Below are 112,732 nucleotides of genomic sequence, written 5' to 3' on the forward strand. Positions count from 1 at the left end.
TTCATGGCGGGCGATGCGCGCCCCAGCATGCGCCAGTGCCTCGGCGTTGAGGTCGAACAGCGTCAGACGCGGCCTGGGCACGGGGAAGTGGCAATGGTCGAGGAAATAACCGGTGCCGACGCCGACGTCGAGATGGGCGGCGGCCACGTGGCGATCGTAATCGGCGCGCAGTCTGGACGTCGGGCAGCGCCAGACCCAGCGGTTCGAGGCTCGCAGCACTACGGTGTCGTAAAGTGCCAGATTGCGCCGGGTATGGATGGCCTGGCCGGCATGCGAGGACGGGGTCGGTACGTTCATGGTGTGGGCACGTGCAGGGGGGTCAGATTCGCTTGCGACCCCCGGCGCGGTCAAGGCTGGCGTCGGCGTGGCACCGAGCGACATGGCAACGGTCGCTCAAAGCAGCAGTTCCGGCCGGAACAGGGCGCGCCTTTCGATCATGTCGCGCGACAACCGGAACACGCCGTCGCCGGTGTAACGCAGCATCTCGGGCACTGGCGGGGTCGTCGCGACACGGGCCTTCACGATCTCGAATACATGGGCCTGTTGCCGTTTCGTCCGCGTCCGCGCCAAGCGCAGTTTTGCGGCAAGACGAGGCGTAGCGAACGTAGCGTAGTTGTTCTACGTGAGAGAGCACCAACGCTGTATTGCCGTCGTGTCGTTAATCTTGGGGCGCTTGTCCCTTCGGGTTGGGCCGCCCATAAAATCAGCCAGGGTCCCGATACGGCGTTGCGCGTCTTGATCGTGGCTCGCCACGACCGGCGACGCGCGCCTTGTCTCGACGGATTTGCGGTCTCCAACGCGGCACGTGTACGAAACGGCAACGGGCCCTACGAAATCGTAGCCGGCCACCAGGGTGTCGTCGTGTAACCGGCACTCGAAGCAGACATGGCACTCGCCGATCAGCGGTGCATCGACGCGCTCGGCCTCGATCGCGGTCAAGCCGAAGGCGCTGAACTTGTCGATCTCCCGGCCTGTGGTGTTGCCGACACGACAGACCGTGTCGACGAGATCGGCGCTTGGGACGTTGATCACACAGACGCCCGAAGCGCGGATCAGACGATGGCTGTGGTTGCCGCCCGAAATCATCAGCCCCACCAGCGAAGGCGAGAACGAGAGAATCGTGTGCCAGCCGAGCGTCATGATGTCGTGCTCGCCGGCATGACGGCACGACAGCAGGACCACCGGCCCCGGCTCCAGGTCGCGACGCGCCTGGGTCACCGGGAAATCCTGTTTGTCCGAAACGATCATGCCCTGTACTCGTGCGGAGGATCGCCGTTCGGTTTTAGCGGGATCGCCAAGGTCGTGCAATGGCCCCGGGGCTGGGCGCGGCACGCTGAGGCCCGCGTGGTATTGTTAATTACGATCGCTGTCCGGCGAGCGGTCGGTAATGCAATGAATTGACTAGAAATAGTAATACCATGTTTATTCCGGTCGAGTAATCCGTTCGGATTGCTTTTTTAAAGGGAATGGCGTAATTACTGTTTCCATTAAATAAACCGGACGGCCATATGCCGCGACAGGAGAACTCGATGCGTTTCATACAGCGCCCCGCCCATACGTCATTCATCGCCATCGGCCTGGCGGCCGGCGCGCTCGGCCTCATGGCCGCGAGTGTCGCGGTTGCCGCCGATACGAGCGATGCGCAGCCGGCCACCGGCGCGGCGTCCCTGCACGAAAAGGCCGGAACGCCCGGCAGCAATGCCATGACCTCGCGCATGGCGCCGACGCAGAATACAACCGGGTCGGGTGCCAACCCGGCCGCGAACAAAGCGCCCCGGATGGGCGCCAACGCGATGAGCGGCAGCAGCGGTCAGATGAAATCCGGCGCCGGCCACACGTCGATGCTGCCGCGGATGGCGCCCACGCAGAATACCAAGGGCTCCGGTCGCAATCCCAAGGCCAATAGCCTCAAGACCCAAAGCTAACCCTGGTCTGTCGCCTATCCCGAGAGCCGGGTCATTCGCCCGGCTTTTTTGGGCCGCGGCCTGGCCACGAAGCGGCAACGGCCACCCGCAGGCCCTAATCGCGCTTGTCGGTTCGGCGCTTGATGCAACTCCAGATGCCTTGATAGTCAGGGGCCCAGCGGTCCCGGCAGTATTGGGCGGCCTTGGCGGCCGGCTTGTCGGGTATGCGGCCCTGGTCCAGCATCTTCTCGCTCAGGTCGTGCTGGGCCAGGAACTGCCGGAATTCCAGCTGGTTGCGATTCTGAAGCTGCTGGCAGAGTAGATAGGTATTGTGATCGTTGGGCCATTGCCGCAGGCAGTACTGGCCCGAAGAAGTGGCCGCGGCGGCGCTTGCCGGGACCAGCATGGCGCCGGCGACCAGCAATGCAGCCAGCCCCGGGCACGCGCGCCCGGCGCGGTTTGACCGCTGCGGCGTAAATAACGAATTCATGTCCGTTTCCACCTGCCGGCGCCGCGAGGCCGCGGCGCGACCCCGATACATGTTTCATTGCCTGCAAGAGCAAGATGCGCCTTCCGCCCGGCGCGTGCAAGATGGCGCCAAGACAAGGAGCCCCGTATTCCGCCGGCGATGCGAAGCGCCGCGACCGCCGGTATTGCTATGTCGCCGGTTCGCTGAAACGCACGCAGGTACCGTCCCAGTACAACATGCGATCGGCACGAGACGCGCTGGCCACGATGCGTTCCGCGTTCGGGCGGTCGGTGGCGGCCATCCAGGCGCGGGCCTCGGACTCGCTGCGGCCGAAGCGCATATGTCGGGCGACCAGCCAATGCTCGCGACGGGTGGTTTCGACATCGAGATACCAGACGGCGTCGAGCTCGGCGGCGACAGCCGGCCAGGGGGCCTCGTCGAGCAGCAGATAATTGCCTTCGGTGATGACCAGCGGTGTGTCGGGCGGCACCGCCAGACTGGCGGCGATCGGCTCCTCGAGCTCGCGGTAGAAACCGGGTGCATAGACGATCTCGCCGGTGCCCGCGGCGGTGCGGATTCGGGCCAGCAGGGCACGATAGCCGTCGCCGTCGAAGGTGTCTGGGGCCCCCTTGCGCTCTGCCCGGCCCAGGATGTCCAGTTGCCGCTGCGACAGATGAAATCCATCCATGGGAATATTGGCGGCCCGGCCCGCCAGCGCGGCTGCCATTGCCGCGGCCAGGGTCGACTTGCCCGAAGCGGGCGCGCCGACCAGCCCCAGTATCCGCCGCTTGGGCCCGGCCGCCAGGGCGCGCACCGCGGCGAGGACGGCCGGGTCGATGGCGATGCGGTCGTCGATTGTGGCGTGGCTCATGGCAGCTGTCCTGATGCGGGGGCCTTGGCCCATTCGTCGTTTCAACGTCAAGTATGCCCAGCCGGGCCCGGGTCGCAACGTACCAGTCGTTTATTGTGCACAAAGTTCAGTCAAGGGCCTGACGGCGCGAGTGCGCGCGCAAATGAATCAGCACTGCCTTGATCTTCCGTCTTATTCGCGTGCATTGGCGGACAAAATGCCCTGGCTTATTCAGCCCGCGGCCTGTCGTACATCATCAAGACGGACCATGGCCTTGCGGGGCGGTTTCGGCTGACCGATATTGACCGGGTCATTCCGCCTGCAGCTTTTATTGCCATGTCGAACTCGACCGTCAACCCCTCGTCCGTGCCCGCCTCGGGCCGGGCCGCGCTGGTCACCGGCGGCGCCAGCGGCATCGGTTTCGCCGTTGCCGAAGCGCTTCGCGCGCGCGGCGACGAGGTACTCGTCGTGGACTTGCCGGCCGCCGATCACCGGCCCGTGGACGCCCTGGGGGCGTATTTCTTCGCCGCCGATCTCACCGATGGCCTGGCCTGCCGTGACGCGGTGGCGGAAGCCGTGCGGCGGTTTGGGCGGCTCGATATTCTCGTCAACAATGCCGGTATCCAGCATGTGGCCGACATTGAATCGTTTCCGGAAGCACGCTGGCGAATGATGATGGATCTGATGCTCACCGCGCCGTTCGTGCTCACCCAGGCGGCCTGGCCGCACATGCGCGCCGTTGGCTGGGGCCGGATCGTCAACATCGCGTCCATTCACGCCAAGGTCGCCTCGCCGGGCAAGGCGGCCTACGTAAGTGCGAAGCACGGGTTGATCGGTCTGACCCGGACCGCGGCGCTCGAGGGCGGCGCCCACGGCATCACCGTCAATGCATTGTGCCCGGCTTATGTTCGCAGCCGGCTGGTCCAGGATCAGGTCGCGGATCAGGCGCGTCTGCACGACATGAACGAAGACGATGTCATCCGGGAGATCATGCTGGCCGGCGCGGCGATCAAGCGATTGATCGAGCCGAGCGAAGTGGCCGCGACGGTGGCGTATCTCGCCTCGGATGCCGCGGCGGCGGTGACCGGCGCGGCCTGGGACATGGATCTCGGCTGGACCGCGCGCTGACGCCGGCGCGGATCGCCTAGGCAGCAAGGACGAACGGCAGCCCGCGGGCTGCCGTTGGCCGCGGGAAGCCCCCGCCTATTCGGCGATCATCACCGACTTGATATTGACGAACTCGCGCATGCCGAAGCCGCCGTGCTCGCGGCCGTAGCCGCTGTCCTTGACGCCGCCGAAGGGCAGTTCCGGTTGGGCCATGTTGAAGCCGTTGACGTTGACCATGCCGGTGTCGAACAGATCGCGGGCGATATGGGTGGCGCGGGCGCGATCGCCGGCGAACACGCCGCCACCGAGGCCATAGCGCGAATCGTTGGCAATACGGATCGCGTCTGCCTCGTCGGCTGCCCGGATCAGCACCGCCACCGGGCCGAACAGTTCTTCCTCGTAGGCCGGCGTGCCGGCGGCCACGTCCTCGAGCAGGGTGACCGGGTAGAAGCTGCCGGGGCCTTCGGGCCGCTCGCCGCCGAGCGCGCAGGTCGCGCCCGCGGCGATCGAGCGCTGGACCTGATCGTGCAGATTGTCGCGCAGGTCGGCGCGGGCCAGCGGGCCGAGCGCGGTGTTCGGATCGGTTGGGTCGCCGTACTCGATCGCCGAGAGCTGTTCGAACAACCGGCGGCGGAATTCGTCGTAGATCGCATCCACCACGATGAAACGCTTGGCCGCGATGCAGGTCTGGCCGGCATTGTAGATCCGGCCCTGGACGCAGGCCGATACGGCGCTATCCAGATCAGCGTCCGCGAGAATCATGTAGGCATCGTTGCTGCCGAGCTCGAGCACCGATTTCTTCAGACAGGCGCCGGCCTTGGCGCCGACCGCGCGGCCGGCAGCCGGGCTGCCGGTCAGCGTGACGCCGCGCACATGGTCGTTCTCGATCAGGCGTGCGGTCTGGTCGGTGTCGATCAGCAGCACCGTGAACACGCCCTCCGGCAGGCCGGCATCGGCGAACAACCGCTCCAGCGCGAGCGCGGTGCCCCAGACGTTGGGCGCATGCTTGAGCAGCACGGCATTGCCGGCAATGATGCTGGCGATGGCATAGCGCACGACCTGATAAACCGGAAAATTCCAGGGCTGGATGCCCAGGATCACGCCCATCGGCTGGTAGGTGATCAGACCCTGGCCGCCGTCGAACGCGCGTTCTTCGTCGCCCAGCACGTCGGCCGCGTGGTCGGCGCTGTAATCGCAGATCGCCGCACACAGGCCGGTTTCCCCGCCGCACTGGGAGATCGGCTTGCCCATCTCGCGGGTCATCAGCTCGGCCAGTTCGTTCTCGCGCTCGCGCAGCAGCTCGCCGATGCGGCGCACGATGTCGCCGCGTTCGGCCAGCGGCCGGGTCTTCCATTGTGCGAAGGCGGCATGGGCGGCGGTCACCCGGGCGTCGACGGTATCGTCGCTCATCAGGGGATAGGTCTCGATGACCTCGCCGGTCGCGGGATTGATGGTCTGAATGCTGCGTGCCACGGTCGGTTCCGGTGCTGCGAATGGTCGGCTCAGTGTACGCCGTAAAATGTGATCACAAAATATACGAGCTGTTGTTGGCGTGCTGGCGGTCCGCGTTCGATAATGCGGCGAAGACATACGGAGGGTGGCCATGACGACATTCTGGATCGTGATCGGGGTGGCCGTGGCGATCGCGATCGTGGCGATTGTGTTCTTCTGGTATCAGAACCAGCGTGCCAGGGCGTCGATGCGCCGGGTCGATCGCAGCAAGCTCAGGAATCTCGACGAAGACGGCTGGGACGACTGGTAGCGCTCAGCCCGCGGCCCCGGCCGGTTCGGCCAGCGGCGATTCGCCGTGCGCGAAGGCCTGAACATAGTCGGACAACGCCGAGGAGACCAGTTCCGCGCAGATTGCCGCCCGGATGACCAGCCGGCGCTCGGCCGGGTTGGTCCCTGCTTCGCCGTGGCCCCGCAGACGCTCCGCCAGATCGTGCATGGCGCGGGCGCGATCGCCGATCTGCGCGATCGAGCCGGGGCGGCGCCCGGCGAACAGGGCGCGCAGGGCGTCCAGCTCGCCGCGAATGTGCGCGTCCAGGCCGGGCGGCAGATTGATACGCTCGGCGAGCACCACCAGTGAACGCGCTTCCAGCCCGATGTTGATGGCCGCCAGTACGGCCTGGCGCGCCGAGAAGCGGAACGGCTCGTCGATCTCATCGAGCGCCAGCGCGTTCAGCCGGTCGTACATCCGGGTTTCAAAGCGTTCGCGGCTGTGCCGCCCGCCGCCGGCCAACTCGTCGAATACGCCCAGCATCTGTTCGCGCAGCCGCTGGCGCGGCGATACCGGCAGTACCAGCCGGAACGCCAGAACGGTCAACCCGATTGCGCCGAAAATGCCGAGCACGATCTGAATATAAGTGGTGAAACTGGGCAAGGCCCCGTTCTGGACATGCACCAGCAGCGAGAACATCACCACCGAGATCCGCCCCGGCAGCGCCAGCCCCGGGTCGGGCACCGCCATCGCCAGCCCGCCGACGAAAACCACGGGCAGCATCGCCAGCATCAACATGGCGTAGCTGGCGGCCTGCGGCAGGACCAGAAAATCGATCACGAAGGCGGCCGCTGCGGCCATGGTCAGGCCCTTGGCAAACCCGCCGGCGGCCGCGACCGGGTTGGGCAGGGTGGCGAAGATGGTGGTCAGCGCCGACAGCAGAATCATCAGCAGCACGGCCGGCAGCTGGTCGTGAAACTGCACCCAGAAAGCGCCGCCGAGCGATACGGCGGTGAGCGTGCGCAGGCTGTTGCGCAGCGCCTGACGCACGTCCATCGGCTGGCCGAATTCCGAGCGTCGGGAAATGTGATCACGCGGATGCTCACGCTCGGCGATCAGCAATCCGTGCGTCGTCATCGCCGCCCGGCCGCGGCTGGCCAAGCCCAGCGTTCGGCTCAACACCACGTAATCGGCCAGACTGCGAGCGTGGCCGTGTTCGGCGGGCTCGTCGGCCAACGCGCGGATGGCGTCGTGCGCTTCGTCGAACGCCCGTTTGGCACCCTGGGCGTCTTCGGGGTGTTCCGACAACCGATGCGCCGGCGCGGCGAGCGCGGCGACCGGACGGGTGTCGACGGTGTCGGTACGCCCGGCCAGGTAGATATGCAGCGACGAGGTTGCGCTGATCAGTGACAGAATGTCGTAATCCAGTCGCCGGGCGATCCGATCGAAGTTGGCGAACTGCGGGGCCTCGTAGCGCACGTATTGACGTGTCTGTTCGAGTGCAAGCGTCTGTGTTGCCAGCGCCTGCAGCGCGGGATGTGGGTCGTCCGTGCCGGCGACGCGCCCGGTCGTGGTCGATTGCCGTGACGATAATGCGGCCAGTCCGGCGAACTCGCGTCCCACATCCCGTAGCAGCGCGATCCGGCTGTTGAAGTAGTTGCGCATGCCGGTGGGCGGGGCGAACAGCACATTGACCACGGCGGTGACCATCGCCGCCAGCACGCATTCGGACACGCGCGCCACCGCGATATCGAACGGCGGCGAGGACAACGTGTGCGACAGCATCACCGTGACCCCGGCAATGAACCCGGCGATGGCGAAACCATAGGACAGATTGTTGCGCAGCAGATTGGCCCAGAACGCACAGAAGGCCACCCAGATCGCCAGCGCGGCGGCGCTGAGCGCGTAGTACTGGCCGAAAAAACCCATGATGGCCAGGCCCGCGCAGCCGGCCACGATCGTGCCCGTGGCGCGGGCGAAGCCGCGGGCCACGGCCATGCCGGGCACCGGCTGGATCATCACCGCCACCTCCAGCGAGGCCCAGTAGGGCCGGTCCAGCTGCAGCCACATCGACAGATAAAGCGCGAGTGCGATCGCCGTGCACAGCCGCAGCGAGAACAAGAGCTGGTCGATGGAAGGCGTGAGCAGCCAGGCCAGACGCGTCATGGCCGCTACTATGCCTGCGCCGCGGCGGCGGCGAAACGCGTCTCAGGCCTGCCGGGAGCGTGCCCGCTGTACGCTGAGCAGGGTGACGATGCCGATGATCAGGGCCATGCCGACGAGCTGCAGTGGCGCGAGCGTATCGCCCAGCACACCGACACCGAACAGCGCGGCGGTGACCGGCTCCATCATCGCGACCACCGAGGCCAGCACGGGCGAGGTGTCGCGCAGCCCGGCGACATACAACGGAAACGACAGACCGCCACCGGCCAGCCCCAGGGCAACGAAAAGCCCGACATCGGCGGACCCCAGCGCGGCGCCGGCGCGCCCGATATCGATCAGCGGCAGCAGTACCACCACGAATACCGCAAAGGCGATCGCCAGCACCGATGGCGGCCGGCCGTATCGGGTGGCCTGACCGAAGCCGAAGATGAACACGGCATAGGACAGCCCGCCGCCCAGCCCGGCGAGAATGCCGAGCCACGACAGCTTGGCGGGATCGACCTGGAAGACCCGGTTCAGCAGGACCACACCGAGAATGATCAGCGCCAGCGCGAGCAGTCGCGGCCAGCGCGGACGCTCGGTACGCATGACGAGCGCAGCGAGATACACGTAAAGCGGCGCGGTATAGAGCAGCGTCGCGGCGACCGCCACGCTGGTATGCGCGATGCTGATGCAGTAAAACCCCAGATTGCCGGCGACGCCCACGCCGGCGATCGCCGACGCGGCGAGCATGCGCCAGTCCGGCCGGCGATACCGCCCCGGCGCCAGAAGCCACCAGCCCAGGATGAGCGCGCCGCCGATCAGGCCGCGGCAGAAGGCCACGAGCAGCGGTGCCCGGCCATGCTCGATGAGCAGACCGGACAGCCCGCCCGATAGGCCCCAGAACGCGGCCGCCGCGATGATCAGAGGCGGCCCGGACAGCCGCGACATCGGCATGCCCTGCATCGAAGCCAGTGCGTCTATGCTGCCGCATCGGGCGCAGCGACTGAACCGAACAGGGTTGAACGCCGTTTTCAGCGGCGTTCAACGCGCCGGCCGGCGCTCGATCCGGGCCGGGCCGGCCGGTCAGATCAGAACTGCCACTGCATCACGATGGCGGTGGTGATCAGCAACGCCATGATCTGGTGGAACGCCACGATCGCGCCCGGGGCCTTGGGCTTGAGATTCACCGCCTGGAACAACAGGAAGCCCACGCCCACCTGCACCAGAACCAGCGCGAAGGCGACCGGATAGGTCGGCATGTACCAGCCCAGCGTACCGACCACCATCAGCCCGGCGATGCCATGCAGGGCCACGATCCATTGCGGCTTGCGCTCGGGCACGGTGAACTGGCCCAGCGCCTCGCCGAAGCCGCGCCCGCCGGTCACCACGCCGCCCATGAAGACGGCGAACAGCAGCGGATGGGTCGGGATGATGATCTTCAGATACAGCCCGAGCCCGATGTTGGCGTGCGCCAGCGGCAACAGATAGGCCATGAAAACCAGATAAGCGAGCAGGCCGTGGGTGCCGTGCACGATGGCCGGCGCGCGCCCGGCCAGCACATACAGCACGCCCATGCCGAACAGTGCCGTGGCCACGATCAAGCCGAGCCCGAGAAACATCTCGTAGGCCGGGTGCGTGATCGTGAGCGCCACGCCGACCAGGCCCACGAGTGTGGCCACCACACGGTGCGCGGCCTCGGGATCGCCGCGCAGCATGAGTACCACGATGTTCTTGGTATACGGCCAGCGCGTGCCCAGCGCCAGGCCGAAACCGAAGCCCTCGACGATGCTGCCGAGCATGATCAGCACCGCGGCGAACACGACCTGCGCGACCAGTAGCCCGTGCGCGAGCTGGCTGCGCACGCCGCCGCCGAAGGTCAGCCCGTGGTACAGCCCGAGAATCACGCCCACCGCGAGCAGGCCGCCGATGGCCAGCCCCACCGCGCGCACCAGCCAGGTCAACTCGCCTTCGACCACGTGATGGGGGTCGGTCGAGGGATCGCGCGATTGCTGCGCGGAACTCGCGTATTCGGAAGCCATGATATTCCTCGTCAGGATCAGTCGATGAGGTCGGCCGGCGCTCGGGGCGGCCATGATGTATTCGATGCCTCGCGCGGGCAACTGGGACGACGCGTGGCCCGCACGTGGCGATCCGGGCGGCCCCATGTGACCATGCCTGCGGATATACGCGCACGGTCGCGTTTCGGAGGCAATCGACGCGTCATCCCGGGCGCCGACAACCTATTATGCACCGCGTTGCCGCCGCCGGCCGCGCCCGGCGGCGATTTGCGCGGCGGCCCGAGCGCGAAACCGTGGCCGATGGGCTTCGACGCCCGTGGCTGTGGGGCGCGCAAGCCCTGCCCCGGGGCTGCGATCCGGGCGCGCTCAGTGCATGGTCGGCGAGGGCGCGTCCGGATTGTCGATCAGGGCCTCGACGTCGGCCGGGCTGAACACATAGGTAGTGTTGCAGAAGTGGCACTGGGTCTCGATCTCGCCGCGTTCTTTGATCAGGCCGCGCAATTCATCGGCGCCGAGCTGGTGCAGGGCGACGCCGAAGCGCTCGCGCGAGCAGGTGCAGGCGAACATCACCGGCGCCGGGTCGAACAGCCGCGGTTGTTCCTCGTGGAACAGGCGATACAGCACGTCGCGGGCATCCAGGCCCGTGAGTTCGTCGTCGGTGATTGTGGCGGCGAGATGATTGAGCCGGTCCCAGGCATCCAGATCGGCATCCGCGGCCAGCGAGATCGATTCAGCCGGCAACTTCTGCAGCAGCAGACCGGCCGCGCCCTGATCGTCGGCCGCGAGCCAGAGCCGGGTCGGCAGTTGTTCGGACTGTGCGAAGTAGGTTTCCACGCAGCCGGCGATGCTCGGCTGGTCGAGGGCCACAATGCCCTGGTAGCGCCGTCCTTCGCGCGGGTCGAGCGTGATCACCACCTTGCCGTCGCCGAGCAATCCGTGCAGCGAGGTGTCGGCGAGGGCGGCCACGGCGTCGGGGTCGAAACGCGCGATGCCGCGCAGGCGCTGCGCGCGTTCGTGGTTGCCCGGATTGGATTCGGCCATCAACAGACTGACCGCGCCGTTGCCGCGGATCTCGATGCCGAGGGTGCCGTCGAGCTTGATCGTCGCGGTCAGCAAGGCGCAGGCCGCCAGCAACTCGCCCAGCAGGCGCTGGATGGGCTCCGGATAATCGTGGTTGGCGAGTGCCTCGTGGTAGGTCGATTCCAGTTGGGCTATCTCGCCGCGAACGGCGGTGCCGTCGAAGAGAAAACGTTGCAGTTGATCGGCGGCCATGCGGTCGTGCTCCTGAGTCCTGTGTCGACGAGATAGGCATCGCGGGCCGGTTATTCAACGTCGTCGCCCGGGCCGGCCCTGTCGCATCCGACGCCGCGGATTGGTCGCCGCGATCGCGCCGTGCCGCTCAACCAGGGTTGTTGCCGATAACCATCCCCACCGCGCCGCTGACTGGCGGCCGTCGGGCGCCACAGGCCGTGATTGACAGGGGCACGAGCTTTCTGGCGGCAATGGTGCCGGCGCATGTGCCGGCAAGCCGGTTCGACAGCGGGTCCGGATCACGGTCGCCGTCTCGACTGGCATGCGCTTACGATAACACTGCGATATCGAGCCGGGCACGACGCCCGCGGGTCGACGCGGTGGCATGTCGCGCCCGTGCTCAGGCCGCGGGTAAACCGCACCCATACGTCAGGTCATGCGCGCTTCGCTTTCCCGCCAGAGCGCGGCGGCCAGGTCCATATCGCGGGCGGCGGCCGTGGTTCGCGCCGGGCGGCGCTTGACGAAGTATTCGCCGCTGGTATCGCCCGCTTGTTCGGCGGTCGCCAGCCAGATGCCGGTATCCGCCCCTTCGGCCGGGCCGATCAGCACAGGCCCGAGCAGGCGCTGGATCGGCGTCGGCAGTTCGCGCCAGAGCCCGGTGGCGACCGCGCCGGGATGGAAGCAGTTGACCGTGACCCGCGTATCCGCCAATCGGCGCGCCAGTTCGCGCGTGAACAGGATGTTGGCGAGCTTCGCCTGGCCATAGGCCAGCACCGCTGCCCAATGCCTGCGCGGCGCGTCGAAGGTCTCGAAGCGCAGCCGGCCCAGCCGGTGCGCCAGCGACGCGGTGATCACGATCCGCCCGGCGGGCGCGGCCACGACCGCCTCGCGCAGCCGCTGCACCAGCCGAAAATGGCCGAAATGCATGATGCCGATCATGGCTTCCAGCCCGTTCGGCAACGAGCGCGTGCCCTGGGTGTACAGCCCGGCGTTGAGAATCAGAACGTCGATGGTCGGCATGCGCTGGCGCAGTTGTTCGGCGAAGCGGTCGATGTCGGCGAAATCGCCCAGATCCAGCGCCATCGCCTCGATCCGGGCCGCGGGATGCGCCTCGCGGATCGCGCTGGCCGCGGCCTGCGATTTGGCCAGATCGCGCGAGGCGATGATCACGTGATCGCCACGAGCGGCCAGCGTGGCTGCCATTTCGCGGCCGATGCCGCTGTTGCCGCCGGTTATCAATACATTGCGCGCCATATCGAAGCCGCCCTGGCTACGGATGTTGTATTCGAATATACAAACATATGCGGACGCCGCGTACATCACACGATTTGCGGTCGCCAACGCGGCGCTCGCACGAAACGGCACCAGGCGCTAGGTGTCCTGTGCTGGCATGATGACTGTCCGCGAAAAACGAGGAGATCGACATGCTTGCCTGCGTGATTCATGGCGTCGGCGATCTGCGCCTCGACCCGGTGCCCGAGCGCAAGCTGGGCGCCCGAGAGGTGCGCCTGGCCCTGGCCTACGGCGGTATCTGCGGCTCCGACCTGCATTATTTCGCCGAGGGCCGGGCCGGCAATTCGATCCTGCGCGATCCCATGGTGCTGGGCCACGAACTGTCCGGACGGGTTGTGGAAACCGGTCCGAATGTCACCGATCTCGCCATCGGCACGCCGGTGGCCGTCAATCCGGCGCTGTCCTGCGGTGTCTGCCGGATGTGCCGGGCGGGCCGCACGAATCTGTGCTTTTCCATGCGTTACATGGGCAGCGCGGCCTGTCGCCCGCACACCGAGGGCGGCTTCGCCGAGCGCCCGGTGGTTGACCGCAGCCAGTGCGTCGTGCTGCCCGATGAGGCCGATCTGTCGCGCGCGGCGCTGGCCGAGCCGTACGCCGTCGCCGCGCATGCCGTGAACCGGGCCGGGGTGGCCGGGGCGCGGGTGTTGGTTACCGGCGGCGGCACTATCGGTGCCTTGACCGCCATCGCCGCCCTGCGTGCCGGCGCCGCGGGCGTGACCGTGGCCGATATCCAGCCGGCTGCGCGCGAACGTGTGGCCGATCTGGCCGATGTGGCGGTGCTGGACGCCGCAGACGAGGACGCGATCGCAGCCATCGCTGCTGATCCGGCCTTCGACGTGGCGATCGAGGCGGCCGGGGCGGCGCCAGCGCTGAATACGGCCATGGCCTGCGTCGAGCCCGGCTCGCGCATCGTGCAGGTCGGGTTTCTGCCGACCGCCGGGGTGGATCTGAACCGTTTGCTCACGCGCGAGATCGAGCTGCACGGCAGCTATCGCTTCGTCGACGAATTCGAGGGCGCCGTGGCCGCGGTGCTGGAAGACGATCGCCTGGCCTGCGCGATCACTGGCACCCATGCGTTCGATGATGCCGAAGCCGCCTTTGCCAGTGCCGCCGACAAGACGTGCCATCTCAAGGTCATGATCGCGACCGAGAGCTAAAGCGGGCCGCGCCGGGCTATGGCGCGCTTGTTACCAGAATGTACGGATAGTCGGCGCCCGGCGCTGTTGCTAGCGTGCGGCGTTTGGCGATCGCACGTCCGGGGCGCCGGGCACGCGCCGGGGAAACACGCATGACCGCGTCGTCCAGCCGCATACCCCAGCCATCGCTGGCGCTTCTGGCCCTGATGATGGCGGTCGGGCCGTTCGGGGATACCGAGTACACCCCGGCGATGCCCGATATCGCCCACGCGTTGTCGACCGATTACGGCCTGGTGCAGTTCACCATGGCGGCGTATCTGTTCGGCGATGCCGTCGGCGAGGTCTGCTACGGACCCCTGTCGGATCGTTTCGGCCGTCGGCCGGTGGCGCTGGTGGGCGCCGGCATCCTGTCGCTGGGCGCGCTGCTGTGCCTGGTGAGTGTGTCGATCTGGCCGCTGATCGGCGGCCGGCTGATCCAGGGCATCGGCGCCTGCGCCGGCGGCGTGATGGCCAAGGCGATGGTGCGCGATGCCTTCGAAAAAGGCCGGCGCGAGCGCATCTACGCCAAGCTCAACGCGGCGTTCTCGCTGGCACCGGCGGTCGGCCCGGTGGTCGGGAGCCTGATTGCGCACGCCATGAACTGGCACGTGAACTTCGCCGTGCTGCTGGGGCTGTCGCTGACGCTCTGGGCGCTGGTCTGGTTCTTCCTGCCGGAGACGAATTTCGAACGCAATCCGCGCGCGCTGGAATGGTCGGGGCTCTGGCAGGCCTATCGCAAGCCGTTGGTCAACAAGGGTTTTCTGTTCCACGCCGGGCTGAGCGGCTTGTGCATCGGCGTGGTCTACAGCGCGCTCATCGGCGCCCCGGATCTGGTGATCAACGTGCTGCACCTGGGCAGTATCGCGGTGGTGATCGTGGCGCTGGTGGTCCTCGTCGGCTTTGCCGGCGGCGCCGGGGCCTGTGCCCTGGCCAGCAGCCGGCTGCGGGATCCGACGGTCATCGGTGCCGGGCTGGCATTATTGCTGATCGGCTCGCTGGCCTTGATGGCGGTGGCGTTCATCGTTGGCAAGCAGGGCAATCTGGCGGAATATCTCGGGCCGGTCGCGGTGTGTTTTCCGGGTATCGGCCTGATCATGCCGGTGTCGACGGCCCAGGCCATGGCGCCGTTCAAGGATATCGCCGGGGCGGCGTCGTCGCTGCTGGGCTTCATGCGCATGCTGCTGGCCGCGCTCGGCACGATGACGATGGCGCTACTGCATCAGTCCAGCGTCTACGACATGCCGATCGTGTTTCTCGGGCTCACCGCGGCCGCGATCGTGGTATTCGCGCTGTTCCGGTTCACTGGGTCGGCCCGGCGCGAGCGGGCGCGACAGTAAGCCCGGCCCGGGCAGGACGATATTCTGGCGGGCCGGTGGTCCGCTGCGGCATCATGGCGCTATTGTTCAGTATTGCGGAGGCGTGAATGCCGAGCCAGGGCAAGTCGCCTGACCGCGACACCCCGCGCCGGGAATGGCCGAGCGAGATTCCGGCGGTGGGGTGGATCGAGATCCTGCGCGGCGTGGCGCGCGGCATGGGACGCGATCAGGTGAGCATCGACGCCGCGGCGATCACGTTTCTGGCGTTGTTCGGTATCTTTTCGGCGGTCTCAGCGTTCGTGGCCTTCTATGGCCTGTATGCCAATCCGGCCAGCGTGGTGGCCGACATGCGCGCCCTGTCCGGTTTCGTGCCCGCGGATGTGGTCGTCTCCATGATCGGGCAGATGAAGACGCTGGCGAGCCGGGGCACGTCGACGCTTTGGCTGGCGGGTACGTTCAGCGGCCTGATCGCGCTGTGGTGCGCTGAGCAGGGTATCGGTGTGCTGCTGCTCGCCCTGCATGCCGCGTATCGCGAGCGGCCGGAGTTCAGCTGGCGGCACGCGCTGCGTTCGCTGGGCCTTGCGGTGGCGGTGATCTGCGGACTGGTGTTCGTGTCGGTGCTGGCGATCGGGCTGCCGGAGATCGCCCGATCGATCTGGTCCTCGCTGTGGATCGCCGAATGTCTGCGCGCGGTGGGCATGGCCTTGGGCGGACTGGTGCTGTTTTTCGGGTTGGCGGCCTTGTATCGCTGGGGACCGGATCGTCGGCCGCCGCGCTGGCGCTGGGTGCGCGTGGGGGCCGGTGTGGTGGTCACCTTCTGGACTATCGCTTCAAGCGTGTTCTCGGTGTTCCTGTCCTACTCGGATTCCTATACCACGCTGTATGGCTCGCTGTCCGGCGTGGTTCTGCTGCTCACGCTCACCTACGTCACCGTGCTGACCGTGCTGGTCGGCGGCGAAATCAACGCGCAGCTCGAGGCCAAGTACGGGCCCTCGGCTGAATAGGCGCTTAGCCGGATTTATTACCCGGCAGATGCGGCTCTTCGCCGATCACGTCCTGAACATAGCTGAGCTGGATGACCACGGCGATTACCAGCGCGATCGGGGTCGCCAGCGCGATGCCCAGCACGCCGGCAGTGGCCCCGCCCAGCACCTGCACAGACAACAAAAAGGCCGGTGCGATCGAGGCCGCGCGGCGCTGGATCAGCGGGGCGAGCAGATAGCCTTCGATGATGTGCAGCGCCAGATACAGCGCGCCGACGTAAAACATCGGCCAGATGCCGTGCATGCCGGCGATCAGCAGCGCCGGAATCGCCGATACCAGCGCGCCCAGGTAGGGGATGAAGGTGAGCAGGCCGGCCAGCAACGCCAGCGACATGGGAAACGGGATGCCGATCGCCCACAGCCCGGCGAGGCTGCCGAGCCCGACCAGACTCATCGAGATGGCCCGCCCGGTCAGCCAGCGCCGCACGGCGTCGGTGGCCTCGTGGGCGATCATGTCGGCCCGGGTCTGGCGCGTCGGCGGAAACAGCCGCAACAGCCCGCTGTAGTAGAGCTTGGGTCGGAGCGCCAGATAAATGCCGATGATCAGGACCACGAACAGATCGGTCAGCGAGGTGATGGTCACCGACAGCGCGCTCGATAGCTCACTGGTGAGCTGCTCGCCCAGTGAATTGCCCGAGCTGGAGCCGCTGGCGCTGCTGTGCGATTGACCGAACAGATGCGCCGCGATCTGATAATGCTGCAGCTTGGCCTGAAGCGCATCGATCGACTGCGCGATCTGGTTCTGCAGCCGCGGCGCCTGCGAGGCGACGTTCATGGTGCCGAGCGTGGTGGCCGCCCCGGCCAGCAGCGCAATGATGGTAAGCACCGCGATCACCGCCGGATGGCGGGCCAGCCCGGTGACTTTCGACACCATGCGCGCCAGGGTGTCGAGCGCGACGGCGACCAGAAACGCCGAAAAAATCAGCAACACGGCGTGGCCGACCGTCCACAGGAACCAGAGCAGGGCGATGCTGCCGATGGCGGTCGCCGCCACGATCAGGCAGCGGCGCCAGAAATCGCGCAGATCCCTGGCCTCGCGCCGCGAACGGCTCATCGCGGTCGCTTCCGTCGTGTTGTCGGCCATGCCAGCAGCCACTCGCATCATCGGATTATCAGACTATCATCGCCCGGCGGCCACGTCCGGGATATCCGGGCAACTGCCGAGGCGGCGTCACGAACCGGCTGTGGCACACTGCACGGCTGCTTCGACGCGCTGTTCGTCATGGCTCAACCGAACGCCGATATCGATGTCACGCTGCGCCGCATCCTCGCCCTCGCCCTGCCTGCGCTCGGCGTGCTGGCGGCCGAGCCGCTCTACGTGCTGGTCGACACCGCCGTGGTGGGCCATCTCGGCGCGGTGCCGCTGGCCGGTCTCGCGCTCGGCGGCACCCTGCTGAGCGTCTTGACCAGCCAGTTGACGTTTTTGTCCTACGGCACCACGGCGCGGACATCCCGGCTCTATGGTGCCGGGCGGCGCGCCGACGCCGTGGCCGAGGGTGGCCAGGCGACCTGGCTGGCGATCGCGGTGGGCGTACTGGTGTTTGTACTCGGCGAGATCTTTGCCCGCGACCTGGCCTGGCTGTTGGCCGGCCGGGCGCCGATCGCCAATGCCGCGGCCGAATGGCTGCGCATTGCGCTGTTCGGCGCGCCGGCGATCCTGATCACGCTGGCTGGCAATGGCTGGATGCGCGGTGTGCAGGATACGGTGCGGCCACTGCGCTACGTGCTCGCGGCCAATATCGCCTCCGGCATCGCCTGCCCGATCCTGGTCTATCCGGTCGGCCTCGGCCTGGCGGGTTCGGCGATCGCCAACGTGCTCGCCCAGACCATTGCTGCCGTGCTGTTCGTGATGGCATTGCTGCGCGAGCGCGCGATGCACCGGCCGGGCCTGGCGGTCATGCGCGCCCAGATGGTGCTGGGCCGCGACCTGATTCTGCGCAGCGCCTCGTTCCAGATCTGTTTTCTGTCCGCGGCGGCGGTGGCGGCGCGCCACTCCGCCGCGGCCGCCGGTGCGCACCAGATCGTCTACGAGCTGTGGTCGTTCCTGTCGTTGATCCTGGACTCGCTGGCGATTGCCGCCCAGGCCCTGATCGGGGCGGCGCTGGGCGGCGATCGCACCGCCGACGCCCAGCGCGTGGCCTGGCGCATCACCGGCTATTCGCTGGCGCTGGGTATTGTGCTGGGCGGCGTGTTTGCAGCGGCCTACCCGGTGCTGCCGCATGTGTTTACCAGCGATACCGCCGTGCTGGCCCAGATTCCCTATGCCTGGTGGCTGTTCGTGGTCCAGCAACCCGTGGCCGGGGTCGTGTTCGCACTCGACGGCGTGCTGCTCGGGGCCGGCGATACGGCTTTCCTGCGGACCACCACGCTGGGCGCGGCACTGCTCGGCTTCCTGCCGTTGATATGGCTGTCCTATGTCTTCGGCTGGGGGCTGTTCGGCATCTGGACCGGGCTGACCGTATTCCTGCTCGCCAGGCTGGTCGCGACGGTGTGGCGGACGCACTCCGGCGCGTGGGCGGTCGGCGGAACCTGACGCGTGCCCCGTTCGGTCCTGCGGACGCCCCGCGCTATCATGGCGCCGCCATTTGGCGGCTTGACCTGACCACGCCATGTCCACGACACGTCAATTGAACCTCATCGACTGGATCTGCGAGGGGGCCGGCCTGGTCGGCATGGCGGCGGCGCTGGTCGCCTGTTCGCTGGCCTACAGCGTCAGTCCGCCGCTGGATTTCTGGGTGACGGTCGGGCTGTCGCTGGCCGGTAATCTGCTCTACATCGTGCATGTGCTCGCGCGGCGTGCGACCGGCAACAGCGCGCTCACCTGGCGCGAGCTGGTGCTGGCGACTCTCGTACCCATCGTGGCGCTGCTGGTGACGATCGTGATCGCGGGCGAGATCGGTGGCCTGTTCGACCTGCCGTTCGCCGGCTCGGCGAATACGCCGGCAAAACACGTCATCACGCTGTCGCCGAACCACCACTAGCACGTCACGCGGCGATGCGCTGACCACCGATGTGCGCCCGGCGCCGGAACCGACCGGCTTGTGCGCTCGCCGCCCCGTCTTTTCCGCACTCTTGAAACTCGGTAGATCCCGGATTGTTTTTGCGGCGTCGCCGTTCGCGGCGTGTGCACGGTCGATGCGCCCGGTGCGGCCCCAGGCCCGACGCTCGGTGCCGAGTCTGAAAGTCGCAATAATATTGTCATCAACTATTAAGCAAGAAACGCTCCCGCCGTTATACGGCGGTAGCAATAACTTGCGGGTGCGGCCCAAAAAGCACCCGTTTCAGGAGCCAGATCATGTCGCCTAGCCCCGCTAACCCGGAAGAGGTTGAAAACAATCACCGTGCCGATGTGCTCGATGCCCTGGATCGGTCGCTGGCCATCATCGAATTCGCCCCCGATGGCCGGATTCTGGACGCCAATACGAATTTCCTGAATTTGATGGGCTATGAGCGCGAGGCAGTGGTGGGCGAGCATCACCGCCTGTTCTGCACTCCCGAGGATGCTGCCGATCATCGGTACGCCGAGTTCTGGCGCAAGCTCGGCCAGAAAGGCCAGTACGACAGCAACGAATACAGGCGCCTGGCCCGGGACGGGCGATCGGTATGGCTGCGTGCCACCTACAACCCGATTCTCGGCGCCGACGGGCGTGTGCAGAAAGTGATCAAGTTCGCGACCGACATCACGGCGGATAAGCTGCGCAACGCCGAATTCGAGAGCAAGCTCGAGGCCATCGATCGGTCGCAGGCGATTGCCGAGTTCGATCTCGAGGGCGTGGTGTTGACCGCCAACGCGCATTTTCTCGCCGCGATGGGCTATTCGCTCGATGAAGTCGTCGGTCGCCATCACCGCATGTTCTGTGAGCCGGATTATGCGCGCAGTGACGCCTATGCCGAGTTCTGGGCCCGGCTGAAGGCCGGCGAGTTCATGGTCGACGAGTTCCGGCGCGTGGGCCGGGATGGGAACGAAGTCTGGATTCAGGCCAGCTACAATCCGGTTCTCGATGCCGACGGGCAGCCCTACAAGGTGGTCAAGTTCGCCACCGACGTCACCGAATCCCGCGCCCGCAACATCGAGTTCCAGGGCAAGGTCAATGCCATCGAGCGCTCGCAGTCGGTGGTGGAGTTCGACCTGTCCGGCAGTATTCTGGCCGCCAACGACAATTTTCTGGCGTTGATGGGCTATCGCCGGGACGAGTTGATCGGTCAGCATCATCGTTTGCTGTGCGATCCCGCGTTTGTCACCAGCGCCGCCTATCGCGATTTCTGGAATGCGCTCGGCGGCGGCGAGTTCTTTACCGACCGCTTCCTGCGGATCGGCCGCCACGGGCAGAAGGTCTGGATCCAGGGCTCCTACAACCCGGTGCTGGATGCCGACGGCAAGCCGTACAAGGTGGTGAAGTTCGCCACCGATATCACCCCGGAAGTCGAGCGCGAGGCGCATATCGGCGAGCAGGCCGATGCCATGGCGGCCGCCATCCGCCAGCTGGATCGCAGCATCCGTTCCGTGGTCGACAATACCCGCGATGCCCGGGGCCAGGCACAAACCACCCGCGGCGAGGCGGAAAGCGGCAGCCGGGCGATTGGCGACTCGACCGAGGCGATGCAGGCGATTCGCAAGTCCTCGGAGGACATCGCCGAAATCGTCGGCGTGATCGGCGAGATCGCCTCGCAGACCAACCTGCTGGCTTTTAACGCGGCAATCGAGGCCGCGCGGGCCGGCGAGCACGGGCTGGGGTTTTCGGTGGTGGCCGACGAAGTGCGCAAGCTGGCGGAGAAATCGGCCGATGCAACACGCCAGATCAATCGCCTTATTGCCGAGTCGCAGCGCCGCATCGACAGCGGCGCGCAGGTCGCCGACAAGGCACGTGATGCCTTCGGTCGGATCAGCGAAGGCGTGGTCTCGACCACCCAGGCGGTCGAGGACATCGCCGGCGCCACGGAGTCGCAGCTGGAGACCGCGCAGCACGTGGTGGAGCTCATCAGCGCCCTGACCGATAGCGCCAGCGGCGGGCGCGAGTCGCAGTCGGCGGCCGCGTAATGAGTGCGCTGAGTCTGGCCACCCTCGTTCTGGCGGGGACCGAGGTCGCGTTGGAAAGCGATGCGTTGCAGGAGGTGGTCCCGCTGCCGGAACGGTTGGCGCCAGTGCCGCAGGCACCGGCCTGGTCGCTCGGGAGCTTCGTGCTGCGCGGCGCGCCGGTACCGGTCATCGATTTCGCGCAACTGCTGGGCCTCGGCGGCGATCAGGCGCCGGCCCGGCGCCTGGTGGCCATCGTCGCCCGCGATGGCCAGGTGTTCGGCTTCGCCGTCGACGGGGTCGGGCAAGTGCTGGGGATCGCCGCCGCCGACTGCCACAGTGTGACCCGGTCGCACGGGGGGCTGGTGCCCCGCATGTTCGCGCGCGACGGCGGCGAGGCGGTGTATGTGCTGGATCTGGACGCCGTATTCGCGCTTGAGAATCTGCTACAGGTTCAACAGGGGGCCGCGGCTGGCAGCGGAGAGCCGGCGACGGCCCGGGCGGCGGGCGGTGAGGTGCGGGCGCTTGCTCTGCGCTGCGGCGAGCTGCGCGTGGCGCTGGCGCTGTCGGTGGTGCACGAAATCACCCGCCGCGGCACGGTGATCGAACCGGCCATCGGCGCCCGCGCCTACGTCGGTCATGTCGACTGGCGGGGCCGGCGGCTGGCCCTGCTCGATCCGGCCGCCCTGGTCGGCCGGCCCCGCTCGGTCGGCAGTGAGGGCCTGGTGGTCGTGGTCGAGCTCGGTTGCGGCTGGCTGGCACTGGCGGTCGACGAGGCGCTGGGCATTGTTGCCTGCGACGAAACCCGGCGGCGGACCGCCACGGACTCGGATCGCATCCACAATCATGTCGCCGCGCTCCTCGAGGACGAAGCGCTGGGCCCGTTGTTGCTGCTCGATCATGCGCAGCTCGCGGCCAACGACGCGGTCGCGGCGTATGCGGCGCTCGCCCAGGGCACGGCCGTTCGCGCCAAGGCGGTGAACGGCGCCGATGCCGCAGGCGCCGGCGAAGCCTGGACCCGTTTTGCCTACATGCACTTCACCGCGGCGGGCAAGCTCTCGGCCGCGGTGGAAGATATCGATGCGGTGACTGCTTATCCGTCGGAAACCATGCCCTGTCCGGTGGGCGGGCCGTTTCAGGCGCGCTTCGTGCACGGCGGACGCACGGTCATGCTGGCCGATTTGCGGGCGTTGTTGTGGCGCGGCACCCCGACGACGGCCGAGGCCGGCCGGGTGCTGATCGTCACCGCCGATGACGGCGCGGTCGGTTTTGTCGTGGACAGCGTCGAGGCCATCGCCTATATCGAGGCGCCGGCAGCGTCGTATCACGAGCACCGCGCCGGGCCGCGCTCCGACGGCGACGGTCTGGTGGGCTGCAAACGCCTGGTCCGGGTCGGCGTCGGCGCGCAGCAGCAGTTCCTGTCGGTGGTGCGGCTGCGCGATCTGGCCGCCATGCTGCTGGCCGAGCCGTCGCGCGTGCAGGCCGCGGGCTGACGGGGCCGGCTCGTCAAGCCGCGCACCGAACGACGGCCCGCCGTCCGCGCGGCAGGCCGGTAACCCTAAGAGTCCATTTGAAAACTTGAAGACGGACACGCCGTGGCAGCAGGCGCCGCCAGGCTTTCGGGCTGCGTTTTCGCGAAGAAAAACAGTCCGCAGATCAACGCCGATGCGGTTATCGTTTGGCGGCATAGCGGATTTGAGGCGCTCACCGGCCACGGAGTCGGCCCGAACATCGCATACGAAGGCTTTACGTGAATCCGCGAGCCCGCCGCGAATGGCCGGCCTATTGACTTCGCTTTCGAGAACTATCCGCAGATTACACGGATTTCGCAGATTATTAGGGCGCGCGGTGCGTGGCATCAATGCCTGCCGTTGTTGCCGCCGCATTCGGGATACGCACCGGTGCCCGCTCTCTTTATTCCAATCTGTGCAATCTGCGTAATCTGTGGATAAAGGCCTTAAACAAGGGTTTTGAAACTCACTCTCAGGCTTCGGGCTCGTAGCCGAGATTCGGGCCCAGCCATTTCTCGGCGGTCTCGACGTCCCAGCCCTTGCGCTCGGCATAGTCGCGGACCTGGTCCCTGGCCACGCGGCCGACCACGAAATAGCGCGATTCCGGATGCGCGAAATACCAGCCGGACACGGCCGCGCCCGGCCACATGGCGCGGGATTCGGTGAGCGTGATGCCGGTGTGGGTTTCCACGTCCAGCAGTTCCCAGAGTGTGTCCTTGCCGGTGTGCTCGGGGCAGGCCGGATAGCCCGGCGCCGGGCGGATGCCGGCGTATTTCTCGCCGATGAGTTCGGCGTTGTCCAGATTCTCATCCGGCTGGTAGCCCCAGATTTCGGTGCGCACGTGGCGGTGCATCCATTCGGCGAAGGCCTCGGCCAGCCGGTCGGCCAGGGCCTCGACCAGGATGGCGTTGTAATCGTCGTGCTGGGCCTTGAACTGTTCGACCTTTGCCGATGAGCCAAGGCCGGTGGTGACGGCGAAGCCGCCGATCCAGTCGTCGACGCCGGCGTCGTGCGGGGCGACGAAGTCGGCCAGGCTGCGATTGGGCACGCCACGGCGATGCTCGGCCTGCTGGCGCAGCTGGTGCACCACCGAGACCACTTCGGAGCGGTCGTCAGACAGCACTTCGATATCGTCCAGGTTCCCGGCGGTACGCGCGGGGAAAATCCCGACCACGCCGCGCGCGGTCAGCCACTTCTCGTCGACGATCTGCTGGAGCATGGCCTGGGCGTCGTCGAACAGTTTGCGCGCTTCCTTGCCCTTGTTCGGATCGTTGAGGATGTCGGGGTAGCGACCCTTCATCTCCCAGGACAGAAAGAACGGCGTCCAGTCGATGTATTCGATCAATTCCTCGATCGGGAAGTCGTCGAATTCATACAGACCCGATACGTCGTCGTGGGCGCCGTCGGTCGTGTCGTTGGCATGCGGCAGCGGCTGGCGCTTGGCGTATTTCGTCTCGCCCGGGAGTTTCGGGGCGGGCGGCGTGTAGGCCGACCAGTCGAGTTGGACGCGGTTGGCGCGTGCGGCATCGAGTGACAGGAACTTGGTCTGGCGCTTGGCGGCATGCCGCTCGCGCATCTTGTCGTAGTCTTCCTTCAACTCGGCGACCAGTTTCTCGCGCGATTCCTTGCCGACCATGCGCGAGGCCACCGGCACCGAGCGGGAGGCGTCCTTCACCCACATCACCGCACCCTCGTAGGCGGGGTCGATCTTGACCGCGGTGTGGGCGCGCGAGGTGGTCGCGCCGCCGATCAGCAGCGGCGTCGTCATGCCGCGGCGTTGCATTTCGGCCGCGACATTCACCATTTCGTCCAGCGACGGCGTGATCAGGCCGGACAGGCCGATGACGTCGGCGTTGTGTTTTTCGGCGGCGTCGAGGATGTCGTTCATCGGCACCATCACGCCGAGATCGATCACCTCGAAGTTGTTGCACTGGAGTACCACGCCGACGATGTTCTTGCCGATGTCGTGCACGTCGCCCTTGACGGTCGCCATGATGATGGTGCCGTTGTTTTTCGAGGCGTCGCCGGATCGGGCTTTTTCCTCCTCGATGTAGGGGATCAGATGTGCCACCGCCTTTTTCATCACGCGGGCGGATTTCACCACCTGTGGCAGGAACATCTTGCCGGCGCCGAACAGGTCGCCGACCACGTTCATGCCGTCCATCAGCGGGCCTTCGATCACCTCCAGTGGCTTGTCGGCGTTCTGCCGGGCCTCCTCGGTGTCCTCGACGGCATAGGTGTCGATGCCTTTCACCAAGGCGTGTTCCAGGCGTTTGGTGACCTCCCATTCGCGCCAGGCGAGATCCTCCTTGGATGCCGCTTTCTTGCCGCCACCCTTGTACTGCTCGGCCAGATCCAGCAGGCGCTCGGTGGCATCGTCGCGGCGGTTGAGGACGACGTCCTCGCAGGCCTCGCGCAGCTCTTCGGGGATATTGTCGTAGATTTCGAGCTGGCCGGCGTTGACGATCGCCATGTCCAGGCCCGCCGGAATGGCGTGGTAGAGAAACACCGAGTGCATGGCCTGGCGCACCCGCTCGTTGCCGCGAAACGAAAACGACACGTTCGACAGCCCGCCCGAGACATGGCAGCCGGGGCAGGACTCGCGCACCCGTTTCGTGGCATTGATGAAATCGACGGCGTAGTTGTTGTGTTCCTCGATGCCGGTGGCAATGGCGAAGATGTTGAGATCGAAGATGATGTCCTCGGGCGGGAAGTCGAGCTCCTCGACCAACATCTTGTACGCACGCTGGGCGATCTCGACCTTGCGATCCTCGGTGTCGGCCTGGCCGTTCTCGTCGAAGGCCATCACCACCACGGCCGCGCCATAGTCCAGACACGCCTGGGCCTGTTCGAGAAACTTCTCCTCGCCTTCCTTGAGCGAGATCGAATTGACCATCCCCTTGCCCTGGATGCACTGCAGCCCGGCTTCGATGACCTCCCACTTCGAGGAGTCGATCATGATCGGCACGCGGGCGATATCCGGCTCGCCGGCGATCAGGTTGAGGAACTTGCGCATGGCCGCGGCCGAGTCGAGCATGCCCTCGTCCATGTTGACGTCGATCACCTGGGCGCCGTTTTCGACCTGGTCGCGGGCGACCTCCAGCGCGGTGTCGTAATCCTCTTCCTTGATCAGGCGCATGAACCGCTTGCTGCCGGTCACATTCGTGCGCTCGCCGATGTTGATGAAGTTGGTTGCTGACGTCATTGAAACCTCTGTTTTGTCCGCAGATCGACGCAGATCAACGCAGATAGGATGAATGGTTAACCCGGGCGATGACTTCGGATCAGTCGCCGGTGCTGTAATTCGGGCGTGCCGAAGTTCAGCAGCAGACCGCGCTCGATGCCGGTGGTCTTCAGATAGTTGATGACCTGGGCCTCGTGTTGCGGCGTTAGCCGGGATAGGGCCTTGAGTTCCAGGATCACGCTTTCAAAGCAGATGAAGTCCGCCCGGAACTGGCTTTGCAGCGGGCGTCCCTTGTACTGAACGTCGAGCAAGGGTTCGCGAACGTACGGCACGCCGCGCTCGGTCAGTTCGATCGCCAGGGCGTCGTGATAGACGCTCTCCAGAAAACCGTTACGCAAGTAGCGATGGACCTCGAATGCAGCCCCGAGTATCGGATATGTCTGCTCGTCCTGCCCCTCGCTCTTCATCTGCGTCGATCTGCGTTGATCTGCGGAAAAATATCTTCAGGCCGAAGCGGTGAATGGCTCCAGGCCGGACAGGCGCATGGCCCGCTTGATCTCGGGCCGGCGGCGCGGGGCTTTGCCGGCCACGGCGCTTGCGATGGCGCCGATATGCTCCGGGGTCGAGCCGCAGCAGCCGCCGGCCATGTTGAGCAGGCCCGATTCGGCCCATTCGCCGATGTGCTCGGCCATTTCGTCCGGTTGCAGGTCGTATTCGCCGAATTCGTTGGGCAGGCCGGCGTTGGGATAGGCGTGGGTGTAGCAGGGCGCGATGCGCGACAGCTCGGCGACGTACTGGCGCAGCGCGTCCGGGCCAAGCGCGCAGTTCAGCCCCATGGTGAGCGGCCGGCCGTGGGCCACCGAGTTGTAGAACGCCTCGGTGGTCTGACCGGACAGAGTCCGACCCGAGGCATCGGTGATGGTGCCGGAAATCATCAGCGGCACGTCGATACCGCGCTCGCGCATGAGCCTGCGCACGGCATAGATCGCCGCCTTGGCGTTGAGGGTGTCGAAGATGGTCTCCATCAGAATGATGTCGACGCCGCCTTCGAGCAGGGCCTCGGCGGCCTGGCCGTAGGCGGTGGCCAGTTCGACGAAATCGGTGTTGCGCTTGCCGGGATCGTTGACGTCCGGCGAGATGGAGGCAGTGCGATTGGTCGGCCCGATCACGCCGGCCACGTACATCGGCTGCGCGTCGCTCTGGAATTCCTCGACTACCTCGCGGGCGAGTTTGGCGGCCTCGACGTTGAGCTCCACCGCCAGGTCTTCCATGTGGTAGTCGGCCTGGGCGATCGTGGTCGAAGAGAACGTGTTGGTCGTAATGATATGGGCCCCGGCCTCGGCATACTGCCGGTGGATGCCCCGGATCAGATCCGGATAGGTCAGCGTCAGCAGGTCGTTGTTGCCCTGCAGATCGGAGGCCCAGTCGGCGAAGCGCTCGCCGCGGTATTCGGCCTCGGACGGGCCGTAATTCTGGATCATGGTGCCCATGGCGCCGTCGATCACCAGAATCCGGTCGGCCAGAACGCGTTCGATGGCGTGTCGCGTATCGCTCATATCACCCTGCAGCTCGCGAATAGGGGTCGTAGTATATCCGCTTATCCGGATAAGCGAAAAACCCACGAGCTCTGGCCGCGTGCGGGCCGCGGGCCGATCGGGCGCGTTGCCGGCGCCAGGCCCGGCTTGACGGCGTCTCGGGGGCTGCCTAGCATCGTCGACGTGACAGGTGTCGCATCCACGGATGCGGTGAAACGGGAAGTCGGTGCGCGCGCAAGCGCCAGGCCGACACTGCCCCCGCAACGGTAGGCAGCGCCGTGTGATAATCCACGGTGTCGCGCATTCCAGCCACTGAGGCGAACACCTCGCCTCGGGAAGGCCGCGCGCAGACATGGGTCTGACTGCAAGTCCGGAGACCGGCCTGGCACAGGGGATCGTCGCCACACGCGATCGGTGCCGGCGCGTGTTCGCGCGCGGTCCGTTCGTCTTGCCCGGCGATGGTCAGCGACTTCGGCACGCGGACGGGCGTGCCCGCCGATCGAGACGACGACAATGCAGTTTCGCACCGGGCCCGCATTTGCGGCCCTGCTCGGGGTATCGTCTGCCTGGGGGGCGTCGCCGCCGCCGGCCGCGACCACCGATTTGAACCCGGTGGTGGTGACCGCCACGCGCACGCCGCAATCCCGGAACAGTACGCTGGCCGCCACCACGGTCATTACCCGGGCCGACATCGAGCGCAGTCAGGCCCAGAGTCTGGCCGAACTGCTCGGCGATACGCCGAGTCTGTCGATCGCCAACAACGGCGGACCCGGCAAGGCCACATCCATTCACCTGCGCGGCACCGATGCCAATCAGGTGGTGGTGCTGGTCGACGGTGTGCGCTGGGGCTCGGCCACCAACGGCCAGGCCGCGATCCAGGATTTCCCGGTCTCCCAGATTCAGCGCATCGAGATCGTGCGTGGGCCGCGTTCGTCGCTGTACGGTGCCGATGCGGTCGGCGGCGTGATCCAGATCTTCACCCGCGACGGCAAGGGGGCCAAGGGCCGCGGGCCCACGCCGTATTTCTCGGTCACCGGCGGCAGCTACGACACCTGGAAAGGCCAAGGCGGCGTTTCGGGGGCGACGAAACGCCTGTACTACAACCTGAGCGTCTCGGGCGAATATACCGGCGGCTTCAATGCCTGTACCGGCCGGCCATTCAGCTCGCCCAAGGGGGGCGCCGGCTGTTACGCCAATCAGCCCGACCGCGATGGCTACCACCGCGCGGACGGTTCGGCGAACGTCGGTTATACATTCGACAACGACTGGTCGGTGAACGGTCACTATCTTCGGTCCGATGGTCATGTCGAATACGATGGCCCTACGACCAACCAGTCGCATTCGGTGCAGGCAGTCTATGGCCTGGGCGTGGATGCGCCGCTGACCGATTTCTGGGATGCCAAGCTGCGTCTGTCGCGCAGTCGCGATCGGTCGAAAAACTATTTCGACGGCGATTATGTCAGCCGTTTCGACACGCGCCGCGATAGCGTCAGCTGGCAGAACGATTTCGCGCTCGCCAGACAGCAGAGTGCCACCGTCGGGATCGATTATCGCCGGGACGCGGTGACCAGTTCGGCCGACTACAAGCAGAACAAGCGCGACAACACCGGCGTGTTCGGCGAGTACCAGGGCCGCTTCGGCGCCCACGAGATCGATCTGGCCGCCCGGGATGACGACAACCAGGCCTATGGCAATCATGCCACCGGCTCGATCACCTACGGCTATCACGTCAACAAGACCTATACGCTGACCGCCGCCTACGGCAACGCCTTTAACGCACCGACTTTCAACGATCTCTACTATCCGGACACGCCGGGTTTTCCGCCGGCGTCCAACCCGGATCTCAAGCCGGAGAAATCGCGCACGGGCGAAATCGGCCTCAAGGCCACGCCGGGCTGGGGCCACTGGGCGATCCATGCCTACCAGACCGATATCAACGACGAGATCACGCTGGACGCCAACTACACGCCACGCAACGTGAGTTCGGCGCGCATCCGCGGCGTGGAGGGCGAGGTGACGGCCTATATCGGCCGCTGGCGTATCGGCGCGAATGCCGACTGGCTGGACGCCGAGAACCGCGGGCGCGGGCCGAACCACGGCAACGATCTGGCACGCCGCCCGAACTACTCGGCTTCGCTGCACGTCGACCGCGATCTGTTCGCGCGGTTCGCCGCCGGCGCCAGTGCCAAGCTGGTCGGGTCGCGCTACAACGGTCCGGCCAACACCGACAGGCTCGGTGGTTACGCACTGTTCGGTCTGACAGGCGAAATGCGGGTGACCGAGGCGTGGAAAGTTCAGGCCAAGCTATCCAACATGTTCGATCGTCATTACCAGACCATCGACTTCTACAACCAACCCGGGCGGGCGGTTTATGTCACCGTCAGCTATAGCCCGGGCCATATCTGAGCCAGCAAAGGCCATGTCATGAGCGAATCGAAAAGCGACGCCCGCCACAAGGCGACGATGCAGAAGCACAAGGAAAAAGTCGACGCGGGCATCCAGGCCGCGGATATCGAGCGCGGCGTGTTCGTGTTCATTACCGGCAAGGGCAAGGGCAAGTCGTCCTCGGCCTTCGGCATGGTGATGCGTGCACTCGGCTACGGCCAGAAGATCGGCGTGGTGCAGTTCATCAAGGGCGTGCAACTCTCCGGCGAGGAGATCTATCTGCGCGATCACTGCCCGCAGGTGGATTTTTACCAGATGGGCACGGGATTCACGTGGAACACCCAGGATCGCTCGGGCGATATCGAAGCCGCCGAGCGCACCTGGGCCCAGGTCGAGCCGATGTTGCAGGACCCGGCCTACGATCTGGTCGTCATCGACGAACTGACCTATATGCTCGGCTACAAGTACCTGGACGAAGAGCGCGTACTGAACGCCATCGCCAACCGCCCGGTCGAGCAGTCAGTGATCGTCACCGGCCGCGGCGGCGGCTCGGGCCTGCGCGAACTGGCCGATACGGTGTCCGAGGTCGACAACGTCAAGCACGCCTTCAAGGCCGGCATCAAGGCCCGTGCCGGGGTGGATTACTGACCCCGCTTCGATTCGGTTTTCGATGAATCTGTCCGCAGATCGACGTCGATCTACGCAGATCTCAATACGGTTTTTACAAGGCGGTTATCCGCAGATTTCACAGATTACGCAGATTCAAGAAACGTATGGAAGCGCCTAGATCATGGCAGCGAGGTTGCAATCGATGCCGATTTAACAGCATCGGACCCGTCATCTGCTTTTTGATCGGCGTGCATCTGCATCGATCTGCGGACAGGCTGTCAAAGAACAAAGCCGAATATTTTGGACTGTCTGCAAGCGGAAAAACGCCCGGAATTAATTGGTGTTGCGAGCTGTTCGATAAACCTGTCCGCAGATCGACGCCGATCTACGCGGATCTCAATACGGTTTTCACAAGGTAGTTATCCGCAGATTTCACAGATTACGCAGATTCAAGAAACGTATGGAAGCGCCTGGATCATGGCAGCGAGGTTGCAATCGATGCCGATTTAACAGCATCGGACGCGTCATTTGCTTTTTGATCTGCGTGCATCCGCGTCGATCTGCGGACAGACTGTCAAAGAACGAAGCCGAATATTTTGGACTGCCTGCAAGCGGAAAACGCCCGGAATTAATTGGCGTTGCGAGCTGTTCGATAAACCTGTCCGCAGATCGACGTCGATCTACGCAGATCTCAATACGGTTTTTACAAGGCGGTTATCCGCAGATTTCACAGATTACGCAGATTCAAGAAACGTATGGAAGCGCCTGGATCATGGCAGCGAGGTTGCAATCGATGCCGATTTAACGGCATCAGAGGAGTCATCTGCTTTTTGATCGGCGTGCATCTGCATCGATCTGCGGACAGGTTATCAAAGAACGAAGCGGAATATTCTCAGCTATCCTCATGCCTGAAAGCCGCCTGCAGTTAATCTGTGAAATCCGTGCAATCTGCGGATGAATGACTTGAAGAACGAAGCCTCGAATATGTCCGTAGGTAAAGAGCTGCAATCGACATCACGGCTAATCTGTGTCGGCGGAATCATCTGCTTTCCGATCTGCGTGCATCTGCGTCGATCTGCGGACAGGTTCTCAAACAACGAAGTCGAGTATTTTGAGCTGTCTTTAAACCGAAAACCGTCTGCAACCCATCTGTGCAATCCGTGAAATCCGGGGATGAATGACGTGAAGAACGGCCACCCATGACAGCAAGGACGCTGATGATCCAGGGCACGACCTCGGACGCCGGCAAGTCGACGCTGGTGGCCGGGCTGGCGCGGGCGTATGCCCGGCGCGGCGTGGCCGTGGTCCCGTTCAAGCCGCAGAACATGGCGCTCAACAGCGCGGTGACGGTCGATGGCGGCGAGATCGGCCGCTCGCAATACCTGCAGGCACAGGCCGCGCGCGTGGCGGCCACTACCGACATGAACCCGGTGCTGCTCAAGCCCGCCAGCGACATCGGCGCCCAGGTCATCATCCACGGCCATGCCATCGGCACGATGGATGCTGGCTGCTATCACGGCTACAAGCCACAGGCGATGGCGGCGGTGCGCGCCTCGCATGCGAGACTGGCTGCTGCCTACCCGCGTGTGCTGGTCGAGGGCGCCGGCAGCCCGGCCGAGATCAACCTGCGCGAAGGCGATATCGCCAACATGGGCTTCGCCGAGGCCGTGGATTGCCCGGTGATTCTGGTCGCCGACATCGACAAGGGCGGCGTGTTCGCCCAAATCGTGGGTACGCTGGCGTTGCTGTCGCCGTCCGAACGCGAACGCGTCGCGGGTTTCGTGATCAATCGCTTTCGCGGCGATATCGGTCTGCTGCAGCCGGGGCTGGATTGGCTGGAAGCGCGTACCGGCAAGCCGGTGTTCGGCGTTTTGCCCTACCTGACGGGCCTGCATCTGGACGCCGAGGACGCGATCGATACCGGGCAGACGACCGCCGCCGATGCGCTCGTAGTACAGGTGCCGGTTACCCCTCGAATCAGCAACCACACCGATTTCGATGCCCTGCGCGCCCATCCGCGGGTCGATCTGCAGTTCGTCGGCCCCGGCGATACCCCGGGCCCGGCCGATCTGATCGTGCTGGCCGGCTCCAAGAATACCCGTGCCGACTGCGCCTGGCTGGTCAACGCCGGCTGGGCGGATCGCATCAAGCGCCACCTGCGCTATGGCGGCAAGCTGCTCGGCATTTGCGGCGGTTATCAGATGCTGGGCCACGAAATCGCCGATCCGGACGGCGTCGAGGATCGATCGGGGACGACGGACGGCCTCGGCCTGTTCGACTTCACGACGCGGCTGGATACGAACAAGCACCTGCAGAATGTGACCGGCGTGCTGGCTGGCGGTGGCGCGGTCGCCGGCTATCGCATCCACTGCGGCGTAACCTCGGGGGCTGCGCTGGCACGGCCGTTTCTCCAGCTCGATGACGGCCCGGACGGCGCGCTTTCGGCCGACGGCCAGATCGCCGGCACCTATCTGCACGGCCTGTTCGATACCGGCGCCGGCTGCGACGCGATCCTGGCCTGGGCCGGGCTCGACGCGGCCGGTGCCGTCGATCAGGCCGAGCGCCGCGAGGCCAGCCTGGAACGCTTGGCGGATGCGGTCGAGGCGGCGATCGATCTGGAAGCCCTGCCATGAAGCCGCGCCTGCTTATCGTCATGCTGGGCGTGTTGCTGGCGGCGGCTTTTATGGCCGAGCTCGCCTTTGGCGCGGTGCGGCTGCCGATCGGCCAGGTTGTGGCCGCACTTTTCCATTTTCATGATCGCGTCGATCAGACCGCGCTCATCGTGAACGCGATCCGCCTGCCGCGGGCGCTGCTGACCGCGCTGGTCGGCGCGATCCTGGCAATTTCGGGTGCGGCCATGCAGGGGTTGTTCCGCAATCCGCTGGCCGATCCCTCATTGATCGGTGTCACCGCCGGGGCTTCGGCCGGAGCCAGCCTCGCGATTGTGTTCGGCGGCGCGCTGGCCGGTTTTGCCGGGCTGTCGCTGGTGGCACTGGCCGCGTTCGCGGGCGGCGCGGCGGCGGTGGTGCTGGTCTATGTGCTGGCCACCCGGGCCAGCGGCACATCGGTGGCCACCATGCTGCTGGCCGGCATCGCGATATCCGCGCTGGCCGGTTCGCTCACCTCGCTGCTGGAGTTCTATGCCAGCAACGACATGCTGCGGCGCATCAGCCTGTGGCAGATGGGCGGGCTGGAAGGCGCCAACTGGCCGCGCGTGGGCCTGATCGCGGTCGCCGCCGCGGCCGTGCTGGCCGGCCTGCCGGCCCGGGCGAGGGCCTTGAACGCATTGTTGCTGGGCGAATCCGAGGCCCGTCACCTGGGTTTCGCAGTAGACCGGACCAAGACCGTGTTGATCGTGCTGGTCGCCTTCGGCGTCGGTATTTCGGTGGCCCTGGCCGGGGCGATCGCTTTTGTCGGCCTGGTCGTGCCGCATATCGTGCGGCTGGCGATCGGGCCGGATCATCGCACGTTGTTGCCGGCCTCCGCCCTGGCCGGGGCGGTGCTGTTGCTGGCCGCCGATACCCTGGCCCGGGTGGTGGTCGCGCCGGCCGAACTGCCGGTGGGGCTGCTGACCGCGCTGCTCGGCGCGCCGTTTTTCATCGTGTTGCTGCGCGGCACGCGGGATTACGCGCTGTGACGCTGGCGGTCGAAGAACTGGCGATCCGGCGTGGCGGTCGTGTTCTCATCGCCGGCGTGTCGTTTACGGTGGCGCCCGGCGAAATGCTGGCCGTGATCGGGGCCAACGGCGCCGGCAAGTCGACGCTGCTGCATGCGCTGGTGGGCGATCTGGCGCCATCCGCCGGGCGGGTGGCGTTCGACGGCCGCGCGCTGGGCGCCTTCGACCGGCGCGAACGCGCGCGGCGGATCGCCTTTCTGGCCCAGGCCAGCGCGCTGGCGTTTCCATTCACCGTGCGCGAGGTGATTGCGCTCGGCCGCAGCCCGCACGCCACCGGCCGCGCGGCGGATGCCGCGGTAATCGATGCCGTCGCCAAGGCCACGGATATCGCGCACCTCATCCCGCGTGCCTATACGCGCCTGTCCGGCGGCGAGAAGCAGCGCGTCCAGCTTGCCCGCGTACTGGCGCAGATCGGGTCGGCGGAGGACGCGGCGGCGCGGTTGCTGTTGCTGGACGAGCCGGTCGCCTCGCTCGATATCGGCCACCAGAGCCTGATCATGCGCAGCCTGCGTCGGTGCGCGGCCACCGGAGTCGCCATTGTCTTCGTCGGCCACGATGTCTCGCTGGCCGCCGCGCACGCCGACCGGCTGTTGGCCCTGGCCGAGGGCACTACCGTGGCCTGGGGTACACCGGCCGAGGTCGTGACCGAGGCCACGCTGGCCCGGGTCTTCGATGCCGAGACCCATGTCATCCCGCATCCGGTGACCGGCACCCCGGTGGTGCTGCATGATTGAAGCCATGTCGGGCCACCACTTGATTCTGGGCGGCGCGCGCAGCGGCAAGAGCGCGTTCGCCGAACGCACGGCGCTGGCGACACCGAGTGCCGAGCACTTCATCTATATCGCGACCGGCCAGGCGCACGATCTGGCCATGGCGGAACGCATCGCGCACCATCGCGCGTATCGCGATGCTCGCTGGCAAACGGTCGAAGCGCCGCTCGAGCTGGCGGCGACGATTGCCGCGCAGGATGCGCTGGGCACGGTGATCCTGGTCGATTGCCTGACGCTGTGGCTGAACAACGCCCTGGCGGCGGATGCGTGGCCCGCCGAGCGCGATGCACTGCTGACGACGTTGCCGGATTGTGCCGGCCGCGTGCTGCTGGTTTCCAATGAAGTCGGCTCCGGCATTGTGCCGCTCGGCGAGCTTTCGCGCACCTTCGTCGACGAAGCCGGGCGATTGCATCAGGCGCTGGCGGGCCTGTGTTCGCGGGTCAGTCTCGTCGTGGCGGGGTTGCCTCTGGATTTGAAGCCGTTGTCGTCATGGCCGTGAGTCGTCGTGCTTTCAAGTTGGCGGAAGGTTGGAGTCTCGCACTGATGTGCGAGTCACTTTCGTTTGCTTGTCCGAACGAACGTAACCCAAGGAAAGGACACCCTGTCTTGCGCCGAGGCTCCGCATCGGTGCCCTGCGCGGCTCCGGCCGCAAGCGGACCGCCGGAAACTCGCCGCGCTGCGCGCGACTCCGACATTCGGCGGTCTTTGTCGCTTTCGGCCGCCACTGCTCGGCGCCGCGCCCAAGGGGCCCGATACAGGCACGACACGGCAAAACCGGGGAGTTGGCCTGGCTGTATTTTGTCTCGTTACACGGAGACGGGCAGCGGCGACGGGTGTCCGGCGCGCTGCGCCGGTGCGGCAAGGTGTTTGAGGGCCGCCAAAGCGGCCCGAGTTTTTGCCGCATCCCGTCGTCGCGAGCATCGGAGTGAACCGGCATTAGCCGGCGCCGTGTCGGGTGCCTTTTTCTTGGTTCCTTCTTTGGGGCACGCAAAAGAAAGAACGCGCACATCAGTGCGAAACCAAAGCCCTGGTCGCCGCAAAAAAATGCCCCGGCGCCGACACGCGAAAGCCAGCCTCATCATCGTCGTCGGCTTGTCCGCACCGAATAGTTGCGTAGGTGGATTAGGTGCTCGCACCGTAATCCGACAGCCAAGCCTCGGAACCCAGGGATTGAGCGTCGGATTAAGCGCTGCGCGCTCATCCGACCTCCCGCTGCTGTCGCTCACATGAACGGTGTTTCTTATCCGTCGTCCGCCAATGCACGTGAATGGAACGCAAATGGTTTGTCGGCGATAAACAACGGAGTATTTTCGAGTCGTTGTGGCTTGGACGGTTCACGTCGTCGTTTTCGAAGCAATTGTCCGCAGATCGACGCCGTTGCACGCGGATACAAGACCAGAAGATTGTCGATTGCGTCCAGCTGGCTCGCGCACCACTGGGCGATGCCGTGGCGCGAACGACACCGGCCCTCGCACGCAATCATCAACGAGCCCCTTATCGTCCGATGCACGCGCTGACCGTCAAGTCACTGATTTTCGATCTGCGTGTATCCGCGTCGATCTGCGGACAGTCTTGTTATTCGCGCTTCATTCGCATGCATTCGCGAACCGGGTTTTCAACAGGAGCAATGATCTATGCCTGATTTCGACTGGCTCTTCGAACCGGCCGCCCAGCCCGACGAGTCCGCCCGCGCCGCGGCGATCGAACGACAGAATCAGCTCACCAAGCCGCCGGGCTCGCTCGGCCGGCTGGAGACGCTGGCCACGGATTTCGCGGCCTGGCAGGGCACGGACAAGCCCGTGCTGAATCGGGTCGGGCTGGCGGTGTTCGCGGCCGATCACGGCGTGGCCGCGCGGGGCGTGTCGGCGTTTCCACAGGAAGTCACGGCGCAGATGGTGGCCAACTTCGCGGCCGGCGGCGCGGCGGTGGCCGTGCTCGCGCGCGAGGCCGGGGCCGACATGGCGGTGGTCAATCTGGGCACGGTGACGCCGGCCGACGACGTGCCGGGGGTGGTCAATCATCGGCTGGCGCCGGGCACCGCGGATTTCACGCGCGGCCCGGCCATGGATGGCCCGACGCTGTCGGCCGCGCTGCGGGTCGGCGCGGACCAAGTGAACGCGGAGCTGTCGTTATTCGTGGGCGGCGAGATGGGCATTGCCAACACCACCAGCGCGGCGGCGGTGTTCGCGGCCCTGGCGGATCTGGACGGCGCGGCGACGGTCGGCCGCGGGACCGGGGTCGACGATGCCGGGCTGGCCGCCAAGCGGGCCGCCGTTGATGCCGGCCTGGCGCGACACCGTGTGCGCTGGACGGCGCAATCCCTGCCCGATGCCGCGCTGGCAGTCCTCGAATGCCTCGGCGGGCTGGAGATTGCCGCGCTCGCCGGCGCCTATGTCGCGGCTGCGCAGCGCGGCGTGCCGGTGCTGGTCGACGGTTTCATCAGCAGCGTCGCCGCGCTGGCCGCGGTGCATCTGAATGCCGGTGTGGCCGGCTGGTTGATCTTCGGGCATCGTTCGGCGGAAGGCGGCCATGGCCGGGTGCTCGAAGCGCTGGCCGCCGAGCCGTTGCTTGATCTGAATATGCGGCTCGGCGAGGCCAGCGGGGCGATGGTCGCACTGGGCGTGATTCGGTCCGCGTTGGCCGTTCACGGCAGAATGGCAACTTTTGCCGATGCGGGAGTCGCGGATAGTGCCTGATTTCGACATGACCACGACCACGGTCGACATCCTGCGCCACGCCGAATGCGAAGGGGGGCCGATCTTCCGTGGCTCGACGGACGTGGCCTTGTCCGAGGCCGGTTGGGCCCGGCTGCGCCGGGTGACCGAACCGCTCGCCGGCTGGGATGCGATCGTGACCTCGCCGATGCGTCGTTGCCGCGAGTTCTCCACCGAACTGGCCGCGGCCCGCGATGTGCCCTTGAACGTCGACGAGCGCTTCCGCGAGATGTATTTCGGCGACTGGGAAGGCGTGCTCATCGCCGACGTGTGGGCGAACCAGTCCGACGCCGCGCGCGCCTGGTATGTCGATCCGGAGAACAATACGCCGCCGAACGCCGAGCCGTTGCCGTCGATCCGGGCCCGGGTGGCCGAAGGCTGGGGCGAGCTGGTGGCCGCGAACCGGGGCGGCCACGTGCTGCTGGTGTGCCATGGCGGGGTGATCCGCAATCTCGTGGCCCATGTGCTGGATTTGCCACTGGCGGCGACCAACCGTTTCGGCATGCCCTATGGCTGCCGCGCCCGGATCAGCATCACGCACGACGGCGAGTCGTCGATGCCGAGGCTGATGGGTTACAACCTCGACCGGGCATGAAACGCGCCGCCACGCCGCTTCTTCTGGCGCTGTCACTGCTGACTGTATTGCCGGTCGGCCGGTGGCTGCCCGCACGTATCCGGCCGGTCGATCAGGGGCGTTCGGTGGTCTGCTATCCGTTGGTGGGCCTCCTGATCGGTGGGGTGCTCGTGCTCGCAGAAGGCGTGTTGCGCGGTGCGGCGCCTCTGCTTGCCGCCGCCTTGTTGTTGGCGGTGTGGGTCGGTATCACCGGCGCATTGCATCTGGACGGACTGGCCGACTGTGTCGACGCGGGCTGTGCCGGCCACCGCGACGCCTCGCGTATTCTCACGGTGATGAAGGACCCGGCCGCCGGGCCAATGGCGGTGGCCACGATCACGATCGTGTTGTTGGTCAAGTTCGCGGCCTTGGCGACATTGCTGCAGCACCGGGGCGCGATCGTCGGCTTGTTGCTTGCCGTGCCAATGCTGGCCCGTGCCGGTACCGCCGCGCTCATGGCCACCACGGCCTACCGCCGAGACCGGGGCATCGCCCGCGACCAGGCGGCCACCCGTCCGCGCGGGGCGATCACCCTGGGGATTGTCGTGGTGGCGGTGGCGGGCGCATGGCTATTGCCGCTGCCTCTCTGGACTTTAATGGTGCTGCTGGCCGGGGTGATCGTGTGGAGTTGGCGCCGGACCTGGCAGACCCGTATCGGCGGTTATACCGGCGACGTGGCCGGCGCGCTGATCGAACTGGTCGAGGCGGCGTCACTGGTGGCGGCGGCCTGGGGCCTGCCGTGGCATTGAGTCTGATGCTGGTCGCGGCACTGGTGGCCGATGCGGTGCTGGGCGAGCCGCGCCGGCGGCATCCGCTCGCGCTGTTCGGCCGTCTCGCCGATCGGATCGAAGGGCGGTTCAATCACGGCCGTCGACGCAATGGCATGGTCGCGCTCGCGCTGCTGGTCGGACCGCCCACGCTGTTTGTCGGCGCATGCGTCGACTGGGTTCCGAGCGGGCTGGCGTGGTTATTGGCGGGTCTGGTACTCGTGCTGGCGGTTGGGCGGGCCGGCTTGATCGAACACGCCGAGGCGGTGGCCCGACCGCTCGCCGCCGGCGATCTCGAAGGCGCCCGGCAACGCGTGGCCTGGCTCGTCAGCCGCGATACGGCGCAACTGGATGCCGCCGGCGTACGCGGCGCCCTGCTGGAGTCCGTGCTCGAAAACAGCAGCGATGCGATCTTTGCCTCGGTGTTCTGGTGGGTTTTCGGCGCTGCGGCGGCCGGCCCGGCGGGCGCTGCCGCGGCGGTACTTGCTCACCGGCTGATCAATACTCTGGATGCGATGTGGGGCTATCGCAGCCCCCGGTTCGTCGCCTTCGGCTGGGCCGCGGCGCGCCTGGACGACGGCATGAACTGGCCGGCCGCACGTCTCACCGCGCTGGCTTTCGTGCTGGTCGGCGACACCCGCGCCGCCTGGACCTGCTGGCGCGAACAGGCGGGGCGATGGTCCAGCCCGAACGCGGGTCCGGTGATGGCGGCCGGCGCCGGCGCCCTCGGTATCCGCCTCGGCGGCGGCGCCTGGTATCACGGCGCCTGGCGGGAACGGCCGGCGCTGGGTGGCGGGCGCACACCGCAAGACGTCGATGTCGTACGCGCGCTGGGTCTGGCCGATCGGGCATTGGCCGTGATCGTGGTGGCGGTACTCCTGATGGACGGGCTATGGGCATGATCCACGGCGGCAAGCTGCGTGCCGCGGCTGCGCACTACGGCATTCCCCGGCATGAATGGCTGGATCTGTCGACCGGCATCGCGCCCTGGTCGTGGCCGGTGCCGGCGCTGCCCGCGGCTGTCTGGTCGCGCCTGCCGGAGGCCGGTGATGGGCTGATTGCCGCCGCGGCCGCCTACTACGGCTGTGCAGCGGATTGGATCGTGGCCTTGCCCGGCAGCCAGTTCGCCATTCGCGAGGTGCCGCGCCTGTGCGCGCCGGCCACCGTGGCCGTGCCCGCCGTGGGTTATACCGAGCACGCCGCCGGCTGGCGCGCGGCGGGCCATAGCCTCCGGTACTACCGCGATCTGGACGATCTCGAGCGGATGCTGACGGCGGTCGATCGTGCCGTGGTGCTCGATCCAAACAATCCGACCGGCGAGCGCGCCGGTCCGGATCGTCTGCGCCGAGTCGCGCTCGCGCTCGGCCCGGGCCGGCTCATCGTCGATGCGGCCTTCGCCGATGGTGACACGGGGCCGTCTTTCGATCCGGTCGCGCATGAGGCGATTGTGCTGCGATCGGTGGGCAAGTTCTTCGGGCTGGCCGGCATCCGCCTCGGATTCGCCCTCGGTCACAAGGCCACGGTCGATGCGCTGCGTTGTGCCGTGGCGCCCTGGGGCGTGGCGCATCCGACCCGCTGGATCGGCACGCGGGCACTGGCCGACCGCGATTGGCAGATCGATCAGCGCGCCCGGATTCGGGACGCACAAGCGTGGCTTCGGGCGGGCCTCGTCGATGCCTTCCCGCAACAACTCGTGGTCAGTGGCGGGTCGTTCGTGACCGTGTTCTTTGCGGCCGAGGGTGCGGCCGCCGCGGCGCACGCCGAGCTGGCATCTCGGGCCGTGTTCACCCGGCTCGGCGACAACCGGCGCTGGCTGCGTTTCGGCCTGCCGCCGGAACACCAGCGCGAACGGCTCTCTACTGCTCTGTGGCATGTCGACGGGGTTTCCAGGCCATGACCGCGCAGCGCATGCGCCGCACGCGTCGGTGGTCTGTGCTCGGGTTGTTATCGCTGCTGGGCTGGTTGGCCGGACCGGCGGCCATGGCCGCGGCTGGCCCGGTTTCGGTCACCGATTTCACCGGGCATGAAGTCCGGCTGGCGCATCCGGCACGCCGCATCGTCGCCTTGACGCCCCATCTTGTGGAAAACCTGTTTACCGCCGGCCTGGGCAATCGCGTAGTCGGCGCCGTGCGTTATTCGAATTATCCGCCCGCGGCGCAGAGCATCCCGCGCGTGGGCGGCTACGACAGCCTCAGCCTCGAGGCGATCGTGGCGAAAAAGCCGGATCTGGTCGTCGCCTGGGCCGAGGGCGGCTCCCCCGACATCATCGGTCGGCTGCGGGCGCTGGGTATCGCCGTGTATGTCGATGATCCGCGTCGGCTGGCCGGCATTGCGCGCACCATTCGCGATCTGGGCGTGCTGGGCGGCACGGGCGGGCGCGCCGATCGCGCGGCCAGGGCGTTCGAACAGCGCATCGCGGCGCTGCGGCAACGCTACGCACATCGCCGCCCGGTTTCGTTGTTCTGGGAGGTATGGTCGGATCCGCTGCGCACGCTATCCAATGCCGGTATGACCGGCGCTGTGATCCGGTTGTGCGGCGGCCGCAACATCTTCGCCAAGGCCGCGACGCTCGCGCCCCAGGTCAGCATCGAGTCGGTCATCGCGCGTGCGCCACAGGCGATCGTGGCCTCGGGCGTGGCACAGACCAAACCACAGTGGAAAGCCTATTGGCGGCAGTGGCCGGCGATCCCCGCGGTTGCCCACGATCATTTCGTGACCGTCCCGCCGGACCTGATCAGCCGGCCCACCGTGCGCCTGGCCGACGGCGCTGCCCGACTCTGCCACAAACTCGCCCGCGTGCGCCGTGATCAGCGTCGGCCATAAGGCGAGTTTATCCACAGATTAAAAAGAATAGTTGTCCGCAGATCGACGCAGATTAACGCAGATCATAAGCCAGGGATGCGCAACGCTTGTGCAGAGGTTTTATCGTGTGCGGCATGTCGAGGAAAGTGCTTACAACCGCCTCTTGAAAAAATCTGTGCCATCGGCGTAATCCGTGGATAAAAATATTCTGCCGGTTGGCGGCATTGCTCTAGAAGCGGCTTGATCCGCAGATTGTACGGATTGTCACGGATAAAATAATTATCGGCAGATGCGCACCGAAACATGCGGATATGAAGAAGACGATACGTCATCACAGCGATTGAGCGGGGCGCGTGTGTTGTTTCAGGAGGAAAGGCATCTAAATCGCCCTATGCCCATCTGCGTGATTTGCGTCGATCTGCGGACAAAAAATGTGCCGTATCAGCGCGTGAGGAGCGATTACTCGCGCGTTGTGGTCTCCCGGGCTGGGGTTGTTCTGGAAGTCGGTTTATCCGCAGATTTCGCAGATTAAAAAAACGTTGTTTTCCGCAGATCGACGCAGATTAACGCAGATGCTAAGAAAAGGATGCGTGACGCTTGTGCCGCAGCTGTATCGTGTGCGGCATGTCGAGAAAAAAGATTACAGCTGCCTCTTAAATAATCTGTGCAATCTGCGTAATCTGTGAATAAAAATGTGTCATATCAGCGCGCGAGGAGCGATTACTCGCGTGTCGTGGTCTTCTGGGCAGGGGTAGTTCCGGAAGTAGGTTTATCCGCAGATCGACGCAGATTAACGCAGATGCTAAGAAACGGGTGAATGGCGAGACAGGGTTCCTGATGTCGAGGACAAGTGCATACAACGGCCTCTTAAAATCTGTGTGATCTGCGTAATCTGTGGATAGAAAAAAGTGTCGTATCAGCGCGCGAGGGGCGATTACTCGCGCGTCATGGTCTGCCGGGCGGGGGGGGTCCGGAAGTGGGTTCATCCGCAGATTACGCAGATTTCACAGATTAAAAACGTTGTTTTCCGCAGATCGACGCAGATCTTGAAAAAAAGAATATGAACGCGTGTGCCGTGGTCGTACGTTCGCGTTATTGCGGGGAAGTATATTTGCAACGACCCCCTCAAGAATCTGCGTAATTGTGGATAGAAAGACGCGTCGTGTCAGCACGATCATCCGGTGCCGGGGCGTTTTAAAAAAAATGCGGCGGTCAGCTCAGTGCCAGCCAGACGCCGACGGCGGCGATCAGGGTGCCGGCGATGCGGTTCAGGAGGCGGACATTGGAGCGTTTGGCGAGCATGGCGCGTGCGGCGGAGCCGCCGCTGGCATAGAGGGCGAGACAGGTCAGTTCCATCGCCAGAATCATCGACAGCATTAGCACCAGTTGCGGTGCGAGGGCCTGCTGGAAGTCAAGAAAAGGCGGCAACAGGGCGATGAAGAACGCCCAGCCCTTCGGGTTGGCGATGGCAGTGACCAGCCCCTGGGCCGCCAGCTGCGCTCGGGGCGGGGCGGGCGCGTCATCGGCGATCTCGGGAATCGCCAGATTGCCGCGCGAACGCCACATCTGGATGCCGAGCCAGACCAGGTACGCGCCGCCGACCCACTTGAAGACGGTGAACACGGCCGGGTAGTGCATCAGGACGGTGGCCACGCCGATCACAGAGCCGACCGCGACCAGGCCCACGCCCAGCAGTTCACCGGTCCACATCCAGGCGGTGCGGCGCACGCCCACCGTCATGCCCAGACTCAGCGAGAGCGTCATGCACAGGCCGGGGGTCAACGAGACCAGAAAGAAGGTGGGGATAAAGATCGAAAGAACGGGGAGCGTCATGATTGCAATCACGGGTTACGGCGAACCGGGCGTGTGGTAACACGCGATGGCCGCTAACGTAACGTATCGTTAATTAGTCTAATTCAAGATATCCGGGCAATCGCCGATTGTGTATGTTGTATCGACACAAATAAATCGCCTTCGCTAAATTATCGTTCAAAAGGGGAATCATGGATCCGGTTACTTTTGCTGCTTCGCCATTCGCGCCGGTGGCGCTCGGTTTTTTCGGTCTGGGCACGGGCTATCTCATTCTCGGGCCGCAGGAACTGCTGGGCTGGCCCGAAAAGGATGCGAGCGTGGCGCGCGCCAACGGCGTCTGGGGCTTTTTCATGCCGGGCCTGTGCCAGGCGCTGGTAGGGTTTTACCTGTTCATCGGCCTGACGTGGTTCCACGTCTTCCATGAAGCCGCATTGTATGCCGCGGCGACCGCCTTTTCGGTGTTCGGCATTCACTGGCTGGCAATGGGCATCATCAAGTTCGTCCAGGGTGATGCGCGTCCGAATGGCTTCATGTCCGTCGCGTTTTTTCTGGTGTCGATCCTGGGTGCGCTATCGATGGGCATGAACGGCGATACACCGGTCGCGATTCTGTTCGTCGGTCTGTGCGCGGTCTACTTCTTCGAGTTCTTCGCCAGTTTCGGCATCGCGGTGCCGGCTTCCGAGCGTCTGCTCGGTCTGGCGCATGTGGTCACCGGCTTGTGGCTGATGTATCTGACCTATGCGGCCGTACTTAACCTGGCCAATGGCATGCATCTCTGGCTGTAACGGTAAACTGTCGCGGTTGCCCTACCGGCAGCCGCGGCAGTTGTTGTCGTTCAGCCCTCGCCGGCGCGCAGCAGGGTCTTGATGTGGATGGCGGCGCTTGCCGCCAGCGCATCGAGGGCGTAGCCGCCTTCGAGCAGGCTCACGACGCGACCGTCGCAATAAAGATCGGCCACTTCGGTAATGCGCTGGGTGATCCACTCGAAATCCTCGGCCTCGAGTTGCAGGTCGGCCAGTGGATCGGCGCGATGGGCGTCGAAGCCGGCCGACACCAGGATCAGCTGTGGTTTGGCCTCGTCGAGCGCGGGCAGCCAGTCGCGCTCGATGGCACGCCGGAATACCGAGCCGCCGACACCCGCGCGTAACGGCGTCTTGATCAGCCGGCCAGGAATGCTCTGGTCCGCGGTGAATGGAAACAACGGGTTCTGGTAACTCGAGCAGAACAGTACCCGCGGCTCATGGCGAAAGACATCTTCCGTGCCGTTACCGTGGTGTACGTCAAAATCGAGGATGGCGACACGTTCCAGGCCACCGACGGCCAGCGCGTGTGCGGCCGCGATCGCCACGTTGTTGAAGAAGCAAAACCCCATCGCTCTGGCGTATTCGGCATGATGCCCGGGCGGGCGTACGGCGCAGAAGGCGTTGGCGGTCTCGCCGGCGAGTACGGCATCCACCGCTGCGATCCCGGCACCAGCGGCATGGTGCGCCGCGGGCAGGGTGTGCGGTGTCAGCGCGGTGTCGCCGTCGATCGGCACTTGTCCGGTGGTGGGCGCGCTGGCGAGCAGCTCGTCGACATAAAATTCGTCGTGCACACGCGTGATGGCCTCGAGCGGGGCCTCGGGCGCGGTGCGCCGATCGAGCGCGTCGGCAATGCCGACCACCTCAAGCCCCTGCTCGATCGCGGGCAGCCGGTCCGGCGCTTCCGGATGGCCCCGTCCCATGTCATGGGCGCGGCACAGGTCATGGCGCGAGAAATAAGCTGTGGTCATGCGCGCGCCCCGATCACCTAGCCGCGCCGCGGCGCGGTTCGCCGGCCAGGGGCGAAGTCGTCGTGACTTTTCTTGCCGACGGTGTCGGCCGTGGTGCCCGCCGTGGGGGGCTGTCGAGTGCGTGGCATGGCTCAGGCTTTTGCGGGACGGTGTTTTCGTTATTGGTACAGCGCGTGACCGCCGGCCTTGAACTGCTCGGCCTTTTCTTCGAGACCGGCCTCCAGCGCATCCTCGGGTGTGGCGATGCCGCGCTCGGCGGCGAACTCGCGCACTTCCTGGGAAATCCGCATCGAGCAGAACTTGGGCCCGCACATGGAGCAGAAGTGGGCGACCTTGGCCGCGTCCTTGGGCAGGGTTTCGTCGTGGAATTCGCGCGCCTTCAACGGGTCCAGTCCGAGGTTGAACTGGTCCTCCCAGCGGAACTCGAAGCGGGCCTTGGACAGGGCGTTGTCGCGGATCTGGGCGCCCGGATGGCCCTTGGCCAGATCGGCCGCATGGGCCGCGATCTTGTAGGTGACGATGCCTTCGCGGACGTCGTCCTTGTCCGGCAGGCCGAGATGTTCCTTGGGCGTGACGTAGCAGAGCATCGCCGTGCCGTACCAGCCGATCTGGGCCGCGCCGATGGCGGAGGTGATGTGGTCGTAGCCGGGGCCGATATCGGTGGTCAGCGGGCCCAGGGTATAGAACGGCGCCTGGTGGCAGTCGGCCAGCTCGGCGTCCATGTTTTCCTTGATGCGCTGCATCGGTACATGGCCGGGGCCCTCGATCATCACCTGCACGTCGTGGGCCCAGGCGATCTTCGTCAACTCGCCGAGGGTGCGCAGTTCGGCCATCTGGGCTTCGTCGTTGGCATCGGCGATCGCGCCCGGCCGCAGGCCGTCGCCCAGCGAGAACGACACATCGTAGGCCTTCATGATCGCGCAGATGTCTTCGAAATGCGTGTACAGAAAGCTCTCGGTGTGATGCGCCAGGCACCACTTGGCCATGATCGAGCCGCCGCGGGAGACGATGCCGGTGATGCGGTTGGCGGTCATCGGCACATAGGCCAGGCGTACGCCGGCATGGATGGTGAAATAGTCCACACCCTGCTCGGCCTGTTCGATGAGCGTGTCGCGGAACATCTCCCAGGTCAGGTCCTCGGCCTTGCCGTCGACTTTTTCCAGCGCCTGGTAGATCGGCACCGTACCGACCGGCACGGGCGCGTTGCGGATGATCCACTCCCGGGTTTCGTGGATGTGCTTGCCGGTGGACAGGTCCATGATGGTGTCGCCGCCCCAGCGGGTGGCCCAGACCATTTTCTCCACTTCCTCGGCGATCGAACTGGTCACCGCCGAGGTGCCCATGTTGGCGTTGATCTTCACCCGGAAGTTGCGGCCGATGATCATCGGCTCGGATTCCGGGTGATTGATGTTGTTGGGGATGATGGCGCGCCCGGCCGCGATCTCGTCTCTGACGAACTCGGGGGTGACATGATCCGGCAGGTTCGCGCCGAAGCCTTCGCCCGCGTGCCGGCGCAGCAGCCGGGAGTCGCGAATTTCGTCGATGCGCGCGTTCTCGCGAATGGCGACGAATTCCATCTCGGGCGTGACGATGCCGCGCCGCGCATAATGCATTTGGCTGACGTTGACGCCGGCCCTGGCGCGGCGCGGGGCCCGCACATCGGGAAAACGCAGATGGCCGGTGGCGGCATCGGCGGCGCGATCCCGGCCGAACTCGGACGACAGGCCGGGCAATACCTCGGTGTCGCCGCGTTCCTCGATCCAGGTGGCCCGCAGCGCCGGCAGGCCGCGCCGCAGGTCGATCTCGGCACTCGGGTCGGTATATGGGCCGGAGCAGTCGTAGATCGTGATCGGCGGGTTCTTCTCCACGCCGAAGGTGGCCGGCGTGTTCGATTGCGCCACCTCGCGCATCGGCACGCGGATATCCGGCCGGCTGCCGGTGACATGAATCTTGTTCGAATTGGGAAACGGTACCCGCATCTCGTCGGCTAGACGCGCGGACACAGCCAGATCCTTGGGTACAGCACTCATGGTCGAATCCCGAGAGGAAACATCAAACGACAGACTGGCAATCTAGCAAGGCCCGGGGCGCAATAAAACCGCCCGGGCCGGTCGCCACGAAAGGGGCGGCGCCGGTTAACCGTGCGCCCCCAGGACGGCGCTGTCCACGCATTCGGCGCCGGCCGCGCGCATGGCCTGAATAGCCGCCTGCGTGTCGCCTTCGTGCATGTCCACGCCGCGCGTGCCGTCGACGATCAGGGTGACCGGGAAGCCCTCGGCCAGTGCGTCCATTACCGTGAACTTCACGCAGACATCGGCCGCCAGGCCCATCACGAACAATCGATCCGTGCCCAGACGGCGCAGTACGTCCGCCAGATCGGTTTCGTGCCGGTGATCGTTGTCGTAAAACGCCGAATAGCTGTCGATGCGGCGGTTTTCGCCCTTGCGCACGACGTGATCGATGTGTGCGACATTCAGCGCCGAGGCGAAACTCGCGCCGGGGCTGCCCTGCACACAATGCGCCGGCCAGAGAATCTGCTCCAGGCCGTCGACCTCGGTGACCTGGAACGGCTTGAAGCCGGCGTGCTGTTGGGCGAACGACAGATGATCCGCCGGATGCCAGTCCTGGCTCGCCACCACCGTGGAGAACCGCGGCATCAGGCGGTTGGCGACCGGCACCACGGCATCGCCGTCGGCCACGGCGAGCGCCCCGCCCGGCAGGAAATCGTTCTGGATATCGACCAGCAACAACGTATCGGTCATGACGAACCCTCCGGTTGACGCCCGTCATTATGACGCTGGGCGAGCCAATCACGCAGGGCGTCGGTCGACTCGTCCAGATAATGATCGATCAGCGCCGGGTAATTCGGCCGCTCGGCGAAGCAGGCGAACTGGGCCATGGCGTATGCGCGGATCGCACCGAGCTCAGGCGAGGTGTCCACCCGGGCGCCGCCCTCGATGACCGGCTGCAGCAATTCGATATGCGGCGCGTCGGCGTCGAAGCGATGCTCGTATTCGGCTACACCACCGGCCCAGGCGGTCGACCACGACGCCTCATCGTAGAGCAGGTCGGCGATCGGGGCGCCGTCCGCATCGGTGAAACGACGCACCTGCTGCACGCCGGGGCGCGTCAGTTTGCCCGGCGTATCGCTCATCTTCATGCGATACGACCAGCGCCCCGAATCCTCGCGGATGGCGGCGAGCTTGTACACGCCGTCGAGTGCGGCGTCCGGCTGGGCGGTGGTCAGGCGGGTGCCGATGCCCCACAGCGCGATCGGTGCACCGCGCGACTTCAGGTCGGCGATCGCGCGTTCGTCCAGGCTCGAGCTGGCCGCGATCCGGGCATGGGGAAAGCCGGCCGCATCCAGCCGGCGCCGGGCGCGCTTGGCCAGCTGCGCCAGATCGCCCGAATCCAGGCGGATGCCGGCCATTTCGTAGCCATGTTCGCGCAGTTTATTGCCCGCGCGGATGGCGTTTTCGATGCCTTCCAGCGAGTTGTAGGTATCGACCAGGAACACGCAGTTGTTGGGCAGGGCGCGCGCATAGGCATCGAAGGCATCGATTTCGTGATCGAAGGCCATCACCCAGCCATGCGCGTGGGTGCCCGATACCGGAATGCCGAACAGCTGCCCGGCGAGTACGTTGGAGGTGCCGGCACAGCCGCCGATGTAGGCCGCCCGAGCGGCCGAGACGCCACCGTCGATGCCCTGGGCCTTGCGCAGACCGAAGTCCAGTACGCTGTCGCCTTCGGCGGCGTGGGCGATGCGCGCGGCCTTGGTGGCGACCAGCGTGGGAAAATTCATCAGGTTGAGCAGCGCCGTCTCGAGCAGCTGGGCCTCGAGAATCGGTCCGGTCACGCGCAGCATCGGCTGATGCGGGAACACCGCCGTGCCCTCGGGGACGGCATCCACCCGGCCGGTGAAACGGAAATCCCGCAGATAATCCAGGAAGCCGTCACCGAACAAGGGTTCGCCGGCGTTGTCCTTGAGCGTGCCGAGGTAGGCGATGTCCGCCTCGGTGAAGCGCAGGGCGCAGACGTAATCGATGGCGGTTTCGATACCGCAGGCCAGCGCAAAGCCGTTGTCGAACGGCGCCTGGCGATAGAACAGATGATAGACCGCCTCGCGCTGACCGGTGCCGTTGAACCAGTGGGCATAGGCCATGGTCAGCTGGTAGAGGTCGGTCAGCAGCGCGGGCGCGCGGCCGTAGAGTTGCTCGATTGCGGACATCGCGTCGTTCGTTGAGACCGACCGTGCCGGCCGTGGCGCCGGTCGATCGGTTAGGCTGTGTGGCGAAAATCCGGGCGGCATGCCGCCGGACGGTCATCGCCCTGAATTACGTGCGCGGCCAGTTTACCCACATCCGCGGCTTGCAACACGAGGCCCGGCTTTCCCCGCCCATGAGTGAATCACGCCAACACCAGCAGAAAACCGGCCGCACGCCCTTGTCGTGGCGCCAGCGCCTGCGGGTCGCGATCGCGGCGCCGGTGCTGCGGCTGCTCGCGCGGGCCCTGCTGGCCACCTGTCGCAGCGCCGGCGTGCGGGGCGCGCATCACCTGGACGCACTGATCGAAAACCAGCGCCCGGCCTTGTTGTGCTGCTGGCATCAGCGGCTGCCGTATTGCGCCGGCTGGCTGCTGGCCGCGCGATCACGCGGTCTGGCGCCGGGTTTCCTGGTCTCGCCCTCGCGCGACGGCGAACTGGTCGCTGCCGTGGTTGGCGGCCTGGGCGCCACCGTCCTGCGGGGCTCGGCCAACCGGACCGGAGCGCGTGCATTCCGCGACATGTATGCCACGCTCAAGTCGGGCATATCGCCGGTCATCGCCGCCGATGGCCCGCATGGCCCGGCGCGCCGGGCCAAACCCGGCACCGCCATGCTGGCGCAGATGACGCGGGCGCCGATGCTGCCGATGAGCTTTGCCGCCGATCGCTACTGGCAGCTCGGCTCGTGGGACCGGATGATCATCCCCAAGCCGTTCGCGCGCGTGGTCATGATCATCGGCGAGCCGCTGGCCGGCGCGCGCGGCGACACGCCGGACGCCGCCGCCGCCGAGCTGGGCCGCCGTCTCGACGCGCTCACCCGCGCCGCCGAGGCCGAGTTCGACTAGGGCCTGTTGCCGTTTCGTACACGTGCCGCGTTGGAGACCGCAAATCCGTCGAGACAAGGCGCGCGTCGCCGGTCGTGGCGAGCCACGATCAAGACGCGCAACGCCGTATCGGGGGATTTGCGGCCCAACCCTTCGGGACAAGCGCTGTTTTGCGGCAATCCAGCGTTGTAGCTCTCTCACGTAGAATGACTACGCCACGTTCGCTACGCCTCGTCTTGCCGCAAAACAGCGCTTGGCGCGGACGTGCACGAAACGGCAACAGGCCCTGGTCGCCGCTTCAGGCCGCGGTTTCACGCGCCAGAAAGGCGGCCAGATCGTTGATCGTCGGGTAGTCGAACAAGTCGTTGATTTCGATGGTATCCGGCCAGCGCGCCTCGATGCCTTCGTGGATCTGGGCCAGCTCCAGTGAGGAGAGTCCGATCTCGAACAGGTCATCGCCGGGGCCGATCTGCTTGTCCGGGGCGACTTCATCGCAGATCGCCTTGAGTGCGTCCGCGAGGCCGGCGCCGGTCGGCGCGTCGGCAGCCGTATCGCGGGTTGCCATCAACGCGTCCAGCTCGGCGACGACATCGTCGAAGCCGCCCTCGGCATAATCGCGGGCGAGGGCGGCGCGTTGCAGCTTGCCGCTGGTGGTCTTGGGCATCTGGCGCACCGGGATCACGCGATCCACCGGCAGGCCGGTGCCGTGATTCACGCGCTGCGCGAGCGCGCGCGCGATGGGCACGAAATCCTCGGTATGGCCGCGAAAGACCACGAAAAATACCAGCTCGTCGGCGTCCGCGCCGGGTGCCCGCACGCCCGCCGCGGCCACCTTGTTCAGCTCCACGCCGTCGGCGGCCTGGGCGATGGCTTCCAGATCCTGGGGATAATGGTTGGCGCCGTTGACGAAGATGATGTCCTTGGCGCGCCCGGTGATGTACAGATCGCCCGCATGCACGAAGCCGAGATCGCCCGTATCCAGCCAGCCGTCGCCGATCCGTGCCGCCGCGTTGGCCGCGTCGTTGGCGTAATAGCCGGCGGTGACGTTGGGTCCGGCGATCCAGACCCGGCCGACCGTATCCGCGCCCAGCGCATGGCCGTCGGCGTCGGCGATGCGCAGGTCCGCGCCGGCGACCGGGCTACCGAGATTCACCAGTTCAACGGCGTTGTCGGAATCGTCGAAGCGCACGCTGTCGCCGATGCCCAGCTCGCCGCGGGCGACCCTGACCGTGGACAGGCCGGCGCCGGCCGGCGGGAAGGTCGCGGCCAGGCTGGCCTCGGCCAGCCCGTAGACACAGAACATGACGTCGGGCGACAGGCCGGTCGGCGCGAGTGTTTCCAGAAATTCACGTGCCAGCGGCGCGGCGATCGGTTCGGCGCCGTTGTAGATCAGGCGGACATGCGACAGATCGATATCCGGCAAGCCCTTGGCGCCGATCGCGCGCAGTGTGTGGCGATAGCCGAAGTTCGGCGAACACAACAGCGTGGCTTTCTTCTCGGCCGCCTTGTCCAGCCACAGCAGCGGGCGCCGGGCGAACAGATCGGTCGCCATCAGGTGATGATTGAAGGCGTGGCAAAGCAACGTCAGATGGAACCCGATCAGGCCCATGTCGTGGGTCAGCGGCATCCAGGAGAGGGCGACTTCGTGCGCGCCGAAGGCCGAGCCTTCGGTGATGGCCGCGATGTTGGCCAGTACGTTGGCATGGGTCAGCACCACGCCCTTGGGGTCGCCGGTCGAGCCCGAGGAGAACTGGATGAAAGCCGTGTCGTCGGCCGCCGGTGTAGCACGCTCGGCGGCCTGCTCGACCGCCGGCGGCTCGTCCGACAACGCCGTTTCGGCCAGGCGTTCGCCGGCGGCGGCTGCGCCGTTGTTTTCGAAATAGCCGAGGATACGCTCCATGTGACGCGCGTCGGTGACCACGCGCGGCTCGCCCATGTGCGCCCAGACCTTGGCCAGCTTGGCCAGATGCGCATCGGTCGCCCCCGCGGCCACCGGTACCGGGATCAGCCCGCCGTAGATCGCCGCCCAATAGAACTGCACGAAGCGCAGGTTGTCGGCGATGTATAGAATGATCGGATCGCCCGGCGCCGCGCCCTCGGCCTGCAGCACGGCCAGCATGCGCAGGGCGGCGCGCTTGAGCAGGCGATAACTCAGGCGGCGCTCGTCGTTGGCGCCGTCGATGAAGCCGATCTCGCCGTCGGTTTCGGCCGCGGCGTCGAGCGCGTCGGCCAGCGTGTTGAACGAAGTCATAACGTGGGTCATTCGCGCCGCAAAGTGACGGGTTTGATTACCGGGGCGTCAATTGTAAATAAATTCCGTCCGCCGGCCGTAGATTGATTGCCGATTCGATCGCCGGCTCGCCGTCGCCGAGCCAGGTCGGGGTGAACCGGCGCAGCAGCGTAGCCAGATGCACGCGCATTTCGGTGGCGGCCACATGCTCGCCGATACAATGCCGCGGGCCGGCCGCGAACGGCAGGTAGGCCAGGCGATGGCGCGGTTCATCCGCGCGTGCGAAGCGATCGGGGTCGAAGCGTTCCGGGTCGCGCCAGTAGCCGGGATGACGCTGCAGCAAATAAGGGCTCACGAATACCTGCGTGCCGGCGGCGAGGGTGTGATCGCCGAGTCTCTGATCGGTCAGCGCGCGGCGCGACAGCAGCCAGCCCGGCGGATACAGCCGCAGCACCTCGGCCACGACCCGGTCGGTGTAGGCCAGCGTTTCGCGGTCGGCGCCGCCGGTCTCGCGCAGCCCGCTTTCGTCCGTCGCATCGACTTCGGCCTGCATGCGCGCGCAAACGCTGGGATGGCGGGCGATCAGATACCAGGCGAAGGCCAGGGCGCTGGCAGTGGTTTCGTGGCCGGCCACGATCAGCGTCATGACTTCGTCGATAACGGCAGGGCGGCTCATCGGCTCGCCATCGCGATCGCGTGCGGCCAGCAGATGGCCGAGAAAATCGAAGTCGTCGCGCGGGCCTGCGGCCAGGCGGCGCTCGATGATGGCGTCGACGGTCTGTTTCAGGCGATGAAAACGGGCGGCGAAACGCAGATCGCGCGCCGGCTCCTCGGTCAGCAGCGCGAACGGATTGGCACCGTCGTCCACCAACCGGGCGTAGTCCGCGCCGAAGATCGACTTGAGCACGATCACGAGCGTGAGTTCGCTGGTATGGCTTTCGGCCTCGAGCGCATCGCCGCGCTCGGCCACCCGTTGCCAGCGCTCGGCCAGCGCGAGATTCTCGGCCACGATCATCGCGTTGAAATCGGCCAGACGGCGCGGGCGGAAGGCCGGCTGGATCAGGCGCCGCTGGCGGGTCCAGAAACCGCCCTCGCTGACCATGATGCCGTTGCCCAGAAGAATCCTGACACGGTCCAGCCCCATGCCTTTCGTATAGTCGTGGGCATGGCGGACGAGCACCTGCTGGGCCAGCGCCGGATCGTTGACGATCCAGTGCGCGGGGCCGCCCCCGGTCGACGGCACGGCGAACAGGTCGCCGTATTCGGCCTGCCAGGCCACGAGCTGCCGGCGGGTGGCATCATCCGGGGCGAGCGGGAACGCGGTCGCCGGACCGGGCAGGCCGGCCGCCGTGGCATGATTTGGCGTCGACTCGTTGGATTCGCACATCGCCGTCATGCCCGGCGCCTCGACCCACGTGGGACGCGATAGCCATAGCGGAACATCATGATTGTGTTAAATAACCATTTATGCTTGTAGTGTACATCGTCCTCGATCCGGCGCGCGAGGCGCTTTTTGCCGAGCGTTCCGCGACCCGGGCGCCGCCGGCCTATCGTGCGCGCGTCGAGGCGATGGGCAGTGCGGCGGCCCGGGCGCGGACGATGGCGGGGTTATGGTTGCTCGAACAGGGGCTGGCTCTCCTGGATCTGCCGCCGGAGCGCATCGAGGGGTTGGGCTTCGGCGCCGGGGGACGGCCGCAGTTCGCCGACGGACCGTCCTTCAGTATTTCGCACAGCGGCGGGCTCGTGGCCTGCGCGGTCGACGCCGAGGGCGTGATCGGGCTCGACGTGGAGCAGCGCCGCGACGGGGTCTCGCCGCGGCTGCGGCGCTGGGTCGCGCCGGACGGCGATTTCTTCGCCGCCTGGTGCGCGCGCGAGGCGGCCGTCAAGGCCAGCGGGCGGGTCGGTCTGGCGCGCATTCGTGCCACGACGATCGATGGCGCGTTCGCCTGCCTGGACGGTCACCGTTGGCATCTGTTGCCGTTGTCGCTGGCGCCCGGTTATGCCGCCTGCCTCGCGGCAGCGCGCACCCTGGCGCCGGCGGCGATCGGATGCGTCGACGCCGGCGATCGACTCAGCCGCGCTCGCGCCGGATGAAGTACAGGCCGGTGTAGATCTTGGGGTCGACCGGCAGGCCCTCGGCTTCGCGCGCGGCGAGCCAGTCGTCGATGGTGTCCAGGGCGACGGCATGCACGGTGATGTCCTCGCTGTCATCGCCGCCGCCGGGGCCGACGCGCGCCAGATCGTGGGCGCGATAGAACCATTGCGTCTCGCCCGACAGGCCGGCGCTGGGCGGCCCGGCGGTCATGTATTCCAGCCGCGCCGGGCGATAGCCGGTTTCCTCTTCCAGTTCGCGCGCGGCGGCTACGGCCAGGGCTTCGTCCTCCTCGCCGGCAATATCGCCCACCAACCCGGCCGGCAATTCCAGCACGGGGCCGCCCAGCGCGGGGCGGGGCTGTTCCACCATGAGCAGTTCATCGTCGGGTGTCACGGCCACGATCACCACCGCCCCGCGCGCGTTGACCCGGTCGACGAATTCCCAGGTGTCGATGCGCTGCAGACGCAGGTAGTCGCCTTCGTAGAGGATTTCGGTATCGGCCATCGGAGGATTGGATGAAAAAAGCGATGGGCGGAGTTTAGGGCCTGTGGCCGTCTTACGCGACGCCATGGCGCAGCACACCGCATCCGCGCTTTGTTAAGCTTGCGCCGCACCGGCGGGCCCGCTCGATAGCGCATGCCGGTTTCCACAGCAACCGCCCGGGGCGAGACCCATCATGAGCAAGGCAGCGCATCGTATTCTCATCGTCGGCGGCGGCGGCCGCGAGCACGCCCTGGCGTGGAAACTGGCGGCCTCGCCACGGGTGGCGCATGTCTATGTTGCCCCCGGTAATGCCGGCACCGCCACCATGACGGATGTCAGTAATGTGGCGATTGGCGTGGACGAGCTCGACGCCCTGCGCGATTTCGCGCTCGACAACGCCGTGAGCCTCACCGTGGTCGGGCCCGAGGCGCCGCTGGCGATCGGCATCGTGGATATGTTCGAGGCGGCCGGACTGGCCTGCTTCGGCCCGAGGCAGGCGGCGGCCGAACTCGAGGCCAGCAAGGCGTTTTCCAAGGATTTTCTGGCCCGTCACGCCATTCCCACCGCCGACTACGCCACCTTCGCGGATTACACCGCGGCCGCGGCCTATATCCGGGCGCGCGGCGCGCCGATCGTGATCAAGGCCGATGGCCTGGCCGCGGGCAAGGGCGTGACCCTGGCACACACGGTCGACGAGGCGCTGGCTTCGGCCCGCGACATGCTTGAGGACAACGCCTTCGGCGATGCTGGTGCGCGCATCGTGGTCGAGGAATTTCTTGCCGGCGAGGAAGCCAGCTTCATCGCCATGGTCGACGGCACGCATATCCTGCCGCTGGCCAGTTCACAGGATCACAAGGCCGCCTACGACGGCGATACCGGCCCGAACACCGGCGGTATGGGGGCGTATTCGCCCGCGCCCGTGGTCACCGACGAGATCGCCGAGCGCGTGATGAACGAAGTGATGCGCCCGACCGTGGCCGGGCTGGCCGCGGATGGCCGCCCATTCACCGGATTCTTGTATGCCGGCCTGATGATCGACGAGACCGGCGCGCCGCGGGTGCTGGAGTTCAACGTCCGCATGGGCGACCCGGAAACCCAGCCGATCATGATGCGGCTGGAATCCGATCTGGTGGATCTGCTGGAAGCCGCCATTGCCGGGCGTCTGGATTCAGTGGACGCGTGTTGGCGCGATGAAGTCGCGCTGGGCGTGGTCATGGCGGCGGGCGGTTACCCGGGCGCGTATGCCAAGGGCGATGTGATCGAAGGGCTCGACCGTGCCGTGGCCGAAGATGTCGAAGTGTTTCACGCTGGCACCGCGCTCGACGACGAAGGTCGGGTGGTGACCACTGGCGGGCGCGTGTTGTGTGTCTGTGCGCTGGGTCGCAATGTCGCCGAGGCCCAGGAAAAAGCCTATCGCGGCGTCGCCGGCATCCAATGGCCGAATGTCAGCTATCGCCGGGATATCGGCCATCGCGCCATCAAACGGGGCAATTCCGTTCGATAAACCCGCGGGCTGGCTCGGGGCGCTGATTCATTTGGCATTTCATGTTTGCAGTCCGCCAATGAACGCGAAGAGCGCTAATGGCGGGTCGGTATTCCGACCTGATCGACACGGGGCGCCGTCGTGCTTTCGGGATTTCGGGCGGCAAAAAATCTGTCCGCAGATCAACACAGATTCACGCAGATGCGGTTGTGCTTTCGTGGCATAGCGGACTCGAGGCGCTAACCGGCGACGGCGTCGGACAAAGGTTGCAAGTCGGAGGGTTCGTTGGGGAACGAAGCCCATACAGCCGCTTGCGCCACGATCGAGCTAGTGCCCCCAATGACTAACCGTCATCTGCGTAAATCGGCGTTGATCTGCGGACAAATGCATCGAGAAACGAAGCGAGCAGCCCTACGGCGCCCGTAACTACGGATGTCGCGAACCTGACCCGCCATTAGCGCTCTTCGCGTTCATTGGCGGACTGGATTCGCGACCTGCCGGTTTCGGGGCAGAAGAAAAGCGTGTGATCCGCTCAGCGGCGTCTTTCGGTGCGTATATCGCGCGCATAAAAAAGCGGGCGCCGTAGCGCCCGCTTTAAGTCCGGCGAACCGCCCGGCGAGCCGGGCGGTTGCGGGATCGCACTTACTTCTTGATCAGATCGCCGTCAAAGTAGAAGGCGGCGGTCAGATTGAAGCGGCCGTGCCAGCTGTTGTCGTTCGGGCCGACGAAGGCCATGCCGCCGTTCTTGGCCTCGATCCACTCCGCCCAGATATCCACCGGGCCGGCGAACATGGCGATGCCGGTGGTGTTTTCCTGGACGTCGCCGATACGGTTGCCCACGTTGTCGTAGTTGCCGTAGCCGGAGTGCAGATAGCCGTAGTCATTATAGACTTCGAAGCTGCTGATCGGGCCCATGTTGCTGACGTTGAACGTCCGGCCGACGCTGGCCGCGTACAGCTGGCCCTTGGCGGGCATCAGGTAACCGTAGCCATAATCCTGGAACGGCACGGACTCGGTGTTGCCACCGGCGATGTCGCTCGGGATGTTGTACTTGTAGTCGACGAACTGACCCTGCAGCACCCAGTTGCCGAGGTCGGCCTCGGCCGCCAGGGTACCGGCCCAGCGCGAGCCGTATTTGGTGTTGCCGTTGTTGCTGGTGTACTCGAGCTCGCCACCACGGCCGGCGATCGACAGGTTCAGCGTATTGTCGCCGTTCAGCTTGATGGTACGGCCCAGACGGGCGTTGCCGCCGTTGACCAGACGGGCGCCGCTGCTAACAAGGTCCCCGTTGGCATTTTTCGTGCCGCTCAAATTCGGGTTACCGCCGTACGTGCTCTGCTGCGACAGGCCCTGATTCTTGAACGCGTCGAGGTCGAAGCGCCAACCGTTGTTCTCGTACTTGTACCCGATGCCTGCGGCCTGGTTGTCGGCGAAGCCGGCATAGTAGTTCAGGTTGGCCCAGAACGATTGATAGCCGTAGGGCAGGTTGCCGAAGGGCACCTGGAACATACCGCCCTTGACCTGACTGCTGTCGTTGGGGCCGAAGTCATAGGCGGCCCAGGCGTTATGCAGGTACTGGCCGCTCTTGAAGTTGGTGGTGGACCAGCGGTAGTCGGCGGCGTAGGTGAGCTTGCCGTACTGGCCGGCCACGTTCAGGTCGAAATAGTCGAGGATCAGATCCCCGGCGCCGGCATTGTTACCGCCGTAATCCTTCTTCTGATACTCGGCGACCACGCCACCACCGATGGTGAGCTTCTTGGTCGGGCCCGAGGACTGCGCCGGCTGCGCGGTCGTGGTGGTGGCGGCCTGCTGATTCTGCTGCTCGGCCTTCATCTCCTGCACCTGCTTCTGCAGCTGCTGGATCTGATCCTGCATCTGCTGCAGGGTTTGGCTGTCGCTGCTTTGGGCGGCGGCCTGTACCGACCACAGCGCGGTACAACCGCACACGGCGAGTGCCAGGGTCTTGGCTGGATGTTGACGCATCATTATTCTCCCTACTCCCTTTTTAAAAAGCATTGTGCCCAACAAGGCGCTCGGATTCGCGAATCGTTTGGCGGCACCGCTCCAGGGCGGCATGGCGACCAACGTCTACTGCGACGGAGGAGCGATCGGTGTCAGGATCCGCCCCAGCGGGTCTGATCCGGCAGGCCGATCGACGCTCGCCATCGACACACGACGCTGGCGAAGCCAACAGATCGCAACCGATTTCGACGTCCAACGAATTGCCCCCCTTGGCAAGTAGTCCGCGAACTCCCTTTTATTCGCGTTATCAACATACCACTAATTTACTAGCAATTTAAATCCCTGCGGGTAAAAAAACTTTCATGCCGGGTTTCGGCACGTACCGGCGAGGGTCTTTTTTTTCCCTTTAAACGCAGCAGGTTAACAGGCCGCTTAATGCGGCCGGGGCCGCGCTGCCCGGCCGACTTATACGAGAGACGTGTATCCAGCATGCTGATCAAGCCGACCGAACGCGGTCTGTATTGCGGGGCCGGGGATTTCTACATCGATCCGTGGCGGCCGGTTGAACGCGCGTTGATCACGCATGCGCATGCCGATCACGCCCGCCCCGGGCACCGGCGCTACTGGACGGCGGCGCCCGGCGAGGCGCTGCTGCGGCATCGGTTGGGCGCTGACATCGATTGTTCCGGCGTTGCCTACGGCGAATCGCTGAGGTTCGGGGACGCGCGGGTCTCGTTCCATCCGGCGGGGCACATCCTCGGTTCGGCCCAGATCCGGGTCGAAGCGGGCGGCGAGGTGTGGGTGGCGTCCGGCGACTACAAGCGGGCGCACGATCCCACCTGCGCCGATTTCGAGCTCGTGCCCTGCGATACCTTCATTACCGAGGCCACGTTTGCGCTGCCGGTCTATCGCTGGTCGTCCAGCGCCGAGGTGGCGCGCGAGGTGGCCGCCTGGTGGCGCGACAACGCCGCCGCCGGGCGGGCCAGCGTGCTGTTCTGTTATGCGCTCGGCAAGGCTCAGCGGTTATTGGCCGAGCTGGGTCAGCGCGATGATCTGCCAGCGCAAAGGGCGTTTCTGCACGGCGCGCTGGTGCCCCTGACGCAGGTTTATCGCGCGGCCGGCATCGAAATGCTGGCCACCGAACCGGTTTCGGCGCAGCCCAAGGATCGTGATTTATCCACGGCGCTGGTGCTGGCGCCGCCCTCGGCGGCCGGTTCGCGCTGGATGCGCCGTTTCGGCGAACATCGCAGCGGGTTTGCCTCGGGCTGGATGCGGATTCGCGGCAACCGCCGCCGGCGCGGCTACGATCGGGGTTTCGTGCTGTCGGATCATGCCGACTGGCCGAGTCTGATCGATACCATCGAGGCCACCGGTGCCCGCCGCGTACTCGCAACCCATGGCCGCACGGACGTACTGGTCTCGTATCTGCGCCAGCGCGGCATCACGGCCGAGCCGCTGGCGACGGATTATGCCGACGGCCCGGAGCGCGAGGACAACTGATGTGGGCGATCGCCACCCGGCGTAGGCTATGATGATGCCATCGACTCGCCATCAACGAGAGGTCGATCATGGCTGTCGCAACGTGCGCGATGGGATGCCTCTGGAAGCCGGAGCCGATCTTCCGCCGCATCCACGGGGTTGCGGATACGGCGGTTGGCTGCGCTGGCGGCGACCTGCCGAATCCGTTCGACCCGCAGCTTTGCGCCGGTGCCACCGGTCAGGCCGAAGTGGCGCAGGCGTCGTACGACCCCGAGCGCTTCGGTTACACGGCAGGGCGGGATGTGTTCTGGCAGCACCGCGATCCGCACCCCCGCGCCCGGCAGGGCGCGGACGTGGGACGCCCGTATCGGTCGGCGATGTTCACCCACGGCGATGCCGAGCGCGCCGCAGCGCGGGCCAGCCGGGACGTGTATCCGACGCAACGAACCCGGCCGGTCGTCACCGAAATCGAGCCGCTGCGGGCCCTCTATCGCGTCGAGGATTATCATCAGCGATTTATGGAAAAGACCGCTACGCTGTGTCTGTAGTCGACGCCCGGGCCCGGGCGTGCGTCGCAGGGGGCGAACCCGAACGCTGGCGGCGACCGCCGCCCGGCCCTTGAGATGGTGATGCGTCGCTCCGAGGCGCCCAAAGCGCGCCGTGCGCGCCGTGCGCTGTCCCTGCCGGATCACGCCGAGGATCGGGCACGTCTGGCGCTGCATCGAATGGAACGGTCGCTGGTTCGCGCCCGGCTCGATCGCCCGAATCTCCTGCCCGATGCGGACTACCAGAATCTGCGCTATGCCATCGGCCTGGCGCGGCTCGGGCGTTTCCGGCCGTTCAATCAGCCGGACGGCCCGGAGGTCGATATCGATATGGCGCCGGTGCTGCCGCTGCGCGACTGGCTGCTCAATCATCTGCACGATCCACTCCGCCTGCCGTCGCCGGCCGAGGACAAGCTGGCAATCGCGCGCGAGGCGGCCGGCGTGGCCCGTTCGCGCGCCGCCCGCGTACGCGCCGCACTGCTGGATACGCACCGCGACGATTTCGATGCGGCCGCGCTCGATCGCGAGGCCGGCCAGCGCGCGCTGGTGGTTGTCGCCGGCGGCGGTGGCGGGGCCGGCTATGTCTATGCCGGCGCCTTCGCCTGTCTGGCCGAAGCCGGGTTGGTGCCCGACTACATCGTCGGCAACTCGATGGGCGCGATCCTCGGTCTGATGCGGGCCCAGCACCGCTACGCCGATATCGACGAGCACATCGATTTCGCCGCCGGGCTGAAAAAGAGCGATATCTATTCGGCCGCGCGCCGGCGGCGCAGCGAGTTCTGTCTGGGCGGCCTGTTCCACCTGCATCTGACCGCGCTGCATCAACGGTTTGCCACCGGCGATCTGCGGCGCCCGCTGCGCCTGGACGAGCTGGATATCCCGCTGGACGTGATCGTCGCCGGGTTGAAGCGTCATTCGTATGAGCGCCTGTCGGCGGAAATCCGGGCCGGGGAAGCACGCGCGGCGCGTCTGCTGCCGTTGCCGGTGCGCGTGGCCTCGCGGCTGACGCGCATCCTGCAGTTCTTTCGCAGCGACATGGTGGTGCCGATCGTGCTCGGCCGCGATACCACCACGCGATCGCTGCATGCGGTGGATGCGGCCGGTTTCTCGGCGGCGGTGCCCTCGATCCTGCAATACGAACCGGGCGCGCGCGCCGGGTCGACGCGCGAAATCCTTTCGCACCTCATGGCGTATCACGAACTCGTGGCGCTGGTGGATGGCGGCGTCGCCGACAATGTGCCCACCCGCGCGGCCTGGCGCGGTGTGGCCGCGGGCCGCGCCGGCGGCACCCGCAACGGTTATTACCTCGCCTTCGACTGCTTCCTGCCGCATGTCGATCCGAAGAACCTCTGGCTCTGGCCGATCACCCAGACCGTGCAGCGCCAGATGCGGGTGAACCGCGTCTATGCGGATACGATGGTGCGCTTCCGGCGCACCTTGTCGCCGACGAATCTGGTGCCCGGCCGGGCCGGGCTCGAGCTGGCCGTGGCATGGGGGCGGCAGACCATGCAGGAAAGACTGCCGGAAGTGCGTGCCATGCTGGCACCGGCGACGCTCGGCGCAGCCCCGGGGGCGCGTTGAGCCTGAGCGAACACGTCGGCCGTCGGGAGACGCCGGACCCGTTCGCGGTCATCTCGGGCGATCGCAGCCTGGCCGAGCGCCTGCTGCTGCTCTGGGATCTGGCGATCATCGGGCTGGTGACGATCAACCTGGCGTTGATCATCTTCGACACGCTGTTCGCCATCGCGCCGGTGGGTCATGCCGTCGGCGCGCTCTGGCCGGCCGCCCACGATTGGTATGCGCAGCATGTGCACCGGAATTTCACCGCCATCGATCTGGCGTTCGTCAGCGTGTTCGTGCTCGACGTGCTGGCGGGCTGGATGTTGGCGATCATGCAGCAGCGCTACCCGCGCTGGTATTTCTATCCGTTCGCGCGCTGGTTCGACGTGCTTGGCTGCATCCCGGTGGCCGGTTTCCGGTTTCTGCGTGCGCTACGCGTGATCTCGATCGTGATGCGCCTGCAGCGGCTCGGCGTGATCGATATCCGCGGCTGGGGGCTCTATCGCCAGCTGATGGTGTACTACGACATCGTGGTCGAGGAGATCTCGGACCGGGTCGTGCTCAAGGTGCTGACCGGCGTGCAGGACGAAATCAAATCCGGCGGCCAGCAACTCTCACGCCGGATCGTGCGCGATGTGATCGCGCCGCGGCGCCGCCCGTTGACGCGTGCGGCCAGCGCCCAGCTGGAGTACGCGATCGTGGCAGCCTACCGCGGCAATCGCGATCAGATCCAGGCCTATCTCGGTCGTATCGTGGGCCGGGCCGCGGATGCCAATCCGGCGCTGAAGAACCTGGAACGCGTGCCGATGCTGGGGCGCTATGTTTCCGAGGCCATCGATGACGCCATCCGCGACACGGTCAACCAGGTGCTCGACGAAGCGGTGGAGGGGCTGTCTTCGGCGGAATTCGACGCGCTCGTCGGCAATCTCGTCGAGGCGGCCATCGAGCGGTTGCTGGCCCAGGAGGTCGGCGCGGCCTCCTCGGAGATTCGCGACGTCACCATCGAGGTCCTCGAACTGGTCAAGGAACAAGTGGCCGTACAGCGCTGGCGAGAGCATTTCGAATGATGCCGGGGCGCGCCATCGCGCGGCCCGAGACGGATTGTCACATTGGCGTTATTTTTCGGCTTTAGCGTAAGTGCTTAAACCGGATCGCGGCGGCATCGATCGTTTCAAGGGGGCATGCGTGCAAGGCATCAAGCAGGCTTTGTCGGCGGCGGTTATCGCGCTGGCGCTCGTGGCGGCAGGGGCTCAGGCTCGGGCGGCGGACAAGCCGATCCAGATCACCTGGTGGCACTCGATGGCCGGCAAGAACGGCGAGACGCTCGACCATCTGGTCTCCGAATTCAATCACTCGCAGTCGAAGTACCATGTCGACGCGGTTTACAAGGGTAATTATTCGCAGTCGCTGACGAGTGCGATGGCTGCGTTCCGCGCGCACAAACAGCCCGACCTGCTGCAGGTGTTCGAGGTCGGCACCGCGACCATGATGGCGGCCACGAACGCCATCGTCCCGGTCTACAAGCTGATGGCGCAGCACGATGTCGGCTTCAAGCCGGATGCGTTCATTCCCTCGGTGAAGGGCTATTACACCGATAGCAACGGCCACATGCTGTCGATGCCGTTCAATAGCTCCACCCCGGTGCTCTACTACAATCGCGACGAGTTCAAGCAGGCCGGCCTTAAGCGGCCGCCCAAGACCTGGTCCGAGCTCGGCGACGACGCCAAAAAACTGCGTGATGCCGGCGTGAAGTGCGGCTTCACCACCGCCTGGCAGTCGTGGATCCAGATCGAGAACTTCGCCGCCTGGCAGAACCAGCCCCTGGCCACCGAGGACGACGGTTTCAAGGGAATGGGCGCGCGCCTGCTGATCAACAAGAAGCCGTTCGTCGAGCATATCGGCCGGATGGCATCGTGGACCCGGAACAACCTATTCCAGTATGGCGGGCGCGAGGATTCGCCCATGCCGCTGTTCTACAGCGGCAACTGCGCCATGTTGTTCCAGTCGTCGGGCTCGTTCGGGTCGATCCAGAACAACGCCAAGTTCGACGTCGGCGTGGCGCCGATGCCCTACGACAAGCGGGTGGTGGACCAGCCGCAGAACAGCATCATCGGCGGCGCTTCCTTGTGGGTGTTGCAGGGCCAGCCGAAGTCGCACTACCAGGGCGTGGCGGAATTCCTCAACTTCCTGGCCCAGCCCAAGCAGCAGGCCGAGTGGAGCCGCAACACCGGTTACGTGCCGGTGACCGAAACGGCCTATCAGTTGCTCAAGAAACAGGGTTTCTACAACAGGAAACCGGGCGCCGAGGTGGCCATCAAGGAGCTGACCCTGCACCCGCCGACGGCGAACTCCAAGGGCCTGCGGCTGGGTAACTACAACCAGATCCGCAATATCATCAATGCGCAACTCGAAGCGGTCTGGTCCGGGCAGAAGAGCGCCCGGCAGGCGCTCGATTCGGCGGTCAAGCGCGGCAACGCGGAACTGGAAAAATTCCAGAACGCCAATTCCTGATGACCACGCGAACGCGGTGATCTTCGGGCTCTGGCGTGGCGTACGATGATCGAGCGGCGCGTTGTTTTCGGCCATCGCTGGCTGCCGCTCGCGCTGATCGCGCCGCAGCTGGCGATTACGGCCGTGTTCTTCTTCTGGCCCGCCTACGAAACCGTGGTGTCGGCCTTCTATGCCCAGGGCGCGTTCGGCGGCGGCGAGCATTTCGTGGGGCTGGCGAACTTCGTCGCGCTCTGGCACGACACGAACTATCTGCATTCGTTCTGGGTGACGCTGGTGTTCAGCGCGGCAACCACGGCCCTGTCGCTGTCGGTTTCGCTGCTGCTGGCGGTCAATGCCCAACGCGCGCTGGCCGGTGGGCGCATCTACCGGGCGCTGCTGACCTGGCCCTATGCCGTGGCGCCTGCGATCGCCGGCGTGCTCTGGCTTTTTCTGTTCAACCCGGGCGTGGGGCTGCTTGCCGATGCGCTTTCGGTATTCGGCGTGGCCTGGAATTTCCATATCCATGGCGGCCAGGCGATGATTCTGGTCGTGATCGCCTCGGCCTGGCGGCAGATCGCCTATAACTTCCTGTTCTTCCTGGCCGCGCTGTACAGCATGCCGGGGTCGCTGATCGAGGCGGCGGCGATCGACGGCGCGGGCCCCAGCCGACGCTTCTGGACCATCATCTTCCCGCTGCTGTCGCCGACCACGTTCTTTCTGCTGGTGATCGATCTGGTGTATGCCTTCTTCGAAACCTTCGGCGTGATCGACACGGTCACCCACGGCGGGCCGGCCAACGCCACCAACATTCTGGTCTATGAAGTGTTCCAGACTGGCATGCAGGGCATGGACATCGGCGGCGCGGCCGCCCAGTCGGTGGTGTTGATGCTGTTCATCATCGGGCTGACGGTGCTGCAGTTCCGTTTCATCGAAGGCCGGGTGCGCTACTGATGGTCGAGCGCGGCGGGTTTCGGCGGGTTCTGCCGCATCTGATCCTGCTGGGCGGGCTGCTCCTGGTCGGCGGCCCGATTGTCGTGGCCGTGATCGCTTCCAGCCATGCCGCGGCGGATCTGGTCGGTCGCTTCCCGGCCTCGTTCGGTTCGCATCTGCTGGCCAACTACGGGCATGTGCTGGCCGCCGGCGGCAACGGTTCCAGCGCACCGGCGGCCACCATGCTGTTCAACAGCCTGGTGATGGCGCTCGGCATCAGCATCGGCAAGATCGTGATCTCGATCGCTTCGGCCTATGCGATCGTGTATTTCCGGTTCCCGCTGCGGCGGACCTGCTTCTGGCTGATCTTCATCACCCTGATGCTGCCGGTGCAGGTGCGCATCCTGCCGACCTATCAGGTGGTGGCCGACCTGCACATGCTCGACAGTTATTCGGGGCTGATCGTGCCGCTGATCGCCTCGGCCACTGCCACGTTCCTTTTCCGGCAGTTTTTCTTCTCACTGCCCGACGAGTTGCTGGAGGCGGCGCGCATCGACGGCGCCGGGCCGCTGCGTTTTTTCCGGGATATCGTGCTGCCGCTGTCGCGGACCACCATTGCCGCACTGTTCGTGGTGGAGTTCATCTACGGCTGGAACCTCTATCTCTGGCCGCTGATCGTAACCACGCAGGAGAACATGACCACCATCGTCATGGGCATCCAGCACATGATCGCGGTGGCCGACGAGGCGCCGTCCTGGAACTGGATCATGGCCACCGCGGTATTGGCGATGCTGCCGCCGCTGGCGGTGGTCATCCTCATGCAGCGCCAGTTCGTAAAGAGTTTCGTGGATACGGAGAAATAGCGCGCATGGCTGCGATCGAGTTCGACAATGTCGTCAAGCGCTACGGCGACGATGCCGTCATCCACGGGCTGGATCTGGCGATCCAGGCCGGGGAGTTCCTGATCGTGGTCGGGCCTTCCGGCTGCGGCAAGTCCACGCTTTTGCGCCTGCTGGCCGGCCTGGAGCCGATCAGCGACGGCACCGTGCGCATCGACGGACGCGTGGTCAACGACCTGGAGCCGCGCGAGCGCAATGTGGCCATGGTATTCCAGAATTACGCCCTGTATCCACATATGACCGTGTTCAACAACATGGCCTACGGGCTGCGCATCCAGCGCCGGCCCAAGCACGATATCAAGGCGCGCATCGAGCGCGCCGCGCAAATCCTGCAGCTCGACCCGGGCCTGCTCAAGCGGCGCCCCAAGCAATTGTCCGGCGGCCAGCGTCAGCGGGTGGCGATGGGGCGCGCGATCGTGCGCGAGCCGAAGGTGTTTCTGTTCGACGAGCCGTTGTCGAATCTCGATGCCAAGCTGCGCGTGCAGATGCGTATCGAGATCAAGCGGCTGCATCGGATGCTGGGCATTACCACGCTGTACGTGACCCACGATCAGGTCGAGGCGATGACGCTGGGCGAGCGGCTGGTGGTGATGAACGGCGGCCGGATCGAACAGGTCGGCCCGCCCGCCGTGCTCTACGATCATCCGGCGACACGTTTCGTGGCCGGTTTTCTCGGCTCGCCGGCAATGAATTTCATGCCCGGGCGGTTGGCGGCCGACGGTCGCTGCGTCATGCTGGCCGACGGCGCCCGGCTGGCCCTCGAGCGGCGCTACGCCGGCGGCGAACAGGATGTGGACGTCGGCATACGCCCCGAACACCTGAGTCCGGCCGAGCACGGCATCTTCACCCAGCGTGTGGAAATGGTGGAGCATCTGGGCGCCGACAGCCTGATCCATGCCGCCGACGCACACCGGGCGCTGGTCTGCCGGGTGGCCGGCCATTCACCGCTCACTGCCGGTGACGAACTGCGACTCGGGCCGGCCGAAGCCGCGCCGGTGCATCTGTTCGATCAGGCCACGGGCGTCCGACTGGAAGCCTGCGACACCGCCGCGTAGCGCGCCGGTCCTGTCTGTATCCGGCGGGCAACGGCTCCAGGCCACGTGCCCGGTCGGGCCCTGCCGCCTCATCACACCGGTGGGCGCGCATGCGAGGCGACGGCGCAACCGCACGCGCGCAGGGCTGGACTTTGCGCGCCCGATGGGTTTGATTTGACACAGGGCCAGATCACGATCAGCGAACAAGACGAGCCATGTCCACGACAATACGAGCCCTGATCACGATCCTGGCGGCGTTGCTATGCGTGGGCGCTCTGGCCGGTTGCAAGATCGATTGGCTTGATGCCCTGGGTATCCACAAGCACAACGACAATACCGCCCGGGTCGGCAACACGAACGTGCCCGGGCTTGATGTCGCCGTCTCGGACTACGGCTTCGCCCAGACCTACGCCAATCTCGAACAGGCAATGGGCAGCAACAACTATTACCGCACGCTCAAGACGGATCTGCAGTCCGAGGCCGGCAACGCCGGTCGCAGTATCCGGCCGACACGCGTGATTCTGTACCAGGACCCCGGCCGGATGACGCCGCTGATTGCGGCCGATCGGCGTGCCGGACTGGATCTGCCGCCGGCGATGCTGGTCTATCAGGACAGCAGGAACAACGTCGGCGTGGCCTACAACAGCAGCGATTATCTGGCGGCACGCTACGACCTCGCGGCTGCAAAGGACGCGCTCGACGGGCTGGGCCGGGACGAGGCGACGCTGGCGAACGATGCATCGGGCCAGAATATCTCCCGTACCGGCAGCGTCAGCAGCATCGGTCAGGGCGAGGGGCTTGTGGATCGCACCAGCGCCCACGGTTTCGATACCACGCTGGCCAACCTGATCAGTGCGATCAAGAACAACAGCAACCTGCAACTGCTGCAGCAGTTCGATCATCGGGCGGCCGCGCACAGTATCGGCAGCATGCTCGACGCCAACGATGATCCGTCGACCCTGGTGGTGTTCGATGCCGGCGCCGAACAGGCCCGGGTGATCGCCGGCGGGCAGACCGTGGCGGTCGATCTGCCGGCCCGCATTCTGGTCAGCCAGGACACCGACGGCACGGTGCATGTGAGCTACAGTCAACCGAGCTATCTCGAGACCCGTCACAACGTCGCGGCTGCGAACGCCATCCGCGATTTCGACGGCACCCTCCGCAGCCTGGTCGGCAAGGCGGTCAATTAGGGCCCGTGACGGTGTGGACAAATCCTTGTTCCGTCTGCCGGATGTTAAAAAAAGCAGTTATCAGTAGGTCGGGTTAGCGCGCAGCGCGTAACCCGACGCTCAGTGCGTGGGCGCCGACGCTGACCTGCGGTCGGTCGGTAGGGCGGCCAGCGCCCGTGCCAGCCGGAGGTCGCGGCCATACAGGTCGCGGCGGAAATTGACCCCGTCGGCATCGACGAAGGCGGTCCAGTACATGAGATAGACCGGCAACGGCCGGGCCAGGTTCACGCGCTGGCGCTGGCCCTGGTGCATGGCCCGGTCGATGCGTTTGGCATTCCAGTCGTCGCGGCCGGCCAGCGCGAACCGGGCCAGCGCCAGCGGTCGGGCCACGCGCACGCAGCCGTGGCTGAGATCGCGCTGGTCGCGGTTGAACAGCTGGCCGGCGGGCGTGCTGTGCAGATACACCGCATAACGATTCGGAAACATGAATTTGACCAGTCCGAGCGCATTGTCGGGGCCGCCGGCCTGGCGCACCTGCAAGCGGCCCGCGACGACCGCCTGCAGGTGTTCGGGCGTGATCGCGAGCGGCGTGGCATTGGGGCCGAAGGCGCGCACGATCTGGAAGCCGTGGCGCGCCATGTACTGCGGATCGCGCTGTGCGTGCGGAATGATTTCATCGACCGCAATATGGTGCGGCACGTTCCAGAACGGCCGGAAGATGAGATAGCGCATGCGATCGGCGAACACTGGCGTGGCGCGATTGTTGTAGGTACCGCCGACGATGACTTTCATTGTCAGCGCGGTGGTGCCGTGGTCAACCGCCTTCAGCGAAAAACCGGGGATATTGACCGCAATGTAGCGAGCGCCGAAGTCGTCCGGCATCCAGCGCCAGCGTTCGAGGTTCAGTTTGAGCGTGTCGATGCGCGCGGCCACCGGCACATCCAGCGCCGTCAGCGTATTCGGACCGACGCGGCCATCGGCGTGCAGGCCGTGTCGGCGCTGGAAATGACGTACCGCATCGGCCAGCCGCGGCGTATAGCGATCCGCGCTGCCGGCCGTGGCCGGGGCATCGCCCAGGTCGCCGCCGATGCGCAGGCGTTGGCGCAGCGCGGCAATACGCGGATCGTGCATGCCGGCGCGCAGGGTCGGCCCGGCGGCGATTCGCGGCCAGCCGCCGCTCGCCTGAATCGCTCGATACTGCGCCAGCACGGCGACCAGCTGCCGATAGCGCGCGTGGGCGGGTTGCAGTGCATCAAGGATTCCGCCCGGGTCGCCATCGTGCACGGCCGAGCTCAGGCGTTGGCGGTAGTCGTCGTTGGCCGCATGGTGACGCCAGTCGCTGCGAATCGACGCGTCGCGGACCCGGCCGCGGTCGATGTCATGGGCCAGCTGCATGAAGGCGCGGCTGAGCACGATGTCCTGATGCGCCAGCGCAGCCGGCGGACGCGCGCCCGGTGTCTGCAGTGCGGCCCAGTCGGTCGATCCGATGTAGTCGCGCCGGGACAGGCCCTGGGTGTCGATGTGCTCAAGATAATCGAGAAAACGCGCCCCGGCCGGGCCCGGCTCGTAGGTTTCGGTATCGAACCAGGCTGGCGCGTCGTCGCGCTGCTGGTAGAAGCGCAGCAGGGCGGCCCGGGTGGGGTCAGCGTTCGTCGGCGCGGCCGCGAGCTGTTTACGGATCGCCTGTGCTATCGCGCCCGGGCGCTGGGCTTGTTTGTCGCTGCCGGCCTGGGGGCCACGGGGCGGGGCGCTGGCGCAGCCGGCCAGCAGTATTGCCACAAAAAGTCCGAGCCACGGGCGCGCCTGACCCCGGCGCAGACAGCGTCCCGTCATCGGCGCGACCGCGTGCCGGCGTTTTCGATCTCGATCATCGGCCGGATCCGGCGCAGCCGCTCCTGCGGGTCGTCGGTGGTCAGCAGGTCGTGCTTGGTGGCCGCGTCGAAGGGCAGCAGCTCGGTCAGCCGGGCCGACAGCCAGCTGGCCGAATCGTAGTCGACCGAAGCGCTGTCGTAGGGCAGGCCGGTGTCGGCGATCAATGCGGCCACGATCTCCTTGAGCGGCGCGAATTCGATCGGGCAGGGGCCATCGCTGGTTTCGTCCACCGGCGTGACCTCGCCCCACCACAGGCCATTGGCGCTCTGGCGCGTATCTTCGATCGCCACCCGTGTATGGCCGTGCGCGGTAATACCCAGCGCGCCGTCGGACAGGCGGTCGAAATCGACGATCGATACGCGCGTGCCCATGGCGCGCGGTTCGGCGAAATCCCCGTGCCGCGCCGGACGGGCTGTACAGACCACGAAATCGTCCTGGCTGCGCATGCAGTGCGACACCATGTCCAGGTAGCGCGGCTCGAAGATGCGAAGCGGCAGGAGGCCCCCGGGGAAGACGACCGTGGACAGCGGAAACAGGGCATGTTCGGTATACGGCATGGTGATCGGGCCTCGCCTCGGTGGGCCGGCGCGGCCGGCCGCGGGATCTTCGTCCTGCTTGCAGTCTACGTGTAATCGAAGCGACCCGTTGCGTCGGGGTGACAGCGGTCGCTGCCCTCGCTATCTTCCCAGCGATGACTGACAACATCGACAAGACCGACCCGGCGGTACGGCGCGAGATCGCGCGGCGTTTCACCGCGGCCATTCCGTACAACCACGCCATCGGATTGGTGCTGGTCGATGCCGGTCCGCCCGAGGTACATACCCGGCTGGCCTATCGCGAGGTCTTCCTGGGGGACGTGGAAGCCGGGCTGTGGCACACGGGGATCGCGACTACGGCCGCCGATTCCAGCTGTGGCCTGGCGGCGTTTCTGGCCGTACCGGCGCTTGAAGCGGTCGCCACGCTCGATCTGCGCATGGACTATCTGCGGCCGGCGGTGGCCGGGCGCGATCTGGACGTGGTCGCCCGCTGTCATCACGTCACCGGCCATGTCGCCTTCGTCACGGCCGTGCTGCATCAGGGCGCCCCCGACCGGCCGACCGCACGTTGCACGGCCAGTTTCATACGCACCGGCGGCTCGGTGCTTGCATGAGGCGCTCGCACGCGCCTCCCGATCGCAGCCTGTCCGACGCCGCCGCGCGGCGACTGCGCGACGCACGTGTCACCGGCGACTACGAGACGCTGCTCGAGGCCATTCCGTTCGCGCGTTTTCTCGGTCTGCGCGTCGTCGACGACGGCGCGGCCTGTCGTTATGTCATGCCGTACCGCGACGTGCACATCGGCAATGCCGCCAAGCCCGCGCTGCATGGCGGTACGGTCGCCAGCGTCCTGGAACTGGCCATGCAGCTGGAGACGTTGATCAGCCAGACCCAGCCGCGTCTGCCCGATCCGGTGGATTTCACCATCGATTACTGGCGCGCGGCCGGGCCGGCCGACTGCCACGTGGCGGCGCGTGTGATCCGGGCCGGGCGGGCCGTCGCCCAGGTTCAGGCCGAATGCTGGCAGGATGATCGCGAGCGTCCGGTGGCCTTCGCCCGCTGCAATTTCATCATGCGGGCGCCCGCGCCCGATCAGCGCGGGTCGAGTGCTCGTGCGAAATCGCCACAGCCTCTAAACTGACGCGCTCGTTGTACCGGGAGGGTGAATATGGCTGACAAGCCCGAGGCGCTGGTCGCCGATCTACTGGCCCAGCTCGATCTGGAAGTGCTGGAGGATCGGCTGTTTCGCGGCAGTTCGCGTAATCTGGGCGGTCGCAGCGTGTTCGGCGGCCAGGTTGCCGGACAGGCGATGGTGGCGGCAACGCGTACGGTCGACCCGGGCCGGCTCGCCCATTCCATGCACGGTTATTTCCTGCGCCCGGGCGACATGGACAAGGCCATCGTCTACGAAGTGGACAATATCCGCGACGGGCGCAGTTTCGCCGCGCGCCGCGTCCAGGCCATTCAGCACGGCCGGCCGATCTTCTCCATGCTGGCCTCCTTCCATGCCGCGGAGGACGGCTACGTGCACCAGGCCGAGATGCCGGACGTGCCCGGCCCGGAGGGCCTGGCCAGCCACGACGAACTGCGCCACGCATGGGTCGACGCGCTCGATCGCGTGCCCGAGTCGCTGCGCGAGGCGGTCGGCCGGGAAATCGCCATCGACCTGCGGCCGGTGCACCCCTGGAACATGCTGGCGCCGGACCGGCGCGAGCCGAAGCAGTATGTCTGGTTTCGCGCCAAGGCGGCGCTGCCGGCCGATCAGGCGCTGCACCGGGCGGTGCTGACCTACGCCAGCGATTTCAATCTGCTGACCACCGCCCAGCTGCCGCACGGCGTGTCGTTCTTCACGCCCGGCATGCAGATGGCGAGCATTGATCACGCGCTGTGGTTTCACGGTGATCTGGCGGTTGACGATTGGCTGCTCTATGCCATGGACAGCCCCGGCGCCCAGGACGCACGCGGCCTGTCGCGCGGCCTGATCTTCACGCGCGAAGGCCGGCTGGTCGCCTCGGTGGCGCAGGAAGGGCTGATCCGACACCGTCAGTCGTGACGCGGCGGTCGATGCGGGGCGGGCCGCATGGCGTTTCGGGCGGCTGGGGTAATCCGCATCGTCAACCGCCTGTTGTGCGGTCGCGAGCCGGGCGAGCGGCTGGTGTACGTGGTCGCGTCGCATCAAACGATGGGCGGCGGCGTTGCACTACGATACGCTGGCGCTGTCATCCCTGCAGGCCGCGTCATGGCTGTTACCGACAACATCGTCATCGCGCATCGCGGCGCGAGCGGCTACCTGCCCGAACATACGCTGGCCGGCTACGCCATGGCCTATGCGCTGGGCGCGGACTACATAGAGCCCGACCTGGTATCCACGCGTGATGGCGAGCTGATCTGCTGCCACGATATTCATCTGGACCGGACGACCGACGTCGCCATGCGCTATCCTGGTCGCGCCCGCGGCGACGGACGCTGGTATGCCGCCGATTTCACGCTCGCGGAAATCAAGACCCTGCAAGCCCGGGAGCGCGTCGATGAACACGGCGCGCGGGTGTTCCCGGGGCGGTTCGATGCCAATGCCCACGGCTTCGCAGTGCCCGCGTTCACCGAACTGCTGGATCTGATCGCCGCCCTGAATCGCCAGTCGGGACGCCGCGTGGGCGTCTACCCCGAAACCAAGTCGCCGGAATTCCACGGCGCCGAAGGCCTCGCGCTGGAGCCCACGCTACTCGCGACGCTGGCCGAATATGGTTATACCGGGCCGGACGCGCGCGTGTTCGTGCAGAGTTTCTCGCCCACCAACCTGCGGCTGATGCGGCAGGAAATGAGCAGCGAACTGCCGATGATTCAGCTGATCGGCGACACCGCGCTCGAAGCCGAGTGGATCACGCCGGCCGGACTCGACGCGATCGCGACCTATGCCAACGGCATCGGCCCGGACAAGTCATTGATTGTTGCCGGCAACGGCGCCCTGGTTCACAACGCCCACGAACGCGGCCTGCTCGTGCATCCATACACCTTCCGTGCCGACCAGCTCGGCGACGGTTACCCCGATCTCGCAGCCGAGCTCGCGGCCTATTATTTCGACTATGGCGTCGACGGCGTATTCACGGATTTCTGTGATGTCGCGGTTCAGCTTCTCCATCCGGCGCCGACCGCCGGCTTCATGCGGCCCGCCAGGGCGAGCTGACCGCCACCGCGCAATGGGCGCGCCAGGCTGCTCGTCGTGAGGCCTGCTGCATCGGAGTGCGGCGCTGACGTGACCCTGGCGTTGGCGGGCGGTCGTGGCAAACTGCCCGCCGGTGTTCTCTCTCTGCATTGATCATGGCCAACACGAACGCGGGCCGGCTGGGCCTGGCGGGCGGTATCTGTACGCTGCTGGGCGTCGGCCTGGCGCGTTTTGCGTATACGCCGTTGATCCCCGCGTTGGTCGACGCCGGGTGGTTTTCGACCCGTGCCGCCGATTATCTCGGCGCGGTCAATCTGCTCGGCTATCTGGTGGGCGCGGTGCTGGCGCATCGCGTGACCGAGCGCTTCGGTGTACGTGCCGTGCTCGCCGCCAGTCTGGCCGTGACTGTCGCCAGCTTTTATGGTTGTGCACTGGATTGGGGCGCGATCTGGTGCGGGGTCTGGCGTCTGGCCTGCGGGGTGAGTGGGGCGATGCTGGTGGTCGTCGGCGTGCCGGCGGCGTTGTCGCGGGTGCAGCCGGGCGAGCGTGCCGGGACCGGCGCGCGCGTGTTTCTGGGCATCGGGCTCGGGATCGCGGCCAGCGGGACGCTGGTGCCGTGGCTGATCGATGTCGGTATCGCCGCGGCCTGGTTGGCCTTCGCGCTGGCGGGTACGGCTCTGGCCTTATGGAGCTGGTGGGCGGTATGGCGTGACCTGGCGCCGCTGGATCGTCACGCGGCGCATACCGGGCAGGCCGCGCCGGCGCCGGGGCTGACGTTGTCGCTGGTGATCGCCGCGTACGCGCTGGATGCGGCCGGATTCGTGCCGCACACCCTGTTCTGGGTCGATTACATCGCCCATGAACTCGGGCGCGGGATCGCCGTCGGCGGACGCTACTGGATCGTGTTCGGTGCGGGCGCGATCTGCGGGCCGTTCGTGGCCGGCGCGCTGGCGCGCCGGCTCGGATTCCGTACCGCGCTGGCGGCCATACTTGGCGTCAAGACAGCGGCCGTAGCGCTACCGCTGGCCTCCAGCGCGCCGGTGGCGCTTGGCGTGTCGTCGTTCGTGGTCGGCATGCTGGTGCCGGCCAGTGTCACGTTGACCTCCGGTTCGTTGGCCGAGCTCGCGCCGCCGCAGCGCCAGCAGCAGGTCTGGGGCTGGGCGACGCTCGCCTTTGCCGTGCTGCAGGCGGTGGCGGCCTACGGCATGTCCTGGGTGTACGACGATTGGGGCAGCTATCGGCCGTTGTTCGCGCTGGCGGCGGCGGCGCTCGCCGCGGGCACGATATCGGCCGCGCTGGCGGCGGCTCGGCGCGACGGCTGAACGGCCTCAGCGATCTTTTGGCTGCCGGATGGCGGGCCGGAAGCCCGCCGGTTTGTCGGCGATCCAGGCCACGAACTGGGCGATCCCGGGATGGGCCAGCAGATCGGCTCGGGTGTTGTACACCTCGGCGAGCGCCTTTTCGTCCAGCACGGCGTGGATGTGGCTGTGGCAGGGGCGGCAGAGGTGCAGGATGCGGCCGAGACGATCGTCGCGATCGAAGCGTTTGCGGATGCGTTTGAGTCGATGCGTGCGGCGCGGAATCAGATGGTGTCTGGTGGTGCGCACGCCGTGTCGCCCGCACAGCCGGCATGCGCCGGTCATGCCGGCGTCTCGCCCGGGCGCGGGCGGGCGTTCACGAGGTCGCGGGCAGGCCGGCCGTCTGTTCCAGTTCGTCGAGCGCGTCGTCGAGATATTTCAATAGATTCTGGATTGACGGCAGCGCGCGCCGACAGGCCATCAGGCCGAACTCGAGCATGTCGCGATAACTGACGAGGCTGATGTTGAGCGCCTGGCCATCGAGGACGATCGACATGGGATACATGCCGAGCATCTCGGCGTCGCCGAAATACAGCGTGTTCTCCGGCCCCGGCACATTGGAGATGACCACGTTGAACGACTGACGGCTCGGGGCGAGGCCGGATAACAGGTTCAGCCCGGCCGGCGCGGTCATCGCGGCGACCACGGCCATGATCTGCTCGGCCGACATGCGTTTGTAGCGGCGTTTCCAGTAATCCACGCTGCGCTTGATCGCGGCCAGCCGGTCGGCCGGGTCGGCGATGTCGGTCGCCAGGTTGGCATAGATCAGGGCGATCCGGTTGCCGGTGGCGTCCTCGGCGTCATGCAGCGAGATCGGCAGCATGGCGATCAGCGGCGCCCGGGGCAGGGCGTCCTGGTCGATCAGGTAACGCCGTAGTGCGCTCGAGCACAGGGCGAGTACCACATCGTTGACGGTGGCGCCGAAGGCGTCGGCGACGCCGCGGATCCGCGTCATCGAGTACCCCTGCGCCGCGAACCGGCGCGAGCCGCTGACCGGCCGGTTGAGAATGCAGGCCGGGGCCTCGGCCGGTCCGGTGAAGTCCGGGTCGTGGCGTGCGTCGTACCAGGCGTCGTACAGCGCCCGCGCGGCGGCGGGCAGGGCCGCGGCTTGCCGATAGCTGCTCTGTAGCATGGCTACGCCCGCGGACCAGGGGCGCGGGCGTGTTTTCGCCTGTGGCGGGAGCTGCCAGGGCACGCGGAAATGCTCGCGGCCGGAGTCGATCGACAGAAAACGCCGCAGCACGCGCATGGCCGAAATGCCGTCCATCATCGAATGATGAAACTTGGTGTAGATGGCGAAGCGATTGTCGGTCACGCCTTCGATGACATAGACCTCCCACAGCGGGCGTGCCCGATCGAGCAGGGCGCCGTGCAGCATGGAGACCAGTGCCAGCAGGTCGCGGATCGCGCCCGGCTCCGGCAGCGCCAGATGCCGCACGTGATATTCCATGTCGAAATCGTGATCGGCGCGCCAGAAAGGCTGGCCGAGGCGATACTTCAGTCGCTTGTCGAACGGCGGCTGGATCGCGTTCTGCGCGCGGGCGCGGTCGACCAGTTGATGTACGTAGTCGGCGGGCGCGTTGTCGGGAATGGAGAACAGCTGCAGGCCGCCGACGTGCATCGGCTGGTTGCGGCGCTCGAGGCGCAGAAAGATCTGGCTTATCGGATCGACAATCGACATGGATCGCCTGCGAGCAAAAGCGTTGCCGTCAGCCTAGCGTGCATCGAGAGCGTCTGCGAGCAAGACGGGCTACGACAGATCGATGGCATGCGCCTTGAGAGCCGCCAGCGGCACGATCTCGAGTGCCGCTTCATGCGTGGCGGTCAGCGCCACGCGCGGCGGCACACCGGCCGCGAAGGCCTCGGCCCAGCGCGCGGCGCACAGGCACCAGCGATCACCCGCACCCAGCCCCGGGAAATCGAATGCGGGCCGTGGCGAGGCCAGATCGTTGCCACGTGTCGCCGAGAAGGCCAGAAAATCGTCGGTCATCACGGCACAGACCACGTGGCGGCCGGCGTCCTCCGGTCCGGTATGACAGAAGCCGTCGCGGTAGAAGCCGGTGACCGGCGCATCGCAGCACCCGCTCAACGGCTCGCCGAGTACATTACGGGCGGTGGAGACGGGGGCACGCGTGCTCATTGCTGTTGCTGCATTTTCTGCTGCTGCATCGGCAGCTGATCGAGGGCATCGAGCAGGCCCTGGCTATTGAGTCGGCCCGGCTGGCTGGCTGGGAGCGTGCCGTCCCTGCCGATCCGCACGTCCCGGAAGCCGTCCACGGTATGCCGTTTCTGCAGCCTGGACCGATCGGGCAGGTTGTCGATGTGCGAGAGATTACGCATGCGATGCCTCTCGGACCTGGATGGCCGGCCGGCGCGCCGAGCGGGTGCCTGCCACCGGCGCGTTGTCGCGGCCGAAATAACTGGTGACCACGGCGATCTTGCGTTCCGGGCCGGCATTGGCGCCCGCGGCATGGAACAACCCGGCATGAAAGAACAGGACATCGCCCGGCGCCAGCTCGGCGTATTCGGCGGTGGCGATCAGCTCGGCATTGGCCGGCAGATCCTCGCGCAGGAATTGGGCGTCGTCGAGCCGGTCCGCACCGATTTCCATGCGGTGCGAGCCGGGCAGTAGACGCATGCAGCCGTTTTCCGGCGTTTCGTCGCCCAGCGCCAGCCAGGCATTGACCAGATGGGGTCGTGCGAACGACCAGTAGCGCAGATCGCGATGCCATGCCGTCGCCGAGGAATAGGCCGGGGCCTTGGTCATCACGCAATTGTGGTGGTTGGGCGTCAACCAGACCGTGGTGGAGTCCAGCAACTGGGCGACGATGGCCGTCAGCCGGTCGTCGGCCGCCCAATCGGCGAACCAGTGATCGCGATCAAAGGCGTCGAGCAACCGGCGAACGGTGTCGCCGCCCTCGGCCAGCCGCGAAGCCGGCGCGCCGGGATAGGCCACATCGGCCTCGTATTCAAGCGGTTCGACCGCGCGTTCCAGGTGATCCAGCGCAATGCTGCGCATCGCGGCAATGCGCTCGGCATTGGCCAGCTGCCGCATGACGAGGAAGCCGTCGCGCGCGAACACTTCATTCTGCGCCGGCGTCAGACGCGGTTGCAGGGCGGTTTCGCTGGGCGTGGTCATGCACTGATTCTAGGGCCTGTTGCCGTTTCGTGCGAGTCCGCGCCAAGCGCTGTGTTGCGGCAAGACGAGGCGTAGTGCGCGCCGTGCAGTCACTCTGCACAAGCGTGCTACAACACTGGATTGCCGCAACACAGCGCTTGTCCCGAAGGGTTGGGCCGCCCATAAAAAATTTACTAGGGGCGCCCGGCGGCGTTGCAAGTCTTGATCGTGGCACGCCACGACCGGCGACTCGCGCCTTGCCGGACACGATTTGTGGTCTCCAACGCGGCGCTCGCACGAAACGGCAACAGGCCCTAAAGTCGAAACCTGTGCTTGCCTACGTCCGCAAGCCGATTGTGGTTGCGGCATACGCCCCGGGGCGGCGAATCGCCGGGCTCCGGGGCGCGGCCGCGGTGTCGCGATCAGCTTCCCGATTGCGGCGCGGCGCCGACCGGGTGATGCAACAGATTCTGGTGCACATGCTCGGCCCTGGGGTCGATACGGTGCCAGGTCTGGGTCTTGCCGAACAGACTGACGCCGATGTAACCGCGTGCGTCGAGCGTGTCCGGTCCCTTGAGCGTGGCCTTCGCCTTATAGGTCTTGCCGCTGTTCGGATCGTAGATGTGGCCGCCGTCGTATTCCCCGTGGCCCTGGTATTTCAGTCCGTGCAGGATCACGATGCCGAGCAGGCGGCGCCCGCGCTTGTCGGGATCGGGGTTTTTTGTGTCATAGCGGGGTTTGCCGCTGGCTGACCCGACGATCCGGCCCGCATAACGGCCGCCGTTGTTGTAGACCTGTACGTAGCCTCCGGTCTTGGTCTGCCAGACGCCGGTGATGTCGTCGGACTTGTCATTGGCCGCCGCGGCGGGCAGGGCGGCCATGAGCAGGCATAGAACGGCACTCAGAATGGTTAGGCGCATGGGGTTCTCCTCCCGTTGATTGTTTGTAGTGAAGGTGGCGCCGTGTGTCCGTACGGAAAATGAACGGCATCTTTTCAGATGCTATCCCGAGTGCACCGGCGTCGGCCACAGTTCGTTGCCAGGCTGTTGCGTGCTCCGGCGTATGGTGCGGTGGGTGCGAACGGGCATAAAAAAACCGGCGCCGCGAACGACGCCGGTTTCGATGACGGGCCAAAGGCCGTCTTACTTGCTGTTGTTCGACATGCTGTTGTTCGACATGTCGTTGTTGCTCATCGAATTGCCGGACATGGTATTGCCGGACATGGTGTTACCAGCCGTCGATCCTCCCGACATGCTGTTCGAACTCATGCTGTTACTCGACATCGAGTTCGACGACATGCCGTTGTCGGAGGCGGTATTGCCGCTGTTGTTGTTACCGCAGGCCGCCAGGCCGGTCGACAGCAGAGCGGCAGCGGTAACCAGAATAACTTTCTTCATTTTCGATGCCTTCCTGAGGGAATTTGAGTTGAATGTCCGCGCTATCCAGCTTGCGCGTCAATTCTGGATACGATTGTAGAAGCCGAGACCGACCGATCGCTGAACAGTGCGTGATAATGCGCTTGCATCCAGCGTGCCAACGCGCGATTGTCAGGCTTGCGCAAAAGAACAGCCAGCGCATCGATATCCTCGCCGCCACCGGCAGCGGCCTGGCGTGCCAGTTGCCGGCGCTGCGATCGCACGAACGCGTCGGCATCGGCGTAGCGGGGCACATCCGGCCGGGTCACGGAGGCATGGCTGGTGGCCCGGCTTACATGCGCCATGCCCTTGAGCGTGGTCACGGAAGCCTGGCCGGCCCGCCGCGTCGTGCTTGAAAGCGCGGTGCAGCCGGCCAGCAGCAACAACGCGCTCATCAGGCCGATGACAACGACCGGCCGCCGAAGCCGGGATTGGATCATTAAATGGAGCATAAACCCGACGCCAGCGCCTGTTGTGTGTGAGTTCGCGTCATCAATTTCGCCTGTATTTCCATGCTTGGCAATGAGGCGGAAAAGTGCCGAAACCGCACGCTCGATTCGCGGCAACAGACCCTAGCGTGTTGTCTTGATACGCTCAAGCGCGGATCGGGACCGCCGACCGCTGCCGGAGGCAGGTTTTGCGCATGAGACCGAATCGATCGTCGAGCGATTCAGCGACGTGTCTGCGCACGCCCGCCGACCGCTTCGAAGCCCTGCCGGATTTCGACTATCCGGCCGCTTGTACGGATGTCGGCGGCGGCGTGCAGATGGCGCACGTCGAGGTCGGCCCGCGCCGTCGCCGGCCGATCGTCCTGATGCACGGCGAGCCGACATGGGGCTTTGTTTATCGGTCCATGATCCGGCCGCTCGCCGCCGCGGGGTATCGGGTGTTGGTGCCGGACCTGATCGGTTTCGGCCGCTCGGACAAGCCGGTGGCGATCGTCGCGCACAGTTATCGCGCCCATGTGGGCTGGGTACGCGCCTGGTTGGATGCGCTGGGTCTGTCCGACATCACACTCTTTGCCCAGGATTGGGGCGCTCTGATCGGTTTGCGTCTGGTGGCTGAACGGCCCGCGCGTTTTGCCCGGGTTTTCGTGGGCAACGGCTTTCTGCTGACCGGCGATGAGCCCCGTCGGCCACTGATGTCCGCCTGGCGGGCTTTCGCCCGATATTCCCCGGTTTTCCCGGTCGGCGCGATGTTGCAGGCCGGGACCCGGCGCTGGTTGTCACGTGCGGAAAGGGCTGCCTATGCCGCGCCGTTTCCCGACGCCCGCTACATGGCCGGGCCGCGGGCACTGCCGCGCCTGCTGCCCCTGTCGCCGCACGATCCCGAGCAGGCCGCCAACCGCGCGGCGTGGGCATCGCTCGAACGCTTCGCGCGTCCCTTTCATACCTGTTTTTCCGATGGCGACCCGGTCACGCGCGGTGGCGATCGTGTCTTTCGCGAACGCGTTGCCGGCGCGGGCGCGGCGCGCCACTGCACCGTCTCCCGGGCCGGTCATTTCCTGCAGGAGGACGCCGGCGACACGATCGCGCGATTCATGCTCGCGCAGCTGCGTCGGCCGGATGATCGCTAGCCTTGCCGCGTACGCCGCCTGCCCGCAAGCGGCTCGAATACCACCGGTTCGACACGCCACGCGCCTGCTTCGGCGATGAGCTCGATATAGCCCGGCCCGCCGTAGGCCCGGCTCTTGCCGGCCGCGCCGGGGTTGAGTAGCCAGGGGGTGTCCCCGGTTTCCAGCATGCGACGATGACTGTGGCCGCAGACCACCGCGCGCGCTTCGGGAAATTCGGCACGCAGCCGGCGATGGCGTGTCCGCGCCGGCCATTGGTGGCCGTGCATCATCGCCAATCGTCCACCCGGCAGCTCGCGGCTCACCGCCTCGGGCCAGGGGGCGTCCGCCGGGTCGTTGTTGCCGGAGACGATGATCGTCTCGTCGGCGAGCGCCGCAAGTGCGGCGGCGATGCCGTCGCCGACGTCGCCAGCGTGCCAGATCAGCGCCGCGCCCGCCGCGCACTCGGCGATACGCGGGTCGAGAAAGCCGTGGGTATCGGCCAGGATGACGATTCGCATCGGGGCAATATAGCAAGGGCTGGCTCGCTGCCACGCATGCACGCGCGATGCGTTTGTCGTAACCTTGGGCGCATGAAAACCTGGGCGCTGTACAGTCTGAAAGGTGGTGTCGGCAAGACGGCCGCCGCGGTCAACCTCGCCTACGAGGCGGCTGCGGCCGGCCGCCATGTGCTGCTCTGGGATCTCGACCCGCAGGGCGCGGCGAGCTGGTATTTCGGCATCGACGAACCGGCCGGCATCTCGGCCAAGAAGATCGTGGCCGGCAGTGTGCCGCTGGGCCGCTACGTAAAGCCCACGGCCTACGAGCGGCTGTCGGTATTGCCGGGCGATCGGGGTTATCGCCAATGGGACGCCGAGATCCATGCGGCCAAGAGCCCGCGCAAGGTGCTGGAGCGGCTGATTGAACCGTTTTCGGAGACCTACTCCCTGCTGATTCTCGACTGCCCGCCGGGCATCGGCGCGCTGGCGACGGCGATCCTGCGGGCCGCGGATCGTGTGCTCGTGCCGGTCGTCCCCACGCCGCTGTCGCTGCGGGCGCTGGACGAGGTGCTGGAGCACATCGCGGAAAAAAAAGTCGGCAAGACCGGAGTGCGGCCGTTCTTTGCCATGGCGGATCGCCGCCGCCGCCTGCACCGACAGCTGATCGAACAGCCGCCGGAGAGCATGGCCCAGGCGCCCGAGGTATTCATCGACTACAGCAGCCATGTCGAACAGATGGGCACCCATCGCGCGCCCGTGCGCGCATTCGCGCCCCGCAGCCGCGCCGCCGCCCAGTTCACCGCGCTGTACCGCGCGCTGGACTAGCGTCCCGTAGCGTCAATTCACTGCCCTGTTTCGGCGCTTTTTCGCGCCGCAAGCGTTATTAACCCGGCACGAAAATAGATGATTTTTCGGGTTAATAGCGCGAGTATGCGACCGCATGCTCGCCGCGGCCATTGGCCGCGAAGCCTTTGAAAATAAAAGACGGACAGGCGCCGGCTTTTATTTTTGAAGGCGTTGAAAACAGCTGATGAAGTCAGCTGTTTTGTTGCCGGATTAATCACAGGCCCGCCGGCGCGGTGCCGTGTGAAACGGCAATAACCCTTAGAAATCCCGCCACTGGCCGGGCCTGAGGTCGCCGAGGCGCCAGCCGCCGATGGCGATGCGTACCAGGCGCAGCGTGGGCAGGTCGACCGCCGCGGTCATGCGTCGGACCTGGCGGTTGCGGCCCTCGGTGATGGTGATCGCCAGCCATTGCGTCGGCACGGTCTTGCGATAGCGCACCGGTGGCTGGCGGGGCCAGAGCGTGGGCTCGTCGATGCAGACGACATCGGCCGGCGCGGTCGGGCCGTCCTTGATCGTCGGACCGGCGCGCAGGGCGGCGAGCTGGTGCGCGTCCGGCGTGCCTTCCACCTGCGCCCAATAGGTCTTGGGCATCCCGCGTTGCGGCTGGGTGATCTTGGCGTTGAGCTTGCCGTTATTGGTCAGCAGCAACAGCCCCTCGCTGTCGCGATCCAGCCGGCCGGCCGGGTAGACGCCCGGCACATCGACATAATCGGCCAGCGTCGCGCGGCCGGCGTCGTCGGTGAACTGCGATAGCACGTCGAACGGCTTGTTGAGCCCGATCAGGCGCGTGGGCGCCGACGGGCGCGGGCGTTTTCGCCGCGGGGCGGTTGCGGACCGGGCCGGCATGAGCCGCTCAGTGCCCGATGATATGGCGGTAGCCGCCGGCCACCAGGGCGGCGAGATCGAGCTGTAGCGCGGACAGGCCGGCCTCCGGCGGGTAAGCCAGATACATCGATTGCCAGACCGGGTGCCATTTTTCCTTGAATGCGCGCAGCCCCTTGTAGTTGTAGAAGCGGTTGCCGTGCTCGAAGGCAAGGCGGGCGAGTTGTTCGGCGGTGCTGGCCCACGGCGTGTCACCCACGCCCGCCAGCGGTGCCATGCCGAGATTGAACCAGTGGTAGCCCATGGCCTGTGCCTCCTGCATCAGGCGCACGAACAGGAAATCCATGGTGCCGCCGGGCGCGCGCTCGAGATGACGCATCAGGTCGATCGAGAATTCCTCGCGATGCCCGTAGCTTGGCAGAATGCTGGCGAAGGCGAGCAACGTACCCTCGCCGTCGCGGACCAGGGCCACAGGGGCGCGCTGGATATAGTTGGCGTCGAAGCGCCCGAGCGAGAATGACTTCTCGGTCGGTTTCTCGCCGAGCCAGTCGTCGGAGACCACCCGCAGTTCGCCCATGAGTGTGGTGTCGAAGGGCGGCTCGCGCCGTTCGAAGGTCAGCCCCAGGCGGTTGCCGCGATTGATCGCGCCGCGTTTGTCTTCGTTGCGTCGGCCCGTCATCGTGAAATCGCTCAGGTCGACACGCCCGATTTCGCCCAGCTTGAACAGGGCGAAGCCGTGGTCGAGATAGTCCGAAAGATAATCGGGCCCGACCTGGTAGAACACCGGTGTGCAATGCGCGGCTTCGGCGAAACGCCGGAAATCGGCGATCGCCGCGCGGCGCGCCTCGCTGTCGCCGACGGGATCGCCGAGGGCGACCAGGCGGTTGCGAATGGCGGCAAAGCCGATCATCGCCCGGTCGTCGGCGCTGTAGCGCAGCGTCTTGTCGCCCAGCAGCATGAGGTGGGAATAGCCGTTGGAGCCATGTCTGCCGAGCCACTCGACCAGCCCATCCAGGTCGCTCGCCGTCGGCGGTGCCAGCTCGGGACGCGGCCAGCGGGGCCAGCTCCAGGCCATGAGCACGATCACGCTGATCAGCGCGATCATCAGTCCGCGCAGGAAACGCGGTCCGTGCGCGCCGAAATTGAAGTGAAAGACGCTGGCGCCGTGCGCCGGGTAAAACGCCTCGCCGATGATGAAATAGACGGCGAGCGCAGCCGCGAGCGTGGCGAGCCACTGCCATTCGCCGAGTTGGCGGGCCAGGCTGCCGCGGCGGTCGAACGAGGCGCGATTGAGCCAGAGTACGCCGGCCACCGCCACCAGCATCAGGCTCGTACCCCAGTCCAGGCCGCGCATCAGGCCGAAGGCCGCACCCGCGACGAGCAGGCCGAGCGCCAGCCAGAGCGCGCGCGTCAACCGCAGCGACAGGCCGCGGGCCGCAAACACCAGTGTCAGGCCCACCGCCACGCTCGCCATGTGGCTGGCCTCGACCGCGCCCAGCGGCAGCCAGGCGTGCAGCAGGCGCGTGTGAGCGATCAGGTTGGGAAAAGCCGCGCCGGCCAGCAGCACCACGCCGCAGGCGGCGGTCAGCCAGGCCAGCACGCGAATCCCCAGATCGACCACACGCCCGACCGGCCAGGCCATGAGCTGGATCGCCGGATGCGTGCGTACGGTTTCGGCCAGCCGGGTCGCGCGCAGCTCGTTGGCCCCCAGTGCCAGCGCCAAGATGAGCGGTACCAGATAATAAGCCACACGGTAGAGCACGAGCGCGGCCACCGCGGTGGCCGCATTGACGTCGTGCGCGGCCAGAAGCGCCACCAGCGTGACGTCGAACACGCCGAGCCCGCCGGGCAGGAAACTGAGCATGCCGAGCGTGGCCGCCAGCGCGAAGGCGGCAATCACCGCGGCCGGCGACACGTCGGCGCCGAGTACCGCCAGACAGCCCCACAGCAACGCGCCGGCGATCGCCCAGTCGATCACCGAGGCCGCCATGAAAACGGCGGCCTGCCAGGGGCGGATGCGTTCGATGGCCTGCAGCGGGCCGATGTGCAGCAGCGATGTCGTAGCGAGCACGAAATACGCCGGCAGGTAGAGTGCGATGACGCCGAGCGCGATCAGGACCAGCAGCTCCGGGACCGGTGTGGCCGCCAGAATCGCCGGACGCATGATCAGAGTCACCCAGGCCAGCGCCGACAATCCCAACGGCGAAGCGCTGGCCACCAGCGTCGCGTAGCGCACGGCGGCCGCGGTGGCCGCGCCGTCACGCGTGAGCAGCAACACCCGCAGCCCGGAACCGGTGATGCCCGACAGGCTCGCGATGTTGTTGATGCCGTTGGCCAGCATGCCCAGGCGCAGACTGGTGGCCGCGCGTCGGTCGAGGCCGATGAAGCGGGCCGCCAGCACGTCATAGCTCGACATGACCGCAATCGCGAGCAGCCCGCCGAGGCCCAGCACCCCGAGCAGGATCGTTGGCACGCTGGCCAGCGCATGCTGGATCGCGGCCAGGTTCACATGTCTCGATTCGACCAGCAGCAGCGCGGCAACGACCGCGATCAGCAGCAGTGGTGCGAACCGGCGCAGGCGTGCCGTGGTGGCACGGTGGTCGACTGAGGTATCGGACATGACGTCTTCCCGGGGGAACCGTGGCCAGGCGCAAGGGCCCAGCGTGTGCGCGCATCGTACATGCCCCGGTGGTCGCTTGATGCCGGCGGCCGTTTCACCTGAACGCGGGTACGGCGCGTGCCCTGCAAAATTTTTGTAAAGCAAAAGGCGACGCGATCAGCACGCCTGTTCAGCCAGGGCTCGGCGAGCGCGAGCAGGGACGCAGTGGGCGGCGACATGTCCCCGTGAAACCGCCCCGCGGTATCGCGCACCGGTACGCCGCGGTTGATCCGGATCAATCGTGCGTCGCCGCCGAACGCCGACACTGGGGACTCGCTTCCGCCCACCGATCGAGGTGCTCATCATGCCGCAAACGATACTCGTACCACTGGATCTCCACCAACCCGCGGTATTCGACAGCGTGTTCGAAGCCGTCGGTCGCCAGGTTCGCATCGAGCCGGCCACGGTGGTATTGCTCAACGTGGAGCTCGGGCATTACGCCACCGCCTATCCGTACATGGATTCCGATTACGTGGCGCGCTATACCCGGCATGCCCGCAAGGAGCTCACCCGGATCGGCGAGGAACGGCTGGACGATCGCTGCGACTGGCGCATCGAAGTCGAGCTCGGGCCGGTCGCCCGGACGATCGTGCGAGCCGCCGACCGGCTCGAGGCCGATCTGATCATCCTGGCCTCGCACAACCCCGTGGTCTGGGACGTGTTCCTGGGCAGCACCGCCGCCCAGGTGGTCAAGCACGCACGGCACTCGGTGCTGGTGGTGCGGCAAGCCAATGATGTCGAAGAGGATGCGTCGAAGGGCGCGAAAACCGAGCGCGATACCGCCGGCTCGTCGGCCGGCTGAGGCGTCCGGCGCCCGGGCCGCGTGCGCCGGATGCCACGCTCGATTTTTGCCGCCGTACCCGGCCCGCCGTTCGGCACCGGCGTGTCCGCGGGAGGCGGCGGCCGTATCGGTTACGGCGGCTGGCGGGTGACCTGCCAGCCGCCGCCGCTTTCCCGCTGATAGACCTGGCGATAGCGCGCCCGGTCCCAGCCCGCGCTCCAGAATTCGACGCGTTCGGGCAGCAGGCGATAGCCCTGCCACTGATCGGGCCGTGGCGGGTGTTCGAAGCTGTAGCGCTGCCGGGTGCTGGCGAGCCGCTTGGCCAGATTCTCGTCGTCGGTCGGGTCCGGCGTCGCGTCCAGGGCCTTGGCCACGAGCGCGCTCTCGCGCGGGCGTTTGCGCCACAGCAGGTCGGCAGTCGGTTCATCGAGCACTTCGCAGCGCCCCTCGACGACGGTCTGTTGCTCGATCTTGCGCCAGTAGAAACACAGCGCGGCGTACGGGTTCCAGAGCAGTTGCCGGCCCTTGCCGCTGAACGTGTTGACGAAGAACGCGACGCCGTCGGGCAGCAGGTGAACGTAGACCGTGCGCGCCGATGGGCGGTTCAGTGCGGAATCCACCGTCGCCAGCGTGGCGGCCAACGGTTCGATCTCGCCGGCCTGGTAGGCGTGCTCGATGACGCGAGCGATATCCGCCAGCGGATCGAGGCTGTCGTCGGTATGCATGATGAATCTGCCGCCGTGTCCCGTGATGGCATCATGGCCCGGCGCCGGTGCGGCAGTCTTGATCCGGATCAAGCCTGGGCCCGCCGCGCGCGGTGACGATGGACGCAGGGCCATCAGCGGGTGCGATCATGGCGCACAAGATTCTGCTACCGATCGATCTGGAACAAACGCACGACCTGGACGATGTTTTCGCGGCCGCGCTCGAACAGGCGGCCATGCACGACAGTACGTTCATCGTTCTGAGTGTGCTGCCGCGGCTGTCGCTGGGCTATTTTCCCTCGATCGAGCGCCGTTACATGCACAAGATCACGGGCGAGGCCCAGCGTCATCTGGACCGTATGGCTCAGGAGCGACTGGGCACCCGATTCGCCTGGAGCGCCCATGTGCTGACTGGCTCGGCGGGCCGCATGATCGTGCATGCCGCCGACGATCATGAGGTCAACCTGATCGTGATGGCCTCGCACAACCCGTGCCGTAGCGATGTGCTGCTGGGCAGCGTCGCCAGCTGGGTGGTCCGGCATGCGAGGCACTCGGTTCTGGTCGTGCGGCCGGCGGCTTAGCGCCGGTTCCAACCGACGCTTGGCGTTGCCCGCGGCAGCGGCCGCGGACCACCGACGCAGGCCGGGGGCGGGTCGTGGCGTGAAGGCGGCACGAACCCGGCAGGTCCTAACCCGACACCGACACCCGCTGTAGAAAGTCGCGGGTGCGCTCGATGCGTGGCTGGCCGAGCACTTGTGCGGGGGCACCCTGTTCGACGATGCGCCCGGCATCCATGAACACCACCCGGTCGGCGACTTCGCGCGCGAAGCCCATCTCGTGGGTGACCACGATCATTGTCGTGCCGGCATCGGCGAGCCGCCGCATGACCGTCAGCACATCGCCGACCAGCTCGGGGTCGAGCGCCGATGTCGGTTCGTCGAACAGCATCAGCGCCGGGTCCATCGCCAGGGCCCGGGCGATCGCCACGCGCTGTTGCTGGCCGCCCGACAATTCGCTGGGATAGGCCGTGGCGCGATCGGCCAGACCGACCCATTCGAGCTGTTGCCGGGCCTTGCGCTCGGCATCCGCGCGCTTGAGGCCGAGCACCGTGCGCAGGGCCAGCGCGCAGTTGTCGAGCACGTTGCGATGGGCGAACAGATTGAACTGCTGAAACACCATGCCGATCTGGCGTCGGGCGGCGTCGATATCGCAGTCCGGATCGGTGAGATCGACACCGGCGACGACGACGCGCCCGGCGTCCGGCGTTTCCAGCCGGTTCACGCAGCGCAGCAGGGTCGACTTGCCCGAGCCCGACGGCCCGATCACGCACACCACTTCGCCGCGCGCGACTTTCAGATCGATATCGTCGAGCACGCGTCTGCCGGCAAAGGTCTTGGCCACGCCGGCCAGTTCCACCAGGGCGGCGCTCATGCCGGGCGCCCGGCCGCGGCGCGGGCTTCCATGCGTCGCACCAGTAGCGACAGCGGCAGCGTGATGATCAGATAGCCGAGGCCGGCCACCACCAGCGGCGTGATGTTGACGTGGTTGTTCGCGGCGGCACGGCCGAACTTGGTCAGATCGAAATCGGCCGCCGACAGGCCGACGATGAACACCAGCGAGGAATCCTTGATCAGCATGATCAGTTCGTTGGTCAGTGGCGGAATCATCAGGCGGAACGCCTGTGGCAGGGTGATCTGGCGCAGGGTCTGCGCCGGTGTCAGGCCCAGCGAGCGGGCGGCCTCGATCTGGCCGCGAGGCACGGCCAGAATACCGGCGCGGATGGTCTCGGCCATATAAGCGCTGCCGACGATGCCAAGCGCCGCCCAGACCGTGCCGTAGGGCGAAAACGGGATGGCCAGCCCCTGGAACGCCAGCGGCAGCAGCGACAGCGCGATGAATACGATCAGCGCCGGCAGCCCGCGGAAGAACTCGATATAGAGCGTCGCCAGCCAGCGATAGGGCGCGACCTCGGACAAGCGCATCAGCGCCAGCAGGGTGCCGGCCGCCAGGCCGATCACGAAACCGCCGGCGCTGTAGACGAGCGTGTTCCACAACGCCCGCCACAGACCGTGGACGGCAGTGTTCACGATCAGCGCCGGATCGAAGAAGGTATGCCCGATCGTCGGCCAGTCGGCCATGTACGCGGCGAGCGCGAGTATGAGCGCGAGGACGATGTACTGGAGCGCGCGGCGTCGACGCGCGCGCTGGCGCGGGCTGCGGCCGGTGTTTGCGGGCTGTGGGTCGGTCGCGGCCATGCCTTCGATCAGGGCGCGCTGGATGTCGGTGCGTGGCCGAACCAGTGGCGGTACCGGGCCGCGTAGGTGCCATTCTTGCGGGCCTTGGCGAGCACATCGTTCAATCGGCCGATCAGTTTGTCGGCGTTGTCGTTGTCCTTGGCCGCCATGAAGCCGTAACGTTCGCCGGTATCGAATGTCTGCGCGACCCGCGTGTCGGGGTTGCGGGCGGCGTAGTAAGCCATCGGGCCATTGTCGCCGATCGCGGCTGCCACCTTGCCCGCGCTCACGGCCGTGGTCATCAGCGCGAGATCGTCGAACACCACGGGTGTGTAGTGGTATTGCTCGGCGTGTTTTTTCGCATACACCGCGCCGGTGGTGTCGGTCTGCATGCCGAGCCGCTTGTGGGCCAGATCGGCCAGACTCGACACGCCGGCCTTTCTGGAGACCAGCAGGGCCTGCGTCGCCTTGAAGTAAGGCGCGGAGAACTGGACGGCCTTCTTGCGGGCGGCGGTGATGGTCGCACCGCCCATCGCCAGATCGCATTTATGGGCCGCGAAGGCGGCGCCGCTGGTGATCTGGCTCCAGTCCATGCTCACCACATCGAGTTTGACGCCGAGATTGTTCGCGAGCAGCCGCATGAGATCGACGTCGAAGCCGACCACCTTGCCGGCGTCGTTGGTGAACTCGAACGGCTTGTAGGGCAGGTGCGTGCACACCGTCAATTGCTGCCGATCGACCAGATGAATGCCGTCGACCGTTCCGCCCGACTGCCGGGAACAGGCGCCGAGCCCGAGCGTGAGCAGCAGCAGGGCCATGATCGGGAGAAGGCGGCGAAGCCGGCGGAATCGGATGGCGCGCACGGGGTGTCCGGATTCGGTAAGGGAGTTGATGGCCTATCAGTTTGCCATAGACTGAGCATAAAGCCCGGCGTCATGATGTCGTAGCCGTTGCACTCGCGCCGCCCGGCATCGCCAGCCCGGACCGGGCCGGGTGAACGGCAAGCGAGCCGGGAAAACAACACTTGGGACGGCGCCGCAAATAACACAGTATGTGGACTGCCTATGCACTTCGCGTGGTCGCCCGTTGGGGGCTGGCCGCTTTCGACCACAGAGCCCGATAGCGTCATAGCCGGCGCCGGCGGCCGGCCATGATCGCGCCAACGCCGCTACGCGATAACCGGGCGCCGCAGCCGGCCCCGTGCCGCGTATTCCGTCCGCCCGACTCACCGATCGTATGCATTCCAACGATATCTCTTTCGTCCCGTTGCTGGTGGTCATCGCGCTGAGCTTCGCGGTGCCCGTGGCGCTGTCGCCGGTACGTCGTCTGGGCATCCCGGTGGTGGTCGGCGAGATCGCCGCCGGTATTCTGGTCGGCGACAGCGGCCTGCATCTGGTATCGCAGGATTTCGTGCTCAAGGTGTTGTCGGTGTTCGGCTTCGCCTACCTGATGTTCCTGTCCGGCCTGGAGATCGATTTCTCCGGCCTCGAGCCGCGCCGGGGCCTGCGCGCGAGCAACACCGGCGCCCGGCTCAAGCGCAATCCGTTCGTGATCGGCGGAGCGGCGTTCGCGCTCACCGCGCTGTGTTCGCTGGCCGCGGGGTTCTATCTGGCCGGTATCGGCCTGGTCGCACAGCCGTGGCTGATGGCGCTCATCCTGTCGACCACGTCGCTTGGCGTGGTGGCGCCGGTTCTCAAGGAACGCGGGCTGCTCGAAACCACTTACGGCCAGACCCTGCTGGTGGCGGCGCTGATCGCCGATTTTGTCACCATTCTGCTGGTCAGCGGCTATGCCATGCTGCGTGTGGGCGCGACCGTGGATCTGCTGCTGATTCTGGTGCTGCTGCTCGCCTTCGTCGCCGCCTGGCGCCTGGCCGAGCGGGCGCGCTCGCACCTGCCGGCACAACGCCTCATGCATGCCTTGTCCACCGCCACTTCGCAGATCCGCGTACGCGGCTCGATGGCGTTGGCGCTGGTCTTCATCGCGCTGGCCGAGAGCCTCGGCATCGAGAACATCCTGGGGGCGTTTCTGGCCGGTGTGATCGTATCCATGCTGTCGGGCAGCGAGAGTTCGGTGCTGCGCGAGAAGCTCGATGCGATCGGCTACGGTTTCTTCATCCCGATCTTCTTCATCATGGTCGGGGTCAAGTTCGACCTGCCGGCGCTGCTGTCCTCCGAGTCGCCCTGGGAGACGATCGGCGTGCTGGTGGTCGCGGCCTTCGGCGTCAAGCTGGTGGGCTCGCTGGTGTTCCGGCTGGCCTTCGGCTGGCGCGAGACCTTCGCCGCCAGCACCCTGCTCTCGGCGCGCCTGTCGCTGATCATCGCGGTGGCCGCGATCGGGGTGGAGATCGGCGTGATCTCGCCGGCGCTGGATGCCGCCATCATTCTGGTCGCCATCATCAGCTGCCTGATCTCGCCGATCGCCTTCAGCCGCCTGGCGCCGCGGCGCTATCAGTCGGCGCAGCAGACGCTGGTGATCGGCGATGATCGCGACAGCCGCGCCCTGGCCGCCCGGCTCGAACAGATGGGCCGCAACGTACGCACCGTGACCGAGCTGCCGGCCGGCGAGAACGGCAACCCACCATCACGGGCGCGTTTGTCGGAGTGCCTGCGTACGGCCGGCATCGAACAGGCGCAGACCGTGATCGCCATGGCCGACACCGACGAAGACAATCTGCAGATATGCCGCGTGGCGCGCGAGGTGCACGCCGTGCGCAAATTGCTGGCCTGGGTGCGTGATCCGGCTTACAACGCGCGGTTCCGGTCTGCCGATGTGCGCATCGTCAATCCGGCCTATGCCAAGCTGCTGTTGCTGGAGAGCATGGCGCTGGACGCCGGCCAGATCGATGGCCGCGTGCACGAGGACGACAACCACGAGATCCGTATCGCCAAGCTGCAGAACAGTTGGCTCGCGGATCGGGAGCTGCGGCATCTGAACCTGCCGGAAGGCACGCGGGTGCTGCGCATCGAGCGCCGCGGCGCAGTGCTGGAGGCCGAGCCTGCCACCCTGCTGCGGGTCAACGATACGCTGACCGTGGTCGGTGCCCGCGACGATGTCGACGCCGTGACACGCCGGTTGGCGCGCCGCTGGTAGGACGAAGGCGCCCGGCCGCCAAGCCGGCCGGGCGCCGCAGCGTCTTACGAAGAGCCGTTGCTGCTATTACCGGCGTTGGCGCCCTGACCGTTCTGGCCCTTGACCACCATGCTGGCGTTGTATTTCGACGCTGGTGCGAACCGGCTCAGTGCGTTCGTGAACGCATTGATCGTCTGCGGGACCTGCGTCGGCTGGAACGGCTTGCCGTGCGCCTTCTTGGCGCCGTAGATCGCCTTGTCGATATCCTGGTTGCGCGACAGCGTGGCGCCCTTGATCGCCGCACCGGCAAAGCCGCCGGAACTGCTCAGGCGATAAGTGATGATCTGCGCCGGCGCGGTGTGCACGCTGGCGTGGGCACCGGCCGGGCCGGCCGTGGCCGAAGCCTTCGCGCCGATCTTGATATTGCCGTTGGTGAGATCCTTTATGGCGTTGTTACCCATGAACAACACGATCACTTTCGTAACCTTGGCGCCCGCCTGAAAGCCGACGCTGCCGCCGGACAGGCTGTAGAAGGTCGGCGCGGTGTGGTCCCAGTTGCCGGATTTGTCGCGGCAGGCCACCACGCCATCGCCGTTCTTGCCGGCCACCAGGAAGCCTTCCTTGAATACGCTCGGGAACACGCCGATGCAGTGGGCGCCGTTGATCAGCGACTGTGGGATGCGTTCCTGGGCGGGTTTTTGCATCTGGCCGCGCAGTACGCCGGCTGCACTGTAGGCGAGCTGGGCGGGTGTGCCGGCGTTAACGCTGGCGCCAGCGTTGGCGTGCGAGCCGCCCTGGTTGTGATCGTTGTGGTTGTTCTGGGCCAGGGCCGGGGCACAGGTGAATGCCAGGGCTGCTACCGAAACGGCCGCGGCTGAAAGATGCGGTTTGCGAATCATAACGATGCTCCACTGTGTAGAAACGATGACAATCCCTCGCTCCATCTGCGTGGCATGCGCGTTTTCGCCATCGGCAGGCAGGATTGCCGGCACGTCGTCGACCGGCGGCAATGCGGGTCGAGCGACCGATTCACCGTAGCGGCGCTGGCCGGTAACGTTAATCCGTGCGGCTGACTAACGGTACTAAGGAGATTCCTCTATGCGCCCTGCCGCCCGCGCACGCATTGCCTGGGGTGGCGGCGCGAGCTAATCTCGCCAAGTACGCCGACCGAGGGTGATGCCATGCCGGGTTTACACGAGTTTCTGCTCTTTGTCGGCGCCGGGCTGCTGCTCAATATCACGCCGGGTGCCGACATGCTCTTTGTGGTCAGCAACGCCGGACGGCATGGGCTGGCCCGCGGCATCGTGGCCGCCTGGGGCGTGTTTGCCGGCACGCTGGTGCATATCACCCTCGCCGTGGTCGGGCTGTCGGCGCTGCTGGCGGCGTCAGCCACGGCCTTCGCGCTGGTTAAGAGCCTATTCCAATAGGGCGACGTAGTCTGCGCTGGCCTGAGCGTGTGACAGGCTAGGCGCGGCCGACGCCGCGTGGTCATGCCACGTCAGGAGGCCGCAACACCGCCTGGCGCGCGCTCAGGCCAGCCCTTTGGGGCGCTCGCCCGGGCCGCAGGGCGGTGTCAGGGGCTCCTTATGTGGCGCCACCACATCGCGTCGCCCCTTCCTACCCCTGCGGCCCGGGCGAGCGCCGCAGCCCACGTCGCCCGATTGGAATAGGCTCTAAGTGTGTGGGCGCGGGTTATCTGGTCTATCTGGGCCTGCGGCTGTTGCTGGCGCGTCGCCAGGCGCCCGGACCGGCCAAGGCGCCGCGCGATCGCCTGCCGGCGCCCCGGCTGGCCGCGGTCTTCCGGCGCGGGCTGCTCATCAACGTGCTCAATCCCAAGATTGCGTTGTTTTTCCTGGCGTTCCTGCCGCAGTTCATCGATCCTGCGGCCGGTGATCGCACGCTGGCCTTCGCCGTGCTCGGGCTGACCTTCAACAGCACGGGAACGACCGTGAACTGCCTGGCCGCACTGGCTGCGGTCGGCGTGGGTCAGCTGCCCGCGGTGCGCGCGATCGGCCGTGTGGCGGAGCGGCTCGTGGGCGCGTTGTTCGTCGGGCTCGGGGTTCGGTTGGCCGCGGGCCACGTGGACTGACGCGACCAACCGTCGACCGACCCCGGGGCTTACTCGCCGACTGTCGTTGTCAGCCGGTCGTTGCCGTCTCGCCGGCCACGCGATCAAGCTCGGCGAGATCGTCCGCGGTCAATTCCAGGGCGGTCGCTGCCAGATTCTCGCGCAGGTGCTGCGGCGACGAGGTGCCCGGTATCAGCAGGATGTTGGGCGAGCGCTGCAGCAGCCAGGCCAGCGCGATCTGCATCGGCGTCGCGTTCCGGCGGGCGGCGACCGCGTCGAGAATCCCCGACTGCAGCGGATTGAAGCCGCCAAGCGGGAAGAACGGCACGTAGGCGATGTCTTGGCCGGCCAGGTCGTCGATCAGGGCATCGTCGTCGCGATGGGCGAGATTGTAGAAGTTCTGCACGCAGACGATATCCACGATCGCCCGGGCCTCGGCGACCTGGGTCGGGGTAACGTTGCTGAGGCCGATATGCCGCAGCAGCCCTTCGCGCTGCAGCTCGGCCAGTACGTCCAGCGCTTCGGCGAGCGAGCCTTCGGCCGGCCCGTGGGCCGAGAACATCGCCCGCAGGTTCACGACATCGAGCGTCTCCAGCCCAAGGTGTTGGAGGTTGTCATGCACGGCGCGCCGCAGTTCGTCCGGCGCGAATGCCGGGTTCCAGGCGCCATCCTCGCCGCGTTTGGCGCCGATCTTGGTTACCAGCGTCAGATCGTCGGGATAGGGATGCAGAGCCTCGCGTATCAGGTGGTTGGTGACGTGCGGGCCATAGAAATCCGAAGTATCGATATGATCGACGCCGTGTTCGATCGCATCGCGCAATACCGCTCGGGCGGTCTCGGGCTCGCGGGGCGGGCCGAACACGCCCGGCCCGGCGAGCTGCATGGCGCCGTAGCCCATGCGTTTGACGCGGCGATCGCCGAGTGTGTAAGTGCCGGCCTGGTCGATGTTCATGCGGGCGCATCTGGGGTGTGGAATGCGAGTGAGGTTAGACGGTGTGACCGCGTCCGACAATATTGCCGAGGGTCGGAACAAGCCCTGGCCGGCGGAAATTGTGGGAGACTTGCGACGATGAAGACCGAGCCGGGCGTGTGCCATCGGATCAATCGCCGCATCCGGCCCACCGAAGCCGTGCGCCGATTCGCGGCCAGGGTGAGCTGAGCCGATGGTGCCGGGCGAACATGCCGCGGGCCCGGGCCGGGCGATTGGCCTCTGGGGCGCGGTGGCGATCGGCGTGGGCGGCATGGTGGGCGGCGGCATCTTCGCCGTGCTCGGCGAGGCAATGGCGCTGTCGCATGGTGCGACGCCGGTGGCGTTTCTCGTCGGCGGTGTGATCGCGCTGGTCACGGCGGTGGCTTATGCGAAGCTGTCGGTGGCCTATCCCAGCCGTGGCGGAACGGTGGCTTTCATCGACGCGGCCTTCGGCAACAATCTGTTGTCCGGTAGTGTCAATCTGATGCTGTGGCTGAGTTATCTGGTCACCATCGCCCTGTATGCCACCGCGTTTGCCTCCTATGCCGGCACTTTTTTCGGCTCCGGCCGCGGCGTGCTGCTCGAGCACGCCCTGATCAGTCTGGCGATCGTGCTGCCGACCGTGATCAATCTCGTCAGCGCGTCGCTGGTAAGCCGGTCCGAAACCGCGGTGGTGGCGCTCAAGATCGCGTTGCTGGCGATCGTGATCGTGTTCAGCGCGTCGCATGTGGATGCTTCCCGGCTCGCCCCCGCGCATTGGGGGTCGATGTTGTCGATCGTCTCGGCCGGCATGATCATCTTCGTGGCCTACGAAGGCTTCGAGCTCATCGCGAACTCGGCCGAGGATATCCGTCAGCCGGACCGGAACCTGCCGCGTGCTTTTTTGATTGCCGTGAGCTCGGTGGTCGCACTTTACGTGCTGATCGCGCTGATTGCCGTGGGCACGGTGCCCGAGGCCCAGGTGCTGGCGGTGCGCGACTACGTGCTCGCGGTGGCTGCCGAACCGGCGCTCGGCCGGGCCGGTTTCGTGCTGGTGGCGCTCGCCGCCGTGCTCGCCACGTTGTCCGCGATCAACGCTACGCTCTATGGCAACGCGCGCTTGGGTTATGTACTCGCCCGCGATGGCGTGCTGCCCCGCCGTTTCGATGCCGAACGCCACGGCCTGCCGATGACCGGCGTGCTGGCCACGGCCGTGCTCAGCCTCGTTCTGGCCAATGTCATCGACCTGACCGACATCGCCATCATCGGCAGTGCGAGCTTTCTGCTGGTGTTTGCCCTGGTCAACGCCGCGGCCTGGCGGCTGGCCCCGCAAATTCACGGATTGCGCACGCTGCACGGGTTGGGGGTGCTGTTATGCGCGGTGGCGCTGGTTGTGCTGATCGGCCATACCTGGCGAAGCAATCCGGCCGGCGTGGCCGTTTTCGCCGGCTTCATTGTCGTGTCCGGGCTGTTCGAATTCGTCTACGGGCGCGGCGTGCGCGGTCATTTCCTGCACCGCCACTACCACTGAACAGGTTCACCACCGGGCGCACGCGCCGGGTCGTCAGCCCTTCGCGCCGTCGTTCACGAACGCCTTGAAGGCATCGGCGTAATCCGGATGCCAGCGCGACAACGGCGGGCGGTTCTCGACGATGTCGCCGATCGCCCACTGCATGCGTTTTTCGTCGAGCCAGCGCGGGACGTCGTTGTCCGGGCAGAGGATGTAGAAATCGCCGGCATCCAGACGATCGAACATGAAGTCGGCGGTCTGTTCCGGGGTCCAGGCCGATTCCGGTTTTTCGGTCTCGCCCGGGCGGGTGAGCTGGGTGAACACAAAGCCCGGGATCAGCAGATGCGCGGTCAGCTCGCAGCCGTCGGTGTTGCGCAGTTCGTGCGCCAGCGCTTCGGTGAAGGCTTTCAGACCGGCCTTGGCGGTGTTGTAGGCCGGATCGCCCGGCGGGGTGGTAATGCCCTGCTTGGAGCCGGTGTTGATGACCAGGCCGGGCCCGCCGCGCTCGAGCATCTTCGGTACGAACGTCTGGGTGCCGTGGATCGCGCCCCAGAGGTTGATGCCGATCACCTGGCGCCAGTTCTCGGCCGGGCCGAGGATGTGGCTGCCGGGCTGGACGCCGGCGTTGTTCATGAGCACATCGGTGCCGCCGAAGCGCGAACGGACGACCGACTCGAGCGTGATGACCTGCTGCACGTCGGCCACATCCACGGCGTGGGTCATCACGTCGGCGTCGTGATCCGCGCCGGCCGCCCGCACCGCGGCTTCGGCCTCGGCGAGGCGCTCCATGTCGCGGTCGGCGATGCAGACATGCAGGCCACGCTTGGCGAAACCCTCGGCCGCGGCGCGGCCGATGCCGGCCGCGCCACCGATCACCACGGCCACCTGGCCCGGTACCAGAGCAGGATGCGTCATATCGATTGTCTCGTTTTTCGGAGTGTATCCACAGTTATGAGGGTCGGCCCGGCCGGGGACAAGCAAGCCGGCTCACGACGAATCCGGAACGCCGGCCGGGTACGCGGACGGTCGCGACGCGCGCATCAGGCGGGCCATCTCGTCCAGGGTCTGCGCGTGCAAAGCGTCGGCCGGTTGGCCCGCGAGCACGGTGCCCCACGCCAGCTGCGGGTGGGCGCCGTGCGGCGGTGCGCTCAGGACTTGCAACGCGGCGGCGACGGCGTCCCGGTCGTGGGCGTTGGCGGCCCGGCGAGCCAGCCAGTGGCCGCGATAGCGCGCTGCGATGACATGGCTCATGGCCACCGGTTGCACCCTCAGTTCCGGCACACGACGCGCGAGGTAGCTGGCGCTGGGCGACCAGCATTCGAGTGCGGCCAGAGCGTCGTTCAGATCCGATGCCGGGTCGGGCTCGATGCGCCCGGCGGGGTAAGTCAGCAGCGTGCCGCCGGCGCGCAGATGCCGGGTGGCGGCACGCACCGCGAGGGCCCGAGCGCCTCCGGCCGTGGCCACCATGATCAGGTGCTGCCGAAGGGCCGGCAGGGCATGGAACAAGGGGCGTTCGGCGACCAGCAGGCGGACGTCGTGTTCAGCCAGTCGCGACAACAGCGCTATCGCGTCCACCAGCCCGGGGTGATTCGATACCAGCAGCAGCGGTGAGCCGGGCGCCGCCGGCTGGCCGTGTTGTGACACCGGGCCGGCCCACTGGCTGAGCCCCCAGCCGCAGGCGGCGGCCAGCCCGTCGCCGGCGATGCGGTCATCGAACTCGATCAGCTGCCGGGCGAACCCATCGATACGGCGCGCCACCAGGCGCAGCAAAAGGCGGCGAGGCAGCTGCGCCAGCCAAGGCGAAGCCCAAAGCGCATCGAGCGCGTCCCGGCGGCAGATCGCGGCGACCCGGGCCATGCGGGCCGGGCCGCCACCGGGCGCGCTCGGCGGACGTATGCAGGCGTCGCGGCGCAGATTGTCTCCCTGTTCATGCGCGAGATGTGTGCTCGGGTCACCCGGCGCCGGCATGTGTCGGGGCGTGGCGCACGAGTGTGGTTCGATGATGTCTTATTGCAGCGGCCGCGGCCCGCGCTGTCCAGTGTCGAAAGGTCTTGCATCCGTGACGCGGGCGGGCGGTTTGCCGCGCGCATGCGGCTACTCGATGGTTTCGTCGGCGCGGCGCAGCGCGCTCAGGCTGGGCATGGGACGGTTGCGCCACCGCAAATCGGCCGCATCGAGATCATAGACTCGTCCCGTCTCGGCCAGTTCGACGCCCGCGATCGCCCGATCGGTCACCGGCCCGGTGGCGGCGCGAGCCCGGAGCGTGGCAGCCAGCCCGTTGCGCATCTCGGCATCGCCGTGGTTGAGGTACACCGTGGCGGCGCGTGTCGCCGTGGCATCGCGATTTCGCTCGAAGACAAAGCGGGCGAGCGCCTCCACGTCGCCATGGCCGGAATAATAGTCGCCGAAGTCGACGATACGCGCGCGGACGCGTTCGGGCTCGATGCGGGCGTTGCCCAGCGCCAGGGGCCTGTCGGCCGGCCATTCGTCGGCGGCGAGCTGGCGCAGGCGGCCGGCGCCGGTGTCGGGCGGGGCATAGCCGCAGAGCACGACGGTCGCGGCCGGATTGCCGATCTGGTCGACGATGAAATCGACGATGCGCCCGCCCTGGCACATGCCGCTGCCGGCCAGTGCGATCAGGCGATTGAGCGCCGGATCGCGCATGGCGCGCAGCGTACCGCCGGGCGCGCGGTTGTGCTGCACGCGCTGCCAGAGCGCGGCCAGATGGGCGTCCACTTCGGCTTCCTGGCTCAGGCCGAGGCGCTCGGCCAGCAGGGGATTGCGGTAGGACCGCGCGGCGGTGCCGCCGCCGCTGCCATCCGCGAGTGCGGCGCCAAAGACATCGGTCATGCGCACGGCCAGCGGTGCATCCAGCGACAGCCAGCGGGGCCGGCCGCGGGCATCCGGGCGGCCGATTTCCGTTGTGCGTAGCACGTAATCCAGATCGAACAGCAGTTCCTGGGCGCGATGGATGGCGAAACAGGGCGCGATCACCGGCCCGCCGCCACGGGCGTCGCTGTCGGCAAACAGCTCGGACCACGCGAGCATGCGCGCGGCGAACGATTTGTAGTGCGCCGCGCGCGCCGGTTCGGCGCCGCGCGTGGATTCCACCACCATGTAATCGGCCGGGCCCGGCAGGGTCTGGCCGGCCAGCAGCGATTGAAACGGGTTGTCGGGCGTATTGCCGCCGATGTCGCCGCTGAACACGATCGAGCGTTCCATGCCCACACGGCTGCGCCAGGTCACGGTCACCGCCACCGCGCCGAGAATATGCGCGCTGCGATGAAAGGTCAGCCACAGGCCGTGCAGGCGCAGGGCTCGATCGAAGGCGAAGTCCGGGCGCTGATCGAGCGGCTGGAAATCGATCCGTTCGACATCCGCCGCGTCGTATTCGTCGCTGAACTTGGCGGCGTCGAGCAGCGCCAGCTCGGTCAGCCCGGCGGTGGCCTCGGTGCAGTACACCGGGCCGCGGAATCCGGCACGGTGCAGTTGCGGCAGCCGGCCGGTGTGGTCGCGATGGGCATGGGTGAGCACCACGAAATCCAATTGCCGGGCATGGAAGCCGAGTCCGGGCGCGCCGTCCGAGAATCCGGCGCCGCGCTCGGCGTGGGCGCCGCAGTCGATGAGAAAACGAACGCCGAGGCGCGCGTCGACCAGCAGGCTGGCCGAGCCGGTCACGCTCTCGGCGCCGCCGAGGAAGCTGAGTTGCATGGACACAGATGAAGCGTCGGTCCCGCCGGCGCAGGCGGCGGGAAAAGTCGATCTCTGCATCCTACCCGTGAACGCGCCGCCTGGATGCAGGCTTCGTCCCGCTCTCAGCCGTGGCCGTACTGGCTCAGATGCTCGGCGTTGACGCAGTTGCGCAGGCCCTCGCCGCGCAGGTAGCGCATCAGCGTTTCGGTCGACAGCCGGCGTGCATCGGCGCGGCTCGCCGGGCTGTACCAGGCGGCGTGCGGGGTGAGGATCAGCCGGTCCCGCAGGCGTTCGTCGCCGCGTTCGATGGCGGCGAACAGCGGCCGGTTCATGTCCGGCGGCTCCTCGGGCAGTACGTCCAGCGCGGCACCGGCGATCCGGCCTTCGACCAGCGCGTCGTGGAGCGCGTCGATATCGATGACGGCGCCGCGGGCGGTGTTGATCAGCACCGCGTGTTTCGGCATGAGCGCCAGCGCTTCGGCATCGATCAGGTGATGGGTGGCCTCGTTGAGCGGCGTATGCAGGCTGACGGCATCACAGCTTTGCAGCAGTTCGGCGAGGCTGTCGACCCGCGACACGCCAACCGCGATTTCCTGGCCGCGCGGCAGTTCCGGATCGTAGGCGACCACTTCGATGCCGAAGGCCTTGGCGCGCAGGGCCGTGGCGGTGCCGATACGCCCGAGCCCGACGATGCCGAGCCGGCTGCCGCGCACGCGCTCGACCTGCGGCGCGCCGGGCTTGAAGGCATCCACCGGCGCGCGTTGCAGGCGCTGGTCGTGAAACACCAGGCCGCGCCGGAAGGCCAGCAACATGCCGATGGCATGATCGGCGACTTCGCTGGTGCCGTAGTCCGGCGTGTTGCAGACCGGGATGCCGGCCGCCGCGGCCGCGTCCAGATCGATATGATCGAAGCCGACCCCGGCGCGCACGATCACGCGGCAGTTGTCGAGTTTCGCGATCAGTTCGCGGTCGATGAAGACTTCGTGCCAGACCAGCAGCGCATCGGCCGCTCGCCAGTACTTCTCGTCGATGCGCGCGGCCTCGCGCTCGCGAAAGATATCGAAGGCGAACGCCGGCCCGGCGGTCTTGCGTTCGAGTTCGGCATCGTCGTCGTACTGGGCATCGGGCGTCAGAATACGAAAGGCGCGGCTCATTGGCGGTCCGTCGGATCGGGTGGGCGGGAGCCGGGTTTGCGCTTTACTGGTACCACAGCACAAGCCCGGGGAAGAGAATGAACAGGAACAGCAGTGCAAACAGCACGCCGTAGTAGGGCAGCAGGCTGCGTGAGAGTTTCTCCATGCTGACGCCACCCACGCCACAACCGACATAGAGCACGGTGCCCACGGGCGGGGTGATCAGGCCGATGCCGAGTGCGAACGACATCAGTACGCCGAAATAGACCGGGTCGATGCCGAGCTTGGTGACCACCGGCGTCATCAACGGCGCGAGGATGACCATGGCCGGCGTCAGGTCCATGAAGAAGCCAACCAGCAACAGCACCACCATGATGATCGCCAGCATCGGCAGACGTTGGTCGGTGAGGCTGGTCAATGCGGTCACGATCTCCTGCGGCACCATGTTGGCCGTGAGCAGCCAGGCGAGCACGTTGGCGAAGGCCAGCAGCAGCAACACCATGCCGGTGAGCTCGCCGGTCTGCATGCAGAGTTTGAAGAACTTCAGCGGCGTCAGGCTGCGATAGACAAACATCGAGAGGACGATGGCATACAGCAGCGCGATGGCCGAGCTTTCGGTCGGCGTGAAGATACCGCCGAGAATGCCGCCGACGATGATCAGCGGCAGCATCAGTGCGGGCAGGGCGCCGAAGAACGAGTCGATGACCTCGCGTACCGAAAACGCCTGGGCGCGGCCGCTCTTGCGAGAAGTCAGGTAGGTCGTCGCCATCAGGCCGGCGGTGATCAACAGGCCCGGCACGATGCCGGCCAGGAACAGCTTGGAGATCGATGTATTGGTGACCACACCGAACAGAATCATCGGGATCGATGGCGGCACGATGATACCCACCACCGACGCCGCGACCACGATCGCGGTGGCGGCCGCGCCGGAATAGCCATGATCTTTCATCGGCTTGATCAGCATGCCGCCGATCGCCGAGGCGTCGGCCACGGCCGAGCCGCTGATGCCGCCGAAAAACATCGAAGTCACCACGGCGATCTGGCCGAGCCCGCCGGCCATGAACCCCACCAGCGCACTGGCGAAACGCACCAGACGGTTGGCGATGCCGCCATGGCTCATCACCTCGCCGACCAGAATGAACAGCGGGATCGCCAGCAGGGGAAAGGAATCCAGCCCGTTGACCGACTGCTGGATGATGGGCGACAAGGCATAGCCATAGTGAAACATCAGATAAATGCTCACGCTGGCCAGGCCGATGGCAACCGGAACGCCGATGGCCAGCAGGACCAGCAGCCCGAACAACAGACCCAGCATCAGCATGTCAGGCGCTCCTCATCACGCGCGCCAGCAGGCGCAGCAGGTCGGCGGTGTTGGCCAGGAACATAAAGGCCGCAAATACCACCATCGCAATGTACAGATACGTCATGGGGATACCCAGCAACGGCGTCGAACTCACATAGCCGGATATCAATTGCAGATAGGCGAAGACGATGATCACGCAGATCATGTATACGATCGCGATCTTGATGAGTTCGAACACCGCCGCCACCCCGCCCGGCACGGCGTCCTTGAGAATGGCCACGGCGATATTCTGGCGACGCAGACAGGCGACGCCGGCGCCCAGCAGAACCGCCCAGATGAAGAAAAAGCGCGACATCTCGGCCGCCCAGTCGTAGGAGCTGTCGAGCACATAGCGTCCGAAGACATTGGCCGATACGCAGAAGAACACGGCAAGAACCAGACAGCCGACCACAATGGCCAACCCTGTCCGCAGATAGCCGATCCCGCTTTCGAAAATACATACGAACCGTTCAATCATGGGCGTGTCCTGATTCGTCCCGGTGACGCCATCCCGGCCGCTCCGATGAAAACGAGCCGGGCGGATACCCGGCTCGTCGCACAAGCAGCGATGGCGAAGGCCGTGCTACTGGCTGTTGCCGGCAATAGCCTGCGTATGGCCGGTGGCCTTCATGACGTTGTCGAACAGCGGCTCGCCGATCTGGCCCTTGAAGTCCTGGTAGACCGGCATCGCCTTCTTGCGGAAGGCCGCGCGCTGTGCCTTGGTCAGTTCCGTGATCTTCAGGCCTTTCTTTTCCAGGTCCTGTTTCGCCTGATGGGCGATGTTCACCGCAGCCCGACGCTCGTAGTGGCCGGCCTGGACGGCGGCGGTCTTGACCAGCTTCTGGTATGGCTTCGGCAGCCGCTGGTAGAAGCGCTGCGACATCAGCGTAATGAACGGCGTGTAAACGTGACGCGTATCGGTTGCGTTGGACTGTACTTCATAGAACTTCGACGTCAGGATCGTGATCCACGGGTTCTCCTGAGCGTCCACCGTGCCCTGGTCCAGGGCCGTGAACAGTTCGGCGAACGACATCGGTGTCGGATTGGCGCCCAGCGTCTTCCAGATATCGAGCTGCACCGGGCTCTGCATCGTCCGGATCTTGAGCCCCTTGAGCTGGGATGGCTTGGAGATCGCGCCCTTGCTGTCGGTCAACTGTCGGAAGCCGTTCTGGGCCCAGGCGAGCGCGACCAGCCCATTGTTCTGGTTGCTGAGCTGCTTGAGCAGCTTCTGGCCGACCGGCCCGTCGAGCACTTGATGGGCCTGTTTGGCCGAGGAGAAAAGAAACGGCAGATCGAACACCGCCAGCTTCGGCTGCATCTTGATCAGCGGCGAGGTCGAGGGCTGCGTCATTTCGAGGGTGCCGGACTGCAGCGCACTGGTCATCTGGAGATCGCCGCCGAGCTGGGCGCTCGGGAAGATGTTGACCTTGATATGGCCGCCGCTACGCTGCTCCACGATTTTCTTGAAATACTCCACGCCCTGGTACTGCGCGCTTTCCTTGGCCAGGCCGATGCCGAACTTGATCGTGAACTGTTGATTGCTTTTGATCTTGACCGGGCTGCCGGTGACTTTCGGTATCGGCAGGAAATGCAGCGAATCGCTGCTGCTGTTGGAGGCAGCGCTGGCAGCACCGGCGGCGAGCACACCACCTATCAGGCCAGCGTATACGGCGGCATGCCGGGCGAACGTTATGATTTTCATGGCTCTCCTTCAGTGGTCTGGGATTCGCGATGAGCGAATCGTCACGTCGCATCTGGACATCCGCTACCGGGTAGCGTGTAGATCGGCGATTGGATGATCGGTTTTTTATTGCGCTGCATGTTGACCATAGATGCACCCAAGCATGTCGACAATGCGCTTGCGACCAAAGTCTCGTCCCTGGTCTTGACGGGTGGGTCCGGCTTGCCACGCGGCAAATGGGAACGGTTTCAAGGCCTGCGGCCGAATCGGCGTTCGGATTCGGCCGTGCCCGGCGGTCGTTATCGCTAGCCGATCGACCGGGGCGAGTCAGGCGTCTTTGCGCCCGAGTTGTGCGGGCGCGGCGCCGCGACGGCCGCGAATGTGCGGTCGGGGGGAAGCGCTCACCGGCGGCTCAGGCCAGAGCGTGCGGGCCCGCATGCGCATCGGATAAGCGACTCATGACGCCATCCGGCGTGCGTATTCGCCTGCGCTGGCTGTTCGAAGAGGCCTGTCGGCGGCCTGGACCGCCGACCTGACTCGAGAAGCGCACGATCTGCGCTATGCCGCCGCGCCCTGGCGTGCGGGCAGCGCGTGCGCTGCGGGCATGGGCGCGCTGTCTCCTCGCGCATCTTTCGGGCTCGCGCCGTCGCTGTGCCCGTGTTCGTCGAGCGCGCGCGGATGCAGTTCGAAGAACGCCACGCGTTGCTTGAGTGCACGCGCCTGTTCTTCGAGCGAACGGCCGGCGGCCGCGGATTGTTCCACCAGGGCCGCGTTCTGTTGCGTGACACCGTCCATCTGTGAAATCGCCAGATTCACCTGTTCGACGCCGGAGGATTGCTCCTGGCTGGCCGCGGCGATCTCGGAGACGAGATCGCTGACCTTGTGCACGCTCACCACGATTTCATCCAGCATCTTGCCGGAGCGTGCGACCTGTTCGGAGCCGTCGGCGACCTTGCTGGCGCTGTCGGCCACGAGCTTCTTGATATCGTCGGCCGCCGATGCGCTGCGGCTGGCCAGGCTGCGGACTTCGGTGGCGACCACCGCGAAGCCGCGGCCCTGCTCGCCGGCCCGGGCGGCTTCCACCGATGCATTCAGCGCCAGCAGGTTGGTTTGAAACGCGATTTCGTCGATCAGGCCGACGATCTCGTTGATCTGACTGCTGGATTGTTCGATCGCCTGCATCGAGGCCACGGCACGCGAGGCCACTTCGCTGCCCTCGCTGGCCTGGGTTCGCACGCTCTGGGCCACCTGATTGGCCTGCGCCGCGTTGTCGGCGTTCTGCTTGACCGTGGAGGTCATCTGTTCCATCGAGGCCGCGGTCTGTTGCAGGCTCGCGGCCTGCTCCTGGGTGCGATTGCTGAGCTCGTCATTGCCGGCCGCGATTTCGTCGGCGCCGGCGGTCACTGAATCCGCCCGGTTGTCGACGTCGCTGACCACGTCATACAGACGGGCGCGCATCGATTCGATGCCGTCGATCATGCCGCCGAATTCGTCGCGATAGGGGTTATCGACACGATCTTGCAGTCGACCCTCCGTGATCGCGGCGACGAACCCGCGGGCCGCGGCCAGCGGGCGCATGATGCCGGCCATCAGCCACAGCATCACGAGCAACGCCAGTACGAACACGGCCGCCCCGGCGGCGATGATGGTGATCTCGGACTGGTGCGCCGAAGCCCGGGTATCTGCATAGGCATTGGCGGCGGCGCCACGCTGCATTTTCCAGAGCTGGTGCAGTTGCTGGGCCAGCGTGTCGATGGGCGCGTGCAGCGATATGCCGTAGATATTGGTGGCATCGAGCATGTCGGCTTGCTTGAGATTGGACACGAAATCGCCAAGCGAAGCCTCGATCGTCTTGAGATTCTTCCGGGCCTGGTCGGCCAGCTTTCGTTCCTTCGGGCTCGTGATCAGCGCGGGGTAGTAGGCTTTCCAGCCCTGATTCACATTCTTTTCGATCGTGCCGATCCGGTTCGCCGCGCGTTGCATGGCCGAGGCGTCGGCCTGCGACGTCAGCAGCGTGCTGACCGTTGAGCGCAGATCATTGACCTGCCGATTGAGGCTGGAAATCGTCTCGATGCCGGTGAGATTCTGGTTGTAGATCGCGGCCGTATTATCCGCGGCACGGCGAATCGACCAGACCGAAAGCGCGCTGAGCAGGGAAATGAACACCAGCGCCGCCCCAAAGCCGATCGCGAGCTTTGCGCGCACACTTTTTCTCGGATTCAACATCGAATATCTCCTCAGCGATTGGTTTTATCGTTTTTTTGGTTTTGCGATGCGGCGCCGTGACGGCATCACAAGGCGCGATAGCCCTATGTCCTACAATCGGCCGCCGGAGTACAGACTTGAGTGTGCCGGGGCGGAGGTCATGGTTTCGGACCCCGCCGGGAGCCGATTGAAATGGGCTGTCCGTGCCGTCGCAGAGGCGGGCTCCGTCCGCGCGCCTCCAAGCGCACGCCGGCCTGGCGGATTGGTTAATCTGGCGGGCGAATCCGCGAACGACAGGCCGGCCGTGCCCACACTTTCCGCCTTGTACCGCTACCCGATCAAATCCGCCGCCGGCGAGGCACTGGACCGCGCGACGGTGACCGAGGAAGGCTTGCTGCGTGACCGCCGCTTCATGCTCGCCCGGCCTGATGGCAGCTTCGTCACGGCCCGCCGGTACGCCGGCCTGCAGCGCGTGGTCGCCCGCTTCGATGGCGAGCAGCTGTTCGTGATGCACGATAACCATCCGGCTGTCAGCGAGTCGCGCCATGCCTTCGCGCGCCAGCCGTTCCAGACCCGGGTCTGGGGCGATGAATTCCCGGCGCTGACCACAACCCTGCGTCTTGATGCGTGGTTCAGCCGCATCGTCGGCGAGCCGGTGCATCTGCTGTGGCTCGGTGATCGATCGCATCGCCACCGCGACTCGATCGGTGTCCGTGTGAGCTTTGCCGACGGTTATCCGCTGCTGCTGACCGCCGAGGCATCGCTGGCCGATGTCAACGCGCGTACCGACGGTAGCCACGTCATGGCGCAGTTCCGGCCCAATGTTGTCGTCGCCGATAGCGCGGCCTTCGCTGAGGACGGCTGGCAACGCATTCGTATCGGCGATGTCGTGTTCCGGGTGGACAAGCCTTGCGGGCGTTGCGTAATGATCACGGTCGATCCCGCCACCGGCGAGCGCCGGCCCGACGGCGAACCACTGCGCACCCTCGGCACGTATCGCAGGCAGGGCAAGGAGGTCTGTTTCGGCCAGAATCTCGTCGCCGAGAACAGTGGTGAGCTGCGGGTCGGACAGGGGGTCGAGATTCTCGAGTGAGCGAGCGCCGGTCGGCATTCTCGTGCGGCCCGGCCCATGCCGCCCGGCGTGCTGGCGAGCCGGCCGATCATCCTTGAAACGAAAGTTCGATCCGACCCGGGGGCGCTCTGCTAGCGTTCGTCAGCCGTCGCCGCGGAGAGCGACGGCGCTCGTCTTGCCCTGAACCCGCGGGATCGAATATGCCCCATGCCCCTGAAAGCGCCGTATCGCCAGCCCGGAATGCTCTGGTCAAGGTGCCGGAGATCACGATCTTCTTCTGGATCGTCAAGTTGCTGACCACGGCCATGGGCGAATCGACCTCGGATTTTCTGGTCTATCACATCAATCCGTATGTCGCGGTGGTGCTGGGCACGCTGGGCTTCGTTGTGTCGCTGGCGCTTCAGTTCGTCGTCACCCGCTACATTCCCTGGGTTTATTGGCTCGTGATCGTGATGATCGGGATCTTCGGCACCATGGTCGCGGACGTGGCCCATATCGTGCTCGGGGTGCCGTATTTCGTGTCGACGGCGGCGTTTGCGGTGTCGCTTGTCGTCATATTCGCGCTCTGGGCGCGAGTCGAGGGCACGCTGTCGATCCACAGCATCCATACCACGCGCCGCGAAATATTCTATTGGGCGGCGATCATCGCGACGTTCGCCCTGGGGACGGCGGCCGGCGACATGACCGCGACCACCTTCGATCTGGGCTATTTCGACTCGACGCTTGTCTTTACCGGCGTATTCATCCTGGCCGGCGTGGCCTGTGCACTGACAAGCCCGGGTGTGGCCCGGATCCTGCTGTTCTGGCTTGTCTACGTATTGACGCGGCCCGTGGGCGCGTCCTGCGCGGACTGGCTCGGCAAATCGCATCAGTTCGGCGGCATGGGATACGGCGACGGGGTCGTGAGCGTCGCGCTGGGGGGGCTGATCGTCGTCTTCGTTGCCTACCTGACCGTGTCCGGAAAAGACCGGCGCGAAGAAGCTGCCGGATTCCGGGGCGTGGCGCCAGCGGGTGGATAATACCGACCGCCGAGGGGCGGCCGTCTCGCCGCCGCCGCCATGGCAGCTGGCAGGCATGAAAAAACCCCGGGCGACGCATGCCGTCCGGGGTTTGCCCAGCTGTGCAGCCTTCAGCTCAGCGCGGGGCGTCCGCGACGCGGCAGGCGCCATTTGAAGACCCCGATCAACGCGAGGCCGACGGCCAGTAGCCCGAGGCCGCTCGGCTCGGGCACCGGCCGTGCGCCGCCGACCGATGCGACGGTCAGGCGCAGGGCTCGATCCTGGCTGTTAGCCAAACCGACATCCGCGATGTCGAATTGCCAGCCGGAGCCGAAATCAAGCCCCTGCAGACCCAGGTTCGAGAGGTTCTCGAAACTTTGGGCCAGCATCACGTCGAGCGTGTCCCCGACTTGCAGGTTGTTGTCGGCCAGCAGGTTCAGGCCCAGCATGCTGCCGCTGCCGAAGTCGGCGATGCCGTCCACATTGACCTGGTCGGACGACTGGTTGCCGGCGATATCGAGATACAGCGAACCGTTCAGAGCCAATGGCCCCTGCACGCCGAGCGTGCCGACATCGCCATTGCCGTTGCCCGGCATCAATATGCCGCCGCTGGCAACGGTGGTGGCGCCGACCGCGCCGTGTCCGGCCAGCTTGGCCCCGTCGTTGACGGTGACATTGCCGGCGAGGCTGGCCCCGTTGCCGGCGTGATTGCCCACGATCAGCTCGCCGCTGCGCACCTGGGTGCGGCCGATATTCGTGTTGTTACCGTTGAGCACCGTGGTACCGGCGCCGACATTGACTTGCTGGAAGTGGGCGGCATTGCCCGCGTACGCGAACTGCTGGCCGGCGCCCGGGGTGATGTTCAGCGTGCTGTTGCCGCTACCGCCCGAGATGTCGCCCTGGACATGGGCCTGGCCACCGACGATGCCGAGGGTCGAATCGCCGCTGCCGAGATCGACGGCCTTGCCACTGCCGTCGGCCATGATTGTGCCGCTATTGGTCACCGTGGCATTGTTGCCGCCGGTGAAAATGGCCGCCTCGCTGCCGCCGCCCTCGATGGTGCCGCCCGCGAGATTGTCGATGGTCACCGTATGCTTGTTGGCCGCGCCCGTGACCGCGATGCCGGCCCCGGTCTGGCCCTGAATCAGGCCGCTGTTGGTCACCGATGAATCGGCAAAGATGCCTTGAATGGGAATCGGTTTGCCGGTATCGGGGCTCTTGTCGAGGCCGGCGAGCGTAATGCCGTGGCTCAGGCCCGCGTTGCTCTTGCCCACGATCGTACCGCTGTTGACGATCTTGCCGCCACCGACCGTGACGCCCTCGCTGGTCTCGCCGGCGGCGGCATTGAGCGACTGAATGGTGCCGGTATTGTTGATATCCACCAGCCCGTCGACATCGACCCCGTCGCCATCGCGATTGACGCCGTCGCCGCTGATCAGGCCGTGGTTGACCACCGTCACCTTTTCATTCGCGTTGAAACCATCGATATTGACGCCGGAGCCGTCGTCGCCCTGGATCGTGCCGCCCGCGTTATTGGTGACGTGCATGACGAAGTCGCCTTTGGTCGACGTATCCGTATTGCCGCCGGTGATGCCGTGTCGCGCCCCCTCGATGAGGCTGGTCGCGGCCGTGGCGTCCGGGTGGTTAACCACGGTCACGCCGCTGTTGTCCTGGGCATCGACGCCGTCGGTGCCGTCCATGCTATTTACCGGATTCGTGGACTTGATGGTCCCTTCATTGTTCACCACGCCATCCACGCCCGGGCGTATGCCATCGGCATCGAAAGCGGTGATCACGCCGCCGGCATAGTTGTCGACGGTGTTGCTGCCTTTGGTGATGTGATTGAAGTCGATCGCCTGTGCGCCGCCCTGGGAAATGTTCTTCGAATTGACCGTGCCGTAGTTCTCGAAGGTGACGTTGTTGCCCTTGTGCAACTGGATCGCATCGGCGTCCTTGCTTTGCAGCAGGGCGCCCGCTTCATTGATGACGGTCAGCGTGAGATTGCTGTTGTCATTGCGAATGGCGCGCCCGCTGCCCTGCTGGTCGATCGTGCCGGCATTGTCGATCGTGGTTTTGCCGGATACCGTGATTCCGATGCTGTCACTGCTGGACGGAATGACGAGGCTGCCACCCGCCTTGATCGTGCCGCTCTGGCCGCCGGTCAGCGTCTGTGGGCTCGTCAGCGTCTGGCCCGGGTCGATGGTGAATGAAGCGGCCAGCACGGCCGGGCTTTCCAGCGCGAGGCCGGCGGCGGCACAGATCAAGGCCGCCACCATCGGAGACATGCGATTGTTCATTGATTTTTAAGATATGGATATGGGCGCGAACCGCAAAGCAATATGCATGCCTTTTTTATTTTATATTTAACTTGCTGTTTTATTATATAAATAATTTATTCATCTCTACCCGAGTGTCAGGTTGTTCGACTCCAATAATTCATAAATTGCAATGTATTATTAATACAATTGTCTTAAAAGTTTAATATAACAAGAATTTTCGGGCTGTAGCTCCGGGCGGGCCGTAGCCGGTCGCGATCGGCGCAGCCGGAAAC

The 112,732-nt window shown here is 66.1% G+C and carries 103 protein-coding genes, 2 pseudogenes and 1 riboswitch (1 of these 106 running past the window's edge); of the genes and pseudogenes, 53 read left to right on the forward strand and 52 right to left on the reverse strand.

Features of this window, described 5'->3' with window-relative positions; all coding sequences use genetic code 11:
- The 3 genes from ACS8Y6_RS08130 to ACS8Y6_RS08140 form a co-directional block, all read right to left on the reverse strand.
- Positions 1-297: the 5' end (the start) of a class I SAM-dependent methyltransferase gene (locus ACS8Y6_RS08130; RefSeq protein ID WP_440855357.1), read on the reverse strand. Its footprint begins 408 nt before the window's first position; 297 of the gene's 705 nt are visible here — the first part of the coding sequence; it begins with the start codon at positions 295-297; the stop codon falls past the left edge of the window.
- A 96-nt stretch (positions 298-393) separates the two neighbouring features.
- Positions 394-522 carry a hypothetical protein gene (locus ACS8Y6_RS08135; protein ID WP_440850083.1) on the reverse strand — a complete coding sequence of 43 codons (129 nt, stop codon included), beginning with the start codon at positions 520-522 and terminating at the stop codon, positions 394-396.
- 96 nt (positions 523-618) lie between these two features.
- On the reverse strand, positions 619-1,248 hold the full coding sequence (locus tag ACS8Y6_RS08140; RefSeq protein WP_440855420.1) for a flavin reductase family protein: 630 nt from the start codon (positions 1,246-1,248) through the stop codon (positions 619-621).
- A gap of 281 nt (positions 1,249-1,529) precedes the next feature.
- Between ACS8Y6_RS08140 and ACS8Y6_RS08145 the strand changes: the two genes are divergently transcribed.
- Complete coding sequence (locus tag ACS8Y6_RS08145; RefSeq protein ID WP_440855358.1) at positions 1,530-1,925, forward strand: hypothetical protein; 396 nt, start codon at positions 1,530-1,532, stop codon at positions 1,923-1,925.
- A 94-nt stretch (positions 1,926-2,019) separates the two neighbouring features.
- Here ACS8Y6_RS08145 and ACS8Y6_RS08150 read toward each other — a convergent pair whose 3' ends face one another.
- Positions 2,020-2,394 (reverse strand): hypothetical protein, encoded by a 375-nt coding sequence (locus ACS8Y6_RS08150; protein WP_440855359.1) that lies wholly within the window; start codon positions 2,392-2,394, stop codon positions 2,020-2,022.
- Between the two features lie 166 nt (positions 2,395-2,560).
- The gene (locus ACS8Y6_RS08155; protein ID WP_440855360.1) at positions 2,561-3,244 is read right to left on the reverse strand and encodes a nucleoside/nucleotide kinase family protein; all 684 of its coding nucleotides are present in this window, start codon (positions 3,242-3,244) and stop codon (positions 2,561-2,563) included.
- Positions 3,245-3,559: 315 nt separating this feature from the next.
- On the opposite strand from ACS8Y6_RS08155, the gene ACS8Y6_RS08160 reads away from it, so the two are divergent.
- Positions 3,560-4,351 (forward strand): 3-hydroxybutyrate dehydrogenase, encoded by a 792-nt coding sequence (locus ACS8Y6_RS08160; protein ID WP_440850078.1) that lies wholly within the window; start codon positions 3,560-3,562, stop codon positions 4,349-4,351.
- A gap of 75 nt (positions 4,352-4,426) precedes the next feature.
- On the opposite strand, the gene ACS8Y6_RS08165 is transcribed toward ACS8Y6_RS08160, so the two are convergent.
- On the reverse strand, positions 4,427-5,803 hold the full coding sequence (locus ACS8Y6_RS08165) for an NAD-dependent succinate-semialdehyde dehydrogenase (protein WP_440855361.1): 1,377 nt from the start codon (positions 5,801-5,803) through the stop codon (positions 4,427-4,429).
- 130 nt (positions 5,804-5,933) lie between these two features.
- Between ACS8Y6_RS08165 and ACS8Y6_RS08170 the strand changes: the two genes are divergently transcribed.
- Positions 5,934-6,092, forward strand: a complete 159-nt coding sequence (locus ACS8Y6_RS08170) for a hypothetical protein (protein WP_440850076.1) — start codon at positions 5,934-5,936, stop codon at positions 6,090-6,092.
- Positions 6,093-6,095: 3 nt separating this feature from the next.
- Here ACS8Y6_RS08170 and ACS8Y6_RS08175 read toward each other — a convergent pair whose 3' ends face one another.
- From ACS8Y6_RS08175 to ACS8Y6_RS08195, 5 genes are all read right to left on the reverse strand, one after another.
- Positions 6,096-8,216 carry an FUSC family protein gene (locus ACS8Y6_RS08175; RefSeq protein ID WP_440855362.1) on the reverse strand — a complete coding sequence of 707 codons (2,121 nt, stop codon included), beginning with the start codon at positions 8,214-8,216 and terminating at the stop codon, positions 6,096-6,098.
- A gap of 42 nt (positions 8,217-8,258) precedes the next feature.
- Entirely contained in the window at positions 8,259-9,149 is an 891-nt protein-coding gene (locus tag ACS8Y6_RS08180) for a DMT family transporter (protein WP_440850074.1), read from the reverse strand.
- Positions 9,150-9,283: 134 nt separating this feature from the next.
- Entirely contained in the window at positions 9,284-10,234 is a 951-nt protein-coding gene (locus ACS8Y6_RS08185) for a cytochrome C oxidase assembly protein (protein WP_440855363.1), read from the reverse strand.
- Between the two features lie 345 nt (positions 10,235-10,579).
- On the reverse strand, positions 10,580-11,485 hold the full coding sequence (gene hslO / locus ACS8Y6_RS08190) for an Hsp33 family molecular chaperone HslO (RefSeq protein WP_440855364.1): 906 nt from the start codon (positions 11,483-11,485) through the stop codon (positions 10,580-10,582).
- Positions 11,486-11,893: 408 nt separating this feature from the next.
- Entirely contained in the window at positions 11,894-12,718 is an 825-nt protein-coding gene (locus tag ACS8Y6_RS08195; protein WP_440850071.1) for an SDR family NAD(P)-dependent oxidoreductase, read from the reverse strand.
- A 170-nt stretch (positions 12,719-12,888) separates the two neighbouring features.
- On the opposite strand from ACS8Y6_RS08195, the gene ACS8Y6_RS08200 reads away from it, so the two are divergent.
- The 3 genes from ACS8Y6_RS08200 (at position 12,889) to ACS8Y6_RS08210 (ending at position 16,252) form a co-directional block, all read left to right on the forward strand.
- A complete protein-coding gene (locus ACS8Y6_RS08200; protein ID WP_440850070.1) occupies positions 12,889-13,914 on the forward strand; it encodes an alcohol dehydrogenase catalytic domain-containing protein in 1,026 nt (341 codons plus the stop codon).
- Positions 13,915-14,045: 131 nt separating this feature from the next.
- Positions 14,046-15,269, forward strand: coding sequence for a multidrug effflux MFS transporter (locus tag ACS8Y6_RS08205; protein WP_440855365.1), 1,224 nt, complete (start codon positions 14,046-14,048; stop codon positions 15,267-15,269).
- Positions 15,270-15,355: 86 nt separating this feature from the next.
- Positions 15,356-16,252 carry a YihY/virulence factor BrkB family protein gene (locus tag ACS8Y6_RS08210; RefSeq protein ID WP_440850068.1) on the forward strand — a complete coding sequence of 299 codons (897 nt, stop codon included), beginning with the start codon at positions 15,356-15,358 and terminating at the stop codon, positions 16,250-16,252.
- Between the two features lie 4 nt (positions 16,253-16,256).
- On the opposite strand, the gene ACS8Y6_RS08215 is transcribed toward ACS8Y6_RS08210, so the two are convergent.
- Positions 16,257-17,345, reverse strand: a complete 1,089-nt coding sequence (locus tag ACS8Y6_RS08215; protein ID WP_440850067.1) for an AI-2E family transporter — start codon at positions 17,343-17,345, stop codon at positions 16,257-16,259.
- A gap of 168 nt (positions 17,346-17,513) precedes the next feature.
- On the opposite strand from ACS8Y6_RS08215, the gene ACS8Y6_RS08220 reads away from it, so the two are divergent.
- The 5 genes from ACS8Y6_RS08220 to ACS8Y6_RS08240 all read left to right on the forward strand — a co-directional run bounded on the left by ACS8Y6_RS08220 (position 17,514) and on the right by ACS8Y6_RS08240 (position 23,059).
- The gene (locus ACS8Y6_RS08220) at positions 17,514-18,824 is read left to right on the forward strand and encodes an MATE family efflux transporter (RefSeq protein ID WP_440855366.1); all 1,311 of its coding nucleotides are present in this window, start codon (positions 17,514-17,516) and stop codon (positions 18,822-18,824) included.
- Positions 18,825-18,900: 76 nt separating this feature from the next.
- Positions 18,901-19,272: a hypothetical protein gene (locus tag ACS8Y6_RS08225; protein ID WP_440855367.1), complete on the forward strand. Its 372-nt coding sequence runs from the start codon at positions 18,901-18,903 to the stop codon at positions 19,270-19,272.
- A gap of 314 nt (positions 19,273-19,586) precedes the next feature.
- Positions 19,587-21,329, forward strand: coding sequence for a methyl-accepting chemotaxis protein (locus ACS8Y6_RS08230; RefSeq protein WP_440855368.1), 1,743 nt, complete (start codon positions 19,587-19,589; stop codon positions 21,327-21,329).
- The gene (locus ACS8Y6_RS08235) at positions 21,329-22,798 is read left to right on the forward strand and encodes a chemotaxis protein CheW (protein ID WP_440855369.1); all 1,470 of its coding nucleotides are present in this window, start codon (positions 21,329-21,331) and stop codon (positions 22,796-22,798) included. The genes ACS8Y6_RS08230 and ACS8Y6_RS08235 overlap by 1 nt, the downstream gene beginning before the upstream one ends.
- Before the next feature lie 102 nt (positions 22,799-22,900).
- Positions 22,901-23,059, forward strand: coding sequence for a hypothetical protein (locus tag ACS8Y6_RS08240; protein ID WP_440850062.1), 159 nt, complete (start codon positions 22,901-22,903; stop codon positions 23,057-23,059).
- Positions 23,060-23,288: 229 nt separating this feature from the next.
- Here the strand turns inward: ACS8Y6_RS08240 and metH are convergent.
- From metH to ACS8Y6_RS08255, 3 genes and pseudogenes are all read right to left on the reverse strand, one after another.
- Positions 23,289-26,048 (reverse strand): annotated as a pseudogene (gene metH / locus ACS8Y6_RS08245) (methionine synthase); the annotation flags it as partial.
- A 29-nt stretch (positions 26,049-26,077) separates the two neighbouring features.
- A complete protein-coding gene (locus ACS8Y6_RS08250) occupies positions 26,078-26,467 on the reverse strand; it encodes a GxxExxY protein (RefSeq protein WP_440850061.1) in 390 nt (129 codons plus the stop codon).
- Positions 26,468-26,521: 54 nt separating this feature from the next.
- Positions 26,522-27,556, reverse strand: a pseudogene (locus tag ACS8Y6_RS08255) (homocysteine S-methyltransferase family protein); the annotation flags it as partial.
- A 150-nt stretch (positions 27,557-27,706) separates the two neighbouring features.
- Positions 27,707-27,935: riboswitch (cobalamin riboswitch) on the forward strand.
- A gap of 113 nt (positions 27,936-28,048) precedes the next feature.
- Between ACS8Y6_RS08255 and ACS8Y6_RS08260 the strand changes: the two are divergent.
- From ACS8Y6_RS08260 to ACS8Y6_RS08320, 13 genes are all read left to right on the forward strand, one after another.
- Entirely contained in the window at positions 28,049-29,941 is a 1,893-nt protein-coding gene (locus tag ACS8Y6_RS08260) for a TonB-dependent receptor domain-containing protein (RefSeq protein WP_440855370.1), read from the forward strand.
- An 18-nt stretch (positions 29,942-29,959) separates the two neighbouring features.
- Positions 29,960-30,568, forward strand: a complete 609-nt coding sequence (cobO, locus tag ACS8Y6_RS08265) for a cob(I)yrinic acid a,c-diamide adenosyltransferase (RefSeq protein WP_440850059.1) — start codon at positions 29,960-29,962, stop codon at positions 30,566-30,568.
- A gap of 1,160 nt (positions 30,569-31,728) precedes the next feature.
- Positions 31,729-33,162 (forward strand): cobyric acid synthase, encoded by a 1,434-nt coding sequence (locus ACS8Y6_RS08270; protein ID WP_440850058.1) that lies wholly within the window; start codon positions 31,729-31,731, stop codon positions 33,160-33,162.
- Positions 33,159-34,166 (forward strand): FecCD family ABC transporter permease, encoded by a 1,008-nt coding sequence (locus tag ACS8Y6_RS08275; RefSeq protein ID WP_440850057.1) that lies wholly within the window; start codon positions 33,159-33,161, stop codon positions 34,164-34,166. The genes ACS8Y6_RS08270 and ACS8Y6_RS08275 overlap by 4 nt, the downstream gene beginning before the upstream one ends.
- Complete coding sequence (locus tag ACS8Y6_RS08280; RefSeq protein ID WP_440855371.1) at positions 34,163-34,939, forward strand: heme ABC transporter ATP-binding protein; 777 nt, start codon at positions 34,163-34,165, stop codon at positions 34,937-34,939. The genes ACS8Y6_RS08275 and ACS8Y6_RS08280 overlap by 4 nt, the downstream gene beginning before the upstream one ends.
- Positions 34,932-35,474 (forward strand): bifunctional adenosylcobinamide kinase/adenosylcobinamide-phosphate guanylyltransferase, encoded by a 543-nt coding sequence (cobU, locus tag ACS8Y6_RS08285; protein ID WP_440850055.1) that lies wholly within the window; start codon positions 34,932-34,934, stop codon positions 35,472-35,474. The genes ACS8Y6_RS08280 and cobU overlap by 8 nt, the downstream gene beginning before the upstream one ends.
- A gap of 768 nt (positions 35,475-36,242) precedes the next feature.
- On the forward strand, positions 36,243-36,617 hold the full coding sequence (locus tag ACS8Y6_RS08290; RefSeq protein WP_440855372.1) for a hypothetical protein: 375 nt from the start codon (positions 36,243-36,245) through the stop codon (positions 36,615-36,617).
- On the forward strand, positions 36,610-37,671 hold the full coding sequence (cobT, locus tag ACS8Y6_RS08295) for a nicotinate-nucleotide--dimethylbenzimidazole phosphoribosyltransferase (RefSeq protein WP_440850053.1): 1,062 nt from the start codon (positions 36,610-36,612) through the stop codon (positions 37,669-37,671). The genes ACS8Y6_RS08290 and cobT overlap by 8 nt, the downstream gene beginning before the upstream one ends.
- Entirely contained in the window at positions 37,664-38,284 is a 621-nt protein-coding gene (locus ACS8Y6_RS08300) for a histidine phosphatase family protein (protein ID WP_440850052.1), read from the forward strand. Before cobT ends, ACS8Y6_RS08300 begins: the two co-directional genes overlap by 8 nt.
- Positions 38,281-39,051, forward strand: a complete 771-nt coding sequence (locus ACS8Y6_RS08305; protein ID WP_440850051.1) for an adenosylcobinamide-GDP ribazoletransferase — start codon at positions 38,281-38,283, stop codon at positions 39,049-39,051. Before ACS8Y6_RS08300 ends, ACS8Y6_RS08305 begins: the two co-directional genes overlap by 4 nt.
- The gene (cbiB, locus tag ACS8Y6_RS08310) at positions 39,042-39,971 is read left to right on the forward strand and encodes an adenosylcobinamide-phosphate synthase CbiB (RefSeq protein ID WP_440850050.1); all 930 of its coding nucleotides are present in this window, start codon (positions 39,042-39,044) and stop codon (positions 39,969-39,971) included. Before ACS8Y6_RS08305 ends, cbiB begins: the two co-directional genes overlap by 10 nt.
- Complete coding sequence (gene cobD / locus ACS8Y6_RS08315; protein ID WP_440850049.1) at positions 39,962-40,966, forward strand: threonine-phosphate decarboxylase CobD; 1,005 nt, start codon at positions 39,962-39,964, stop codon at positions 40,964-40,966. Before cbiB ends, cobD begins: the two co-directional genes overlap by 10 nt.
- Positions 40,963-41,892: a cobalamin-binding protein gene (locus ACS8Y6_RS08320; RefSeq protein WP_440850048.1), complete on the forward strand. Its 930-nt coding sequence runs from the start codon at positions 40,963-40,965 to the stop codon at positions 41,890-41,892. The genes cobD and ACS8Y6_RS08320 overlap by 4 nt, the downstream gene beginning before the upstream one ends.
- A gap of 62 nt (positions 41,893-41,954) precedes the next feature.
- On the opposite strand, the gene ACS8Y6_RS08325 is transcribed toward ACS8Y6_RS08320, so the two are convergent.
- Positions 41,955-42,203 carry a hypothetical protein gene (locus ACS8Y6_RS08325; protein ID WP_440850047.1) on the reverse strand — a complete coding sequence of 83 codons (249 nt, stop codon included), beginning with the start codon at positions 42,201-42,203 and terminating at the stop codon, positions 41,955-41,957.
- 880 nt (positions 42,204-43,083) lie between these two features.
- Complete coding sequence (locus ACS8Y6_RS08330; protein ID WP_440855421.1) at positions 43,084-43,707, reverse strand: LysE family translocator; 624 nt, start codon at positions 43,705-43,707, stop codon at positions 43,084-43,086.
- A gap of 167 nt (positions 43,708-43,874) precedes the next feature.
- Between ACS8Y6_RS08330 and ACS8Y6_RS08335 the strand changes: the two genes are divergently transcribed.
- The gene (locus ACS8Y6_RS08335) at positions 43,875-44,468 is read left to right on the forward strand and encodes a hypothetical protein (RefSeq protein ID WP_440855373.1); all 594 of its coding nucleotides are present in this window, start codon (positions 43,875-43,877) and stop codon (positions 44,466-44,468) included.
- Positions 44,469-44,518: 50 nt separating this feature from the next.
- On the opposite strand, the gene ACS8Y6_RS08340 is transcribed toward ACS8Y6_RS08335, so the two are convergent.
- From ACS8Y6_RS08340 to ACS8Y6_RS08355, 4 genes are all read right to left on the reverse strand, one after another.
- Positions 44,519-45,454: a histone deacetylase family protein gene (locus tag ACS8Y6_RS08340; protein WP_440850045.1), complete on the reverse strand. Its 936-nt coding sequence runs from the start codon at positions 45,452-45,454 to the stop codon at positions 44,519-44,521.
- Between the two features lie 158 nt (positions 45,455-45,612).
- Entirely contained in the window at positions 45,613-47,484 is a 1,872-nt protein-coding gene (gene thiC, locus ACS8Y6_RS08345; protein ID WP_440855374.1) for a phosphomethylpyrimidine synthase ThiC, read from the reverse strand.
- A gap of 105 nt (positions 47,485-47,589) precedes the next feature.
- A complete protein-coding gene (gene pncA, locus ACS8Y6_RS08350; RefSeq protein WP_440850043.1) occupies positions 47,590-48,216 on the reverse strand; it encodes a bifunctional nicotinamidase/pyrazinamidase in 627 nt (208 codons plus the stop codon).
- Complete coding sequence (locus tag ACS8Y6_RS08355) at positions 48,213-49,682, reverse strand: nicotinate phosphoribosyltransferase (protein WP_440850042.1); 1,470 nt, start codon at positions 49,680-49,682, stop codon at positions 48,213-48,215. The genes pncA and ACS8Y6_RS08355 overlap by 4 nt, the downstream gene beginning before the upstream one ends.
- 170 nt (positions 49,683-49,852) lie before the next feature.
- On the opposite strand from ACS8Y6_RS08355, the gene ACS8Y6_RS08360 reads away from it, so the two are divergent.
- Positions 49,853-50,560: a lysophospholipid acyltransferase family protein gene (locus tag ACS8Y6_RS08360; RefSeq protein WP_440850041.1), complete on the forward strand. Its 708-nt coding sequence runs from the start codon at positions 49,853-49,855 to the stop codon at positions 50,558-50,560.
- Between the two features lie 277 nt (positions 50,561-50,837).
- Here the strand turns inward: ACS8Y6_RS08360 and ACS8Y6_RS08365 are convergent, their stop codons facing one another.
- Both ACS8Y6_RS08365 and ACS8Y6_RS08370 read right to left on the reverse strand, forming a co-directional pair.
- A complete protein-coding gene (locus ACS8Y6_RS08365) occupies positions 50,838-52,790 on the reverse strand; it encodes a non-ribosomal peptide synthetase (RefSeq protein WP_440855375.1) in 1,953 nt (650 codons plus the stop codon).
- A 37-nt stretch (positions 52,791-52,827) separates the two neighbouring features.
- Positions 52,828-54,165, reverse strand: coding sequence for a cytochrome P450 (locus tag ACS8Y6_RS08370; RefSeq protein WP_440849317.1), 1,338 nt, complete (start codon positions 54,163-54,165; stop codon positions 52,828-52,830).
- A 71-nt stretch (positions 54,166-54,236) separates the two neighbouring features.
- Here ACS8Y6_RS08370 and ACS8Y6_RS08375 point away from each other — a divergent pair, with 71 nt between their 5' ends.
- The gene (locus tag ACS8Y6_RS08375) at positions 54,237-54,863 is read left to right on the forward strand and encodes a 4'-phosphopantetheinyl transferase family protein (RefSeq protein WP_440849316.1); all 627 of its coding nucleotides are present in this window, start codon (positions 54,237-54,239) and stop codon (positions 54,861-54,863) included.
- Here the strand turns inward: ACS8Y6_RS08375 and ACS8Y6_RS08380 are convergent.
- Entirely contained in the window at positions 54,841-55,368 is a 528-nt protein-coding gene (locus ACS8Y6_RS08380; protein WP_440849315.1) for an NUDIX hydrolase, read from the reverse strand. The genes ACS8Y6_RS08375 and ACS8Y6_RS08380 overlap by 23 nt on opposite strands.
- 172 nt (positions 55,369-55,540) lie before the next feature.
- Between ACS8Y6_RS08380 and purD the strand changes: the two genes are divergently transcribed.
- Complete coding sequence (purD, locus tag ACS8Y6_RS08385; protein ID WP_440855376.1) at positions 55,541-56,851, forward strand: phosphoribosylamine--glycine ligase; 1,311 nt, start codon at positions 55,541-55,543, stop codon at positions 56,849-56,851.
- 621 nt (positions 56,852-57,472) lie between these two features.
- Here purD and ACS8Y6_RS08390 read toward each other — a convergent pair.
- Positions 57,473-58,813 carry a hypothetical protein gene (locus tag ACS8Y6_RS08390; RefSeq protein WP_440855377.1) on the reverse strand — a complete coding sequence of 447 codons (1,341 nt, stop codon included), beginning with the start codon at positions 58,811-58,813 and terminating at the stop codon, positions 57,473-57,475.
- A 468-nt stretch (positions 58,814-59,281) separates the two neighbouring features.
- Here ACS8Y6_RS08390 and ACS8Y6_RS08395 point away from each other — a divergent pair, with 468 nt between their 5' ends.
- The 9 genes from ACS8Y6_RS08395 (at position 59,282) to ACS8Y6_RS08435 (ending at position 68,919) form a co-directional block, all read left to right on the forward strand.
- Positions 59,282-60,292, forward strand: a complete 1,011-nt coding sequence (locus ACS8Y6_RS08395) for a ligase-associated DNA damage response exonuclease (RefSeq protein WP_440849312.1) — start codon at positions 59,282-59,284, stop codon at positions 60,290-60,292.
- A gap of 68 nt (positions 60,293-60,360) precedes the next feature.
- A complete protein-coding gene (msrA, locus tag ACS8Y6_RS08400) occupies positions 60,361-60,819 on the forward strand; it encodes a peptide-methionine (S)-S-oxide reductase MsrA (protein ID WP_440849311.1) in 459 nt (152 codons plus the stop codon).
- Positions 60,820-60,900: 81 nt separating this feature from the next.
- Entirely contained in the window at positions 60,901-62,397 is a 1,497-nt protein-coding gene (locus tag ACS8Y6_RS08405) for a patatin-like phospholipase family protein (RefSeq protein ID WP_440849310.1), read from the forward strand.
- Positions 62,394-63,443 carry an ion transporter gene (locus ACS8Y6_RS08410; protein WP_440849309.1) on the forward strand — a complete coding sequence of 350 codons (1,050 nt, stop codon included), beginning with the start codon at positions 62,394-62,396 and terminating at the stop codon, positions 63,441-63,443. The genes ACS8Y6_RS08405 and ACS8Y6_RS08410 overlap by 4 nt, the downstream gene beginning before the upstream one ends.
- Positions 63,444-63,570: 127 nt before the next feature.
- Complete coding sequence (gene ugpB, locus ACS8Y6_RS08415) at positions 63,571-64,887, forward strand: sn-glycerol-3-phosphate ABC transporter substrate-binding protein UgpB (RefSeq protein WP_440855422.1); 1,317 nt, start codon at positions 63,571-63,573, stop codon at positions 64,885-64,887.
- Between the two features lie 48 nt (positions 64,888-64,935).
- Positions 64,936-65,817 carry a sn-glycerol-3-phosphate ABC transporter permease UgpA gene (gene ugpA, locus ACS8Y6_RS08420; protein WP_440849325.1) on the forward strand — a complete coding sequence of 294 codons (882 nt, stop codon included), beginning with the start codon at positions 64,936-64,938 and terminating at the stop codon, positions 65,815-65,817.
- The gene (gene ugpE / locus ACS8Y6_RS08425) at positions 65,817-66,659 is read left to right on the forward strand and encodes a sn-glycerol-3-phosphate ABC transporter permease UgpE (protein ID WP_440849308.1); all 843 of its coding nucleotides are present in this window, start codon (positions 65,817-65,819) and stop codon (positions 66,657-66,659) included. The genes ugpA and ugpE overlap by 1 nt, the downstream gene beginning before the upstream one ends.
- Positions 66,660-66,664: 5 nt before the next feature.
- The gene (locus tag ACS8Y6_RS08430) at positions 66,665-67,750 is read left to right on the forward strand and encodes an ABC transporter ATP-binding protein (RefSeq protein WP_440855378.1); all 1,086 of its coding nucleotides are present in this window, start codon (positions 66,665-66,667) and stop codon (positions 67,748-67,750) included.
- Between the two features lie 194 nt (positions 67,751-67,944).
- Complete coding sequence (locus tag ACS8Y6_RS08435; protein WP_440855379.1) at positions 67,945-68,919, forward strand: DUF302 domain-containing protein; 975 nt, start codon at positions 67,945-67,947, stop codon at positions 68,917-68,919.
- Between the two features lie 99 nt (positions 68,920-69,018).
- Here the strand turns inward: ACS8Y6_RS08435 and ACS8Y6_RS08440 are convergent, their stop codons facing one another.
- Positions 69,019-70,677 (reverse strand): L,D-transpeptidase family protein, encoded by a 1,659-nt coding sequence (locus tag ACS8Y6_RS08440; protein ID WP_440855380.1) that lies wholly within the window; start codon positions 70,675-70,677, stop codon positions 69,019-69,021.
- 50 nt (positions 70,678-70,727) lie between these two features.
- On the reverse strand, positions 70,728-71,327 hold the full coding sequence (locus tag ACS8Y6_RS08445) for an LON peptidase substrate-binding domain-containing protein (protein ID WP_440855381.1): 600 nt from the start codon (positions 71,325-71,327) through the stop codon (positions 70,728-70,730).
- Positions 71,328-71,461: 134 nt separating this feature from the next.
- On the opposite strand from ACS8Y6_RS08445, the gene ACS8Y6_RS08450 reads away from it, so the two are divergent.
- The 5 genes from ACS8Y6_RS08450 (at position 71,462) to ACS8Y6_RS08470 (ending at position 75,791) form a co-directional block, all read left to right on the forward strand.
- The gene (locus ACS8Y6_RS08450; protein ID WP_440849303.1) at positions 71,462-71,920 is read left to right on the forward strand and encodes a PaaI family thioesterase; all 459 of its coding nucleotides are present in this window, start codon (positions 71,462-71,464) and stop codon (positions 71,918-71,920) included.
- Positions 71,917-72,447 (forward strand): PaaI family thioesterase, encoded by a 531-nt coding sequence (locus ACS8Y6_RS08455; protein WP_440855382.1) that lies wholly within the window; start codon positions 71,917-71,919, stop codon positions 72,445-72,447. Before ACS8Y6_RS08450 ends, ACS8Y6_RS08455 begins: the two co-directional genes overlap by 4 nt.
- A gap of 27 nt (positions 72,448-72,474) precedes the next feature.
- On the forward strand, positions 72,475-73,359 hold the full coding sequence (gene tesB, locus ACS8Y6_RS08460) for an acyl-CoA thioesterase II (RefSeq protein ID WP_440849301.1): 885 nt from the start codon (positions 72,475-72,477) through the stop codon (positions 73,357-73,359).
- A gap of 186 nt (positions 73,360-73,545) precedes the next feature.
- On the forward strand, positions 73,546-74,490 hold the full coding sequence (glpQ, locus tag ACS8Y6_RS08465) for a glycerophosphodiester phosphodiesterase (RefSeq protein WP_440855383.1): 945 nt from the start codon (positions 73,546-73,548) through the stop codon (positions 74,488-74,490).
- A gap of 134 nt (positions 74,491-74,624) precedes the next feature.
- Positions 74,625-75,791: a YbfB/YjiJ family MFS transporter gene (locus ACS8Y6_RS08470; protein ID WP_440849299.1), complete on the forward strand. Its 1,167-nt coding sequence runs from the start codon at positions 74,625-74,627 to the stop codon at positions 75,789-75,791.
- 6 nt (positions 75,792-75,797) lie between these two features.
- On the opposite strand, the gene ACS8Y6_RS08475 is transcribed toward ACS8Y6_RS08470, so the two are convergent.
- The 6 genes from ACS8Y6_RS08475 to ACS8Y6_RS08500 form a co-directional block, all read right to left on the reverse strand.
- Positions 75,798-76,112 (reverse strand): hypothetical protein, encoded by a 315-nt coding sequence (locus tag ACS8Y6_RS08475; RefSeq protein WP_440849298.1) that lies wholly within the window; start codon positions 76,110-76,112, stop codon positions 75,798-75,800.
- 31 nt (positions 76,113-76,143) lie between these two features.
- Positions 76,144-77,508 carry a WS/DGAT/MGAT family O-acyltransferase gene (locus tag ACS8Y6_RS08480; protein WP_440849297.1) on the reverse strand — a complete coding sequence of 455 codons (1,365 nt, stop codon included), beginning with the start codon at positions 77,506-77,508 and terminating at the stop codon, positions 76,144-76,146.
- A 69-nt stretch (positions 77,509-77,577) separates the two neighbouring features.
- Positions 77,578-77,967, reverse strand: coding sequence for a DUF2237 family protein (locus ACS8Y6_RS08485; protein WP_440849296.1), 390 nt, complete (start codon positions 77,965-77,967; stop codon positions 77,578-77,580).
- Positions 77,964-78,167 (reverse strand): hypothetical protein, encoded by a 204-nt coding sequence (locus ACS8Y6_RS08490; protein WP_440849295.1) that lies wholly within the window; start codon positions 78,165-78,167, stop codon positions 77,964-77,966. Before ACS8Y6_RS08490 ends, ACS8Y6_RS08485 begins: the two co-directional genes overlap by 4 nt.
- A complete protein-coding gene (locus ACS8Y6_RS08495) occupies positions 78,160-78,966 on the reverse strand; it encodes a phytanoyl-CoA dioxygenase family protein (protein WP_440849294.1) in 807 nt (268 codons plus the stop codon). Before ACS8Y6_RS08495 ends, ACS8Y6_RS08490 begins: the two co-directional genes overlap by 8 nt.
- Positions 78,967-79,367: 401 nt before the next feature.
- Positions 79,368-79,865: a DUF2147 domain-containing protein gene (locus ACS8Y6_RS08500; RefSeq protein ID WP_440849293.1), complete on the reverse strand. Its 498-nt coding sequence runs from the start codon at positions 79,863-79,865 to the stop codon at positions 79,368-79,370.
- A gap of 226 nt (positions 79,866-80,091) precedes the next feature.
- On the opposite strand from ACS8Y6_RS08500, the gene ACS8Y6_RS08505 reads away from it, so the two are divergent.
- Complete coding sequence (locus ACS8Y6_RS08505) at positions 80,092-80,421, forward strand: hypothetical protein (RefSeq protein WP_440855384.1); 330 nt, start codon at positions 80,092-80,094, stop codon at positions 80,419-80,421.
- On the opposite strand, the gene ACS8Y6_RS08510 is transcribed toward ACS8Y6_RS08505, so the two are convergent.
- On the reverse strand, positions 80,384-80,926 hold the full coding sequence (locus tag ACS8Y6_RS08510; RefSeq protein WP_440855385.1) for a DUF3015 family protein: 543 nt from the start codon (positions 80,924-80,926) through the stop codon (positions 80,384-80,386). The genes ACS8Y6_RS08505 and ACS8Y6_RS08510 overlap by 38 nt on opposite strands.
- A gap of 77 nt (positions 80,927-81,003) precedes the next feature.
- Between ACS8Y6_RS08510 and ACS8Y6_RS08515 the strand changes: the two genes are divergently transcribed.
- A complete protein-coding gene (locus ACS8Y6_RS08515; RefSeq protein ID WP_440855386.1) occupies positions 81,004-81,936 on the forward strand; it encodes a haloalkane dehalogenase in 933 nt (310 codons plus the stop codon).
- Here ACS8Y6_RS08515 and ACS8Y6_RS08520 read toward each other — a convergent pair.
- Positions 81,933-82,433: a metallophosphoesterase family protein gene (locus ACS8Y6_RS08520; protein WP_440849289.1), complete on the reverse strand. Its 501-nt coding sequence runs from the start codon at positions 82,431-82,433 to the stop codon at positions 81,933-81,935. The genes ACS8Y6_RS08515 and ACS8Y6_RS08520 overlap by 4 nt on opposite strands.
- Positions 82,434-82,505: 72 nt before the next feature.
- Here ACS8Y6_RS08520 and ACS8Y6_RS08525 point away from each other — a divergent pair, with 72 nt between their 5' ends.
- Positions 82,506-83,237, forward strand: a complete 732-nt coding sequence (locus ACS8Y6_RS08525) for a ParA family protein (protein WP_440849288.1) — start codon at positions 82,506-82,508, stop codon at positions 83,235-83,237.
- Positions 83,238-83,516: 279 nt separating this feature from the next.
- Here ACS8Y6_RS08525 and ACS8Y6_RS08530 read toward each other — a convergent pair whose 3' ends face one another.
- Both ACS8Y6_RS08530 and mprF read right to left on the reverse strand, forming a co-directional pair.
- Positions 83,517-84,104 (reverse strand): pseudouridine synthase, encoded by a 588-nt coding sequence (locus tag ACS8Y6_RS08530; RefSeq protein WP_440849287.1) that lies wholly within the window; start codon positions 84,102-84,104, stop codon positions 83,517-83,519.
- A gap of 7 nt (positions 84,105-84,111) precedes the next feature.
- On the reverse strand, positions 84,112-86,700 hold the full coding sequence (gene mprF / locus ACS8Y6_RS08535) for a bifunctional lysylphosphatidylglycerol flippase/synthetase MprF (RefSeq protein ID WP_440849286.1): 2,589 nt from the start codon (positions 86,698-86,700) through the stop codon (positions 84,112-84,114).
- 343 nt (positions 86,701-87,043) lie between these two features.
- Between mprF and ACS8Y6_RS08540 the strand changes: the two genes are divergently transcribed.
- Positions 87,044-87,541, forward strand: coding sequence for a universal stress protein (locus ACS8Y6_RS08540; RefSeq protein WP_440849285.1), 498 nt, complete (start codon positions 87,044-87,046; stop codon positions 87,539-87,541).
- Positions 87,542-87,651: 110 nt separating this feature from the next.
- On the opposite strand, the gene ACS8Y6_RS08545 is transcribed toward ACS8Y6_RS08540, so the two are convergent.
- Positions 87,652-88,245 (reverse strand): pyridoxine/pyridoxamine 5'-phosphate oxidase, encoded by a 594-nt coding sequence (locus tag ACS8Y6_RS08545; protein WP_440855387.1) that lies wholly within the window; start codon positions 88,243-88,245, stop codon positions 87,652-87,654.
- Between the two features lie 128 nt (positions 88,246-88,373).
- Here ACS8Y6_RS08545 and ACS8Y6_RS08550 point away from each other — a divergent pair, with 128 nt between their 5' ends.
- Entirely contained in the window at positions 88,374-88,805 is a 432-nt protein-coding gene (locus ACS8Y6_RS08550) for a universal stress protein (protein ID WP_440849283.1), read from the forward strand.
- A gap of 106 nt (positions 88,806-88,911) precedes the next feature.
- Here the strand turns inward: ACS8Y6_RS08550 and ACS8Y6_RS08555 are convergent, their stop codons facing one another.
- The 3 genes from ACS8Y6_RS08555 to ACS8Y6_RS08565 are packed head-to-tail and all read right to left on the reverse strand — an operon-like array spanning position 88,912 to position 91,276.
- Entirely contained in the window at positions 88,912-89,655 is a 744-nt protein-coding gene (locus tag ACS8Y6_RS08555) for an amino acid ABC transporter ATP-binding protein (RefSeq protein ID WP_440849282.1), read from the reverse strand.
- The gene (locus ACS8Y6_RS08560; RefSeq protein ID WP_440849281.1) at positions 89,652-90,479 is read right to left on the reverse strand and encodes an amino acid ABC transporter permease; all 828 of its coding nucleotides are present in this window, start codon (positions 90,477-90,479) and stop codon (positions 89,652-89,654) included. Before ACS8Y6_RS08560 ends, ACS8Y6_RS08555 begins: the two co-directional genes overlap by 4 nt.
- Before the next feature lie 8 nt (positions 90,480-90,487).
- The gene (locus ACS8Y6_RS08565) at positions 90,488-91,276 is read right to left on the reverse strand and encodes an ABC transporter substrate-binding protein (RefSeq protein ID WP_440849280.1); all 789 of its coding nucleotides are present in this window, start codon (positions 91,274-91,276) and stop codon (positions 90,488-90,490) included.
- 418 nt (positions 91,277-91,694) lie between these two features.
- Between ACS8Y6_RS08565 and ACS8Y6_RS08570 the strand changes: the two genes are divergently transcribed.
- Positions 91,695-93,551, forward strand: a complete 1,857-nt coding sequence (locus ACS8Y6_RS08570) for a monovalent cation:proton antiporter family protein (protein ID WP_440855388.1) — start codon at positions 91,695-91,697, stop codon at positions 93,549-93,551.
- Between the two features lie 44 nt (positions 93,552-93,595).
- On the opposite strand, the gene ACS8Y6_RS08575 is transcribed toward ACS8Y6_RS08570, so the two are convergent.
- Positions 93,596-94,429, reverse strand: a complete 834-nt coding sequence (locus ACS8Y6_RS08575) for a lipid-binding SYLF domain-containing protein (protein ID WP_440855389.1) — start codon at positions 94,427-94,429, stop codon at positions 93,596-93,598.
- A 282-nt stretch (positions 94,430-94,711) separates the two neighbouring features.
- Here ACS8Y6_RS08575 and ACS8Y6_RS08580 point away from each other — a divergent pair, with 282 nt between their 5' ends.
- Together ACS8Y6_RS08580 and ACS8Y6_RS08585 are read left to right on the forward strand one after the other, a co-directional pair.
- The gene (locus ACS8Y6_RS08580; RefSeq protein WP_440855390.1) at positions 94,712-94,957 is read left to right on the forward strand and encodes a LysE family transporter; all 246 of its coding nucleotides are present in this window, start codon (positions 94,712-94,714) and stop codon (positions 94,955-94,957) included.
- Positions 94,958-95,211: 254 nt separating this feature from the next.
- On the forward strand, positions 95,212-95,619 hold the full coding sequence (locus tag ACS8Y6_RS08585) for a LysE family translocator (RefSeq protein WP_440855391.1): 408 nt from the start codon (positions 95,212-95,214) through the stop codon (positions 95,617-95,619).
- A gap of 49 nt (positions 95,620-95,668) precedes the next feature.
- Here ACS8Y6_RS08585 and ACS8Y6_RS08590 read toward each other — a convergent pair whose 3' ends face one another.
- The gene (locus ACS8Y6_RS08590) at positions 95,669-96,550 is read right to left on the reverse strand and encodes an aldo/keto reductase family oxidoreductase (protein WP_440855392.1); all 882 of its coding nucleotides are present in this window, start codon (positions 96,548-96,550) and stop codon (positions 95,669-95,671) included.
- A 211-nt stretch (positions 96,551-96,761) separates the two neighbouring features.
- On the opposite strand from ACS8Y6_RS08590, the gene ACS8Y6_RS08595 reads away from it, so the two are divergent.
- Positions 96,762-98,078, forward strand: coding sequence for an APC family permease (locus ACS8Y6_RS08595; protein WP_440855393.1), 1,317 nt, complete (start codon positions 96,762-96,764; stop codon positions 98,076-98,078).
- Between the two features lie 33 nt (positions 98,079-98,111).
- On the opposite strand, the gene ACS8Y6_RS08600 is transcribed toward ACS8Y6_RS08595, so the two are convergent.
- From ACS8Y6_RS08600 to ACS8Y6_RS08635, 8 genes are all read right to left on the reverse strand, one after another.
- A complete protein-coding gene (locus ACS8Y6_RS08600; protein WP_440849274.1) occupies positions 98,112-98,972 on the reverse strand; it encodes an SDR family NAD(P)-dependent oxidoreductase in 861 nt (286 codons plus the stop codon).
- A 72-nt stretch (positions 98,973-99,044) separates the two neighbouring features.
- The gene (locus ACS8Y6_RS08605) at positions 99,045-99,914 is read right to left on the reverse strand and encodes a hypothetical protein (protein WP_440855394.1); all 870 of its coding nucleotides are present in this window, start codon (positions 99,912-99,914) and stop codon (positions 99,045-99,047) included.
- A 237-nt stretch (positions 99,915-100,151) separates the two neighbouring features.
- Positions 100,152-101,768 (reverse strand): MBL fold metallo-hydrolase, encoded by a 1,617-nt coding sequence (locus ACS8Y6_RS08610; RefSeq protein ID WP_440849272.1) that lies wholly within the window; start codon positions 101,766-101,768, stop codon positions 100,152-100,154.
- A gap of 104 nt (positions 101,769-101,872) precedes the next feature.
- Entirely contained in the window at positions 101,873-102,904 is a 1,032-nt protein-coding gene (locus tag ACS8Y6_RS08615) for a C-terminal binding protein (RefSeq protein WP_440849271.1), read from the reverse strand.
- A gap of 43 nt (positions 102,905-102,947) precedes the next feature.
- Positions 102,948-104,204, reverse strand: coding sequence for a TRAP transporter large permease (locus ACS8Y6_RS08620; RefSeq protein ID WP_440849270.1), 1,257 nt, complete (start codon positions 104,202-104,204; stop codon positions 102,948-102,950).
- Between the two features lies 1 nt (position 104,205).
- A complete protein-coding gene (locus ACS8Y6_RS08625) occupies positions 104,206-104,703 on the reverse strand; it encodes a TRAP transporter small permease (RefSeq protein ID WP_440849269.1) in 498 nt (165 codons plus the stop codon).
- A 105-nt stretch (positions 104,704-104,808) separates the two neighbouring features.
- The gene (locus tag ACS8Y6_RS08630) at positions 104,809-105,927 is read right to left on the reverse strand and encodes a TRAP transporter substrate-binding protein (RefSeq protein WP_440849268.1); all 1,119 of its coding nucleotides are present in this window, start codon (positions 105,925-105,927) and stop codon (positions 104,809-104,811) included.
- 537 nt (positions 105,928-106,464) lie between these two features.
- Complete coding sequence (locus tag ACS8Y6_RS08635) at positions 106,465-108,111, reverse strand: methyl-accepting chemotaxis protein (RefSeq protein ID WP_440855395.1); 1,647 nt, start codon at positions 108,109-108,111, stop codon at positions 106,465-106,467.
- Here ACS8Y6_RS08635 and ACS8Y6_RS08640 point away from each other — a divergent pair.
- The gene (locus ACS8Y6_RS08640) at positions 108,065-109,204 is read left to right on the forward strand and encodes an MOSC domain-containing protein (RefSeq protein WP_440855396.1); all 1,140 of its coding nucleotides are present in this window, start codon (positions 108,065-108,067) and stop codon (positions 109,202-109,204) included. The genes ACS8Y6_RS08635 and ACS8Y6_RS08640 overlap by 47 nt on opposite strands.
- A gap of 179 nt (positions 109,205-109,383) precedes the next feature.
- Positions 109,384-110,202, forward strand: a complete 819-nt coding sequence (locus ACS8Y6_RS08645; RefSeq protein WP_440849265.1) for a COG4705 family protein — start codon at positions 109,384-109,386, stop codon at positions 110,200-110,202.
- 110 nt (positions 110,203-110,312) lie between these two features.
- Here the strand turns inward: ACS8Y6_RS08645 and ACS8Y6_RS08650 are convergent, their stop codons facing one another.
- The gene (locus ACS8Y6_RS08650; protein ID WP_440849264.1) at positions 110,313-112,466 is read right to left on the reverse strand and encodes a beta strand repeat-containing protein; all 2,154 of its coding nucleotides are present in this window, start codon (positions 112,464-112,466) and stop codon (positions 110,313-110,315) included.
- Positions 112,467-112,732 lie beyond the last annotated feature (266 nt).

Origin of the sequence: Salinisphaera sp. RV14 (assembly GCF_052044135.1) — a bacterium.
In the GTDB taxonomy this organism is placed as follows: domain Bacteria; phylum Pseudomonadota; class Gammaproteobacteria; order Nevskiales; family Salinisphaeraceae; genus Salinisphaera.

Bases quoted from the DNA above. Each gene is read 5' to 3' on its own strand.
- ACS8Y6_RS08620 (WP_440849270.1), bottom strand. From the start codon at position 104,204: ATGCTGATGCTGGGTCTGTTGTTCGGGCTGCTGGTCCTGCTGGCCATC.
- ACS8Y6_RS08530 (WP_440849287.1), bottom strand. From the start codon at position 84,104: ATGCCGGCCCGGTCCGCAACCGCCCCGCGGCGAAAACGCCCGCGCCCG.
- ACS8Y6_RS08290 (WP_440855372.1), top strand. From the start codon at position 36,243: ATGGAACGCAAATGGTTTGTCGGCGATAAACAACGGAGTATTTTCGAG.
- ACS8Y6_RS08335 (WP_440855373.1), top strand. From the start codon at position 43,875: ATGGATCCGGTTACTTTTGCTGCTTCGCCATTCGCGCCGGTGGCGCTC.
- hslO (WP_440855364.1), bottom strand. From the start codon at position 11,485: ATGGCCGCCGATCAACTGCAACGTTTTCTCTTCGACGGCACCGCCGTT.
- ACS8Y6_RS08320 (WP_440850048.1), top strand. From the start codon at position 40,963: ATGACCGCGCAGCGCATGCGCCGCACGCGTCGGTGGTCTGTGCTCGGG.
- ACS8Y6_RS08275 (WP_440850057.1), top strand. From the start codon at position 33,159: ATGAAGCCGCGCCTGCTTATCGTCATGCTGGGCGTGTTGCTGGCGGCG.
- ACS8Y6_RS08455 (WP_440855382.1), top strand. From the start codon at position 71,917: ATGAGGCGCTCGCACGCGCCTCCCGATCGCAGCCTGTCCGACGCCGCC.
- ACS8Y6_RS08605 (WP_440855394.1), bottom strand. From the start codon at position 99,914: ATGGCCCGGGTCGCCGCGATCTGCCGCCGGGACGCGCTCGATGCGCTT.
- ACS8Y6_RS08160 (WP_440850078.1), top strand. From the start codon at position 3,560: ATGTCGAACTCGACCGTCAACCCCTCGTCCGTGCCCGCCTCGGGCCGG.
- ACS8Y6_RS08520 (WP_440849289.1), bottom strand. From the start codon at position 82,433: ATGCGAATCGTCATCCTGGCCGATACCCACGGCTTTCTCGACCCGCGT.
- ACS8Y6_RS08515 (WP_440855386.1), top strand. From the start codon at position 81,004: ATGAGACCGAATCGATCGTCGAGCGATTCAGCGACGTGTCTGCGCACG.
- ACS8Y6_RS08355 (WP_440850042.1), bottom strand. From the start codon at position 49,682: ATGTCCGCAATCGAGCAACTCTACGGCCGCGCGCCCGCGCTGCTGACC.
- ACS8Y6_RS08435 (WP_440855379.1), top strand. From the start codon at position 67,945: ATGTCCACGACAATACGAGCCCTGATCACGATCCTGGCGGCGTTGCTA.
- ACS8Y6_RS08220 (WP_440855366.1), top strand. From the start codon at position 17,514: ATGGCTCAACCGAACGCCGATATCGATGTCACGCTGCGCCGCATCCTC.
- ACS8Y6_RS08570 (WP_440855388.1), top strand. From the start codon at position 91,695: ATGCATTCCAACGATATCTCTTTCGTCCCGTTGCTGGTGGTCATCGCG.
- ACS8Y6_RS08580 (WP_440855390.1), top strand. From the start codon at position 94,712: ATGCCGGGTTTACACGAGTTTCTGCTCTTTGTCGGCGCCGGGCTGCTG.
- ACS8Y6_RS08250 (WP_440850061.1), bottom strand. From the start codon at position 26,467: ATGAAGAGCGAGGGGCAGGACGAGCAGACATATCCGATACTCGGGGCT.
- pncA (WP_440850043.1), bottom strand. From the start codon at position 48,216: ATGACCGATACGTTGTTGCTGGTCGATATCCAGAACGATTTCCTGCCG.
- ACS8Y6_RS08640 (WP_440855396.1), top strand. From the start codon at position 108,065: ATGAACACCAGCGCCGCCCCAAAGCCGATCGCGAGCTTTGCGCGCACA.
- ACS8Y6_RS08550 (WP_440849283.1), top strand. From the start codon at position 88,374: ATGGCGCACAAGATTCTGCTACCGATCGATCTGGAACAAACGCACGAC.
- glpQ (WP_440855383.1), top strand. From the start codon at position 73,546: ATGGCTGTTACCGACAACATCGTCATCGCGCATCGCGGCGCGAGCGGC.
- msrA (WP_440849311.1), top strand. From the start codon at position 60,361: ATGGCTGTCGCAACGTGCGCGATGGGATGCCTCTGGAAGCCGGAGCCG.
- ACS8Y6_RS08210 (WP_440850068.1), top strand. From the start codon at position 15,356: ATGCCGAGCCAGGGCAAGTCGCCTGACCGCGACACCCCGCGCCGGGAA.
- ACS8Y6_RS08380 (WP_440849315.1), bottom strand. From the start codon at position 55,368: ATGGCCGATACCGAAATCCTCTACGAAGGCGACTACCTGCGTCTGCAG.
- ACS8Y6_RS08470 (WP_440849299.1), top strand. From the start codon at position 74,625: ATGGCCAACACGAACGCGGGCCGGCTGGGCCTGGCGGGCGGTATCTGT.
- ACS8Y6_RS08185 (WP_440855363.1), bottom strand. From the start codon at position 10,234: ATGGCTTCCGAATACGCGAGTTCCGCGCAGCAATCGCGCGATCCCTCG.
- ACS8Y6_RS08445 (WP_440855381.1), bottom strand. From the start codon at position 71,327: ATGCCGTATACCGAACATGCCCTGTTTCCGCTGTCCACGGTCGTCTTC.
- ACS8Y6_RS08235 (WP_440855369.1), top strand. From the start codon at position 21,329: ATGAGTGCGCTGAGTCTGGCCACCCTCGTTCTGGCGGGGACCGAGGTC.
- ACS8Y6_RS08480 (WP_440849297.1), bottom strand. From the start codon at position 77,508: ATGTCGATTGTCGATCCGATAAGCCAGATCTTTCTGCGCCTCGAGCGC.
- ACS8Y6_RS08390 (WP_440855377.1), bottom strand. From the start codon at position 58,813: ATGCGTCAACATCCAGCCAAGACCCTGGCACTCGCCGTGTGCGGTTGT.
- ACS8Y6_RS08575 (WP_440855389.1), bottom strand. From the start codon at position 94,429: ATGATTCGCAAACCGCATCTTTCAGCCGCGGCCGTTTCGGTAGCAGCC.
- ACS8Y6_RS08595 (WP_440855393.1), top strand. From the start codon at position 96,762: ATGGTGCCGGGCGAACATGCCGCGGGCCCGGGCCGGGCGATTGGCCTC.
- cobT (WP_440850053.1), top strand. From the start codon at position 36,610: ATGCCTGATTTCGACTGGCTCTTCGAACCGGCCGCCCAGCCCGACGAG.
- cobO (WP_440850059.1), top strand. From the start codon at position 29,960: ATGAGCGAATCGAAAAGCGACGCCCGCCACAAGGCGACGATGCAGAAG.
- ACS8Y6_RS08590 (WP_440855392.1), bottom strand. From the start codon at position 96,550: ATGAACATCGACCAGGCCGGCACTTACACACTCGGCGATCGCCGCGTC.
- ACS8Y6_RS08155 (WP_440855360.1), bottom strand. From the start codon at position 3,244: ATGAGCCACGCCACAATCGACGACCGCATCGCCATCGACCCGGCCGTC.
- ACS8Y6_RS08430 (WP_440855378.1), top strand. From the start codon at position 66,665: ATGGCTGCGATCGAGTTCGACAATGTCGTCAAGCGCTACGGCGACGAT.
- ACS8Y6_RS08305 (WP_440850051.1), top strand. From the start codon at position 38,281: ATGAAACGCGCCGCCACGCCGCTTCTTCTGGCGCTGTCACTGCTGACT.
- ACS8Y6_RS08150 (WP_440855359.1), bottom strand. From the start codon at position 2,394: ATGAATTCGTTATTTACGCCGCAGCGGTCAAACCGCGCCGGGCGCGCG.
- ACS8Y6_RS08645 (WP_440849265.1), top strand. From the start codon at position 109,384: ATGCCCCATGCCCCTGAAAGCGCCGTATCGCCAGCCCGGAATGCTCTG.
- ACS8Y6_RS08555 (WP_440849282.1), bottom strand. From the start codon at position 89,655: ATGAGCGCCGCCCTGGTGGAACTGGCCGGCGTGGCCAAGACCTTTGCC.
- ACS8Y6_RS08170 (WP_440850076.1), top strand. From the start codon at position 5,934: ATGACGACATTCTGGATCGTGATCGGGGTGGCCGTGGCGATCGCGATC.
- ACS8Y6_RS08375 (WP_440849316.1), top strand. From the start codon at position 54,237: ATGCTTGTAGTGTACATCGTCCTCGATCCGGCGCGCGAGGCGCTTTTT.
- ACS8Y6_RS08475 (WP_440849298.1), bottom strand. From the start codon at position 76,112: ATGACCGGCGCATGCCGGCTGTGCGGGCGACACGGCGTGCGCACCACC.
- ugpE (WP_440849308.1), top strand. From the start codon at position 65,817: ATGGTCGAGCGCGGCGGGTTTCGGCGGGTTCTGCCGCATCTGATCCTG.
- ACS8Y6_RS08565 (WP_440849280.1), bottom strand. From the start codon at position 91,276: ATGGCCCTGCTGCTGCTCACGCTCGGGCTCGGCGCCTGTTCCCGGCAG.
- ACS8Y6_RS08450 (WP_440849303.1), top strand. From the start codon at position 71,462: ATGACTGACAACATCGACAAGACCGACCCGGCGGTACGGCGCGAGATC.
- thiC (WP_440855374.1), bottom strand. From the start codon at position 47,484: ATGAGTGCTGTACCCAAGGATCTGGCTGTGTCCGCGCGTCTAGCCGAC.
- mprF (WP_440849286.1), bottom strand. From the start codon at position 86,700: ATGTCCGATACCTCAGTCGACCACCGTGCCACCACGGCACGCCTGCGC.
- ACS8Y6_RS08600 (WP_440849274.1), bottom strand. From the start codon at position 98,972: ATGACGCATCCTGCTCTGGTACCGGGCCAGGTGGCCGTGGTGATCGGT.
- ACS8Y6_RS08650 (WP_440849264.1), bottom strand. From the start codon at position 112,466: ATGTCTCCGATGGTGGCGGCCTTGATCTGTGCCGCCGCCGGCCTCGCG.
- ACS8Y6_RS08625 (WP_440849269.1), bottom strand. From the start codon at position 104,703: ATGATTGAACGGTTCGTATGTATTTTCGAAAGCGGGATCGGCTATCTG.
- ACS8Y6_RS08195 (WP_440850071.1), bottom strand. From the start codon at position 12,718: ATGGCGCGCAATGTATTGATAACCGGCGGCAACAGCGGCATCGGCCGC.
- cobD (WP_440850049.1), top strand. From the start codon at position 39,962: ATGGGCATGATCCACGGCGGCAAGCTGCGTGCCGCGGCTGCGCACTAC.
- ACS8Y6_RS08405 (WP_440849310.1), top strand. From the start codon at position 60,901: ATGCGTCGCTCCGAGGCGCCCAAAGCGCGCCGTGCGCGCCGTGCGCTG.
- ACS8Y6_RS08175 (WP_440855362.1), bottom strand. From the start codon at position 8,216: ATGACGCGTCTGGCCTGGCTGCTCACGCCTTCCATCGACCAGCTCTTG.
- ACS8Y6_RS08495 (WP_440849294.1), bottom strand. From the start codon at position 78,966: ATGACCACGCCCAGCGAAACCGCCCTGCAACCGCGTCTGACGCCGGCG.
- ACS8Y6_RS08560 (WP_440849281.1), bottom strand. From the start codon at position 90,479: ATGGCCGCGACCGACCCACAGCCCGCAAACACCGGCCGCAGCCCGCGC.
- ACS8Y6_RS08140 (WP_440855420.1), bottom strand. From the start codon at position 1,248: ATGATCGTTTCGGACAAACAGGATTTCCCGGTGACCCAGGCGCGTCGC.
- ACS8Y6_RS08205 (WP_440855365.1), top strand. From the start codon at position 14,046: ATGACCGCGTCGTCCAGCCGCATACCCCAGCCATCGCTGGCGCTTCTG.
- ACS8Y6_RS08180 (WP_440850074.1), bottom strand. From the start codon at position 9,149: ATGCCGATGTCGCGGCTGTCCGGGCCGCCTCTGATCATCGCGGCGGCC.
- ACS8Y6_RS08270 (WP_440850058.1), top strand. From the start codon at position 31,729: ATGACAGCAAGGACGCTGATGATCCAGGGCACGACCTCGGACGCCGGC.
- ACS8Y6_RS08225 (WP_440855367.1), top strand. From the start codon at position 18,901: ATGTCCACGACACGTCAATTGAACCTCATCGACTGGATCTGCGAGGGG.
- ACS8Y6_RS08215 (WP_440850067.1), bottom strand. From the start codon at position 17,345: ATGAGCCGTTCGCGGCGCGAGGCCAGGGATCTGCGCGATTTCTGGCGC.
- ACS8Y6_RS08615 (WP_440849271.1), bottom strand. From the start codon at position 102,904: ATGAGCCGCGCCTTTCGTATTCTGACGCCCGATGCCCAGTACGACGAC.
- ACS8Y6_RS08370 (WP_440849317.1), bottom strand. From the start codon at position 54,165: ATGACGGCGATGTGCGAATCCAACGAGTCGACGCCAAATCATGCCACG.
- ACS8Y6_RS08540 (WP_440849285.1), top strand. From the start codon at position 87,044: ATGCCGCAAACGATACTCGTACCACTGGATCTCCACCAACCCGCGGTA.
- ACS8Y6_RS08365 (WP_440855375.1), bottom strand. From the start codon at position 52,790: ATGACTTCGTTCAACACGCTGGCCGACGCGCTCGACGCCGCGGCCGAA.
- cobU (WP_440850055.1), top strand. From the start codon at position 34,932: ATGATTGAAGCCATGTCGGGCCACCACTTGATTCTGGGCGGCGCGCGC.
- ACS8Y6_RS08545 (WP_440855387.1), bottom strand. From the start codon at position 88,245: ATGCATACCGACGACAGCCTCGATCCGCTGGCGGATATCGCTCGCGTC.
- ACS8Y6_RS08485 (WP_440849296.1), bottom strand. From the start codon at position 77,967: ATGAGCACGCGTGCCCCCGTCTCCACCGCCCGTAATGTACTCGGCGAG.
- ACS8Y6_RS08525 (WP_440849288.1), top strand. From the start codon at position 82,506: ATGAAAACCTGGGCGCTGTACAGTCTGAAAGGTGGTGTCGGCAAGACG.
- ACS8Y6_RS08145 (WP_440855358.1), top strand. From the start codon at position 1,530: ATGCGTTTCATACAGCGCCCCGCCCATACGTCATTCATCGCCATCGGC.
- ACS8Y6_RS08230 (WP_440855368.1), top strand. From the start codon at position 19,587: ATGTCGCCTAGCCCCGCTAACCCGGAAGAGGTTGAAAACAATCACCGT.
- purD (WP_440855376.1), top strand. From the start codon at position 55,541: ATGAGCAAGGCAGCGCATCGTATTCTCATCGTCGGCGGCGGCGGCCGC.
- ACS8Y6_RS08500 (WP_440849293.1), bottom strand. From the start codon at position 79,865: ATGCGCCTAACCATTCTGAGTGCCGTTCTATGCCTGCTCATGGCCGCC.
- ACS8Y6_RS08340 (WP_440850045.1), bottom strand. From the start codon at position 45,454: ATGACCACAGCTTATTTCTCGCGCCATGACCTGTGCCGCGCCCATGAC.
- tesB (WP_440849301.1), top strand. From the start codon at position 72,475: ATGGCTGACAAGCCCGAGGCGCTGGTCGCCGATCTACTGGCCCAGCTC.
- ACS8Y6_RS08260 (WP_440855370.1), top strand. From the start codon at position 28,049: ATGCAGTTTCGCACCGGGCCCGCATTTGCGGCCCTGCTCGGGGTATCG.
- ACS8Y6_RS08360 (WP_440850041.1), top strand. From the start codon at position 49,853: ATGAGTGAATCACGCCAACACCAGCAGAAAACCGGCCGCACGCCCTTG.
- ACS8Y6_RS08325 (WP_440850047.1), bottom strand. From the start codon at position 42,203: ATGACGTATCGTCTTCTTCATATCCGCATGTTTCGGTGCGCATCTGCC.
- ACS8Y6_RS08610 (WP_440849272.1), bottom strand. From the start codon at position 101,768: ATGCAACTCAGCTTCCTCGGCGGCGCCGAGAGCGTGACCGGCTCGGCC.
- ACS8Y6_RS08200 (WP_440850070.1), top strand. From the start codon at position 12,889: ATGCTTGCCTGCGTGATTCATGGCGTCGGCGATCTGCGCCTCGACCCG.
- ACS8Y6_RS08630 (WP_440849268.1), bottom strand. From the start codon at position 105,927: ATGAAAATCATAACGTTCGCCCGGCATGCCGCCGTATACGCTGGCCTG.
- ACS8Y6_RS08490 (WP_440849295.1), bottom strand. From the start codon at position 78,167: ATGCGTAATCTCTCGCACATCGACAACCTGCCCGATCGGTCCAGGCTG.
- ACS8Y6_RS08395 (WP_440849312.1), top strand. From the start codon at position 59,282: ATGCTGATCAAGCCGACCGAACGCGGTCTGTATTGCGGGGCCGGGGAT.